Here is a 106,637-nt window from a genome sequence, read left to right as displayed (position 1 = left end):
CCTTGGAATGGCAATTACAGATTCCCCGCCTTAGACAAGGAGGGGTTAGGGGTGGTTGGATACGGTATAGCAATAGGACTGCTGAAACTATAAGGCTATACCCGTGAGAAAGCAGCAGCAGAAAATCCCCTCTGGGGGTAGGGGCCCTCTTAAATCCTGTAAATTCTGATTCAGACAACTAATACCTGTGCACGATTCGGACAGGTCGCGACCTGTCCCTACCGTTTTACTTTTCCTCCCGTTCTGCGACAGGGGCGCTCTTCAAAAGAAGAGAGCCAGTACATTCCCAACCTTCTCCCCCAAACCACGCTATAGAAACAAACAACGCAAAACTTAACCACCATGACCTACAATCAGTTGGGAAAATCAGACCTCCGGATAAGTGAAATCGCCTTTGGGTGTATGTCGCTGGGGAGCGACCAGGCGGCGAATGCGAGGCTCCTGCACCATGCGCTGGAGCAGGGGATTAACTTCTTCGACACAGCCGATCTGTACGACAAAGGCGCAAACGAGGAAACGGTCGGGAAGGCGTTTGCAGGCAGGCGGGAGCAGGTGATCCTCGCGACGAAAGTCGGCAACCAGTGGCGGGAGGATGGCAGCGGCTGGGACTGGAATCCTACCAAAAGGTACATCCTGCAGGCCGTGGAAGAGAGCCTCCGGCGGCTGCAAACCGACTACATCGACCTGTACCAATTGCACGGCGGCACCATCGACGATCCGATCGACGACACCATCGAGGCCTTTGAACTGCTGAAAGAACAGGGCAAGATCCGGCACTACGGCATCTCGTCTATCCGGCCCAATGTGATACGGGAGTATGTCAGTCGTTCAGGTATAGCGAGCGTGATGCTGCAGTACAGTCTGCTCGACCGCAGGCCGGAGGAGTCGGTGCTGGACCTGCTGCAGGAGCAGGGGATGGGCGTATTGGCCCGTGGAAGCCTGGCGCAGGGTCTGCTGGCCGGCAAGCCTGCCAAACCCTACCTCGGCTTTACCTTAGAGGAGGTGCAACAGGCGGTCAACGCCGTACGAAAAGTAGCGGGCTCAAACCGCATGGCAGCTGAGGTGGCGGTGCGCTATACCTTGCACCACCCGGCAGTGAGTGCGGCCGTGCTAGGCATACGCACCGAAGAGCAGCTGGAGGAGGCGCTACTGGCCAGTAAAAGTGCAGATTTAACACCTGAAGAAATCAAAGCACTGCAGCAGATAGTACAGGCGAACAGGTATGAGCAGCACCGCTGAGAGGGCCTATCGGACGATGGGGATAGAGACGGCCAGGTTGACGCGCAGGCCGTTCCAGCCAGGATGTATCGTTTTGTTGTTGCTGTTGATGACAAGTTGCTGTTTTGGCTCACCCGGTACATGGAAGGGATAGTTCGTATCCACAAAGTAACCCAAAGAGAGGGTCGTTGGAAAATGCATTAAAGGATACTGCAGTCCCACGAATGGCTTGAAGCCCAAACCATACGAGCTAAACTTATCGTCACTGCTTTCGGTTTGGCTGTTTATTTTGGTATAGGCCTCCAGCTTCATGTTCGTCATCAGCATATGCAATTCTGCCCCTGCCACATAGCGTAACTTACTTTCTTTGATGGCTTGGTGGTGATAGAACAAACCTCCGAAGGCATTGTAATTGAGCGGAGTGTCCAGCAAAAACTCACCGGAGTAGTCTGCATAAGCCACCCGACCACCGGTAGACCCGTGCTCGATGAAAAATCCGATGCGGGATTGATCCCCTATTTCAGACACCACATTGAGGCCAAACTGAAAATAAGAGCCATAGGTATCCGTAGCCTTTGCATTCAGGCCGGTGTTGGCGATCATAACGCGCTGCAACTCCTTCATCGATTGCATCCGGAAAGTGCCAAAACCTAACCGCGGCTCCAGGTATACCTTCGACTGCGCTATGGTTGTGTTGGCAGTCAGCAGCAGACATACTGCCAGCAGGAAAGTTTTCGGGTATGACATAGCCTTACAGTTTTAGATAGCGGTTGCCGGAATAGAGCGTGTTGTTGTAAAGGAACACAAGGGTGCCATCCGCTATATCAAGTTTGTTGACCAGTTGGCCCGTACTGCTGTTGTAAATAAAGAGCTGGTTATAACTGCTGCCATAGAGATGGCCAGTCACCGGATCCGTGTCAATCGGGTATAGCTCCCTTTCTGTCTGAAACGTTGACTGCAGCGTGCCATCTGTAGTGGAATAAAAGGAGATAGTGGATCCTTTGGTAGTATAGAACAGCGGACTGACAGTATGAAACTTCAGGCTATTGGCCTCCTGTTTTGTCAAAGACAACTGTTTCCAGGAGCCATTGGACTGCTCTACATACACTTGGTCCGATGCGTTGATGGTTCTCCCATCCGGGCTGATCATGGAATAGCTATAATGCAGGTCGGCCTCCACAGCGGTGATGACCTTTTTCTGATCCATATCAATCACATAGGCATAATCCTTCGTGTCTTCGTAATAGTCCGCGCTCCGGGCCCGCAGAATCAGCCGGTTAGTGTTGCTCACCCCATCCAGCATACTGAAGTGGTAGAACTCATACGGCAGTAAATCGTTCAGCTCATAGGTAGCCAGCGTCTGCAGTGTGAGAGGGTCCAGCCTGTGTATGGCATAGTTGATGATGCTGTAAAGGATCTTGCCATCCTGGGAGATCACGTCCTGCTTCTCGCTGCCTATCTGGTCGTACATGACATTCCGCTCCTGCAAGACATGGCGGGTGGCCGCGTCCACTACCTTGATATAGCCTCGGTCAGCAAAGTAAAGCTTTCCGGAAGTGGTCTTCCCGAACAGCCTGTCTACGTCCTGTGGCCCCCAGGGAGCGCCTATACCTTCCAGTATGGCAAAGTCCCTCACCGACCTTGAGCCGGGGCTGGGGTATGACCTGGAGTACGTGGCCAGGGTGGCATGCAGCTCTTCCCCAAATATATTGGCAGGTATGGTAACAACGGTGTCCTTTGGATTGGTAAGGGTGATAACCCTGTTGGAATTCAGGGTCAGTTCGTAGCTCCCAAAATTTGTGGTGAAGGGGGTGGAACTGAACGTGATGGTAAGCTCCTTTTCGGGGCTGATGGTACTCCCCAGCACATGCGGTTTGGGGTAAAAGTAAGGGATCGAATTGCTGGCCAGGTCATAATAGTACCCGTTTACCCGCGTCACCACCCGGTAGGAAATCTGCTCTCCAAGGTAGTCTTCGTCGAACCAGGTCGTCTGGTTCGGGTCGGTAATCGTGGCCGTCAGGATCCCGTAAACCAGGCCTGGGTAGATCCGGTGGATCTCGTATTTCTGGAAGCCGGTTCCCCTGTACTTTTTCCATTCCAGCTTCAGGCTGCCACCCTCTGCTTTTACACTGGTGAGCGTAACAGGCTTTGGCGGCGTGTTATCAATGTACACCACCCAGGTTCTGTATACCTGCACGCCCTCAACCCCCGACTTGTCTGCCAGGCTACCGGTACCCGAGTTGCCTAGCACATTCAATTGGAGCGTATAATAGCCGTCGGCATATTCGCTGGTCTGGAGCAGGCGCCCCCCTGTGGCAGACGAAGTAACGCCCAGCGAATTTTTCCCCAGCAAAAGCTCGACAGAATAGATGGTGCGCCCCGGAAGGGAAACGTTGAAATTAAGATTGACCGATCCCCGCAGCATCAGGGTGTCCTGCGACGGAAAATTGTCTAGTTCGATATCGCCTATCACTTCGACCTGAGGGCTTACCTCCTCAAAGTGGCTTCCGGATGGAGTGTAGTCGCAGGCAAGAAAAAGGCACGGGACGATCCCGAGCAGCAGGCGTAAAAGTTGCTTCATAGGCGAAGGGCGGATATTAACACAAGGTATAGGAGAGAGCAAATATACAGATTGCCTGGTATTTACACTATATCCGAAGCATAAATTGGAAGGTATACCTGGTTGTTATTGACGCTATTTCCAGGTATACCTTCCAGACCTGCATCGGCCTATTTGCAGTTCTTCTTCGTTATTTTTCCTTCTTTGGTCAGGTATACGGTCTGGCCATCCTTCTTCAGTTCAATGCAATTGTCAGAAGCGTAGAACATAACGGGTTTATCGAAAACAGCGCCTGTTATGTCTTTTCCAGACTTATCTACATAACCAAACTTATAAACATCTCCGGAAGGGGGATCCTGGCGGTAGTAGTAGAATTGCTTGCTGATGTCGTCTGTAATGTAATCGTACCAGGCCGTAAACTGTTTGCCATCGGCCTGAAACAGCGCCTCCTTCTTAGCAGTGTTTCTGACATTGAAGATCTTGTTGTCGCTGCCCGAACGTATCTTCTCGTACGCAAAAGGGATAACGGTATTTCCCTGCTCGTCCATCACACCCGCTTTGCCTTTCAGCACCAGGATGACCAGGCCGTTTCTGTAATAAGTGTACTCGTCGTCGTAGATAAGCGGCACGAGCACCTTGTGTGTTTTTTTGTCGATGAACCCGCATTTCCCGTTCAGGCAAACCCGGTACCGGTCTCCCTGGCTGTTCACACTGTCGTAAATGGGTTTGAGCAGGTAGGAGCCGCTTTCACCATCTATCAGGGCTTCTTTGCTGTTCACCGTGATCATGATCTCAGCACCATGGTAGCCCCGTAGTACGGCCCCTGCCGGCAGGATGCTGCTGCCAGTTTCCGTGATGATATCCGTTTTGCGTTTTCCCTCCACCTGGTACTCGACATAGAATACATCGGTGCGCTGAAAGAATACCTCCAGTTTGCTGTACCGGATCGGCAGAAGGAGCTTCTGCTCCGTATCCATGAGCCCGAATTTTCCGTCCAGTTCCACTCTGATGTGAGGCTCATATCCTTTGTATGCCACGGAGGTATACCTGGCGGGCACAACAACCTTCCCTTCGTAATCAGCGAGGCCAAATTTCCCTTTCTCTTCGATAAGCTTGTAGTATACTTCCAGCTGTATCTGCTGAGGCGGCATTACATCCAGTTCTTCAATTACCTGTGCGAAAGCAGTTGCGAGTGGTAGGGCAAGAAAAAGGATTAGTAGTAAAAGTTGCTTCATAAGCGGTGTGGTTTGAAGATGGGTGTATGGTATAAATATTAAAGATATGCTATATAATTAAGTCATACAATTTTAAGTATAGCATCGGGCATTCCGGAAAGCAAAAAAGCAGCAAACGTTTCCGTCTGCTGCTTTTCAAAATAGTGTGGGTATACCTGCCGGATGCGACAGGGCTTATACGTTAGTCGTAGCTTTTCTTTTTCTTTTCGAGTTTAGCAGCCTGCTTTTCCTTTGGAGTTTTAGCCGGCTTTTTCTTTACATCCTTTTTTGCGTCTTGTGACTTTGCCATAGGTATAGATTTAAGGTATAGAATAAAGGTACGTAATTTTTTTATTCGAAATGCACCTCCAGCTCATCTTCCGCCAGTCCGAAGGCAATGCCCCGCATCAGGATCTGGGCGTTGGGGTGGGCGGGATCCTGCAGGTCCTGCTCTATCTCGCTGATGCTCATGCCCAGCGTATCGCCCCCGAAAATGCGGATACGCAGCGAACGTGTGCTTTCCATTACCTCTTCATCCTCGTTTTCCTCGTCGGCATCCGCCTGCAGCTGCAGTTCCATTTCCTGCAAACGCCCGATCAGGGTGTCGCGGTCTATTTCCTGGTCCAGGAACTGGCCGAACAACTGGCGGGCCATGGGGGAGTAGTGGGGTTGGTGGGGCATGGGGGTAAAGGTATTATAATTTAGTAAATTTAATTTTTAAACACATGCTTACGATGCCAAGATAAGTTTGATAAACTTGGAAAATGCTTTTCACCAAAAGGCAACGTTAGTGGCTTGCCTCTGAGATGCAAAAGGGCATAGTTATTTGATAAGTCCTCTGCAATGGTATCTGATACCAGCACTTTCAACTTCTCATCTACTGAGATAAGCCCGCGGTCAAAGGCACGGTGAAGGTTAGGACAGAGGGCTAAACCATTGTTAATCTTGTCGTCTTTACTGAGGCTGAAAGGAACAATATGACAGGCATCAATCATAGAAAATCCGTGATTGGAAACTAAGCGCATACCTGAAATACAGCAGGTATGGTTGTAAACTTGCGGGACAAGTTTTTTGAACATCCCGCCTCGTATAAAAGCTTCTTCTTCGTCATTTTCGTTCAATGCCAAGGTATAGCTGGCAGGACTCTCGTTTAGCAGATAGCTTTGCAGGTTTTGAATGTACCCACCTTGTTTAGTATTGAGATACTCGGCTTTTGTATCGGGGAAATAGTGGTCTAGTATAGCAGTCTTCAAAATATTGCGAGACGCTGTGTCCAGAAGTAAGGTATAGAGGTCATCAGCAAAATAACCGAATTCTACTACTTCACTAAGAGTATGGATACTTCTAATGTGTACCTGAAGAATTCCACCCATTTTTGTTCTAACACTCCAAAATCCTTCGGTTGCCAGGTGATAAAATGGCAAAGAGAAATCAGACGTATGCGATGTTCTCACCAGTAGTGCAAACGTTTCCTTAAACCTCGCTACCAGTTCAGGTGAAATGTATACCCTGTTCTCTGATAGTTCGGCCTTTTCAAACAGCTCAATAAATGTAAGCAGCAGCACAGGCTTGTGTGGTGCCCTTCCATATTTAGTCACGCCTTGGCGCAGCTTGATAAACCTCTTCAGATAGGCACTAAGTGCCGGAGGAGTGGCAGTGGAGCTCGTCTGTTTCATCTCGACAATATAGCAATTTACTGATAGACTTAGATTTAATACAAGGTCTTAAGTTCTATGAGCTATATAAAACTCTGCTTTCCACCACCTTTATCTCACCCTTCGCCCAGAATATTAGCCCTTCCTAATTTTTGGCATATATCTTGATAAAGGTATTTTGAATATACCACAAATAAAACTATGAAAAGTTATAGCGTAAAACCCCGTTTAATCGTGCTGTTGGCCGGATTTGGAATCTCCTTGCTCACGCTTACTTCCTGCGAAGAAGATGTGATCATGCCTGCTGTACCAACTAAACCTTCTACAGGTACACCAACCACAACGCCGCCTACTACCACACCGCCCACTAACCCAACCCAGACACCGGTGACGACCAATAGCCTGCTCAAGCAGTTTGGCACACGCGTTTTCCGTTACGATGCGCAAAACCGGCTGGTGGAGCTGAGCTATACCGATCAGCTTACGCATGGCTATACCGTGATCTGGGAAGGTGATAAGCCCGTGCGTCTCAACTTTAAGGGAGGCGAGCACTACCTGCTCTATACCTACGAAGGTGATAGGGTGATAGAAGCTGTTACTTACTCGCGCGATCATCAGCCGATCTACCGCTATACCTATGCCTACAACGGCGACAGGCTAGTACGCGAAGCCAACATCAGCTATGCTACTATGGCGGAAGGCAGACTCCATGTGATTGACTACAAGTATGACGCGAAGGGTAACCTGACGGAACTGGTACAGGCATGGTCTACGAGCAGCAAGGCCGAGGACCTGAGTGCACCGATAACGATTACCTGGGGAGGCTACGACAACAGCCCGAACCCGCTGCCTTACATCCAGAGCACTATGTATTTGCCTGGCGTGAAGTTGTTTCAGAACAACCCGGGCTTCCGTGATACCGAAGTCTATACCTACAGCTACCACGAGTCCGGTATGCCAAAGCAGCGCTACTCTAAACTGCAGACTCACCCACAGGTGCCAGCCATAAGCGAAAGCTATACCTACGAGAAATAGCAAAAATGTAATAGTAAAAGAGCCGCCTTTCAGAAGTGAAAGAGCGGCTCATTTTGCTTTTATGATTTCTGTTCGAAATTATTTCTGATCGCAGTTGAACATCCAGTGTACGCCGAATTTGTCTTCGCAACTGCCGTAGTAGTCGCCCCAGAACATATCCTGCAGTTCCTGCTCTACTTTGCCGCCTTCCGAAAGCGCCTTGAACAAACGTTCCGTTTCTTCGCGGGAGTCGGGGTGCAGGGAGATGTACACATTGTTGCCCTTCGTCAGCCGGAAGCCCATCGATTCAGGCGCATCCGTTCCCATGAGCAGGTGCCCGCCCAGAATCGGCAGACCGATGTTCATGATCAAGTTTTTGTCTGCTTCAGGTATAGGGGGCATGTCCTCGGAAGGAGGGATGTCGCCAAAACGGGAAATGCTCCCGATAAACTCGGTCCCGAAAACGGATTTGTAGAAAAGGAAAGCTTCCTCGGTCTGGTTCGTGAAGTTGAGGTAGGTGCTTACTGCTGCCATCGTTTTATTTTGTGGGTTAAAGGTTTAGGATTCGGTTTCACATAGGGCCTTTATCTTCTGCAGCGCCTTGGGCCAGGTTTCTGAAAAGTGGGCTTCATACTCCTGGTTGGTGTCCACATCCACGGCCAGTACCGTTTCGCCCTGCTTTTCGGTAAAGGTATAGTTCTCCAGCGCACCCGCCCATTCGGCTACTTCCGGTCCGCTCGTGATTTCGGTATCGCCCTGCACCAGGCCCAGGTGCTCGATGCTGATAAACTGGTTCGGAATATTCTCCTTTATCCGGCTTACCATGCCACCGGCAACGCCCTTATCGTCCAGACCCAGGAACAGTATTTTAGCGCCTTTTTCCCAGGAGCCCTTGTAATGCGAGGTTGGGTGAAACACGGCGGTCCATGCCTTGTACTGCTTCGGGTCGAGCATAGTGCGGTATACCTTTTCGGCGGGCGCCTGAATGCTGATCTCGTAGTGAAGCGTGCGGGGCTTGGCAGCAGCTTCCACATATTTTTTGAAATTATCCAGAATGGCCTGCCAGCCCGCCTGTTGCATCTCCACCGAATGGCTTGGGTCCGCGTCAAATGTTTCCGTAACGCGGGTTTCATTGCCGGCTTGCTCAAATTTGATCTCTACTTTTCGGCCGTCCTCCAGGGCATAGGCGATGTGCTCGTGCTCCTGCACATCAGTGTAAGTGCCGTTGAAGTCAAAGCCCATGCTGCCGTCTTTGGCCTACATTCTGGAGAGGAATGTGCCACCCACCCGAAGGTCATTTTCTGCCCGTGGGGTATGCCAGTCATCGGAGGCATTGTTCCATCTGGTAATGTGCTGCGGCTCGGTCCAGCATCGCCAGACTTTAGCTACCGGAGCCTCTACGTTTGCGCTGATGGTGACGGTCGTGGTTTTTGAAGTGCTTTCCATAGTATTTAGCTTATTTTGAAAAGATTAACTTGTGATCAGGATTGACAAAGTACAGCATGAATGTACATAAAAAATCAAATGGAGTAAAGGTTTAAGCACTTGAATTCATATTGCTGCTGCGTCTGATCCTAATAGCCCCAGGCTGCTTGTCTGCCTTGCTCTAACTAGTACAAAGATAAACTGACAGGGCTGGAAAAAGGGGGTGAAAATTGACAAATGAAGGGCGATTTGCGACAAAGTAAAGCTGCTCTGGCTGATTGCCCGGTCAGGGGCCTGCAGAAGTTAAGAACCGCTTCTCCTATACCTGCCAGTGATCTGCAGGGGGAAGAAAACCTCTTAATGAAGTGCAGTATACTGTTGCAGGAGTGGTTACAGGTATGGAGCCTTTCAAAGCGCCGCCTACGTATACAAGAATGTGCGGGGCTATACGGAAGTGGCTTCTGCAGGCCCGGCAGAAGCTATACAACAATCAAGCGCGATGGAAGCAATAGAGGGTTACATCAGCACACGGCAGACACTCTTTGAACAGGAGGGAATACAGCCTGAGTCAAAAAAGGTTTTTGTAGATGGCTTGGGTAAGACGATCCATTACCTGGAACTGGGAGACGGAGAGCCGCTGCTGCTGCTACACGGCGGTGGCAGCCATGCCGGGGAGTGGATAAATATCCTGCGGCCTCTCTCAGCGCGTTTTCACCTGTTGGTGGTCGACAGGCCCGGCTGCGGCTTGTCTGATTATATGGATTACCGGGGCCTTGATTTCAGGTCGGAGGCTGTCGACTTTGTAGGTGCGTTCATGCATGCTGTGGGCCTGGAGAAAGCTGCACTGCTGGGCCAGTCCATGGGTGGCTACTTCAGTATCTGTTTCGCCATGCAGTATCCCGAACGGGTAAATAAGCTCCTACTCATGGGGGCGCCTGCCGGCATGAACCACCGTATTCCGCTCCTGCTGAGACTACTGGGTACCCGGGGGTTGAACACGCTCCTGATAAATACGGTCGGCAGACCTTCCATTCCGAATGTCATGAAGCTGCACAAGGAGCTTTTCGTGGCCGATGTGGCCCATCTCTCGGAATCCTACCTCCGGCATTCCTATTACAGCCAGTTGTTGCCAGGCGCCATGAAGTCATTCACCACGCTGCTGGAAAACGTGCTCACACTGCGTGGCTGGAAAGACATATACTACCTGGGCGATCAGCTGGGCGGGCTTGCTGTGCCGGTCAGGTTCATTTGGGGCGATCAGGACGCTTTTGAACTTCCTGCTACCGGAAGGCAGAAAGCAGCGGCTATCCAAAACTGCGAATTTGTGGTGGTGGAGGGGGCAGGGCACTGCCCCTGGTTGGATCAGCCTGCGAAGTGCGTTGACTCTGTTTTCACGATGTCTCCCGTATAAGAGCGGCAACGCAGCTCAGCCATGCAGTTTTAACTGGCCTTGTTTTGCAGCCGGATAATGACGCTTTGAAATAGGTTTAGGATTATTTCTTATCTTAAGCGACAGACACACCTTCTCCCTGAAACTATGACCACGCACAGTACCCTCCGTGCCGATACCAACCTCGAAGCCTTCTCCACCCTGGTTGGCACGCGCTATGAAATGTATAACAGTCTGTTTTCGTCGCTGCCCTTCCACCGGGTGGAGAAAACGGGCGTGCTGCTCTCGCTGCTGGTACTGCACTGTGAGGACGGCTACGAGCGCCAGCAGAGTCCTCAGGAGATCATCCAAAGCTTCTTTGCGCAGTACACAAACTACCGCACCGAGCAGGAGCAGCACGACCTGCTCTTCCGTTTTGTGCAGTATGCGGAGCGGCAGGTGGTGCTGTTCGATGCCCTGGAAGAGGCCGCCTTCCGTGATACCCACGACATGCACGGCGCAGGCACCATGAATCAACTGAGCATCGCGGTGCTGCACGAGCAGGCGCAGGAGCAGCTGGCCCGCAAGATGCAGGAGTTTGCGGTGCGCCTGGTCCTCACGGCCCACCCTACGCAGTTCTACCCGAGCAATGTGCTGGGTATCATCAACGACCTGTCGCAGGCACTCGCGACTGACAATACCTCGCAGGCGCACTCATACCTGCGGCAGCTGGGCAAAACGCCCTTTTTCAAGAAAGAGAAACCCACACCCTACGAAGAGGCTATAAGCCTGATCTGGTTTCTGGAGAATGTTTTTTACCGCGCTTCCGGTGACATTATTTCTTACCTGGACGCTCAGTTTCCGGGTGTGATCCGGCCGGGCTTTAAACTGATCCGGATGGGCTTCTGGCCGGGAGGGGACCGCGATGGCAATCCGTTTGTGAAAGCAGACACCACGCTGCAGGTGGCCGATGCGCTGCGGTTCGCGGCTATCAGGGCTTACTATGCAGACATACGCCGACTCAGGCGCCGCCTGACTTTCAGGGGCGTGGAAGATCTGCTCAAGGAGCTAGAAGCCAAGCTCTACAATCACCTGTTTGTGCCCGGCTATACCCTGGATCTGAAACAGGAGGATATCCTCACTTCACTGCGGGAGATAGGCAGGCTATTGCTGGAAGAGCACAACAGTTTGTTTTTAAAACAGGTGGAGGCGCTGATCACCAAAGTGGAGCTCTTCGGCCTGTTCTTCGCCACACTCGACATCCGCCAGGATTCCTCTGTGCACAGCCACCTGTTTGAGGAGCTTTCGCAACGCACCGACCTGCTGCCAAAAGACTATGCGCAGCTTCCGGATGGGGAGAAAATTGCTGCCCTGACAGGTATAGCAGACAGTCTGCAAGACCTCGATCTGTTTGCAGATGATGAGCTGCTGCAGGACACGCTGCAAACTGTAAACGCTATCCGGACCATACAGGAGCGCAACGGGGAGGAGGGATGCCACCGCTATATTATCAGCCACTGCACCAGCGCCCTCAATGTGCTGGAGGTCTATGCCTTGTTCCGCCTGCATGGCTGGCAAGCCGATGCCCTCACCGTAGACATCGTGCCGCTCTTCGAAACGATTACGGACCTGCGGCAGGCGGCGGCCGTTATGCGCCAGCTCTATGAAAATGAGGTATACCGGGAGCACCTGCAGCGGCGCAGCAACACGCAGACCATCATGCTCGGCTTTTCCGACGGCACCAAAGACGGCGGCTACCTGATGGCCAACTGGAGCATCTACAAAGCCAAGGAGGCTCTCACGCAGGTGAGCCGCGCGTATGGCGTGGAGGTGATCTTCTTCGACGGCCGGGGAGGGCCTCCGGCCCGGGGCGGTGGCAAAACGCAGCAGTTTTACGCCTCCATGGGCAACAACATCGCCAACAAAGAGATTCAGCTCACCATTCAGGGCCAGACGGTAAGTTCCAACTTTGGCTCCGTGGATGCGGCCCGCTTCAACCTGGAGCAACTCCTGCACGCCGGCATCAGCAACAGTCTGTTCAACCGCAAAAAGCCCACCCTCAGCCAGGAGGATGACCAGCTGCTGCAGGAGCTCGCAGAAGTGAGCTACGACGCTTATGTCGAGCTGAAGAACCATCCGGTTTTCCTGGAGTACCTCACCTATGTGAGTCCGCTGCGCTACTACGGTGAGGCCAACATCGGCAGTCGCCCCTCGAAGCGCAAATCCGGCAAGCTCAACCTGGATGATCTGCGCGCCGTGCCCTACGTGGGTGCCTGGAGTCAGCTGAAACAGAACCTGCCGGGTTACTACGGTGTGGGCAGGGCGCTGGAGGCATTACATGCGAAAGGGGACTGGCCCAAACTGCAGCAACTCTACAAACACTCGCTGTTCTTCAAAACCCTGCTCGACAACTCCGAGATGGCGATGAAGAAGTGCTTTTTTCCGGTGACGGCCTACCTGGCGGAGCATCCCACTTACGGCCCGCTCTGGCAGCAGATATACGAGGAGTTTGAGCGGACGAAAAAATACGTGCTCCTGCTGGCGGGGGCCGACACGCTGATGGCCGACAAACCCATGGATGAGCTCTCGATCCGGCTACGGCAACGCATCGAGTTACCGCTCATCACGATTCAGCAGTACGCCCTGGCTCGCATCCGGAATCTGGAAGAACAGGGGGCAACGCCGCAAGAAAAACAGGTATACGAGAAGTTGGTGATGCGCTGCTCATTTGGTATCATCAACGCCGAGCGGAATTCGGCCTGATTATACCTGGATGGACGCCCACTGCTGGCCGCCACGAAAAGAGTGGAGTACGGGTCTTTTCCCTTTTAGGGGAATACTGCCGCCGGGTGACTTCACATTAGCGATCAGACACGGCTGATCTTGCTCCCCATGCGCGCATTAAACTCTTCTTCCGAGCTAGTGCCCGTCAGGTCAAGGGCCTTCAGCGAGAGGCGGGCGCAGGCATCGGCGTCGGAGGCGGCACGGTGATGCAGAAAATCAATGCGGTGCATGTTGCAGAGCGTTTTGAGATCGTACTTGTGCATCCCTTTCCAGATGTTCTTCGAAAATTTCAGGCTGCAGGTATAGCGCGCCTCCGGCAGCGGGATGCCGTATGTCGTCAGCGTTTTGCGCAGCACACTCATGTCGAAACTGGCGTTGTGAGCGATGAGGAGCTGGTTTTCGAGGTAGGGTTTTAGCTGCGGCCAGAGCTCTGCAAAATCAGGCTGATCTTTTACGTCAGCGGGCCGGATACCGTGCACGGCAATGTTAAAGGAATTGAAGTTCGGGTAATACAAAGGCTTGATCAGCCAGGACAGCGTCTCGACGATGCGCCTGTCGCGCACCACGGTTATACCTATCTCACAGGGGCTGTCACGTTGTGGTGTGGCCGTTTCGAAATCAAGCGCAATAAAATCCATCAGGCGGCTAAGTTTAAAAGCAGGGTATTGAAAAGCAAAGGTGCAATTTAGTCAATTTGCCTGTATGATGGTTGAGGCCCTTCACTTCCTTTGTCATCTCGACGATAGGAGAGATCTGGATTATTTAAATGTCTGCACAATGCTTCAGATTTCTCCTATTGTCGAAATGACATAGTAATTCTATCAGTTGATGGAATCTGTAAAGCAACCGCTTACTGCTCACACGCTCTTCGGGACATCCATGTCCCGAAGAAAGCTGTTGGGGATGTCCACATCCCCGTGTGCCTGTTGTGTTTTCAGGTATAGGGGACATGGATGTCCCCATCAGAAATAGTTCCGGACTCGGAAGTCCGAAAGAGCTTCGTGATGGATTCCGAAACTATCCCCTTGAGGACAAGTGAGAACGTGAGTTCGCAACATGCGACTATGGGACAATAGGGATTTAAAACCTATAGCAAAGGGCAATTGCTAACCGGTAACACCCCTCCAACTCTCTTTAGGGGATAATAATTATATTCTCAAAGACTATCCCCTTGAGGGGATTATAGGGGTGTCATTTTCGAAGTCAAACTACCAGTGATCGACTAATCTGCAATTTTTACGCAGCTGTAAACACCCCTCTTGCTCCCCTCAAGGGGAGAATTTGGTTCCTATACCTGATCCACACCTATTAAATCAGTGACAGCCTTATACTTAACAACATACAAGAAACACTTTCCTTAGCCAAGCATAGGAGGGGACTAAATTTTAAAAATAACCCTTAACTTTAAACACGTCATTCTAACCTGATTGCCAAACAGACAGTCCACTATATGAGAAGTATAGCCCTTTCCGTTCTCCTGTTTATACCTTGCCTGACTTTCGCCCAGAAGAAGTCCGCAACGCCTGACTTGGTGAAGTATGTCAACCCCATGATCGGAACCGCCAAGATGGGCCATACCTATCCGGGAGCCACGGTGCCTTTCGGCATGGTACAGTTGAGTCCGGATACCGATACCATACCTTACGAGGTGAACGGCAAGTATAACAAGGACGTGTACAAGTACTGCGCCGGCTACCAGTATGACGACAAAACGATCGTTGGTTTCAGTCATACGCACTTCAGCGGCACCGGCCACTCCGACCTGGGCGATTTCCTGATCGCACCGACCACCGGCAAGCTGCAGTTGAATCCGGGCACGGCCGACAGACCGGAGAGCGGCTACCGTTCTACTTTCTCGCATAAAAACGAGGTGGCAGAACCAGCCTACTACAAGGTAAAGCTCGACGACAACAACATCATGGCCGAACTCACGGCCAGTAACCGCGTGGGCATGCACCAATATACCTTCCCGAAGTCAGACGAAGCGCACATCATCCTGGACCTGATGTCGGGCATCTACAACTACGACGGCAAAACCACCTGGACCTTCGTGCGCGTGGAGAACGACACGCTGATCACCGGCTACCGCCAGACCAACGGCTGGGCCCGCACCCGCACCGTATATTTTGCCATGGCCTTCAACAAGCCTTTCCACCAGTATGGCAATAAAGATTACTCCGAGGCGCAGGTATACAAAGGCTTCTGGCGCAAGTTCGACCAGACCAAAAACTTCCCTGAGTTCGCCGGCAAAAAGATCCGCGCCTATTTCGATTTCAAGACCGAGGAAGGAGAGAAGATCAAGATTAAGTTTGCCCTGTCGCCGGTGAGTACCGAAGGCGCTTTGTCCAACATGAAAGCCGAGATTCCGCACTGGGACTTTGAGCAGGTGAAGCGCGAGGGACAGGCCGCCTGGAACAAAGAGCTTAGCAAAGTAGTCGTGGACGCCGGCAAAGACGATCTCGAGAACTTCTACACCGCCATGTACCATGCTTTCCTGGGTCCAACTACTTATATGGACGTGGACGGCAGGTATAGAGGGCTGGACATGAACGTGCACCAGGCCGATGGCTTCACCAACTACACCAGCTTCTCACTTTGGGATACCTACCGGGCACTACACCCACTGTTCAACATCCTGCAGCCCGCCCGTAACAACGACATGATCAAGTCCATGCTGGCGCACTACGACCAGAGCGTACACAAAATGCTGCCCGTTTGGTCGCACTACGCCAACGAGAACTGGTGCATGATTGGCTACCACTCTGTGCCGGTGATTGCGGATGCGGTGATGAAAGGGAACGGAAACTTTGACGCGAACCGTGCTCTGGATGCTTGCGTGCAGACCGCCCGCACCCGCTACTACGATGGATTGGAGTACTACATGGACATGGGCTACGTGCCGGAAGACAAGAACGGCTCTTCGGTATCGAAAACGTTGGAGTATGCCTACGACGACTGGTGTATTGCGCAGATGGCGAAGAAGCTGAATCGGCAGGACATTTACGAAGAGTTCAGCAAGCGTGCCCAGAACTACAAAAATGTGTATGATGCCAAATCCGGCTTTATGCGCCCGAAACTGAGCGACGGCACCTGGAAGAAAGAGTTCGATCCACTCGACACGCACGGGCAGGGCTTCATCGAGGGCAACTCCTGGAACTACAGTCTGTACGTGCCCCATGATCCGGCCCAGATGATCGCGATGATGGGAGGGAAGATCCGCTTCGCCCAGCACCTGGACTCGCTCTTCACCATGGACCTGCCGGATAAGTACTTCGAGAATACCGAAGACATTACCAGAGAGGGCATCATCGGAAACTATGTGCACGGCAACGAGCCCTCGCACCACGTGCCTTTCCTCTACAACTGGACCGATCAGCCCTGGAAAACGCAGGAGCGCACCCGCATGGTACTTAAGGCCATGTACAAACCCACCGTGGACGGCTTGGGCGGCAACGACGACTTCGGCCAGATGAGTGCCTGGTATATTTTCAGCGCCCTGGGCTTTTACCCGGTAGCCCCCGGCTCCGACCAGTATGCCATTACCAGTCCGGCTGTCAAGTCAGCCACGATTAACCTGGAGAACGGCAAGACCTTCACCATCGACGTGAAAAGCCAGAGCGATAAGAATGTGTATGTGCAGAAGATGGAGTTGAATGGAAAACCAGTTAACCGCACCTACCTGACGCATGACGAGATCATGAAGGGTGGGAGGATTACATTTTACATGGGAAGTAAGCCGAATAAAAAGCTCTTTGCTGCAGCTCCCTGATCAGGTATAGCTAACTGTATTGCTTTGTAGCTACGGCTGTTGCAGGTATAGCAATCTGCATTGCTTTGTAGCTTGCCCTGGCCGGGCGGGCCCTACTTTTTTTCTTGATAAAAAAAGTAGGCAAAAAAATCAAGACGATTTTAAACTCGCTGACCGCTCAAACACAAAATCGTCAAAAGTGCACTTGGTTGAAGTGATTTGCTTTGTAGCCGACGTGCAAGTTAGTATTGCTTTACCTGCCAGTGATATGTGCTAAAACGCTTATACCTGCAAAGTGGCAGCAATAGACTCCCCTCCTTAGACAAGGAGGGGCAGGGGTGGTTGGACCCGGTCTAGTAAAAGAACTACTGTAACTACGCAGCTATACCTGATAATTAAGCAGCTGCTGAAGATTCCCCTTTGGGGGTAGGGGCCCTCTTTGAAGAGAGGGGCAGGGGTGTATCATAGCAACTGCCTGACCACCCTTCAACCAAGATCCTTTCAGGATGACAGGTGGGAAAGGCTAAGTCCCCCTTTGAAGGGGGTAGGGGGATGACAATCGTGCACGAGAATCCTGTGAATCCATAAATCCTGAAAATCCTTGGGGTAGGGGCCCTATATAAAGATTCAGACAAACTAATCCACCACCAGACACTCGCGGGTCTGGAAGACACCGCGAGGTTTTTGCGTCTCAATCCGTCAAATGAATCCTGATTCAGCCAAAAAAAGACCGCAGGGTAATCCCACGGTCTCTTTTTATTTGAAATTCAGAGTCTCTGCTATACCTGAGCCTCCTTCACTTTATACCCCACAAAGCCATAATACACAATGTAGGCGTAGCAGATCATCGGGATGATGAAGGAAAGCTGCAGGTCGCCGGTTAAGTCGGCGAACAAGCCTTGTAGCGGCGGTACGATGGCACCACCCACAATAGCCATGACCAGAAGGGAAGAGCCCTGGCTGGTATGTCGGCCGAGCCCTTTGATGGCCAGGTCAAAGATGGTCGGGAACATGATGGAGTTGAACAGACCAATGGCGATGATCGCCCACATGGCCAGCGAACCTTCGGCCACCACGCCAATCAGCAGCAAGCCAATCACGGCCATGGCAAACAAGCCCACGGTGCGGTTAGGGATAAAGCGGGCCAACATCAGCACCAGTACGTTTACTGCAATCAATCCCAGGATGATCATCGCCTGGTTGAGGTCATACAGCGCGTATACCGTCACGAAAGTAACCAAAGCGATCAGGGCCATAACTGCAAACTTACCCGCGCGCTTCAAAGTGCTCAGCGCCACAGCCCCGAAAAAGCGTCCGATCATGGCACCACCCCAATAGAAGGCCAGGTAGTGTTTCGCCTCCGATTCAGTCAGACCGGTGATCTGCGGAAGTTTGATGTAATTGATCAGGGCACTGCCAATGCTCACCTCACCACCCACATACATAAAAATACAGATGATACCCAGCACCAGGTGCGGATGCTTCATCGCGCCGGCGCCAGTCTCAATTTTACCGCTGCCTTCCAGCCTTGGAAGTCTTGCCACCTTAATTAACAAAGCCAGTAGCAATAGCAGCGCGGCAAGTCCCAGGTAAGGGAGCTTAACCGAGTCCGCCGTGTCTATCTGAGCAGATGCCACCTGGTCGAAGATGAGGTAACCGCCAATAATAGGGGCGATGGTGGTGCCGAAGGAGTTCAGCGCCTGCGACAGGTTCATGCGGCTGGACGAGGTTTCGGGCGGTCCGAGGATCGCCACGTAGGGGTTGGCCGTGATCTGCAGCACCGTAATGCCGGATGCCAGCACAAACAAAGCCATCAGGAAAAGGCCGTAGCTGTGAAACTCGGCTGCCGGGTAAAAGAGGGTACAGCCCAGGGCCGCCACGATCAGACCGATGATAATCCCGTTCTTATACCCGATCTTCTGAATAGGGTCTCCTTTGACGATGGAAGTGATAAAGTAGAGGAATGACACAATGAAATAGGCCCCAAAAAAAGCTGTCTGGATGAGCATGGCCTGCCAGAGCTGCAGCGTAAACACTTCCTGCAGTTTCGGGATCAGGATGTCGTTCATACAGGTGATGAAGCCCCACATAAAGAAGAGGAGCGTAACGACGATCAGCGGAGAGGTATAGTTTCTATAGTCCCGCGTTGATTCGGTAGACTGTGAAGCAGCTTCGTTGGTCTTAATAGGCGTGATGGATGGCATCAGGGTACAGTTTAGGGTTTAGGTACTACTTGCGTATAAGGTATGACAATATAATGTTTTTCCGGATTTATCGGACGGCTTCGGGTTTGTTTTTTACGCACTACCACTCGTAGAGCAGCTCGTTCCCTCTTTTTCCGACTACCACGATCGCATCCATTTTACGCAGGCAGTACGTGATCTGGCGGCAGCGGTGCATGGGCAGCCCGGTGGCTTTTGCCAGGCACTTGTTCGAAAAGGGCTGGGCCAGGGAAGGAGGGAGAAACTCCAGGAAATCGGTGTTCCTGCTAAACACCCTCGACGAAACCACAGACACCAGTCGCCTGTCCTTCAGACTTTCGCGTTTGCGGCGCTTACTGCCTTTGCCGTCTTTGCAGCGCACTTCCTCTTCCTGTATCAGCGGAAACTCAATGGAGAAGTTCGCATGGTTCATCAATTCCGGCAGTCGAACGAGCTCTTCGAACAGGTCGGTAAGCGCTCCCTTTGTAGTTGACTTTCGCCTCGACAAAATGGAACCTCCAGCCTTGTCTACCTGCACAATCCATTTTTCGAGTGTGATCGGGTGCAGCACGTGTACGCGATGCTCTTGTACGAGGGTTTGCAGTTTTGGTCGGATGGCGGTGAAATTGCGGGTCTGTATCTCGACCAACTGCTCGCCGCGCACCAGGTCAATCACAAATCCGCCGACAGGTACTTCAAAGCTATCGCCGGGCTGGGCGTACCACTGCTTCAGGGCAGCATGCAGCGACCGCTCGTTGCGCATCCCAATGCCGTTCCCCCTAATGCCTTCTTTGTCTGCCACTTGTGAATCAGCCATACCTGCTACTTGCTTTTTCTAATCTGCAAAATAGGCATTCTGCTATAAAATCAGCCTATCGGATACCTGTATATTCGGGAGTGGCAGAAAGTAGGTATAAAGTATGTAATTAATAAGTGTATAAACCGGTGGAAATACGTGTAATTTCTTAAGTTGATTTATCACAATTTACGTAGAAGTAAAACTTGTCTCATCAGGTTGGCAATTCGTGTTGCTAACTTTTAGCCTGGCCTTAAGTCTCTTAAAAACGCTATGTTTAAAACAAACTCTGAATCAATTACGCCGGTATCAACCGGCGATGACAATGCAAGTGCGGTTTCTGACAGAGAAACCGTAGCACATAAAAAAACTGCTGGAGGGACAGCACTAGCTAACGGTTTTCAAAGCATGCCGGATGTGGTCTGTTTCTCGCACCTGCGCTGGGATTTTGTGTACCAACGGCCACAGCACCTGCTCTCACGCTTTGCTAAACAGGTGCGTGTTTTCTTCGTGGAAGAGCCCCTGTTCACTGACTCCCAGGAGCCCTGCCTTCAAGTGGCGGAGCGCGAAGGGAATGTACAACTCGTCGTGCCGCACATGCCCCATGGCTTCTCCGTGGAAGCAGTGGAAACAGCCCAACGCCACCTACTGAGCCAGCTGTTTGCTGAACAGCGACTAACCCACTACCTTTTCTGGTACTACACACCGATGGCCCTGCGCTTTACGGCGCACTTTACGCCCGTACTCACCGTGTATGATTGCATGGATGAATTGTCGGCTTTCAGATTTGCGCCGGCCCAGCTTAAAGAACAGGAGCGCGCGCTCTTCCAGAAAGCAGACCTTGTTTTTACGGGAGGGCAAAGCCTGTACGAGGCCAAGAAAAAGCAGCATCCGCAGGTGCATGCCTTTCCAAGCAGCATCGACAAGGCGCACTTTGTACAGGCGCGCACCCGCTTGCCAGAGCCCGCCGACCAGGCCGGTATACCGGGCCCCCGCATCGGTTTCTTTGGGGTGATTGACGAACGCATGGACCTCGGACTACTGGAAGCCCTGGCAACGGCCAGACCGGAATGGCACCTGATTATGATCGGGCCGGTAGTGAAGATCGATCCGGCCACACTGCCCCGACACGCCAACATCCACTACCTGGGAGGGAAGTCCTACAAGGAACTGCCTGCCTACCTGAGTGGCTGGGATGTCGCGCTCCTTCCATTTGCCATCAATGAGTCCACCGAATTTATCAGCCCGACCAAAACACCCGAGTACCTGGCAGCCGGCAAGCCTGTCGTGTCAACCCCTATCCGCGATGTGGTCCGTCCTTATGGGGAGGCCGGTCTGGTGCACATCGCCGCCATCCCCGAGGCCTTTATCAAAGCTGTGGACCACGCCCTGACGCAGCAGGAGGATGAAGAGTGGCTGGCTGCGGTGGATGGTTTCATGACTGACCTTTCCTGGGACAATACATGGGGTAGCATGACCAATCTTATCGTGGGTGCTCTGGAATTGAAAAAACAGCAACAAGCCTGATCAGGAGTAATCGCTTACCTTATAATTCATTACCATATGTTCGACTACCTGATCGTGGGAGCGGGATTCGCTGGCAGCGTCCTCGCCGAGCGCCTGGCCTCGCAGCTGCATAAAAGAGTGCTCATCATTGACAAGCGTCCCCATATTGCCGGCAATGCCTTCGACCACTACAACGAAGACGGCATACTGGTGCACAAGTACGGGCCGCACATTTTCCACACCAACTCAAAGGAGGTGTTCGACTACCTGTCCCTGTTCACGGCCTGGCGCCCCTACGAGCACCGGGTGCTCGCCAGCGTGGACGGACAACTGGTGCCCATGCCCATCAACCTCGACACGATCAACAAACTGTACGGCCTCAGCCTGACCTCCTTTGAGGTGGATGATTTCTTTAAATCCGTGGCGGAGGAGGTAACGCCGGTGCGCACCTCCGAGGATGTGGTGGTGAGCAAGGTGGGACGCGAGCTTTACGAAAAGTTCTTCCGCAACTATACCCGTAAGCAATGGGGCATGGACCCCTCGGAGCTGGACAAGTCCGTGACTTCCCGCGTGCCGGTGCGAATCAACCGCGATGACCGTTACTTTACCGACACCTTCCAGGCCATGCCGCTGCACGGCTATACCAGCATGTTCGAAAAGCTGCTGGCGCACCCCAACATCAAGATCATGCTCAACACGGACTATCACGAAATACTCGACATGATTCCATTCAAAGAGATGATCTATACAGGGCCGGTGGATGAGTACTTTGATTTCAGGTTTGGAAAACTGCCTTACCGCTCGCTCGAGTTTAAGCACGAAACGCTGAATGTACCGGTGCACCTGCCTGCTGCGGTGGTCAACTACCCCAACGAGCATGCCTATACCCGCATCACGGAGTTCAAGTACCTGACGGGGCAGCAGCATCCCAAGACCAGTGTGGTGTATGAGTACCCGCAGGCCGAGGGAGACCCTTATTACCCGGTGCCGCGCCCTGAGAATGCGGCCATATACAACCAGTACAAAAAGCTGGCGGAAGCCACACCGGGCGTTCACTTTGTCGGCAGGCTGGCTACTTACAAGTACTACAACATGGACCAGGTGGTGGCGCAGGCACTCACGCTGTACAAAAAGCTATCGTGCCAGGAAGAGGTGCTGCCCTTATTGGATAGCGCTTTGGTCGGGCACAACGGGCATAGCGTAAAACTTGACGAGGCAGCGTTTCATGCCGGCATCAAAGGCAACGGCAAAACCGCCTGATAAAGATGAACATCCATTTTTGCCTGCTGCCAGTCAGGTAGCAGGCAATTCCTACCCCACAGGCTTATGGCTGATAACGCAACGAACACATCCCTACTTGAAAGTCCTTTTCAGTCCTTCTGGATGGCTGGGTTTGAGTGCACTGATAAACTCAATGCCTTTGGTAACAGGGTGGATTTCCTCACCCTGACAGGCCATCTCACGTTGCTGAAGCAGGACTATGAGAATTTGGCGCCCTTCCATATCAGGACAGTGCGTGAAGGTATGCGGTGGAGCCAGGTGGAGAAAGCGCCCTACCTGTACGACTGGACCACCGTCGGCACTATGCTCAAGCAGGGCAAGGCATTGGGCATACAGCAGGTATGGGACCTCTGCCATTTTGGGTACCCGGATGATCTGACACCATTGCATCCCATGTTTGCCAGGCGTTTTGCCGCCATATGCCGTGCCTTTGTGCAGTTTTACCGTTCCCATTTCCCGGATGGTCCGCTGGTGGTCACACCGATCAACGAGGTGAGTTTTATCTCCTGGCTGGGAGGAGATGTGCGGGGCACTTCTCCATACTGCACCAGGCAGGGCTGGGAGGTAAAGTATGCTTTGATGAGGGCGTACATAGAAGGTATAGCAGCCATGCGCGAGATCGATCCGAACGTGCAAATACTGACCACAGAGCCGCTGGTGAATATAGTAGCTCCTCTTGGAAGCACGCCCGAGGTGCAGGCCGAGGCACAACTGGCCCAGGAGCATCAGTTTCAGGCGGTGGACATACTCTGCGGTCGTATTTGCCCAGAACTGGGCGGCAGGCCTGAATTCCTGGATATCCTGGGGCTCAACTACTACTACAGCAACCAATGGGAGATTGGCACAAACGCACAACTGAGTTGGGTGAATGAACACGAGGACGAGCGGTGGCAGCCTTTGCGGGATCTGCTGCAGATGGCTTATAGCCGTTACCAGAAGCCCATTGCGCTGACAGAAACAAGTCACCCAGGTATAGACCGTCCGCACTGGATCCGTTTTGTCGCAGAAGAATGTGCGGCCGTTTTGCAGGCAGGCATACCATTGTGGGGAATCTGTCTCTACCCCATCATCGACCGACCCGACTGGGACCATCTTTCACCCTGGCACCGGGCCGGACTCTGGGACGCGGAAGAGGAGCCCGGCGAACTGCCGGAGCGTGTGCTGTATCAGCCCTACGCCAACGCCCTGCTGGATGCCCAGCAACTAATTGAGGATGCCTTCTCGATCGGCGGAGAAAAACCGAATTCGCAACGCAACAGCAACATGTGGAAAAACAACAGGCTCTTAAGAAAATTGCGGCAGGCAGTTAAGTGGATTTAGCAAGAGGCCGGTATTGCCCGAGGCACTTAAGACAGAAAACCCGCTGCTTCGGCAGCGGGTTTTCTGTCTTACAACACATGCGTTACTATACCTGTTAGCTTACCACTTCTTCGGGGATTTCGGGAGTAGGCTGCTGCAGTTTGCTGTGTCTGCGGCCATATAGGAAGTAGATCGCCACGCCGATTGCCATCCATATGATCAGGCGCATCCAGGTGTCCCATCCCAGGTTCACCATCATGTAGCCGCAGATCAGGATACCCAGGATGGGCACCAGCGGAACGAAAGGCGTCTTGAACGGGCGCTTGATATCCGGATTAGTGCGACGCAGGATGATGATGCCGGCGCACACAATTACAAAAGCCAGCAGTGTACCGATACTTACTAGTTCGCCCAGCAGACCGATAGGGAAGATGCCCGCCACAACGGCAGCTACCAGACCTGTAATGATAGTGGGTACGTAAGGCGTATTAAATCTGGGGTGCACTTTGCCGAAGAAGGCAGGCAGGAGACCGTCGCGGCTCATGGCGAAGAAGATGCGGGGCTGTCCCATCAGCATCACCAGCACCACTGAAGCAAGACCGGCCACAGCTCCCACGCCGGTGAAGAAGTACAACCATTTGAGGCCGGGTCCGGCCGCTTCCAGGGCTACCAGCACAGGGTCCGGCACGTTGAGCATTTCGTAAGGCACCAAACCAGTCATGACCAGTGCCATGAGTACATAAAGCAGGGTGCAAACTCCCAGGGAGGTGAGCATGCCGATGGGCATGTCCCGTTGCGGGTTCTTGGCTTCCTGCGCGGCTGTGCTCACGGCGTCAAACCCGATGTAGGAAAAGAACACGATGGCGGCACCCGCCACAATACCCTGCCAGCCGTAGCGACCGCTGCCGTCAGACAGAATCTCTCTGGCAGGTATAAACGGCTCCCAGTTTTCAGCGTTCACGTACTGGAAACCGAAGCCTATCACCAGCAGCACGATGGCCACTTTCACAATCACGATGATGTTGTTGAACTTAGCCGACTCCTGTATACCTACCACGAGCAGTGTAGTCATGACAAGAATCAGCACAACGGCAGGAAGGTTGATGAAGGCGCCCGTGGCCTCAAAGGTGCCCCCGTTGTAGGAGAGCGGGGCAGAGGCGATGGTTGCCGGGATGTGGATGCCCAGGGATTTGAGGAGGCTCACAAAGTTGCCGCTCCAGCCCACTGCCACGGTGGCCGCCCCGAAGAGGTACTCCAGAATAAGGTCCCAGCCGATGATCCAGGCAATGAATTCGCCCAGCGTGGCATAGCCGTAGGTATAGGCACTGCCGGCGATCGGGATCATAGAGGCAAACTCGGCGTAGCACAGGCCGGCGAAGAGACAGCCAAGGCCCGCTATCAGGAAAGATATGACGATGGCTGGCCCGGCGGCATTGGCAGCGGCGGTGCCTGTCAGTACAAAGATTCCGGCTCCTATGATGGCGCCGATACCAAGCATGGTGAGGTTGGAGGCGGTGAGCGTGCGCTTCAGGCCATGCTCCCCACTCTCAGATTCCTTTATAAGCTTATCGACGGATTTCGTCGCAAATAAATTCTTAGACATTTTGTGTTCAGGTATAGTGATTCTATTAGCGTTAAATGCTGCTCAAAAAGCAGGCATACACCCTTTGTTCCGGCCTACAGAACAGGACGGACCTCGGGTTTTCACCAGAGTAAACTCAGGTGCAGTAACAAATAGAAGCGATGCTAGGGGGCGTTGGGAAGAATCCTGAACTGCTCAGTAAGGGAGGTGACACCAAATACAGGAAAGACCGGTTTAGGGCAGTAGCGCATGCACCACTGTAGTCGCAGGCCGTAGTATTTGTAAAAGAGTTGTAAAGGTGCTTCAGCCGGCGAGATGCTGCTGAAGGCATTGGGCTCGGCCCATGCTACCGAGCCCTTGGATTCCGCAGCTGTTAGTTGCCCTGCTGTTGTGTCCGCGTAGCCATCTTCAGGTATAATGGCAAAATGGCCGGGTCTTAAGAAACCGGAAAAACACAGCAGCGCCACCCACAACAGCAGGCCTGCAAATAGCGCTATGTTTTTCCGGTTTCTCAAGGTATAGCCTGGTTAAGCTGCTGTAGCTTACTGTGGTTGGTGGAGCTTGCTGTTGCGGTAACCGTACGCAAAGTAGACCACCAGGCCCAGCGCCAGCCATGACAGAAAGCGCGTCCAGTTTGTCAGGCCCAGTTCCGTCATCAGGTATAGGTTGGTGAGCAGGCCCAACACGGGTATAAGCGATAGCTTCCGGATGCAGGTAAGGACGGTGAGCATGCCGGCGATACCGATAAAGCCCAGCAGCGGCAGTTTGTGCTGAAAGCTTTCCCAGCCGCCACTCAGGCTGAAGAAGGCGCTCACCTCAGCGGCACGGAAGCGGTACAACAGCACCACAGTCGTCAGTACCAGCAGCGGCAGCACATAGCGGCCATTGATGTAGGGTACCCGGAACCCCTTGTGCGCTGCAGTGGCGGCTTTCTGCTTTTCCTCCAGCAACAGGATGCCGCCGCACACCAGCACAAAGGCGAACAGCGTACCGATGCTGGTCAGGTCCGTCACCTCGGTCAGGTTCATGAAAAGGGCCGGTATGGCCACCACAAAACCGGTGACGATGGTGGCGAAGGCGGGCGTTTTGTGTTTCGGGTGAATGCGGGAGAAGGCGCTGGGCAAAAGACCGTCGCGGCTCATGGCCATCCAGATGCGCGGCTGCCCGTACTGGAACACCAGAAGCACGCTGGCCATGGCGACAACGGCACTCACGGCCACAATGCCGGCCATGGCATCCAGGTTCACCCTGGAAAACACATAGGCCAGCGGGTCACCTACAGCCAGTTCGCCGAAAGGCACCATACCTGTCAGCACCAGTGCCAGCACCACATACAGTACCGTGCAGATCACCAGCGTGAAGATCATGGCGCGTGGCAGGTCGCGCTGCGGGTTTTCACACTCCTCAGCGGTAGTGGAGATGGCATCGAAACCGATGTAGGCGAAGAAAACTGCTGAGACGCCTTTCATGATGCCCGCCAGCCCGTTCGGGGCGAAGGGAGTCCAGTTGTCGGTGTTCACATAGAAGGCGCCCACCGTGATGACGAGTAGTATAACGATCAGTTTGAGCAGCACCAGCAAATTGGCGGTCCGCTTGGACTCCTTGATGCCGATGTACACCAGGTACGTAATCAGCGCCGTGATACCCAACGCAGGTATGTCCGCCACCAGTTTGAAGCCCGCCAGGGAAGGTGCGTTTTGCCAGGCCAGAAAAGCTTCCTGCAGATGGGTGGGGAAGGAGGATAAGGCCCGCCCCTGTGCGAGCAGCGTCTGCGCCTCATGGAAGCCGCGCGATGCGCTTAGGAAATCCATGGTCAGGTACTCCGGCATGCCCAGGCCGACTCCACGGAGCACTGCCGTAAAATAGTCGGACCAGGAGATGGCCACGGCAATGTTGCCAATGGCATACTCCATGAGCAGGTCCCAGCCGATGATCCAGGCCACAAACTCCCCGAAAGAAGCATAGGCATAGGTATAGGCGCTACCGGACACAGGTATGGTAGAGGCGAACTGGGCGTAGCACAGGGCCGAAAAACCGCAGGCGATGGCCGTGAAGATAAAGAGCAGCGAAACCCCTGGACCACCAGCCGCGCTGGCATTGCCGATGGTGCTGAAAATACCCGCCCCAATGATGGCAGCGATGCCGAAGGCAACCAGATCCCTGAACTGGAGGTTGCGCACGAGGTTGGTGCCCTGTATGTTGCCGTCCTCCCTGTAGTCCTCTATAACGGCCGTGGCATTTTTGCGGCGGGTGAGGTTCTTCGCGAAATTTCTCATTTAACAGGTATAGTGTCGGTGTTGGAAGAGGCGGTTGAAGTCTGCTGTTTCGATTCAGGCACGGTGCTGCTTTTGTCGTTGCCGTAGACAACAGCAACCCAGCGGGGAAATACAATCACACCCACTACCAGGTATAAGTAGTAAGTCAGCAGTCGGTACAACAGCACGATGATAGTAGTGAATCCGCCCAGGAAGGCGCCGAAGAAGGCCGGGAAGGCAATTTCAGCAAAGCCTGCGCCGCCTGGCGTAACGGACACCAGCAGTACTACTTTATAGATGAGGTTGCGGGCAAACACCAGAAAATGGTCTGCCGCATCCAGGTGTGTGAACGCCGCTATCAGGCAGCCGATTATGGCATACCGGGCTGTCCAGACGAAGAGAGTGGAGATGCTCCCATGCAGCCAGTAGGCCGTATTCTTGGTGCGCAGGTGCCTGGAGGCAATCAGCAACTCATTGGCATGGCGCAGCAGCGTAGGCCGCCACTTGCGCAATAGCCGGAAACTCCCTATCCGCAGCAAAAGGCGCTTGACGGCTTTCGGGTTCATGAACAGGGCGTAGAACATGGTGAAGGCATACATGGCGATCAGCAGGTATGAGACACCAAAGGCAATGCCCAGGCTCTGCCGGAGCGTCTCGTTCATGTTGTCGAAGGAGGGGATCAACTGCCCATCCGCAAACAGCAACACCAGCGGCACTGCCAGCACGAAGTACAGGTTGTCGAGCATGGCTGTTACCATCACCTGAGCAATGGACTTCCCCAGCGGAATCTTCTCCTTGAACAGGATGTAGGCGGCTACGGTAGAGCCACCCACCACCGAGGGAAGGGCGCACGAGGCAAACTCCCAGAGCATGATCACCCGGAAGCTCTGCTTCCAGCTCAGTGCCTTGTCCGTGATGTAGCGGATGCGGTACATGTAGCCCAGGTCCCTGATGAGCAGCACCAGCAGGGTGACCCCGAGCCAGAGCGGACTGGCCTGCAGGAGCGTTTGAAGCTGCCCCGGCTCGTAGTTCTTATACAGCATGTAGCCCACTACCCCCAGGCCCAGCAACATAGGGAGGATAAGCCTGCGGGCAGAGAACTTCGCCTGTAGTTTTTCTTTTGTCAGTGTCATGATTGTGATGGTATCTACTCAGCACGCTACTCGTCTTAGTTTGTGCCCATGGCGGAATGAGTACCTCATAGTCTAAGGTATAGCCTGCTCTCTTTGCTTGCTGCAATGCCAGGCGCGGGCCCAGGATTGAAAAAAAAACAGCGAGGCCGATTAGTACTTCCGAAGCCAGAATAGCTTAAAACAGAAGCAGGTTTATTGGAAAACCAACTTTAAAAGCAGGCATTTAGTGATTATGATCCAGCCTATAACGCTGGGAAAGAGGCTGGTAATTAAGGGCCCTTGGTGAGGATGGTATAAAGGCCGCAATCGTCTTTGGAGACAGGGGAGGCGTGCGGTGAGGGTGCGGCGCCCTTGTCGATTGGATAAAGTCTGTGGAGCAGCGAGCTTACCAAAGGAGCCAACAGGGCTCTTTCGAGCTGGGGCACACCCAGCGCTTCGCCTGAAATGAAATGGCCACCTAAGAGAACGAGCGGGGCTTTTTCTGCAACGTCCAAACTCTGCTGAAGCACCGCATCGGGATGGGATGCCGCCTGCGCGGTGACGGGCTGCACAAATGCCAGCACACTGCATAGCAAAATCGCCAGCAGGACGTTCAGCTTTCGAAACAACTGGGCACCCGTAGTTTTCATCCCAACAAAGGAATAGTGTTGTACCGACTAATGCAACACCAACGGCACATATATTTTACCTGAAAGTCAAGCTTCAACCGGCATTTTCGTCTACTCGCCTTCTCCTGTACCCTTTTTTACCTATTCCTGAAACCATGAGCAGAGAAGCCAGACCAGTTATCAGAATACAGGGGTCAGGGCGTTCCAGCCCCTGTTATGAGCACAGGTTATATCCTGACCGTCTCAATGCAGCACCTTTTTCTCCGATGACGCCTGGGTCTCCTTCTGGTGGTTTCTGCGGAACCACCAGTACATGGGAATGCCAGTCAATATCAGCGCCATACCGATGGCTGCCTCCCGCGGACGGACAACGATCGTATTCACGAAAAGGGCGGCACAGAAAAGGACCATAATGGCGGGCACTACCGGGTAACCCCATACCTTATAGGGCCTGAGGGCGTTGGGCATCTTTTTTCGCAGGATGAACACACCCAATGTGGTGGAGCCATAGAAAATGAAGACGGCGAAAATGATCATGTCCGTCAGCTGGTCGAAGGTGCCGGAGAGCACCAGAAGACAAGCCCAGACACTCTGGAAGCGGAGCGAATTGGCCGGTGCCTGCGCCTGGTTGAGTTCCGCCGCCTTCCGGAAGAAAAGTCCTTCGCGCGCCATAGCGAAGTACGTGCGGCTGCTGGCCAGCACAGTGGCGTTGGTGCAGCCAAAGGTCGTGATCAGAATCAGGATGGAGATGAATACGGTGCCCCCATATCCCCAGAAACTCTTGACAACCTCCACAGCCGCAATCTTGTTTCCGGCCGCATGGATCTGCTCCAGCACAGGTATAGGCAAAATGGACAAATAGGTCATGTTCACGAGCAGGTAAATGCCTATTACTGTGAGCACCCCGATCGTAATGCCTCTTGGAATATTCTGTTTGGCGTTTTTGACCTCCCCGCCCAAGAATCCGATGGCCGCCCAGCCCTGATAGGCCCAGAACGCGGAGAGCATGGCTGTGAAGACAGCGCTGAACGTGACGGGAGAGCTGGAAACGGACGAAAGCGAGAAGCTTTCCCCAATGGTTGATTGATCGCTTGAAAGCCCAAAAAGTACGATGATACCGATTCCAGTGAAAACGAGCAGCAGGATGGCGGTGCTCAGCCAGGCCCCCGTCCGCACGCCCTTCATGTTCACCCAAGTCAGGAGGACGATCAGCACGATGGCAACAAGCTTGATGTTGAAGTCGGCAAAGGGGTAGAAAATCCCACTTATAGTAAAGTCGGATAGCCCCTCAAGCAAAGGAGGTAGTGGCACAATACTATGGAGAGACTGCGCAAACACATAGGCCAAAGAAGAGATCGCCGCCGTCTGGATGACTGTGAACAGTGACCACCCGTAGATGAAGGCGAAGAAACGGTTGTAAATCTTCTTGTAATAGGTATACTCCCCACCTGTATCGGCCAGCAGTCCGGCCACCTCCGCGTTACAGAGCGCGCCGAACAGCGAGATAACGCCTGCCAACAGCCAGCAGATCAGAACCCACTCAGCCGAGTGCAGCTCGGCGGCCATCGGGGCCACCTTCTTGTACACGCCGGACCCGATGATGTTTCCTATCACGACGACGATGACCAGGCGCAGGCCCAGTGAGCGGTCCAGTTCTCTTTGTTTCCCCATGTATTATATCTTGTGCTGGTCTCTTGACAATTAGGCAATTCTAACCCCAATGTAGGATGGAAAAATAATATTTCATACAATTTTATCCATAGCAAAAAAAGAAAGGAAATGAAGAGGGGTGAGAACTGACCTGAGCGGCATCAGTTTTGTGGCCTGGGTATGACGCCACTTTACCGGCTTCTTGGACTCCAGGTTTCACTTGGCTCAAAACACAGCAGGGCCAGCCGCTACATGCGACTAGCCCTGCTGTTATGGGGAAAGCCTTACTTATTGTTGGGTCAAACCGATCTCCTGGAAGGCACTCTCATTTCCGACCCGGTCCACGGCGGTCACAGCAATCTGGCTGAGCGCAGCGGGTGTGGTGGCAGCGCCGCCGGTGGTGAGCTCAAGGTCAAGAGAGCGGTCGTTGCGGTTCAGGATCTTATAGTCCCAGCGGCCGTTGTACTGGTAGTACACGATCCAGCGGAAAACGTCTTTCTCGTCCGGGTGCGTCCAGCTGACTTTCAGGCTATCGCCCTGGGTCGTGGTGGTCACGGACGGAGCGGCCGGGGCAGTGCTATCCAACCACGGGCTGGCCGGTACCAAAGCCTCTTTCTTGTACGGCCCGCTGAGCAGCGACCTGGCCATGTTGGGGTTCTTGGTGAGCGAAGAAATGCTCCAGTGCACTACGCCCTGGCTCTCTGGCAGCATCCCGCGCGAGATCATGATCTGGCTCATGGTTTCCCGCACGTTAAGGGCGGAGCTGTCGCGTCCCACGTTGATGCCGGGCCATAGGTGCCGCTTCTGGGTGTTCTCCCCGGCCCACCAGCCCAACAGCACCGGGAAGCTCTGAGGAATCCGGTTGATGGGCCAGTAGAGCTGTGGCGTGAAATAATCCACCCAGCCTTTGTTCAGCCACAGACGGGCATCGGCGTACAGCTTGTCGTACTGGTCCATGCCCTCAATGGAGGCCGGATAGCCGGGGCGCCACACGCCAAAGGGGCTTAAGCCGAATTTTACGTGCGGTTTCTCGGCTTTGATCTCGCTGTAGAGTCGCTCGATGAACTGGTTCACGCTCTGGCGTCGCCAGTCGCCGCGGGAAAGCGTGCCACCCGATTTCAGGTAAGCAGCCCAGCTCTCGTCGTCCGGAAAATCCTTCTCGTTGTTGTAAGAAGAGTATGGGTAGAAATAGTCGTCAAAGTGCACGCCATCCAGGTCATAGCGCTTCACCAGGTCCATCACCACGGCGGTGGAGTGGTCCTGGGTGCCTTGCTTGGCCGGGTCCATCCACCAGTAGCCCTGCTCCAGCTTAACCACCAGCTCGGGCTTGGTTTTCACGATGGATTGCTCGCTGATCTCGCCGCCGGCCACGTGGTGCGCCCGGTAGGGGTTCAGCCACACGTGCAGCTCCAGGCCACGGTCGTGGGCGGCCTCAATCCAGAACTCCAGCGGATCATAGTACGGATCGGGGGCTTTGCCTTGCTGGCCGGTCAGGTAATAAGACCAGGGCTCGAGCTTGCTGTTGTAGAGGGCATCAGTCTGTGGCCGCACCTGGAAAATAACAGCGTTGAATTTGTGTGCCTGCAGGAAGTCGAGCAGTTCAATGGCTTCGCGCTGCTGCTCCTGGGTGCTGAGGCCCGGCTTGCTGGGCCAATTGATGTTGGCCACGGTGGCCACCCAGGCCGCCCGGAACTCGGTGTCTGCTTTGGCAGACGGCTTGGAAGTTTCTACGGTTTTGGCTGTTTCCTGCTGCGTGGCTGCGGGCTGGGAAGAAGAACAGGCCTGTATGAGCCAGAAAGCGCACAGTCCGGCTACGTAGCGTAAGAGTTTCATCATCAGAAGTCGATTTAGGTTAGAAGTGTCTGGAGATAAAACTAGCAGAAACTTTTAACTCCCCCAAACCTGAGTCACCACTGCGAAGCGCATCTTTGCGGTAACCCAATTAGAATCCATAGCTGAATACCTGCCCAGTTAAGGGTGTGTGCTACTAAGAACAGCAACTAAACGAAGCACTACTTCAGGTATAACCAAGAAAATTTGCTGGTTCCGTCCAGACCCTTTCGAACTTTGGATATTGCTGCCTTATGAATGATGGACAGATGACATATAGCAGCGCTGGCAAAAAAAAGCCCGTAAATCAGCTGTTTACGGGGCTTTATTATAAGGTTATTGCAGGTCTATTTATAGGTATTACTTTCCGATGCAGAACTTCGTAAATATATTATCCAGCAAGTCATCATTCGTGATTTCCCCAGTGATCATACCCAGGCTGTACAGCGCCCGGCGGATGTCTGCTGCCACCAGATCGCCGCTCATACCTAAACCTATGCCATTGAGCACATCGTCCAGTGCTTCGTAAGTTTTGTTCAGGCTGTCGACGTGGCGCAGGTTGGTCACGATGGTCTGCTGCTGGGTATTGAGCTTACCCAGATTCACTTTGTCTACCAGCGCCTGTTTCAGGTCCTCCATGTGAGCACCCTCCGCAGCGGATATCTCCACCAAACCCTCTATACCTGCAAAAGCCGCCAGTTGCTCAGGCGTGGCCTGGTCAATCTTATTGGCGACAGGAAGGAATGGCAGTTTTTTCGGGTTAAGCTCTTTCAGCTCGGACTGCAGTTCCTCCGGGGTCGTGCTGGTGATGTCGAAGAGGTAGATGATGAGCGAAGACTGGCTCAGCTTCTGTAGGGTGCGCTCCACGCCAATGGCCTCTACCTTGTCCGTGGTTTCACGCAGACCCGCCGTGTCGATAAAGCGGAACGTGACACCTCCGATGTTGATCTCATCTTCGATGAAGTCGCGGGTCGTGCCCGGCACATCCGACACGATGGCTTTCTCTTCGTTGAGCAGTTTGTTGAGCAGGGTGGACTTGCCGGCATTGGGCTTGCCCACGATCACGGTCGGTACGCCGTTTTTGATCACGTTGCCCAACTCAAATGACTTGAGTAGCTCGCGAATGATCTGTTGTATATCCAGGATCAGGGAGCGCAACTGGTCGCGGTCGGCAAACTCCACATCTTCTTCGCCAAAGTCCAGCTCCAGTTCGATCATAGAGGCAAAATGCACCAGTTCGGCCCGCAACCGTTTGATTTCCTGTGAAAAACCACCCCGCATCTGCTTCATGGCTACTTCATGAGAAAGGGCAGAATCGGAAGCGATCAGGTCGGCCACTGCCTCGGCCTGTGCCAGATCGAACTGCCCGTACAGGAAAGCGCGCTTCGTAAACTCCCCGGCATTGGCCAAGCGGGCACCTTTTTTCAGGAGCAACTGCATGATCTGCTGCACGATAAAATCGGAACCGTGGCAGGAGATCTCCACCACATTCTCTTTGGTGTAGGAGTGAGGCGCTACAAACAGGGAAACCAGCACTTCGTCGATGATCTTATCCCCATCGCGAAGGGTGCCGAAATGGATGGTATGGCTTGTCTGCTTTGTCAGGTCTTTGCCTTTAAAAACAGAATTGGTGATGGTAATGGCCTCAGGGCCAGAAAGGCGAATAACCGCAATGGCGCCTGTACCGGGTGCCGTAGCAACCGCTGCAATGGTATCGGTATGTAAAAACTGATGAATCAAGGTATAGCAAGTGTTTTAAAACCCAAAAATACGGATTAATCAGGCATTCTGCACCAAACATTCACCATACCTACTTTTTGGTATACTCTTCCCAGGTTTTAGACTTATGGTGATTGTCCCCGAAGTAGGTCAGAATCTGGCGGAAGGTAGGGGCATCGAGGTAGCCGGGAACGGGGGTGAGCATGTTGAATTTTTCGTCCAGGTATACGGTGGTCGGATAGCTCATCTGCCCTTGTAGTAGGGCAACCGCCAGTTCGTGCGCCCGGTACTCCTCTTTATAGGTATAGGTATGGCCGTTAAGCGTGATCGGGTTTTTACCCTCGGCGTCCAGCTTCACGGCGTAGTAGTTTTTGTTGATGTAGGCCACTACAGCGGGGTCGGTAAAAGTAGATTTATCCATCTTCTTGCACCAACCGCACCAGTCGGTATACACATCGATCACGACTTTGCGCGGTTGCTTTTTGATTTTCTCAGCAGCCTCCTCTATGCTTATCCAATTGATCTTAGCGCCTTTCTGGCTTGCAGTTTCAACGTGTTCCACTTCACGCCAAGTATAGCCTGAGGCTAACAGCATGAGGGTGAGCAAGGGCAGTAGGAATGTTTTTTTTAGCATAGCAGTGGGTTATCTCTGGATCTGAAAGCTTAAAGGTATACTTTCAATTCACTTACTAAAATATGTATTATTCAGGCTAGTGGCCGACCACCTGCACACGTTTTTGTCTGCGCAGTTTGCCATGTGTAGGCGAGAAAAGGAAAGCCAGCAGAAACTCTATACCTGTCACGGTGGCGATGGCTCCGGCGATCGATCCATCCATCCACACCGCCAGGTAATAGCCGGCAAAAGAGGCGAGGATGCCCAGCCCTACTGCTATACCCAGCATGGTCTTGAAATCGTCGGTTAGCAGGTATGCGGTGGCAGGAGGAGCAACCAGAAAAGCCACTACGAGAATGGACCCGACAGACTCAAAGGAAGCCACTGTTGTGAGCGATACCGCACCCATTAGCAGGTAATACCAGAGCGTAGTGGAGATGCCGATGGCCGCCGCGAAAGCCGGATCGAAGGTGGTCAGGAAAAGCTCTTTATAGCCCAGCACAACGAAAGCCCCTATCAGCAGCGTGACCACCGACAGCATCCAGACCGTGCGGGGCCCCAAGCTTAGCCCACCCTCGGTAATGATCAGGTCGAGCGGCACATACGCAATCTCGCCATACAGCACACAGTCCTGGTCCAGGTCCACCTGACCGGCAAACACGGAAATGAGGATGATGCCGATGGCAAAAAGCCAGGTGAAAGTGACCCCAATGGCTGCATCCGCCTGCACCCGCGCAAAGCGGTGAAAGAACTCGATCAGAAAAGTGGTGAGCACCCCCAGCAGCCCGGCCCCGATCAGCATCGGAATGGTGTCACGCGAACCGGTTAACATAAAGGCGATCACGATACCCGGCAGCACCGCATGCGAAATGGCATCGCCTACCATGGCCATACGACGCAGTATCAGGAAACAACCTAGCAGACTGCAGCACGTCGCCACCAAACTTCCCGTCAATATGATCCAGAATGCGTTCATGCTTTTTGATTGAGTGATTGAGTGATTGAGTGAATGAGTGTTTGAGCGATTAAATTATGATTTTAAATTTTTCAGGATTGATTCTATGAACAATCGTTTCTAAAAATCTTGTAAATCCTTTAATCCTGTAAATCCTGATTCAGACAAATAAGTTATGCACGATTCGGACAGGTCGCGACCTGTTCCTACAAGTGGTCATGTTTTATACCTATTTAAAAGCTATCTGCAATTTCAACACGCTGTTACAGTATAACGTTGCTACATCTTGCTTACGAACGGCCTATTTCTACCCCACGCTCAATCAATCATTAACTCCATCACTAAACCCCTTACGGTATCCTGGCGCTGTGCGGGTCGAGGTCGGGGTAGTTGAGCTCTTCGATCAGGCGCTGCTCCAGTTCCGGGGTGATGATGTGCTCGATGGTTTCGGCGTCTTCGTGCACGTGGTCGGAAGCCAGGTTCAGGTACTGTGTCAGGTATAGCTCCCATAAACGGTGCAGGCGCACGACCCGACGGCCGCGATTCTCGCCTTCCGGGGTCAGCAGCCAGCGGCTGTCCTCTTTCCGGAGGTAGCCTTGTCGCTTTAGCTTTTGCAGTCCGCCCAGAGCTTCTTTTTTAGGGATGTTGCGCCGCTCCAGCAATTCTTCCAGGCTGCGGGCATTGCCATAGTCCTGCCGGAGTTCGCCTAGCTGATAGAGCAGTTTGAGCAGGTTTTCCTCCAGAATGCGGGTCTTGTTGCGTCGCTGTCGCAGGATGCGGGCCACCCAGCCGCGACCGGGCGCCAGGGCAAAGGACAAAATCGCGATCATCGATACGATCAACACGATCCAGGGACCCGTGGGCATGGAAGGGGCGGTGTAGGAAACATAGGCGCCCGCTATACCTGAGAAAGCGCCAATCAGGGCGGCGAGCACCAACATCACCTTCAGATTTTCGGTCCAGAAGCGAGCTGCCGCAGCCGGCGTGATGAGCATGGCAGCCATCAGCACAACGCCCACCGCCTGTATACCCACCACCACGGCAAAGACCGTGAGGGTGGTTAGCAGCAGCTCCAGGCTGCGTACCGGAAATCCGATGGTCCGGGCATAGGCCTGATCGAAACAAAGCAGGGTGAGTTCTTTGTAAAACAGCACCACGGCAACCAGAAGCAACACGGCTACCACGCCAAAAGCGATCAGATCTCCCCCGATCAGCGATGCCGCACTGCCGAACAAGAACTTGTCAAGCCCGCTCTGGGCAGCATTGCCGGTCTGCTGAATAGAGGTGAGCAATAAAATGCCGATGCCGAAAAACACGGAAAGAACCAACCCGATGGCCGTGTCCTCTTTGATGCGGGAGCGGGAAGTAATATAATCGATCACTACCAACGAAATCCAGCCCGTTACGAAAGCACCTATTAACAGAATAAACGGGTTTTTGGTACCTGATAGGATAAAGGCCAGACAGACACCCGGCAGCACAGCATGCGCCACCGCATCACCGACCAGTGCACGCTTTCGTAGCAGCGTGAAGCAACCCACCACCGCCGAACTGGCAGCCAGCAGCACCGAGCCCAGCGTCACGTACCGTATGTTGGCATCCGTAAACGAGAAAAACTCCAGGAAGTCCTGCATTTTTTAAATGGTTAAATTGTTAATTGTTTTTATAGAGCGATATGATTTTATTTAAGTAGATACTAAAAAGGTAAATGTATAGCTGCAACTAATAAACTTATACCTACCAATTAGTAGCCGCAGCAATTCCCCTCCCCGGAGGGGCAGGGGTGGGTTAATCGTGCACCAAACAATTTAACCATCAACAATTTATCAATTAACAATTCAATTCTTCTCCCTGGCCGGGAATTCCTGTTTGCGGAGGAGGTCGCCTACTTTGGAGAGCACGGTGAGCTTGCCACCGTATGTCTGTTCGAGTAACTCCTGGTTCAGGACCTGCTCAGTAGGGCCGGAGGCTACCAGGCGCATGTTGAGGAGCACAACCCAGTCAAAGTACTCGGAGGCGGACTGCAGGTCGTGGTGTACCACGATCACGGTCTTGCCTTGGTCGCGCATTAGGCGAAGCAGCTGAATAATGGCCGTTTCCGTGGCTATGTCGACGCCGGCAAAGGGCTCGTCCATGAAGTAGACATCGGCATTCTGGGCCAGTGCCCGCGCCAGAAACACGCGCTGCTGCTGTCCGCCGGAAAGTTGCGAGATCTGCCGGTTGGCAAAGCTTTGCATTCCTACCTTTTCGAGCGCCTCCATGGCGGCGTCTTTGTCGGCTTTGCGCGGCCGCTTGAACAAACCCAGCTGGCCATACCTGCCCATAAGTACCACATCGAACACCGAGGCAGGGAAATCCCAATCCACCGATTCGCGTTGGGGCACGTAACTAATGCGGCTGTATACCTGCTTCAGCGGTTGGTCGAAGATGCGCACGTATCCGCTGCTTACCGGCAGTAGGTTCATCATCGCCTTGATCAGGGTAGATTTGCCCGCCCCGTTTGGCCCGATCACCCCCACGAGCGCACCGGCCGGCAGGGTGAGGTCTATGCCCCACAGCACCGGTTTGCGGTCATAGCTCACCGTCAGGTCGTGTACTTCTACTACTGGATTATCTACTTGAAGAATCATATGCTAGCCTTCTTATTTTAAAGAAGTTACAATTGTGTTTGTATTGTGCCTCACCATACCGGTATAGGTGCCTTCCGGCGTTCCATCTTCGCCCATGGCATCAGAGAAAAGTGTGCCGCCAATCAATACCTTGTGGCCCCGTTCGCTGCAGCCTTGCACCACCGCCTCAATGGCTTTAGGGGATACCGAAGACTCTACAAAAACTGCTTTGATCTTGTTGGCCACAATGTACTTGACCAGCGAGGAAACGTCCTGCAGTCCGAATTCGGATAGGGTAGAGATGCCCTGCAGACCCCGCACTTCTATACCATAGGCGTTGCCGTAGTAGCCGAAGGCATCGTGCGCGGTGATCAGGATGCGCTGCCGCTCAGGTATGGAAGCGATGGCGGCTTTGGTTTCGTTGTGCAAGGCTGAGAGCTGACGCAAGTAGGCAGCTGTTTGTTCCTGGTACAGGGCCGTATGCTGCGGGTCTTTTTTCTGGAGTTCGCTGCTCAGGTGCACCACTACCTGCACCCACAGCGACACATCAAACCAAACGTGCGGGTCGTGGCTGTCAGCGAAAGCGGCAGAATTCAGCAGGTTCTCATCCGGTATACCTGCTGTGGCGGCGATGACGGTTTTGTAGCGGCTCAGCTTTTCCAGCACTTCCCCCATCTTTCCCTCCAGGTGCAGGCCATTGTAGATGATCACATCCGCCTCCGTCAGCTTGTTCAGGTCGCCCTGCGTGGCTTTGTACAGGTGCGGGTCTACGCCGCTGCCCATGATGGCGTCGACATCGGCCGCATTGCCCACAATGTTCACGACGGCATCTTTCAGCATACCGGTCGTGGTCACGATGCGCATCCGCTTTCCGGCCGGCATTTCGCCCCGAGAGTCTACCTGCGTGCAGGCTGTGCCTAGCAGCATAGCCAGCAACAAGCTCAGGAAATAGGCAGTGGCTTTCATACTAGGCGGACAGGAAAATATTACGGGCCACTTCACCGGATACCACCAGGTTTTTCTTGTTTTCCAGATTAATCTCCAGGGAGTTGTCGTATGGGATCTTATCTATAACTTTAATCTTAGCGCCGAGGAATATCCCCATCTTGTCAAGGTACTGCAGAAAGAGAGGCTGGGAGTCATTAACGCCGACCACCGTGCCGGAACTGTTCACTTCCAGTTCTGCCAGCAGGCGTTGCTGCTTGGTATTCATCTCGCCGTCTTCTGTCGGAATCGGGTCGCCGTGGGGGTCAAACTTCGGATAGCCCAGAAACTCGTCGAGGCGCCGGATAAGCAGATCGGAGTTGATATGCTCCAGTTCTTCGGCCATGTCATGCACCTCATCCCAGTTAAACTTCAGCTTCTCCACCAGGAAAACCTCCCACAACCTGTGTTTGCGGATGATCTGCAAGGCCACCCGCTCACCTCTTTCCGTCAATGTCACGCCCCGATACTTTATATAGTCAGCTATACCTTTAGCGCTCAGCTTGCGCAGCATATCCGTCACAGAGGCTGCCTTGGTATCCAGTGCCTCAGCTATCGCGTTAGTGTTCACCTCACGGGTGCCCCCATCCGAAAGCTTGTAAATGGCCTTGATATAGTTTTCTTCAGTAAAGCTGTGCACGCGGTTAAAAAATTGAGTGAGTGAGTGATTGAGTGAGTTAGTGAATTGTTAAATGGTTGATGGTTAAATTGTTTTTATCGAACGATGCGATTTTAAGAAAGCAGAAAGTATAAAAGGTAGATATATAGCCTGTAGGGACAGGTCGCGACCTGTCCAATCGTGCACCGAAAATCCCCTCTTGGCAGGGGCAGGGGTGGGTTAATCGTGCACCAAACAATTTAACCATCAACCATTTATCAATTCTAAAATCACCCCATAAAAATTTACCATCTGATCAGCGCGGAGGCCCAGGTGAAGCCGGAGCCGAAGGCAGCCATACAAACCAGGTCACCTTCCTTGATGCGCCCTTCCTGCACCGCTTCGCTCAGCGCGATCGGTACAGAGGCGGCCGTCGTGTTGCCATACTTGTGGATGTTGCTCATGACTTTCTCGGCAGGAAGGCCCATCTTCTGCTGGATGTAAGAGGTGATGCGCAGATTAGCTTGATGCGGTATAAGCATGTCTACATCAGATGCCTTATACCCATTTTTGTTAAGTGCTTCTTCAATCACTTCCGGGAAACGTGTCACGGCATGCTTGAACACCTGGTTGCCGTTCATATAAGGGTAAATGGTGCCCTCATCAATCATTTCGTGCGTCAGGCGTTCCTTTTTGGTGCTGCCCGGGTCGATCACAGCCAGTTCTTCGGCAAACTCGCCATCGGCATGCAGGTGTGTTGAAAGTATACCTTGGCCCTCTTTTTCAGAAGGAGTGAGCACCACAGCGCCAGCGCCGTCCCCAAAAATCACGGACACGTTACGACCACGGGTGGAGAAGTCCAAGCCATTAGAATGGATCTCCGAGCCCACTACCAGGATGTTGTTGTACATACCGGTTTTGATGAACTGATCCGCCACCGAAAGCGCATATACAAAGCCGGAGCACTGGTTGCGCACATCAAGCGCTGGTATCTCTTTTAGCCCCATTTCGCGCTGCATCAGCACACCGGAACCAGGAAATACATAGTCCGGGCTGAGGGTGGCAAACACGATCATATCTACATCCTCCGGCTTCAGACCAGCCATTTCCAGTGCTTTCATGGAGGCTTTAGCACCCATATTGGAAGTCGTGTCCACGCCTTCCTGGAAGTAGCGACGCTCCTGTATACCCGTTCGCTCACGGATCCATTCGTCAGAAGTCTCCATGATTTTCTCCAGGTCAAAATTGGTCACCACCTTTTCAGGCACGTAATGGCCTACGCCAGCTATCTTTGAGTTTCGCATAATTTTAGGTTTAGCTTTACAAATATACTGATTCTATTCAATTTTAGATTCGTCTAAAAATAAATTTTCATTATTCCTATACCTTAGGCAATAGAGGCGTGATCACCTGCAACAGTTTTTCTTCTTCGCTTTCCCAGTAAATGGTGGTGGGTATACCTTGTTTGTAGAAGTTCCTGGCACTCAGTTCCTGGGTAAGCTCTTCTACATTTATTCGGCTAAAATCAACAGCTCGTCCGGCATCATTTCCCTCTACTATACCTTGCCACAAAGGGTTTTGCTGGATCAGGAGAGGCAGCCCATGCGCCATGTACTCGTATAGTTTCGTAGGGATGCAGCGGAACGTGCTGGCATTGGGTCGGTAAGGCAACAAGCCGATGTGGCTCTTCGGTATCTGCTCCAGTATCTCCTGGTGAGGCACTAGCTTATCGCCACCGATCATCTCCACAAAAGGGAGTGCCTGGCAAGCCTGTTGAAGTTTCGCTAAGGTGTGGCTGTTGGCGCAGTAGCCGATGATAGTCAGCTTCACTTCAGGCCGGACAATCTGTAACTGCCTTGCCAGCTCAATCGCTTCCCACACGCCGTACTCTTCGGCAATGGTGCCGCTGTAAAGCAAACGTAACTGCCCTGTCTTTGGTAGACTAACCGGCGTTGCGAGTGGTGGTAGTTTCAGACTGGCTTTGTACTTGTTCTCGATAAAGGTATAGCGGTTGTCCAAAAAGGGAAGCTCATCGGCATAACTGTGCTCGGCCAGCAGAAAATGGTCGATGCTGGTAGCGCACATTCTTTCGATGGTGCGAATGCTCAGCGCCAGCAGGTGCTTAAGCGGCCAGCTGTAGTTGTGCTGTGACCGCAGGTTCAGGCTGTAGTTTTCCTGTATGTCGTATACAATTCTGACGCCCTTATACCTGGCTTTATATAGGAGCGTAGGTAGTAGCAGTTCGTGTGTGCTCACGATCACCAACTGAGGCCTGATGTGTTGCAGCAGGCGGTAGTAATCGCGCTGGGCGGTTAAACGGCCCATGCTGAGCCTCTTAAACTGGAAAATAGGGTGGAAGTGTATGTTAGCCGGCGCCCCTGCAGGTATAGGCGTTTCGTAGCCGGCCAGATGGATGCTCGCACCCTTAATTTTGCTAAGCGACAGACCCAGCTTTTCGTAGAGCCGGGTGTCGTTTATGGGCTTGAGCAGCGAGGCCAGCAGGATTCTCTTTTCAGACATCGCCTAAATTTAATACTTTTACGCTTTGATTCTCTAAAAACGAAAAATAGCATGGCATTACAGCAGATAATAGAGCAGGCCTGGGAAAACCGTGACTTGCTGAAAGAACATCATACGATTGAAGCGGTGCGTGCCGTGATCGAGGAGCTGGACAAAGGCCGTCTGCGTGTGGCGGAGCCTGTTGGTGATGACTGGAAGGTAAACGAGTGGGTAAAGAAGGCGGTGCTGATGTACTTCCCGATTCAGGCCATGAAAACCATCGAGGTGGGGCCGTTTGAGTTCCATGATAAGATCGCTCTCAAGTCGAACTACGCGCAGCTGGGAGTGCGGGTCGTGCCGCATGCCGTGGCCCGTTATGGTGCCTACCTGGCGAAGGGTGTGATCATGATGCCTTCTTATGTGAACATCGGCGCCTATGTGGACGAAGGAACCATGGTGGATACCTGGGCGACTGTAGGCAGCTGTGCGCAGGTGGGCAAGCACGTGCACCTGAGCGGCGGTGTTGGTCTGGGTGGCGTGCTGGAGCCAGTGCAGGCAGCCCCCACGATTATCGAAGACGGTGCCTTTATCGGATCACGCAGCATTCTGGTGGAAGGTTGCCGCATTGGCAAAGAGGCCGTAATCGGTGCTGGCGTGACGATCACGGGCAGTTCCAGGATTATCGACGTGACAGGAAGCGAGCCGAAGGAGTACAGGGGCTATGTGCCGCCGCGTGCCGTGGTTATACCTGGTTCCTATACCAAGAAATTCCCGGCAGGCGAGTTCCAGGTGCCATGTGCCCTGATCATTGGGCAGCGCAAGGAAAGCACCGACCTCAAAACTTCACTCAACGACGCACTGCGCGAAAACGCCGTAGCTGTTTAAACTCTTTTATACTTTCCTTTATTTAACTGAAAATCCCCCTGCTGGTATGGCAGGGGGATTTATGTTTTAAGGTATAGCTGAAAGGTATAGCCTAGCCTCTTGAATGCAAAGCGATGCGGTTGCCCTCGGTGTCCAGTATCAAAGCCATAAAGCCAATATCCTCCGCAATCAGGGTCTTGTCCTGTAGTAGTTTCCCGCCCGCCTTTTCTACCCGGGCCAATTCGTTGGCCAGGTCGCCGGAAGGGGAGGAGAAGTAGACCACGGCTCCGTCGGCAGAAGGCTTGTACTTCTCTTCGTGCTTTACTAGCGAGCCTGAAGCGCCTGTACCTTCCTCGGACCAGGGGAACCAGGCCATTTCCTCGTCGCCAATGGTTTGGTAATGCAGGGTATAGCCAAACACGTTTTCATAAAAACGAATGGCTCGCGGCATATCGGTTACTGGTATCTCGAACCAGCCTACTACATTAAAGGTCTGTGCCATTCTTACTGCGCAAAGTGTTTTTTCTTGAATCGGTCTGCCACGATGAGTTCTTTCGAACCTTGCGTCCAGGAGTAGAAGCCTTGTCCTGACTTAACACCCTTATGGCCGGCCTGCACCATGTTCACCAGCAGCGGGCATGGGGCGTATTTCGGATTGCCAAAGCCGTCGTGCAGCACGTTCAGGATGGAAAGGCACACGTCAAGGCCAATGAAGTCGGCGAGTTGCAGCGGACCCATCGGGTGCGCCATTCCCAGCTTCATGATCGTGTCGATCTCTTCCACACCGGCCACGCCTTCATATAAAGAGTAGATGGCCTCGTTGATCATCGGCATCAGAATACGATTGGCCACAAAGCCCGGGTAGTCGTTGCACTCTGTTGGCACCTTGCCCAGCTGCAGCGACATGTCCATCACCTGGCTGGTCACTTCGTCAGAAGTAGAGTAGCCCCGGATGATCTCAACCAGTTTCATCACGGGTACCGGGTTCATGAAGTGCATGCCGATCACTTTGTCAGGGCGATTGGTTACCGAAGCGATTTTGGTGATGGAGATAGAGGAGGTGTTGCTAGCCAGTATCGCTTCCGGCTTGGCAAAAGCATCCAGTTCTCTGAATATCTTCAGCTTCAGGTCTACGTTCTCCGTGGCCGCCTCCACGATCAGGTCCGCTTCCTGCACGCCCTGTTTCATGTCGGTATAGGTGGCGATGCGGTCCAGGGTCTGGCCTTTCTGCTCTTCCGTCAGGTTGCCTTTGGCAATGATGCGATCGAGGTTTTTGGTAATTGTGGCGAGTGCCTTGTTGAGCGCCACTTCTGAAATGTCAACCAATGAAACAGGGAAACCATTTTGGGCAAACACGTGGGCTATACCGTTGCCCATAGTGCCCGAACCAATGACTGCTATTTTCTTCATAGATGTATGTGCGTGTAGTTAAAAATACATTACAAAGCTAACAGAATTCAGACAAACAACGGTTTTAAAAACATTTATCTTGGAAGACTTCTATTTAATGTGGTGGCTAAACCCTGTACTACACCTGTCGGGTACCGGGTATAGTTAATATTCTATACAAAATTATGGCGGTCAATTCTCTTTTTGAAAGAAGTTGCATTTAAGCTGTGTATCAAAAGGATAAGGGCTTATTTTTTATCCTGCATTATAGCTATATTTTAAATTCCTGGTTCAAAGTATACAAAATAATGCGATTATATACATCCTTTAAAGTATAGGGCTCGTAAAAAGCTTAAAACAAAAAAATGCAAAGCGGGTCAGTTGATCCGTTTTGAAAGCCAGACAGACGGTTTTGCTTTCAACGCGTTGAAAAGGAGAAATTAAAACAAAAAAACTATGGGAAATTTACTGTATATCATAGCCGTCGTGCTAGTGATCTTTTGGCTGATCGGGTTCCTTGGGTTTCCCGATGCCGTAGGTGGAATTATCCACGTACTTTTAGTGCTGGCTGTTATCGCAGTTTTGCTGCGATTAATACGAAGTGCTTAACCTATATAGCGTAACTACGTTAGATAGGATAACAGACTATATTTTGGAAATTAAAATATTAAAACTATGGGAAATTTATTGTATATCATAGCCGTTGTGCTAGTAATCTTTTGGCTGATCGGATTCCTGGGATTCCCTGATGCCGTTGGTGGATTGATTCACATCTTATTGGTGATCGCCGTGATCGTGGTACTGCTACGACTCATACGGGGCTAATACGAATACCTCAAAAACAGAAAAGGCTGCAAAGAGATTTGCAGCCTTTTTTACGTTTATACCTTTGCGCTCCGTCTACTTCCTGAATGGAAAGCTAAAGCCTGCCCGGATAACCGGGTTAGAGTAGGGCGAGGCATAAGAGTCATTGAAGTTGTAGAGCAGCAGTATATCGGCTGCCCCACGTTCGCCAATCCGCTGCCTGTACCCGAGCCCGGCAATGGGTATACCTATAAAGCGCCTGCTAAACTCATATACGCCGGTGTTATAGTTCATTAAAGGGAGCTCCACGCTCAGTTGCTCAAACTCACCATGGATCAGGAAGTTTTCAAAAATCTGCTGTTGTGCGAACACACGGCCACCATAATTGTGCATGCGCTCTCCTCTGAAGCTTTGGTAGTGGTATACCCCGCCTATACCTAGCCAAAACGTTTCGGTAGCCCGGTAACCAACCACTGGCAACAAGGATATGTTAGTAAAGGTGCCGAACTGCAGGCCGAAGCTGCCGCCCCAGAACATGCGGTCGATCAGTGCCTTTGGTGGCTCTTCGCCGGGACGCACAACCTGCGAGCGGATCACTTCCGGCTGCGGCTGTGGTGGCGTGACACGGGGCTGCTGTTGTGGTTCCACTGTAGGTCTTGTGGGCAGTTCGCGTTTGCGGCGCACCGTGTCGGGCTCGGTTTGGGCCATGGCCGCTGTGCTGCCAAGCAGGCAGCACAGGGTCAGTACCAGGATGTTGTAGCTGAAGCGTAGCGGCATAGCTTGATCGGTTACAGGTTGTCGCTGGTTTATATGCTATACCTTGGCTGTGGCATACATTTTTTTCCGCAGCTCTTTGATGTTCTCGTCAGAGAGGTATTCCTCATAGCCCATGCGTTTGTCGATGATACCACGTGGCGTCAGCTCGATGATACGGTTAGCGATCGTGTCCACAAACTGCAAGTCATGCGAAGAGAAGAGGATGGTGCCATCGAAGTCGCGCAGTGAGTTGTTGAGCGCCGTGATCGACTCGAGGTCCAGGTGGTTGGTCGGTTCGTCAAACACCAGCACGTTGCCGGACTGCAGCATCATACGGGAGAACATACAGCGCACTTTCTCTCCACCCGACAGCACGTTCGCCTTCTTGAGCGACTCCTCACCGGAGAACAGCATGCGGCCCAGGAATCCGCGGATAAAGCTTTCGTCTTTTTCCACCGAATATTGGCGCAGCCAGTCCACCAGGTTCAGGTTCGTATCAAAGAACTCCTGGTTGTCTTTCGGGAAGAAAGAGGCCGTGATGGTGGTTCCCCACTTGAACTCACCTGAGTCAGGCTGCTCTTCGTTGAACAGGATCTTAAAGAAAGTGGAAGCGGCAATGTCGTTACGACCGATCACCGCGATCTTATCTCCTTTGTCGATCATAAAGGAGATGTTCGTGAAAAGCGGCTGCCCATCGATCGATTTGGTCAGGTTCTCGACGTGCAGGATCTGGTTACCAGCTTCGCGCTCTGGCTTGAAGGCGATGTAGGGGTACTTGCGTGAGGAAGGCTGAATGTCTTCTACCGTCAGCTTCTCGAGCAACTTGGCACGTGAGGTCGCCTGCTTCGACTTGGAAGCGTTGGCGCTGAAGCGGCGGATGAATTCTTCGAGTTCCTTACGTTTGTCTTCTGTCTTCTTGTTGGCATCAGAGCGCTGCTTCAAAGCCAGCTGGCTTGACTGGTACCAGAAACCGTAGTTACCGGCAAACATCTTGATCTTGCCAAAGTCGATGTCGGCCACGTGCGTACACACGGCGTCAAGGAAGTGGCGGTCGTGCGACACCACGATCACGGTGTTCTGGAAGTTGTCCAGGAAGTTCTCCAGCCACATGATCGACTCAGCGTCCAGGTGGTTGGTCGGTTCGTCGAGCAGCAGGATGTCCGGATTGCCGAAGAGCGCCTGCGCCAGGAGCACACGCACTTTTTCACTGCCGCTCAGATCTTTCATCAGGGCGTAGTGCAGGTCTTCGGTGATGCCAAGGCCGCTCAGGAGTTCAGCCGCTTCATACTCAGCGTTCCAGCCCTCCAGGTCAGCGAATTCGCCTTCCAGTTCAGCAGCCCGCACGCCGTCAGCCTCCGAGAAATCTTCTTTGGCATAGATGGCATCCTTTTCCTGCATGATGTCAAACAGGCGCTTGTGGCCCATGATAACGGTCTGCAATACCGGAGACTCGTCGTATTCGAAGTGGTTCTGCTTCAATACGGCCAGGCGGGCATTGGCCGGGATCTCCACGGTGCCGGTGTTCGGGTCAATCTCACCCGAGAGTATTTTTAGAAAGGTGGATTTGCCCGCACCGTTGGCCCCGATGAGGCCGTAGCAGTTGCCGGGCAAAAATTTGATGGTAACGTCTTCAAACAGGGTACGCTTGCCATAAGACAGGCTTACATTGTTGGTGCTGATCATAGATAGCTTAAAATGAGTATATGAAACGATTGCGGTGCAAAATTACGAAATAAAAACCGTCTTTTTTTCAAATTGCTGTAAACCAATAGGCTAAGGGTTCACAGGGGGCGGCTTAATTGCTTTGAAATGAAGCCTTTCGGGGAGTGACCCGAAAAATTAATGACTCAAATCACAACACCAACCCATGTTCTCTAGTATATTGATTTAATTATATACGGCAGATCGCACCTGCTTTGGGGAGCTTTGTGTAGGACAAGCTCTTTTTTATAACCAATCGTGCGACTAATCTGTTCACTTTTAAAAACTAAGGACTCTAAACAAAACAGTATACATATGGCACTTTCAAGAATCACATATCAAAAGGTATCACTGAAATATGGTATTTTCGTAGGTATAGCGCATGTGCTCTTTTTCCTGATCATGCGCCTGCTGAACCTTCAAAACAGAGTGGAGCTTTCTTTCCTGAGTGCGATCTTCCTGATTATAGGTATAACAGTTGCTATTTCGCAATTCAAAAAAGCGAAAGGAGGGGACATCAACTATTTCCAGGGGCTGGCGATCGGGGCTACCACGGGCGTGGTTTCCTCTACCATACTGGCCCTGTTCATGGTCATCTACCTGACAACCTTAGACACAGCATACCTGGCTAGTCTGCAGTCCAGTGCGCTGTTCCCTGTGAGTTTGTCGGTGTTGTCCTTCTTTGTGCTCACCATTATTTACGGTACCATCCCAGGCTTCCTGATCGCTTTTGTGGCCATGCAGTGGTTTAAGCGGGAAGAACATGCTATTCAAGAGCGCATCTGATCGTAGCGTTCTGTTTTAGCAGCCTCATATAAAGACACTTCAAGCACCTACTATGGAAAAAATTGGCCTAAAATACGGCCTGTTTACAGCACTTGCGTTGGTCAGCTACTTTCTGCTCATGAAGGTAGTAGGCCTCTCGCATATTATTGAGTTGCGCTTTCTCAATGGCCTGATCATGGCTGTCGGTGTTACCCTGTCCATACGGGCTCTTAAGATCATGCGGCAGGGCAATATCGGTTATTTTGAGGGCCTGGGAGTGGGCGTCATTACTTCCGTCCTGGCAACAGTGGTATTTGCCGCGTTTATGGTCATTTATATTAAAGCGTTCGATGACGGGCTGCTAAAAGTTCTTGCCGGCGAACAGTTCTTCGGCGATCGGATGGCGATCACACCGGGTGTGGTAATTTTTATCGTCCTGATGCTGGAAGGCGTGATATCGGGCTTTATGGTGTCGTTCATTGCCATGCAGTGGTTCAAACGACGCGACCACAAAGTGCCCGGCAGTCCCTGAACCGGCTTCATTCACACCAGAGATACAATAAGAAAGGCGACCAGGTATATCCCGGGTCGCCTTTCTCTTTTAGGATTATATTGTCAGATCAGCTCACCAGATTATCTGGCCGCTGTATGATTTGTACAACTACTTCATGTAAATCACCTTCCTCATCTTTAAGCTTATATATCACCATGGGGTTGTCAGCATCATGTATAGGCGTGATATTGACGACTTTACCTGCGTCAAGCCTGTCTTCAAGTTGCTGTGCTAAGTCCTGAAATGCTTTGGCAAAGTTAACCTCGAGCGAACTGGGATTATAATATTTAGTTTTCATGTTTATTTCACTTTGTATGGGGGAGACGCTGCTGCGTAACCTGGAGCCACTATTAAAAATACTATTTCGACCGTTTGTTTTGTGTACTGTTCTCCAAGGGTTTAGTTACGATATAGCTAAATTTGAATACAAGTTATTTTTATAATTTAAATATATTTTGAAATATTTCAATTTTGTGCTAAAATGCGGTCGGATGTACTATTGGAAAAATATAAAATATGTGCGTCTTTAAGCAGAACCTAAATAATGTAATTCCGTTCATAACACTATATAACTTTAGCATAGCCAGGTAATGGCCTCATACCCGAATACCATGAAAAGAATTATACCTTTTTTAATCATACTAGGATTAACAGTAAGTACGACACAGGCGCAGCGATTGGCAGAGACTGACGATGAGCTGGATAAGAAAGTGCTGGCCATCAGTCTAAGTGGTCCGCAGATGGCTATCCTGGAAATGAAGCGCGATTTGAATCTAAGCGAAGAGCAACTAAAGCAGGTTGAACTGCTACACCAGGAACGCTACCAGCTGATGACAGAAGCCGAACTGAGACAGGAAGATCCGATAGAACTACAGCGTACCTACAGAGAAATACAGATACAGCTTGACAAGGTGATGGCTGGCATCCTGAATGATAAGCAGCTGAAGCAATTCCTGGAGTTGGAAGGGCGCCAGCACGTTAATATGCTGACCGGGAAGGAAGAAGAATAATCACTGGTAAGCATAAATCAAAAAGCCCGCCTAAAAGCGGGCTTTTTGATTTATTTTGAACTAGGTATAGGACGCAGGTAGGTGATCTCGCTCACTTTGCTCAGGGCGTTAAAGCGGACCTCAGCCCGGTTAGCTTCGGAAAGTTTATTCCGCTCATTGCACTGCGAGCCGGGTTCAAAGTAGTAGATGAAAACACGCTGTCCCCGACGCATCAGTTGCTCTGCATCAGGTTTGCCCAGAATGTCTTTTACATCTGCTTCAGGGCGCCCGTACAGGTCGCGGCGTATTGCCTCAAAGTCATTGACCATCGTGTTTCGTTGTCCCTGGCAGCCTTTTTTATCTTGCTGCCATTTCTCACTGTCGAAGCCTGAAATGCGGGCGGGGTCTGCGCAGCCCATTAGCATCATCAGTAGCAGGGTATAGAAGGAGTACGTTTTCATGTGCTATTCTCTTACCTCAAAATTGCAGCTTCCGGCCTTGGCATACAAGTAAATGCTCTAATTTATAAAGCACTGGATGATTCTGGAAATAAAAATAAATAGTCCCGGTATACTAAGCTTCAGGTATACAAACGTTTAGCATATACAGCCGGTCACCAGGCGGGGGAAAGCCCTGCAAATTGGACCTAAACATCTTTTGAGGGAACAATTGTTGTGTTTTTTCCTGTTAGTACATTAATTGCGTAAAACCTGATAAAGAAGAATAGCCCTATGATAAGAGCCACTGTTACCTCTTTTGCCTTGAGTTTCATGCTGATAGCCACTCCCGGCGGAGCCCGACACGACGAATCTGATCCGATGGGACGCACAGCGGAAACTGTTTTGACTTCCACTTCACTTGCCAACCTTTCCTTTACTGAGAAGAAAATCGCTTTCGAGGAGCATGTGCTGGACGTGTACAACAGAGCGGGGTTACAAAAGGCAGGACTTTCTTACAGTGTGTTTGAGCGTGCCTACACCGGTTACCACAATTTCAAACAGGATGAACTGACCGCTACTGACAAGCAGATCCTGACGGTGGTTGATTTCACCAAGCCGAGCAACCAGAAGCGCATGTGGATCATAGACCTGGATGCGAGCAAAGTGATTTATAACAACCTGGTGGCGCATGGCCGTAACACGGGCAATGTAAAAGCTGAGAAATTCTCAAACGAGCCCAATTCCAACATGAGCAGCATGGGTTTCTACCTGACCGATAAAACCTACCATGGCAAGCACGGGCTTTCGCTGCGTTTGTCAGGTATGGACGAGCAGTATAACTCAAAAGCCATGGAGCGTGCCATCGTACTGCATGGTGCTGACTACGTGAGTGAAGATTTTGTGAAGCAGTATGGCCGGCTGGGCCGCAGCCTGGGTTGCCCGGCGGTGCCAAGAGCTATTTCCGGAGACGTGATCGAGCTGATCAAGAACAACACGGTACTCTACATCCACAGTGCAGACAAGGCCTATACCTCCGATTATTTAAACGTTGAGAGAGCCATCGAAGGATTTGCATCGCTACAGGATATGCTGCCTGCGAACGCCTAGGTGGACCAAAAGATTACATGAAAAAGCCACGCCGAGATCCGGTGTGGCTTTTTTTGGTTTTAATGGTCTTTGCGCCTAGGTCTGGTCCTTCGTCGTCTTCACCAGGTTAATACCGGCGAAGAAAAAGATCAGGCCTACAATAAAGGGAACGGCGGCCGTGTACTTGCCAACAGCAGCGCCGTCGCCTCCCATAACAAAGGCATATGCGCCCCAGATGATGCCGACTATACCTAATATGGTCAGAATGGCACCGAATGTTCTTTTCATATTCATAATATTCTGTTTTAATTGAAGCTGATTTTGCAGCGATTTTAGTGTATTACGAAATTCATATAAAATAGGGTAGCTATTTATGAATTCTTGCATGCTGTCTAGCCTGCAGTCTCTATTATTTTCATGGCGCTTGCGTATACTTTTTAATACAATGAAAGTATACGCTGATGAAACACGGCCGGCCAACACCAGGCTTCCCGTAAAAGCGGGCCGGTGAGCAGGGCATTTACAAAACATATAATTAGAACCATGTAAGTATAGAGTAACATGAGAGCAGTCATGAAATTTATCATTGCCATCCTGATTGCGGCGGTATCGCTGGTCACGTACTGGTGCAACAGGCAGGAAAATGATTTTACCGGCCAGATGCAGCACGTGGATATGACCGTAGAGCAGGAGATCGCCCTTGGGTTACAGACCGCACCCCAAATGGCCTCTCAATATGGTGGGCTTCACCCGGACGAGCAGGCGAGAGCCCAGGTGAGCGCAATCGGGCAGCGGCTTGTCCAGAATACCCGCGTGAATGAAACACCCTATAAGTTTGACTTTCATCTGCTGGCCGATGAGAAGACCGTCAATGCCTTCGCCCTGCCAGGCGGGCAGATCTTCATCACGGCGGGTCTGCTTCGTCGGCTGAGTTCTGAGGCGCAGTTGGCAGGCGTGCTGGGCCACGAGATAGGGCACGTAGTCGGCCGGCACTCTGCCCAGCAATTAGCCAAGGCAAAGCTCACACAGGGCCTGACCGGTGCCGCTGCCATTGCCACTTACGATCCCGATAATCCTGCCTCCCGAAGCGGTGCCGTGGCTGCCGCTATGATCGGCAAACTGATGAACATGCGTTACGGCCGGGAAGATGAACTGGAGTCGGACAGGCTGGCGGTGCGCCTGACAGGGGAGGCAGGCTACGACCCGAGGGCCATGATCGAGGTGATGCGCATACTCGAGGAGGCCAGTGGCGGTGCCAGTGGTCCTGAATTCGCACAAACGCATCCTAACCCAGGCAACCGCATCGCGGAGATAGAGCGCGCCATCCAACAGGAGTATCCCAACGGTTTGCCTGCTGGCCTTGTAGAATAAGACCGGGCTCTCAACTATAAACTGACATCACACCATGCCTACGCAAAAAGACATAAAATTCCATCACCTCCTGTTTGTCATCAACCCCATAGCAGGTGATATCGACAAAGAGGAACTGGAAGATGAGATAAAGACAGAATGTGCTGATCATCAGATCAAGTGCACGATCTATCGCACGACAGGCGAAAGTGACTTAGAGCAGATCAAGCAGCTCATGGAGGAAAATACCTATGACGCTGTTTTTGCAGTTGGGGGCGATGGCACGGTCAGTCTGGTCGGCGCCCTGCTGATCGGCACGCAGACCCCCCTGGGCATTATACCGCTTGGCTCCGGCAACGGACTCTCAAAAGACCTGGGTATACCTCAGGATACGGAAGAGGCCCTGCAACTGATCCACGAACACGTTGTGCGCAACATCGACACCATCGACCTGAATGGGAAGCCTTCAATTCATCTCAGCGATCTTGGATTTAACGCCCTGGTCGTAAAGCGCTTTTGCGAAGGGGATAAGCGCGGACCGGGCGCCTATGCCTGGATAGCCCTGCAGGAGTACATGAATTACGAGCCCAAGTTTTATCGCATAGAGACTGACACGGAGAATTTTGAGGGGCAGGCCTTTATGGTGACCATTGCCAATGCCAACGCCTTTGGGAGCAATGCCGCCATCAACCCCAGCGGAATCCTGAACGACGGGCGCTTCGAAATCTGCCTGATTGAGCCTTTTCCAAAAGCTGCCGCGCCTGTGTTGCTGGTGAGGATGTATACCGATAATATTGATGGCTCCATCTATACCCGACGCATCAGCTGCCGCAAGGCCACCGTTTACAACGTAGACCATGAAGTGGTGCACATCGACGGCGAGCCGGCTGAACTGGATGAGGTGATCAAAGTGACGATGCACCCCAAAAGCCTCAAAGTGATTCTGCCTATACCTGAAGAGGCATAATTAGAAGCTATACCTGCTGTGCCTGTACTTTGGGCTGCAAAACGGTGCCAAGCTCTTTCCTGAACACGACAACCCCTGGCTTTGGGACGTCTTCTGTTTCCGGGACGGCGAGCGCCTCTATCCAAACCTCTCCTGTGTCGTAGTAGTTGAGCACAAAGAAACCGCGCTGCTCCAACGTAAAGGTGGCTTTGCCGCCTTTTTTTACAAAGGAGGTTTTACTGCCCGAGCCGCTTACGATGTAATGGTTGTCCCGCACCTCAAAGTGCTGCAGGTTATGGTCGTGCCCCGCCACATATACAATGTTGCTGTACTGATGGAAGATACGGAGCAGGCGCTTGCGCATCTTGCGGTATTTACGGTGCGACATGTCTTCATAGGCCCCGAATAGCTGACGGTAAAAAGGATATAAAGAGCCGAAGATAGGCAATGGAATATAAAAGCGTTTGTGGGCGGCCGTCAGCGGAAAGATATGCTGCTTGATCGTGAATTTGCCGCCGTGAAGCGCATTGCTGTAAAGCGGGTGGTGCGCTGCCACCACGATGCGCTGGTGTCGGTTACGCCGCAGGATCTGGTTCAGACGCACAAAGAATTCCTCAATGTCATCATAAGGGCAGCCCTGCCCGATACCCATCGGCTTTTCGCCGCGTTGCACCCACCACTGTGTGTTGATGATCACCAGGAGCAACCCCTCTGCTAATTGTATAGCCTCCGGGCCAGGGCAACCGTGCCGGGGCAGGTAACTGTTCTCGTCCTGCAGCGTGTCCACCACGTATTTTTCCTGTCGCAGCACATACTCCAGTCCTTTAGCACGGCCTTTGTTCCAGTCGTGGTTGCCGCTGAGAAAAATCTTGCGCCCTGCGTAAGCGCCCATTTGCCCTAGCAGGAAATCCAGACGCTCTTTGGCGGCAGGGTAGTGGCGGTGCGTCTCGGCAGGCATGCCCACCGGGTAGAGGTTATCTCCCAGGAACAGGACGCTCCCATCGGGGCCTGTATTCTGCTGCCACTCCTCCAGGAGCCGCATGACAGGGTCCGTGCCGTCGGTTGCGACATAGCCCACGTCACCCATAAACGCGATGCTGTGCACCAGCCGCGCCTCCGGTTTAGGCAGGCACTTGCGCCAGCCTACATCCGAAAGTTTGTAGAACGGCTTGTTGCGGTATTTGAGCTCCTGCCAGTAGCTGAACAGCCCAAAAACCAGAAACAGCACGGTAGGTATGATAAGGAAGTATAGCAGCATCAGAAGTTGGGTGGCGTGAGGTTTTTGAAATGACCGTTGAGCTTGACGCGCTCCTTCAGTTTCTCGGTTTCGGCTACGATAGGCAATACTTGCAGGAGATGCTGCAAAATCATCTCTTGCCGCAGGGCTTCGCTGTTACACTGCAATAAAGTATACTCCTGTTCGGTATTGAGGCCCAAATGATGGCCTACGTCATAGGATGTGAAGTTATTGGGCAGGTCCAGAAAGATGTTGCTTATACCTAAGGCCATGTAGAGTTCACGTAGTTTTTCACGTATTTGTTCCTTCGTCACAATATCTTCATCGGCCAGGTTCTCTACTTCCTCCACCTGCCCCCCAGCATACAGCCGGCCGGGTGCCTGTTTATCAAACTTCAGTATTTTAAAGATGCCCAAACCCTGCGTACGGATGTCCATCTCGCCGCTTTCGTATTTTTTCTCAACCTGCAGCAGCTTGATCTCTGTGCCGTAGAGGCCCACACTATTATTGATATAGGTAGGTATGCCAAATGTACTGCCGCTTTCGAGGCAGTCGTAGACCAGCTGCTTGTAGCGGGGCTCGAAGATGTGCAGGTTCAGCTTCTCGCCCGGAAATACCACGATATTCAGAGGGAACAAGGGGAGGTACTTTTGCATGGCCATTTCTTTAGCTCTATAACAGACAAGTTCGTGTTTTGTATATGGAATACGGGTATGTTCGGACGCGTGTTAAGTATGACAATTCAGCCACGCCGCTTTTGTTGCAATATGAGCCAAAACGCTTAGCTTTGCGCACTTATTTTTTGAACGCTGAAAATGAAGAAGAAACGGCTGGGCTTTCGTGAGATCAGGCTTATCATCACAAAGCTTTTGCTGAGCCTCGTGCTCCTGAGTGTGCTGTGGGTGTTGGTATACCGTTGGGTGGCGCCACCGGCCACGCTGCATATGGTGAAGCGGCGCGCCGAAGCCGGCACAGCCGACAAAGCTGACCCCGTGATCAGGTATAAGTTCGTTTCTTTGGAGGAGATGTCAGAGCAGCTGCCGCTGGCCGTGGTGGCGTCCGAAGACCAGCTTTTTCTGGAGCACAACGGTTTCGATTTCGATGCCATTGCCGATGCCTTCAAGCGCAATCAGAAAGGGAAGAACATCCGGGGAGGCAGCACCATCAGTCAGCAAGTGGCCAAGAACGTATTCTTGTGGCATGGCCGCAGTTACCTGCGCAAAGGCGTAGAGGCTTACTTTACTTTCCTGATCGAATTGCTGTGGGGAAAGCAGCGCATCCTGGAGGTATACCTGAACATTGCCGAGATGGGAGACGGGATGTTTGGCGTAGAGGCTGCTTCCCAGAAATACTTTAGAAAACCGGCTGCGAAGGTTGGGCGGCAGGAGGCGGCTCGCCTGGCAGCTGTGCTGCCCAACCCCATTCGCTATTCGGCCGAAAGACCGTCGGCCTACGTATTAGGCAGGCAGCGTCGTATAGCCCGCGCCATGGGCCGACTGGGTGGAACTACTTATATCAAAACCATACTTCCCCAAAAAGATGAAAAGAAATAAGTTTATTGCCGCACTGGCCCTAGGTATAGGCTTGTCTTTCACGGCTTGTCAGCAGAACGAAGAGAAACAGGTGGAGCTTACCACCAATGCACCTGCCATGCACGATACAGCGGCGGCAGAAGCGCAGGTGCGCGACATGCTGGCCGCGCAGTCGGCCTGCTGGAGCCAGGGCAACCTCGAGTGCTTTATGCAGGACTACTGGAAATCCGACTCGCTGCTGTTTGTAGGTAAAAGCGGCCTGACCTACGGCTGGCAGAAGACGTTGGACAACTACCGCAAGAGCTACCCTGATCCGGCAGCCATGGGTAAGTTGACCTTCGACCTGAAAGAGATGCGCCACCTGGCTGCAGACCACATGCTGGTGGTGGGCAAATGGCACCTGCAGCGCGAAGCCCAACTGGGCGACCTCCAGGGACACTTCTCCATCATCCTCAAGCGCTTTCCGGAAGGGTGGAAGATCGTAGCAGATCATTCAAGCTAATCAAGTTTAAGAGTTTGGGATTTTAAGAGTTTGAAAGTTTAGGAATATAAGAAAGGTGACAGCATTATTTTGTCCGCAATTCCACTTCTCATTAACTCTCAATTTCTAATTCTTTTCTTCTAAACTCCCAAACTCCTAAACTTACTCGTCTCCCTCGGCATCCACTTTGGTTTCTCTGGCAATTTCCGGAATTTCTTCCGTGAAGATATAACCGCAATTGGCAGCGTGTTCAGCGGCTTCCAGGGTTTCTTTAACAAGCACCATTTCCACCTCTTTGCTATCCTTAAACTCGTCGAAGATCTTGACGACTTTGGTCGTGTGCTTTTCGATGTTCACATCCCGGATGTAGATGGCCAGCACGCGGCCCGGATGTTTTCGCACTACTTCGGCGTAAATCTCGGCATCCTGCTGTCCGCTGTCGCCGATCAGAATGAACTTGAGCTCAGGGTACGTAATCAGGATGTTCTCGATCTCCTTGTACTTGTGGCTCATGTGGTCTGAGGCACCGAGCTTGCTCTCGTCTATTCCGAAATCCCGGAGCAGGAGCGGACCCTGCGGAATTTCGTTCAGTTCCAGAAAATGATAGAGCAGGTCATAGGTGTTCCAGGGGCTGCTCGAAACGTAGAAGAACGGATTGTTGCGTTTGCCGTTACGGCCCAGTTGAAGAGACTTATAGAAAGAAGCGATGCCATGGAAAGGTATACGGGAGTGCGCGTTGTTGAGCAGTACGTTTCGCCCGGTCTGCAGCAGGTTCGTGGCGCCCGTACGCACGATGGTATCGTCAATGTCGCTGATAATGCCATACTCGGCATCGGGAGGCGGTACGAGCACATGTGCCTGTGCCTTTACCGGGCTTTCCACTTCGACGGGGGCTTCGGAAAGCGTGACATCAATCGTGTGCCAGACATCCTCAAGTACTAGTGGCTTTTCCGGGGCGAGGTTCAGCACAAAATAGCCTTCTGTATCAGTCGTGATCTCGTGCTTCTGATCTCCCAGGCACAGCTCTATGCGCGCGCCCGGTATCTCCCGGCTATTGAAGCGCTTGTACATATTCAGGATGTTCTCCCAAAGCGTATCATTGGCTTCCGACAAAGTGATGCCCTTATCGACCAGCACACGGCCTTTTACATAGAGGCGGGTAGGCGTGCCGTAGCTGCGGTACGCTATAATATGCAGCGGCCCGAACATGTTGAGCCTGCGGCGCAGGTTAAAAGTCAGGGTGTCAAACTTCTCTTCTGCTTTCAAGACAGCTTTTGCGGCCGTATTCTTTATCTTTTTCATAGTGGGCAGGTATAGAGGTCAAACAGAAAGGCCTGCCGTGCAGCAGACCTTCGCATGTTATAGGTTCAGGCTTTTTTTCAATTCGATGAAGTCGGTATTAGCGGCTCCGTCTGTTGCGCAGCCGCGCTGTTTGGCCTGCTGCTGTATGTTTTCAACGCGGTTGTCCGGGTTCGGGTGTGTGCTCAGAAACTCAGGCGGATTGCTGCCCTGCGCCTGTGAATTAAGCTTTACGAAAAAACCGGCTGCTCCGTCGCAGGCATAGTAGTCGGTGCCATCCAGGTATACCACCGAGGCATTGTCGGCCTCTGTTTCGGCTCCCCGGCTGAAGCGCAGGCCTGCCAGTGTACCGGCCAGTTGACCGGCGATCTGTTGCAGCGTGCCCGCATTGTTCCCCAGCGCTACGGATAGCAGCAGCGCTATACCATAGTCGCGTTGCAGCTGCTGCACACTGTGGCGCTTGTCGGCGTGGGCTATTTCGTGCGCCAGCACCCCGGCAAAGTGGTCTTCGTCGTCCAGGAACTTCATCAGGCCGGTATACACGTAAATGTGCCCTCCCGGAGCAGCGAAAGCGTTCAGTGTCTCGCGGTCGTCGATGATCTTCACTGTCCAAACGAATTCATTTCTATACTTGATCTCGCCGGAGTTGAGCACCCGGTTCACGATGCGGTCGAGGTGGGTGTAGGCTTTTTTCACGTTGGCGTTGGTAGAGGTGCGCTCCAGCAGTTTGCCTTGTGCACGGAAGGTGGAGTCTACCTGCTGTGACACCTGCTCTCCCAGCCGGATGTCGTCCTGAATGGAGAAGATCACGCCTTCATTGTCTTTGCAACTGCTCACGAAAAACACGCTGACAAAGACAAGCAGCCAGGGTGCAGTAATTTTGAGATATTTCTTCATTTGGTTAAGAGTGGTAAAATAAGTTGAAGCGCTGCATAGGTATAAGCCGAAAAACATCCCCCTGCAACATGCTTAGAACTTGCGCGATTAGATTTTAGTATGCCCTTACGGATTAAAAATAGCCTTGGTTGGAAGGAGTGGGGACAGGTATAGCGCAGAAATTCGTGCAAATAAAAAAGCCCCTGATATTCAGGGGCTTTTTCTAAGTGTAGTATGGCCTATTTTACGGACGAGGTTCCTACGGGGTTGCCGTTGGTGTCCAGCTCCACCACTTCGTAGCTCAACTTCTGCAGTTCAGGCAACACGGTTTTCTTGTCACCCACTACCACGATGTGCATCTTGTCGGCCGGCAGGTGCTTGGCTGCCAGGGCATCGATTTCCTGCTTGGACATGTTGTTGAGGATCTGCGTCTGCTTGCTCACGTAGTCCTTCTTCAGGTCGTAGCGCAGGATGCGGCCCAGGAAGTTCGCCTTTTGTGCTGGCGTCTCGTACTGGCGGGCATCTGACTGACCGATCGAGTTTTTCATGAACTGCAGTTCATCTTCTGTGATGCCTTTGGTTCTGAAATCGTTGATCTCTTTCATAAATTCCACCACCGAAGCGGCTGTGGCATCAGCACGCACACCGGCAGAAGCCGTGTACGGACCTGCAAAGCGGCTGCCACCAAAGCCGGAGCGGGCGCCGTAGGTATAGCCTTTGTCTTCGCGCAGGTTCAAGTTGATGCGGCTGTTAAAGGCGCCACCCAGCACGAAGTTCATCAGCGAAGTTTTATAGTACTCACCGGTCGCGTCGTAGGGCAGGGCTACGTAGCCGATTCTGATCTCTGACTGCGCAGCATCCGGCTTGTCCACAAAGTAAATCTTCGTGGCTGCGATAGCAGGCGCTTTCACATCGGCAGGCACCGTTACGTTTTTCTTCTTCCAGTTTTTCAGGAAGCCGAGTTTGCCGATGATCTCCTTTTCGTTGATATCGCCTACCACTACCAATTCAGCGCCTGTAGGAGTGAAGTTGGCTGCGTAGAACTGCTTCACATCATCCAGGGTAATGCTGGTAACTGACTCCGTGGTACCCGAGGTCGGGATGGCCATGATGTGGTTGTCACCATACAGCAGTTTGTTGTACACGCTGCTGGCAATGGCCGTCGGCTGTGTCGACTGGTTGGCTATACCTTCCAGTTGCTGCTTTTTCAGGCGCTCAAAGTCATCCTGCGCGAACTTCGGACGGAACAGACGCTCTTCGAGCAGCACCAGTGTTTTGTCCAGGTTCTTCTTCAGCGACTGCACCGTTACATAGGTGTCTTCTGTACCTGAACCAATGCGGATTGAGCTACCCAGTTTGTCAAGCTCACTGGTGAAGGCTTCCGAGGTATAGTTTTCGGTGTCCTCATTCATCAGAGAGGCTGTAAGCGAAGCGATGCCTGCCTTGCCAGCATTATTGGCCAGCAGTCGGTGTCCGCCAGGTATAGTCAGCTGCAGCGTTACGGTTGGGATCTCATCCGACTTGGTGCCGATCACCTTCATGCCGTTCTTGAACTTGGCGGTATAGAAGTTAGGCACGCTAACCGCTTTGGCCTGACCCGCAACCGGGCGCTTGCTGCGGTCAAAAGAGTCAACTGCCTTGGTATAGCTCAAACCGCTGTAGTCCTGAGGCTGTGCTACTGACGCCTTGGTGTCAACAGTATAGTTGTCGGCTTTGGCCACCATTTCCGGCTTGCCTTTCGGCACCACGCTCAGGATCACGGCAGGCTTGCCTTTGATGTACTGGTTGTACACCCGCATCACATCCGCTTTGGTCAGCGCGTTGATGCGGCGGATTTCCTCTTGCAGGTAGTTCGGGTTGTTGCGGAAGGTTTCGTAGGCAGCCAGCTGCGACACTTTGCCGCTCACGCTTGCCATTCTGTTCACCAGGCTCGACTCGGCAGAGGCTTTGTAGCGCTGCAGGTCTTCGTCGGTTACACCGCGTGTTTCAAACTCCGCGATAGACTTGCGCAGGAGCTCTTCCATCTGAGCCAACGTGCTGTTTGGATACGCCATAATGCTGATGCCAAACTCACCGGCGAGCTCTGAAGTAGAGTTCATGGCGGAAGCCTGCATGGCTTTCTGCTCTTTCACAAAGTTTTTGTAGAAGATAGAGTTACGTCCCTGACCCAGGATCTCAGCCAGTACGTCCAGTGCGTGCTCGTCTTTGTGACCAGCTTCCGGCACCGGGTATGTTACGCGCAGCATCGGGAAGCGGATGTTGTCCTCGTAAGAGATATAACGGTCTGCGTTAAGCGAAGCGACCATGGGCTTCATGTCCTGCACGGCCGGGCCGGTAGGTATAGAGCCGAAGTATTTCTCCACCAGTTTCACCACATCAGACGGATTCACATCACCACCCACGGTTACTGTCGCGTTGTTTGGGCCGTACCAGCGCAGGAAAAAGTTTTTCAGGTCGTCCACGTTCACGCGATTCAGGTCCTCGATGTAACCGATCGTGGTCCAGGAGTAGGGGTGGCCGTGCGGGTACAGGTGCTGCGATGTTTTCTCGTACACCAGACCATAAGGACGGTTGTCGTAGTTCTGGCCACGCTCGTTCTTCACGGTTTCGCGCTGAACCTCAAATTTCTTCTGGGTTACGGCGTCCAGCAGGAAGCCCATGCGGTCGGCTTCCAGCCACAGGGCTGTCTCCAGCTGGTTGCTTGGCACAGTCTCGAAATAGTTGGTGCGGTCGCGGTTGGTGGTGCCGTTCAGGGTACCGCCTGCATCCGACACGATCTTGAAGTGCTCTTCGTCGGCCACGTTGTCGGAGCCCTGGAACATCATGTGCTCAAAAAAGTGCGCGAAGCCGGACTTGCCTACTTCTTCGCGGGCTGAGCCCACGTGGTAGGTCACGTCCACATGCACCACCGGATCCGAGTGATCTTCGTGCACGATCAGGGTGAGGCCGTTGGCCAGTTTGTATTTTTCGTAAGGTATAACCAGCTCATCGCTTTTCTTGGTTACCTTTTCCACGAGTTTTGTCTGCGCCTCGGCTGCACTGACCACACTGGCCGTGAGCACGATACTCAAACCGATTTTCTGTAGCATATAATTTGTTTTAGGTGAACGATTGGTCTTGTGTTAGGACCAATATAACACATAAAGGTTTAATGCTATAAGAAAATATAGACGAACGCCTATTTTGTCTCGGCAAACACTTGTTTAGCGAACATAACGGACACGGCCAGGGTCAGAAGCGCCACTACCAGCATGGCGGTTGTGAGTAGAAAAGCCATACCTGCCGTCTGGGTGGAGTTAGGCTCCGGCGCTTCCTGCACCATCTGAAGCAAGCGAATGAAATAGGTGCCGGAGCGCCAGCCAAGCAAGAGCGTCAGCAGGCCTGCCTCGGCTGTGCCAAGCAGGAAGCCCCAGCGGTGTTTTCTGTTCAGGAAGTGCCCTGCCACCAGCGCCAGCAAGCCGCCGGCTATACCTGTAAAGAGGGCAGTCCGGGCCTGCTCGCCGGCCACGTCGACGGCCACGGCGCCACAGCCCAGCAGGAACACGCCAAAGAAGGCGTAGAGGTAAGAAATCTGTTTATGGATGGTCATGGATATGTCTTTTTTCTGAGACAAATATAAGGGGAAATGTTGAGGAGGTATAGGCAAAAGCTGTTACGCTGCCCAGACCGCTCATAACTTTTGCATGGGTTTTATGTATTATAGGCAGCAGGCGCCTAATGCCTCAGCCGATGACGAATAAAGAACTACACAACTTACATAAAGATCCTGCCCTCTCAGCCGAGTGGGCGGGCTTGCGCTATACCTCAGACGAAAAGCCCGGCATCACCCGAAAAAAGGCCGGCACGGGTTTCTACTACCTAGACCACAAAGGGGAGAAAGTAACGGATGAAAAAACGCTTGAACGCATCAATAAACTGGTGATACCGCCTGCCTGGACTGAGGTCTGGATCGCGAAAACGGCCCGCGGCCACCTGCAGGCCACCGGCCGCGATGACAAAGGAAGAAAGCAGTACATCTACCACTCAGAATGGCAGCATGCCCGCAACCTGACCAAGTTCGGCCGCATGATCACGTTCGGCAAGTCGCTGCCTGCCCTGCGCGAGCAGATCCAAAAAGACATTCAGTCTCGCCACCTCGACAAGCGCAAGGTGACGGCGCTGGTGGTGTCGATCATGGACAATGCGCTGATCCGGATCGGGAACCGCGCCTATGCCAAGTCAAACAAGTCGTACGGACTCACTACTTTGCGAGACCGACACGTGACTTTCAACGGTAGTACAGTGACATTCTCTTTTGTGGGCAAAAAAGGGGTGGAGCAGAAGATCGACCTGAAGGACAGGCGTTTGGCGCAGTTGGTGAAGAAGTGCAAGGATATACCGGGCTACGACCTGTTTCAGTACTATGATGAAGATGGGGAGCGGCAAACGCTGGAGTCAGGCGACGTGAACGAATACCTGCGTGAAGCGACCGACTACGATTTTACGGCGAAGGATTTCAGGACCTGGGGCGGCACCGTGCGCATGGTGGAGTGCCTGGAGCGTGTCATCGATGAGGACCCGGAACTCGATAAAGAGAAAGGTATAAAGGAAGCTGTGAAAGAAGTGGCCAAAGGCCTCGGCAACACCCCAACGGTCTGCAGCAAATATTACATCCACCCTGAGGTGGTAAACCTCTTTCGGGAAGACAAACTGATGAGTTACCTTAAAAAGCACGACCCAACCAAATCGAAAATAGAACACCTAACAGGCATGGAAGTTTTCGTGCTGAAAATGCTGGAGAAAAGCCTTAGAAGTTAGAAAGTTATAAAGTTCGGAAGTTAAAAAGTTTAGGAGGTTACTATATTAGAAGTATTACTTTCTACCTTTTTAACTTCTAACCTTTCTAACTTAAATCAGTTTCCTTCCCGATCATAGGCGTGGACTTTCACGTCTCTTGTGGTCAGGTCTTTGGCTTCGGTGCCGAATTCGATTTCGTTGCCGCGCTCTGTGTCATAGATGTGGGTCATTTTGCGCCAACCTTTTACCGAGGACCTGTCCGTTATTTCATCTTCGCCCAGTCCGCCGTATACCTCCACCAGTATACCTTCTGAAACATCTCCTTCAATCGTAAATTCATCGTCTCCGCTGAGGCCGTGCAGCGTGAGCCTTTCCGTTTCATTTCGGGAGAATGTCCGCTGGTAGAGTATCCTTTCAGGTATACCGGTTTGGGCAGGCCGTAAGAGCGTCACTTTGGTGCGGTCATCATCCAGCCGCCGTACCTGAAAAACATCCGGCTGGTCAGTGCCGGCAACGGTGACTTCTTTGGCCAGGATTTCATATATTTCTTCAGCTACTTCAGTCAGTTGGTTGCGGCGGTTTTTCAGGTTTTGTACGGCGCTTTCTCCTTTTAAAGTATAGATGGTTGGAGGCAGGTTTTTCACAGCCTTTTCGATCACTTCATCGGTTAGTTTTTTCTGCACATCCTCTGCAATCGCCACCCATTCTTCGCGCGTCAGTGCATGGAGCAGGCGCTCGTCTATGAACCGGGCATTGATCATCAGAGCTTTCACATCTGTAATCTTCGGTCCGAAAGAGTAGAACTTGCGGGCCATTAACTTGCTGGTGGCGAGAAAAGGTATGGCGCCATCGTCCATTTTCAAAAATACCTGGTCACGGTCTTTGGGGATGGGCTTATAGCTAGTGTCTGTGCCCTCTTCGTAGACAGCCCAGTCCCACTGGCCTTTGTGGCGGTCCCAGTCCCCGACGAGCACATCCAGGAGCCTGGCACGGGCGAAGGCCCTTTGGTCGAAATGATGGGTGTTTGTTTCGTAGCGGTTGCGCAGGGCATCTTCGGAGTCCGCAAATCCTGCGACGTTTCCGAACATACGCAGTGTGTCGGCCATACCATCAAACTTCTCCTCGAGCATGTATACCTTGCCCTGCACCGCTTCGGCATATTGACCGAAGGAGGTGTCGCTTTTCGGAACATAATAAAGGGCAGGGGAGCTATGGAAAACGCCGGCCGCTTCGGCCAGGTCAGGTATGATCAAGGCGCCATAGGGGTTGGCTGAAGAGATCTGGTCGCGCAGGATGTTGGAGACGAACGTAGGTCGCCAGAACTTGGCCAGCACCTGCACCGGGTCTTTGTCGATGGAGCGGAAAGCGAAAATGCGGCCGAGGCTATCCTGGAGTTGAAAACTGCTGGTTTGGTAGCCGCCTCCTTTCTTCACGACTTTCATACCGCCGTGCACGCGGGAAAGATCAAACACGGGAAGTTGAACCGGAGTGGTCCAGCTGTCGCGGTGGTGGTTGCCCCAGAAAAGGCGGTAAAACCAGCTGCGGTCGTAGTGACGTCCGGCTACTGCCCACACGCTGTCAGTGCCAGCCGGGGGCAGGTCATACTCCCCCGGCTGCACCAATGCGTCTTGTTGGTAAAAATGATTATCGGCGCAACTGCTTAACAAGAGTGTGATAAGCAGCAGAAGCGTCGGTTTAAGGTATAGGTGCTGCATAAGGTATAGATACCATCCTTAAACGCAGCCTCGTCGCAAGGTTTTCGCCTATTTGCGTTTTTGTCTGTAATAGCTGATCAGGCCGGCTGTGGAGCTGTCGTGCTCGGCAGCCTTATCGTGGAGCAGTTCCTCTTCAATAGCGCCGGCCAGCTGCTTGCCCAGTTCCACGCCCCACTGGTCGAAGCTGTACACGTTCCAGATCACGCCCTGCACGAAGGTCTTGTGCTCGTACATGGCAATCAGGCTGCCCAGGGCATAGGGCGTCAGCATATCGAACATGATTGAGGTGGACGGTTTGTTGCCTTCGAATACCTTGTGCGGAACGAGTTGCTCGAGTTCTTCACCGGCCATACCTTTCTTTTCTAATTCAGCGCGCACCTCGTCTTCGGTTTTCCCCTTCATTAGCGCCTCGGTCTGGGCAAAGAAGTTGGAAAGCAGCATCGGGTGGTGCTCGCCTATCGGGTTGTGGCTGTTGACCGGGGCCAGGAAATCAGAAGGGATGAGCACCGTCCCCTGGTGGATGAGTTGGAAAAAGGAATGCTGTCCGTTGGTGCCCGCCGCGCCCCAGATCACCGGCTGCGTCTGAAAGTTGACATACTCGCCGTTGCGCATGGCGGTCTTGCCGTTGCTTTCCATCTGCAATTGCTGCAGATACTCCGGCAACAGGCGCAGGTACTGGTCGTAAGGCAGCACGGCATGCGACTGCGCTTCAAAGAAGTTGGTATACCAGATGCTCAACAACGCCATCAGCACCGGTATGTTCTGGCGCGTCGGGGTGTTTTTCAGGTGCTTGTCCATGGACTCGGCACCGCGCAGCAACTCCTCAAATTTGTCGTACCCGATAGCGCAGGCCACCGACAAACCAATAGCTGACCAGAGTGAGAATCTGCCGCCTACCCAATCCCAGAAGCGGAAGGTGTTTTCAGGCGCGATACCGAATTTAGAGACTGCCTCGGTGTTGGTGGAGAGGGCCACGAAATGCTTGCTGACATGCGCCTCGTCTTTGGCTGATTCCAGAAACCAGCTGCGGGCCGTGTGGGCGTTGGCGATGGTTTCTTTGGTGGTGAAGGTCTTGGAGGCAATAATAAACAGGGTCGTTTCCGGATCGACCTTGCGCAGCACTTCAGCCGCGTCGGTGCCGTCTACGTTCGAGATAAAGTGCACCTCAATATCCGGCTTCTGGTATTTTTTGAGCGCCTCGGTTACCATTTGCGGACCCAGGTGCGAGCCGCCAATCCCTATGTTCACCACATGCCGCACTTTTTTACCGGTATAGCCCTTCCACTCGCCGCTGTGCAACCGGTCGCAGAAGTCCTTCATCTGCCGCTGGGCGTCACGCACTTCCTCCAGCACGTTTTCTCCATCCACGATCAGCTCCTGGTCGGTGAAGTTGCGCAGGGCGGTATGCAGCACGGCTCGGCCTTCGGTCGCGTTGATCTTCTCGCCGCGCAGCATGCTCTCGATGGCGGCCGGCACTTTGGTTTCCTCGGCTAGTTCAGTTAACAGATCCAGCGTTTCTTCCGTGATGCGGTTTTTTGAGAAATCATACAGGGTGCCGTCTACCTCAAACGAGAATTTTTTGAAGCGATCCGGATCGGCCTTGAACAAATCGCGCAGGTGCTGGTGCCTGAGCGCAGCGAAGTGTGTTTCCAGTTTTTTCCAGGTATTCGTTTGGGTCGGATTGTCGGATTGTAGCATGTTTTATTTTGTCAAGGTGTTACGGCAGGAACTACTCTTAAAGCGCCTGCAAGGTTTTTCAGAATGGGCAGGAAATATAGCCTTTCAGGTATAAAGATACGGGAATTTGGGCAGTGAGCACATGAAAGGTATCATTTAGCGGGCTGCTGCGTAGGTCTAAGACCGGTGGATTTCATTCGATGAAGGGAATTCATGCGTATGAAGCTTACAGGAATGTTAAACAAAAGCCCAGACTATGAAAGAGGAAGAAAAGAACCCGACAAACGATAAAGCATCGCCCAAAGCTAGGATATTGAAGGAGGACGATGGGAAAAGGACACCACCGACCCACCCGAAGGGGGTAACAGGTGAGCAGCATCAAACTACCCACCCGGAGCAGGCGCCTGACGTGCCGCCGCATGAGCGCACAGAAGGTATACCTTAATAGTTTATTTCTTTGCAGTGCTCGCTCGAAAAGTATACCTGGTGTGAGCCCCACAGCTGTGCGCAGGCTTTTAGCTTGTCTGGTATCCTTTTTTTTTAAAACTAACCGAAAATATGAATACCCTTCAGCAAAATCTCCAGGAGAAAAACATCAAGGCCCTGATATTTGATCTTGATGGTGTCGTGACGCAGACTGCCCGGGTGCATGCCCAGGCCTGGAAGCGCATGTTTGATGCCTACCTGCAGAAGCGCGGCGAGAAAGAGGACAGGCATTACGAGCCGCTCGACATAGAAACCGATTACCGGGAGTACATTGATGGCATTCCGCGATACGACGGCGTTCGTAACTTTCTGGAGTCACGCGGTATCACTTTGCCGGAGGGCACACCCGAAGATGAAGAGGGGCTTGAAACGGTAGGAGGGCTCGGGAACCTGAAAAACATGTACTTTCAGGAATTGGTTAGGCAGGGTGGGGTAGATGTGTATGATGATACCATCGCCTGGATCAAACAACAAAAACAGAACGGTATGCGCACGGCCATTATATCCGCAAGTAAGAACTGTGTGGATGTGCTGCATGCCGCAGGTATAGAGCAGCTGTTCGAAGAGCACGTGGACGGGCTGCAGGCATCGCATCTGGGACTGAAGGGAAAGCCCGCGCCGGATGTTTTTCTGGAAGCCGCCCGCCGCTTAGGTATAGCACCCCGGCAGGCCGCCGTGTTTGAGGATGCCCGCAAAGGCGTACAGGCCGCCAAGGCCGGAGGTTTTGGCCTGGTGGTAGGTATAGACCGCACCCACGATCAAGCCGCTCTGAAAGCAGGCGGCGCTGACCAGGTCATTGCGGAATTCCCTAAGGTATAAAATCTCAAATTCGACTCCTCTAATTCAATCCTATGATACAGAAAAGTGAGGCCCAGGAACTACCATCGGCCCTCGACCAACTCTCCGAACTCAAAGCCAAGTTTCAGGGCAAAACCCCCGCCATTTTCCTGGATTATGACGGCTGCCTGACGCCCATTGTGCAGCGACCTGAAATGGCCATCCTGTCGGACGAGATGCGGACTGCCCTGCACGAGCTGACTGCCGTTACCAAAGTAGCTGTGGTAAGCGGGCGCGACCGCCGGAACGTGGAAGAACTGGTCAAGCTCGACAACCTCTACTTCGCCGGCTCCCACGGATTCGATATTACCGGTCCGGGAGGTATGGCCGCTGAGCCTGGTGGTGCCAAAGCCGCTCTTTCTGCCCTGGACAAAGCGGATGGCATCTTGCAGGAGAAGCTCAAAGGTGTGGCGGGCAGTCTGGTGGAGCGGAAGCGCTATGCGATTGCCGTGCATTACCGAAACGTGGCCGACGATCAGGTAGAAGCCGTTAGAAAAGCGGTGGACGTAGTGCTGGACACGATGCCGGAACTGAAGATCGGCCACGGCAAAAAGATATACGAGCTCAAGCCAAACATTGACTGGCACAAAGGCAAAGCGGTGATGTGGCTGATGGAGGAGCTGGGCTTGAACAACGGGAAATACCTCCCGCTTTACATCGGCGACGACATAACGGACGAAGACGCTTTTGCAGAGCTCCAGGGGCAGGGGATAGGTATACTGGTGGGTGAGCACGACGACAGAACGGCCGCCACCTACCGACTGGAAAGTGTGGATGAGGTGCGTATTTTCCTGGAAGACCTGACAGACACCATCAAACAGCAAAGTAATGGCTGATTGGAGCATCATCTACAACCAATGGGTGCCCAAAGAGCAAACCCTGCGCGAAGCGCTCTGCACTTTAGGCAATGGTTACATTGCCACCCGTGGCGCATTTGAAGAAACACTTGCCGAAGACGACCTACACTACCCCGGCACCTACCTGGCCGGCGGCTATAACCGGCTCACCTCCGAAGTAGCCGGTAAGCAAATCGAAAACGAAGACCTGGTGAACTGGCCCAACTGGCTACCCGTTTCCTTCCGGCAGCCAGGCGAAGCGTGGTTTCACATTAGCAATGTCGAGGTGCTCGACTTTAAGCAGGAGCTTGATATGCAGCATGGTGTGCTGCGCCGCTTCGTGCATTTCCGCGACAGCAAGGGACGCGAGTCGAAACTCAACACCCGCCGCATCGTCAGCATGGCAAACCCGCACCTGGCCGCGCTGGAATGGCAGTTGACGCCTTTTAACTGGTCAGGGGAAGTAGAGCTGCGTGCCGCCCTCGACGGCCGCGTGATCAACAGTGGCGTGGCCCGTTACCGCGCACTGGCCAGTCAGCACCTCGAAACATTGGAACAGGGCCAGTACGACGAGGAGACCCTATACCTGGTGGTGCAGACTGTGCAATCAAAGACCCGCATGGCGCAGGTTGCCCGCACGAAGGTATACCTGAGTGGACAGGCCAGTGGCGTGTTGCCTCAGACCAAAATTGAACAGGGTTATACCGAACATGTATACAAGCTGCAGGCAACAGAAGGCCAGCCTCTACGGCTCGAGAAAAGCGTGCTGCTCTATACCTCCCGCGACTGGGCTACCTCCGAACCTTTGCAGGATGCCTGCGCCAACAGCATCCGGCAGGGAACTTTTGAAGAGTCTTTGGAGGAGCACAAGCGGGCCTGGCAACGCATCTGGAACCGCTGTGACCTCGACACGGCCTGCAACACAAAAGTGCAGTCTGCGCTGCGCCTGCACATCTTCCACCTGCTGCAATCCGTTTCGGGCCATACCGTCGACCTGGACGTGGGTGTGCCCGCCCGCGGCTGGCACGGAGAGGCCTACAGGGGACACATCTTCTGGGACGAGCTCTTCATCTTTCCTTTCCTCAACCTGCACCTGCCGGCCATCACGCGGGAGTTGCTCATGTACCGCTACCGTCGCCTGAACGAGGCCCGGAGTGCTGCAAAAGCGGCAGGGTATAAAGGGGCCATGTTTCCGTGGCAAAGCGGCAGCAATGGCCGAGAGGAAAGCCAGGTCATCCACCTCAATCCGCAGTCGGGGCGCTGGCTGCCTGACAACACGTTTCTGCAGCGGCACATCAGTTCGGCTGTTGCCTACAACGTGTGGCACTATTATCAGGCCACCGGCGACATCGATTTTCTGAGCTACCACGGTGCTGAGATGTTGCTGGATATCGCACAGTTCTGGTCCACGATCGCTACCATCAACCAGGAAACCGGCCGCTACGAGATACTGCACGTGGTAGGGCCGGACGAGTACCACACCGAGTATCCCGATTCTGAGGAAGTAGGCCTGAATAACAACGCCTATACCAACGTGATGGCCGTTTGGGTGATCCAGAAAGCGCTGCAGCTCAAAGAGGTGATCGGTGACTCCCGCTACCAAGAACTGCTCACCAAGCGGCATATCTCGCCTGACCACCTGACACGCTGGGAGGATATTGGTAAGCGCATGTACGTGCCTTTTCTGGAAGATACCAGGATCATCGCGCAATTTGACGGCTACGACCAGCTGCATGAGTTCGACTGGGCGAAGTACAGGGTAAAGCACGGCGAAGCCATGCGCCTTGACCGCATCCTGGAAAGCGAAGGCGACAGCGTGAACAAGTACAAAGCCAGCAAACAGGCCGATGTACTGATGCTATTTTACCTGTTTTCTTCGGAAGAATTGATTTCCATCTTCCAGCAGCTTGACTACGACTTCAGGCCCGAGCGTATACCTGAAAACATTGCCTACTACGAACAGCGCACCTCGCATGGCTCCACCCTGAGTAAGATCGTACACGCCTGGGTGCTGGCCCGTTCGGACCGTAAACGCTCCTGGACTAACTTTGAGACAGCCCTGATGAGTGACCTGGAAGATATACAGGGAGGCACCACGGCCGAAGGCATACACCTGGGTGCCATGGCCGGCACGGTAGACCTGGTGCAGCGCGCCTATACCGGCCTCGAGATTCGTGATAATGTGCTGTGGCTGAACCCAGTACTTCCGGACGAAATGCCCTGCCTCAACCTGCAGCTCCGCTATCGCGGACACTGGCTAGAACTGAAAATTACCCGAGATAAACTGATCATCAAATTTGACAGAGGCTGGTCCAAGGAAGTGAAAATCGGGGTTCGTGGTGAAGCTTATACCTTTAAGACCGGCGATCAGAAGGAGTTCGACATCCGTCGCTGAGGTATAAGGTATGCATTTCAGGAATTTCTATACCTATACCTGATGCGCTTTTCCTTTAACTATGGGTCAAAGGATAGTTTTTAAGAAAGTATGGGGAGGCTTTTTTAATTGTATTAGAGCCTTCAATTCGGATATTTTATAATAGTAGATTCTCTTGTGTGACGTCATTTGTCAAGCTATTTATACCTGAAGCTTATGCATAAAGTCCTGACCATCACGATCAACCCGGCCTTAGATAAGAGCACTCATGTGCAGCGTGTGCTGCCCGAGAAGAAACTCCGCTGCGAAGAACCCACCTATGAACCGGGGGGAGGAGGCATCAACGTTTCCCGGGCCATACGCAAGTTGGGTGGCAGCTCCTGCGCCTGGCTCCTCTCAGGAGGACCGGCTGGTGAAAAGCTATGCGATTTGCTGAAAGAGGAAGGCGTGGAATACTGGAATGGCCAGACCAAAACTTGGACCCGCGAAAACCTGATGGTGATGGAAGACAATACTGGCGACCAGTTCCGCTTCGGCATGCCGGGTCCGCAGATAGAGGAATCAGAATGGCAGCAGGTGCTGGATAAACTCGAAAAGCTGGACCAAGTCCCTGAATACGTGGTAGCCAGTGGCAGTCTGGCTCCGGGCGTGCCCGACGACTTTTACCTCCGGATGGCGGTGATCGCCCACAAGCGCAACTTCAGGCTGATCGTGGATTCTTCAGGAGAAGCCCTTTTGAAAGCGGCAGGAGAGGGTCTATACCTGATCAAACCCAATTTGGGTGAGCTGGCCAAATTAGCTGGGAAAGAACATATTTCGGCTTTCGAACAGGAAGAATTTGCCATGCAGGTAATTGACGAGGGCAAGTGCAAAGTGCTGGTCGTGTCGCTCGGCCCCCGCGGAGCCATGCTCGCCTCCAAAGAGACAGGTATACACTATGTGGTGCCACCCACCGTGAAGCAACAGAGCGCCGTCGGCGCCGGAGACAGCATGGTAGCAGGTATGGTGATGAGTCTGTTGCAGGGTTGTTCGCTGGAGGAAGTAGTGCGCTACGGCGTTGCTGCCGGTACTGCCGCCACCATGACGCCAGGGTCAGAGCTTTGCCGCAAAGAGGATACCGAGGAGATTTACCAGTGGTTGTTGAAGCATAAGTAGAGGTATGGAGGGAGCGTCCACGCTTGTGTCTACTCTCGATTGGGCTCTGACTCAGGTATAGCTGGCTGCATGGTTATACCTATACCTTGCTGGCTTAGCTTGGCTTTCAGGTAGCAACTAGTATTGTTTCATAGCTTCGCCTGTGCGGCGGGCACTCACTTTTTGTCTTGACACAAAAAGTAAGCAAAAAAGTCAAGACGCTCCAAACTCGCTGACCGCTCTTGACAGGGGGCCCCTTCACCCCCAACAGTGGAGCGCCGAAAAGCGCACCTGGCTGAGGTGATCTATTTCATTGCTTCCGGGGCAAGCTAGTCTTGCTAAACCTGTCGGTAGTGTTTGACAGCAACTACAGCGCCTATACCTGTAGTGTGGTAACGGCAAAAATCCCCTCTTGAGAGGGGCAGGGGTGTGTTCATCGTTCACAAGCTTTAGCTACGAAGCTATACCTGTGATATAACAGTAAAAGCTCCCCTCCTTGGATAAGGAGGGGCAGGGGTGGTTGGACCCGGTATCTGCCAAAATCCTGTAAATTCTCTAATCCTGTAAATCCTGATTCAGACAAACATGGCAGGAGGATGACAATGAAATTCTTAGCTCCCTCCCCTGTTTTGGGGGTAGGGGCCCTCGATAAAAGGGGAGGGCTGGGGTGGGGTAAAAACCCCCAGACACTCACGGTAGAAAACACTGCGAGGTGTTAACGTTCCTTTACTGCAGCATGTCCACAATGTTCTCACAATCTAGGTATAGGAACCCACCTCCACCCAAATTGGGATAGGGCAATCAATGTACGTACCTTTGCAGAAAGCATTGACCTATTCATATGAACGCATCATTCTCTCAAATAAGCCAAATCATACAAAATCGCAGAACCACCAAACCCGGCAAAATGAACGGGCAGCGTATACCTGACGAGCAAATAAAACAACTGCTCGAACTGGCAGACTGGGCGCCTACGCACGGCCACACGGAACCCTGGCGCTTTAAGGTATACTCCGGCGACAAGGTACAGGACTTCTGTCTGGCACATGCTGAGCTGTACAAAAAGCACACAGAAGAAGAAAATTTCCTGCAGCAGCGGTATGACAAACTGCTGCACATGGGCGACCAGGCTTCGCATGTGATCGTGGCGTACATGCAGCGCGGTGACTTGCCCAAAATTCCCGCTCTAGAGGAGATTGCTGCCACTTCCTGCGCCATCCAAAACCTGTTACTGGGTGCTACAGCCTTAGGTATAGCGAGCTACTGGGGTTCTGGCGGCATGGCATATCAACCACCTATGAAAGAGATGCTGCACCTACGCGATGAGGATATTGTGCTTGGCATTCTATACCTGGGCTATGCCGACGAACCTGCAGCAGAGGGCAAACGCACGGTGCCACTGGATGAGAAAGTGGAGTGGATGTAAAATAGAAAAGCCGCCGGCTCTGGGGCGCAGCGGCTTTTCTTCCTTTGGCTTAAGATTTTATAAGGACTTCATTTAGAATGAACGCTAGAACAGGGCTAATTCCCCGTTCGTCTGTTTTCTTTATCAAAGTCCTTTGTCCTTTGTCAAAAATGTCTTTTGTCTAAAACTTAAAACGGCGGTTCGTCGTCGAAGCCTGAGGCCGGGAATCCTCCCCCACCCTTACCGCCGTCGTTCATGCGGCTACCCAATCGGATGGCGCCTGGCGTTTCGGTGTCGAAGCTGCTGTTCGGCAATGCATTGAATCCGCCGTCACCGCCGAAATCAGAGTCCAGGTTCGTGAACTTGGTGTACTTGCCGATAAACTTCAGCTGCACGTTCTCCAGTGAACCGTTACGGTGCTTGGCGATGATCACCTCACCTACCCCGGCAGTCGGGTTGCCCATTTCGTCTTCAGTGATGCCGTAGTATTCCGGACGGTAGAGGAAGAGCACCATGTCGGCGTCCTGCTCGATGGAACCGGATTCACGAAGGTCGGACAGTTGCGGTCGCTTGTCGCCCCCACGGGTTTCCACGGCGCGGCTCAGCTGCGACAGGGCAATTACTGGCACGTTCAGCTCCTTGGCCAGCATTTTCATGGCCCGTGAGATGGAAGCAATTTCCTGCTCCCGGTTACCGCCACCCTTGCCATCCGCGTTGCCGCTCATAAGCTGCAGGTAGTCAATGATCACCATCTGGATGTCGTACTGCGCCTTCAGTCGGCGGCATTTGGTGCGAAGCTCACGGATAGAAAGACCCGGCGTATCGTCAATGAAGATCGGGGCTTCGGTCAGTTTCGCTATTTTGTGGTTGAGCTGCGCCCATTCGTAATCCTCGAGACTGCCTTTCTTGATCTTCTCAGAATCGAGCTCGGCTTCCGAAGAAATCAGACGATTCACCAGCTGTAGCGAGGACATCTCCAGCGAGAAAATCGCCACCCCCTTCTTAAAATCAACGGCCGCGTTGCGCAGGCAGGAAAGCACGAAGGCCGTCTTACCCATCGCCGGACGAGCCGCCAGAATGATCAAATCCGATTTCTGCCAGCCGGAAGTCACACGGTCCAGGGCGGTCATGCCGCTTGGTACGCCGGTCAGGCCGTCAGTCTGCTTGCGCTTCTCCTCCAGTTCCTTGATCGCAGCATGCATCAAAGAGCGCATGTCGTCAAAGTTCTTGCGGATGTTGGATTCCGATACTTCGTAGAGCTTGGCTTCAGTTCTGTCAAGCAATTCGAATACGTCAGTGGTATCTTCAAAGGCGCTCGAAAGCACTTCAGAGGAAATCGAGATCAGGTCGCGCTTAATCGAGTTTTCCGTGATGATACGGGCGTGGTACTCGATGTTGGCCGCCGAGTTAACGCGGGTTGTCAGCTGCGTAACGTAGTAAGCGCCACCGGCCAGTTCCAGCTCACCGTTTTCGCGCAGCTCGTGGGTCACGGTCAGGATGTCGATCGGCTCTGACTTGTCGAACAGGGCCAGGATCGCTTTAAAAATGCGTTGATGCGCCTCTTTGTAAAAAGAGTTGGGGCGCAGAATGTCGATCACCGTGGTCAGCGCATCCTTCTCCAACATCAGAGCGCCTAACACAGCCTCCTCCAAATCTAGTGCCTGCGGCGGTTTTTTACCCAACTCTGCCACGGCAGGCGCTTTTTTGCTCCAGGTGCCGCGGTTGCCAGTTGGCCGCACATTCATTTTCATCTCCTCCATACCACAAATTTAAAAAGTAAGGCGCCCAAGTAATCCACAAATTACGGAAGATATCCACATATTAGCGTATAGCTATTTACATTTAAGTCAGGAATGATAATTTTGTCGGTTCGCTAAACGGATAGCATGGATTATGGAGAGAACGGATTTTAAACACATTCACCTGATCGCCACAGGTGGCAGCATCATGCACAACCTGGCCCTGGCGCTGCACGATCAAGGTATAAGAGTGACTGGTTCGGACGACGAGATCTACGAGCCGGCCAAAAGCCGACTGGCCGCTGCAGGGATACTGCCGGCTGAGGAAGGCTGGTTTCCTGAGAAACTGAACGATAAACCCGATGCGGTGATTTTGGGGATGCACGCCCGCGCCGATAACCCGGAACTGCTGCGCGCGCAGGAGCTGGGTATACCTGTTTACTCTTTCCCGGATTTCATTCATGAGCTGAGTAGGCACAAACAGCGCATCGTGATCGGTGGCAGCCACGGCAAGACGTCCATCACCTCTATCATCATGCACGTGCTCCAGCATTGCGGCCGCCTGTTCGACTACGCCGTGGGCGCGCAGCTCGAGGGCTTCGACCGCATGGTGCGCCTCACGGATGATGCTCCGATCATTATCATCGAAGGCGACGAGTACCTCTCCGACCCCATCAAGCGTGTACCGAAATTTCATCTGTACCACCACCACATCGCCGTGATCAGCGGCATCAGCTGGGACCATATCAACGTGTTCCCGACGCCGGAGGTATACCGTGAGCAGTTCCGCATTTTCGCGGAGATGACGCCGAAGGCAGGTACGCTCATCTACAACCAGGACGACGAGCAGGTACAGCTGGTGGCCGTGCCGCGCAACCCTGCCGACATCAACTACATTGGCTATACCGTCCATCCGCACAGTATCATCAACGGCAAAACCATTCTGCATACCAAAAAGGAGGGTGACGTGGAAATCCCGCTCTTCGGCGAGCACAACCTGCGCAACATCAGTGCAGCGAAGGAAGTCTGCAAGAAGATTGGTATCAAGGCACCTGACTTTTACGAGGCGCTCAAAACCTTTAAGGGAGCTGCCAAACGACTGGAGAAACTCGGCGAAGGCAGTAACACCGTCATTTTCCGTGACTTCGCCCACGCACCTTCTAAAGTAAAAGCAACGACCGAAGCTGTAAAAACGCAGTATCCGCAGCGCAAGCTGGTGGCCTGTGTGGAACTGCATACCTTCAGCAGTCTCAATAAGAATTTCCTGCCGCAATATGCCGGTGCCCTCGACAAAGCCGATGTGCCGATTGTGTTCTTCAGCCCTAAAACGGTGGAGCACAAGCGCATGGAGATGCTCTCAGAAGAAGACCTGCGCAGCGCCTTCGGCAATCCAAAGCTGCAGGTATACACCGACTCAGCCGCATTGCTCGAGCACCTGAAAGGCATGAACTGGCAGAACGCCAACCTGCTGCTCATGAGCTCAGGCACTTATCAAAACCTTGACCTGGAGACGCTCAAAAAAGCGGTTCTGTAAACCACCCCATCATGAAACTGAACCTGAAGCGCCCCATCGTATTCTTCGACCTCGAAACGACCGGCACCGACATTTGCAAAGACCGCATCGTGGAGATCAGCGTGTTGAAAGTAAAACCAGACGGCGAGGAGATCCTCAAAACACGTCGCATCAACCCGACCGTGCCGATCCCGCTCGAGTCGAGTTTGATCCACAAGATTTACGACGAGGACGTGAAGGACTGTCCTACTTTTCAGCAGGTGGCCCGCAACCTGTACCAGTTTATGGAGGGTTGCGACCTGGGTGGTTACAACCTGGTGCGCTTCGATATACCGTTGCTGGCCGAGGAGTTTCTGCGCGTAGGTATAGACTTCGACATCGACAACCGCCACGTGGTGGACGCCTGCCGCATCTTCCACATGATGGAGAAGCGCACGCTCTCTGCCGCTTACAAGTACTACTGCGACAAAACGCTGGAGAATGCCCACAGCGCCGAGGCCGACACTGTAGCGACTTACCACATCCTGAAAGCGCAGTTGGAGCGTTATGAAAACACGGTGGTGGAAGTGGCAGAAGGTATAGAGGATACCCCGATCCAGAACGACATGGCCCAGCTCCACAAGTTTACCTTCGAGAAGTCAGCCGACCTGGCGGGCCGCATTGTGTACAACAACGCCGGACAGGAAGTATTTAACTTCGGCAAGCACCGCAACGTGCCAGTGGAGGAAGTGCTGAGCAAAGAACCAAGCTACTACGATTGGATGATGAAAGGCGACTTCCCGCTGTATACCAAAAAGATCCTGACCCGCATCCGGTTGAGGAATATGCAGAGTAGCGTGTCTTAGATCTTTATATAGGGCCCCTACCCCAAGGATTTACAGGATTAAAAGATTCTCAGGATTTCAGATGATCTAAATCCAACATAATCAAAAGAAGAGCGGGCTGCCAGTTATCTGGCAGCCCGCTCTTCTTTTGATTATACCCTGTACTAGTTCTGTCCCGAGTTTTTCAGCCTCACGCCTTGCAGCAGGTTGTTGCCCTCCTGCACCTTGTGGCGGCAGTCGTAGCCGGCAGCGCGGATCGAGCACTGGCAGCCGGTGATCCGGTTATCTTCAAAAGAGAAGTAACAGAAATCGCAGCCGGCAGTGGCTTCGCAAATGTGCTTCACCGACTTGCTGCTCAGGAATAGGCTGTTGTCTGAAGATACATCCAGCTCCAGCGCCATCGAGCGGAAGGAGCCGTTGTACATGCCTAATCCTACCAGATAATATGTAGCAGGCAGCTTCTTGTTGTCCTGCACCTTATGGATCGTCACTTTGTTCACAACAGTGCCGTTGCCGAACTCCTTTATAAAGGGCTGCACCAGCGCCTGCTGCGGCACTACAAAGTTAATCTCATCCAACACCACCTGTGCCAATAGCTGCCCGTCGTACTTGGGTCCGGCCTCCTCGTCGAGCGGCTCCTCTTCACTTTCCTCCGGGAAAGCTTCGCGGCGCGTACAGCCAGCCGCTACCAGTAGGATCAGAGTCAGGGCCAGCGACCAGCGCAGGCAGGTCAGCAGCAAGTGCCGGCCATTGGCTAAGGGTGATGGAGTCATGTAGGTCTATCAGGTTTTGATTATTTCTTGTAGTATTTCATCGCTTCCGGCATATAGCTCTGCAGGTTGGCGCGGCGCGTACCGGCGCTTGGGTGCGTGCTCAAAAATTCCGGTGGTGCCTGACCGCCAGACTTAGCCTCCATACGCTCCCAGAAAGGGATCGCCTCCTGCGGATTGTAACCAGCCATGGCCATAAAGATCAGCCCCAACCGGTCAGCTTCGCTCTCCTGGTCACGACCGTACTTCAGCACGCCCAGTCCGGAGCCTGCGCCATAGGCCGTCATCAGTAGCTGCTGCGCTACGCCTGGCTGCGCACCGGCCAAGGCAGAAAGGGTCTGCCCACCGAACTGCTGCGCCAGTTGTAAGCTCATGCGCTCATTGCTGTGCTTGGCGATGGCGTGGGCGATTTCGTGGCCCATTACCACGGCAAGGCCCGTCTCGTTCTGGGCGATCGGCAGTATACCTGTGTAAGTTACTGTCTTACCGCCGGCCATGGCCCAGGCGTTCACCTGGTCATCCTCGATCAGGTTGTGCTCCCACTGGAAGCCCTGCAACTGATCTGACATGTTGTTAGCAGCCATATACTGCTCCACGGCACGCTGTATGCGCTGTCCGGTGCGCTTCACCATGGCCGTGGCCTGTGCGTCGCGCGACAGCTTGTTCTCTTTCAGGAACTGGTCGTAGGCGTCGTAGCTCATTTGCATCATCTGCGCGTCTGACACGAGACTCAGCTGTCTGCGGCCTGTGATCGGCACCGTCGTACAGGCTACCATCATCACTACCGCTATTGAAAAGGCAATTAACTTCTTGTACATAGTTTTAAAATTTAAATGACTCTTTCTAAAAGGCTTTTCAAATTTTGAACCAATTTTTAAGAGTCAGGATAGAGTGGATCGTTTAATATGATAAAATTACTATACTTTAATCGATAAAACAAAGTGCAAACTGACACAAAACCACAGCATGCCACCTTGTCCGGCATTATGGAGGTATACGAACGCTGTATTATAAAATGTTGTGCGCCCCGTGTGCACAATAAAGCGGAACTTCTCTTGTTAAAGTATAAAAATGGCTGTGGCTGTTCATAGGTATAGTGTGCCTTAAAAAATTGTTCTGAAACAGATTCTTTTTGCAGAATCATGCTGCACCAAAACAGGATATAGCCTATTTTTGAGAATCGATAAAGAAAACGCCCTTAACATTTTATGAAAATAGTAGCCATCGGCCGCAATTACGCCGATCACATAGCCGAACTGAAAAACGAAGTGCCGGACGAACCGGTGATATTTTTTAAGCCTGACACGGCCATCCTTCGCAACAACGAGCCTTTTTACTATCCGGAGTACAGCCAGGACATCCACCACGAAGTGGAGCTGATTCTGCGCATCGGCCGCGAGGGCAAGAACATCGACAAGAAGTTTGCCCACAAGTATTACGATGCCATTGGTCTGGGTATAGACTTCACGGCCCGCGACCTGCAGGCCAAGGCAAAGGCCAAAGGACTGCCCTGGACGCTGGCCAAAGGCTTCAACGGCTCTGCCCCGGTGTCGGAGTTTCTGCCGCTCGACCAGTTTGAGGACCTGCACGACATCAACTTCAAACTGGATGTAAACGGCGCGACCCGCCAGCAAGGCAACTCGAAGATGATGCTGAACACCTTTGATGACATCATCGCGTATATCTCCCGCTTCATCACCCTGAAGAAAGGCGATATTATCTTTACAGGTACGCCTGAGGGAGTGGGCCCGGTGCAGATCGGCGACAGATTGGAAGGCTATGTTGAAGATAAAAAACTACTCGACTTTGAAATTAAATAAGCGCCTAGCGCTCCTTTTCGCTTACGTTTTCACTACCCTCGGACTGGCCGCCCAACCGGCGCCTGAACAGGGCTACTTTATGTTTCCCATCAAGCCGGGAGTGCGCAACTACCTGTCTGGCTCCATGGGTGAAATCCGCGCCACCCACTTCCACGGCGGACTCGACATCAAAACAGACCAGCGGGAAGGCTTGTCGGTATACGCTGCCGCGGACGGGTATATCTCGCGTGTGAAGATGTCGACCTACGGGTATGGCAACATCATTTACGTGACGCACCCGAACGGCCTTACCACCACCTACTCGCATTTGCTGGCCTTCTACGACCCTTTGGCGGACTACGTGCTGAAGAAACAATACGAGAAGGAAACCTTTGAGCTGGAGTTATTCCCGGAGAAGAACCTTTTTCCGGTGAAGAAAGGGCAGATCATCGCTTTGTCGGGAAACACAGGAGGCTCCGGCGGTCCGCACCTGCACTTTGAGATTCGTGACGCGGAGGACCGGCTGTACAACCCGCTGCGCTGGGGCTTCAAGGAGGTCATCGACACCACCCCGCCCGATTTGCTGGGCCTGGGTATACAGCCGCTGAACATTCACGCCCGCATCAATGGTGAGTTCGCGCGCCGGGAGTTCACACCCAAGAAAACTAACGGTGTCCATACCTTGCCGGACACGGTGTTCGCCCATGGCCTGATCGGCTTCGAGTTGCAGACCATCGACCGCTACGACGACACCCAGAACCGCAATGGCACGCAGGACGTGACCGTGTTTGTGAACGATAAACAGGTATACAACCACCACATCGACCGCGTGCCTTTTGAGCTTTCGAAGCAGGTGTCGCAGCACGTGAACTACAACGTGTACCGCCGCACGGGCCGCACTTTTCAGAAAGCGTATGTGGACTACGGCAACGATCTGCCGCTTTATACCGCACCTCATAACCGGGGCAGGCTGAACGTGCAGGCGGACTCAATCTACCATATTCGTCTGGTAGCGAAAGACACCTACAACAATGCCTCTACCCTGACATTTGTGTTGAAGGGGCAGAAACCAACCTTCATGCAGACGGCGAACGGCAAAGTGACCAAGCCGCAACTGAGCTACGAAATCATCGGCAACATTCTGAAAGTAAGCGCCTCCGATACATCATCCACACCACGCAACGTGGAGATGGTGGTGAACAACCAACGCTTGATGCTGGTGCCGAGCTATACAAAAGGAGCTGCCTCGGTGAGCCTCTACGACCTGCGCGGCGGTCTGCCGGAGTCGCTGGAGTACTGCGGCACCTCAACCCTACTCGATTTGCAGGCCACTATCCCTTCCGGGCAGGAGCACAGCTTCAGCAACCGCGACATGACCATCCGGTTCGAAAAAGAAAGTCTGTACGACACGCTATACCTGCAGGCGAAAAAAGAAGGCGACGTGTATACCATCGGTGACTTTTACACGCCGCTGCACAAAGCCATTAAAGTAACCATTACGCCGAGCACACCGGTAACCGACAAGAGCAAAGCGGCCGTGTACTACCTGGGGCTGGGCAAAGGCCGCGGCATGCTGGGCGGTGTCTGGGATGGCAACAGCATCACCTTTTCTGCCCGGGCGATGGGCAAGTTTCAGGTACTCGAGGACGTGAAAGCTCCAACGATCAAACTCCTCAGCAAAAGTCCGACCCAGATCAAATTCAGGATCGGCGACAACCTGTCGGGCGTCAACTCTTTCCGCTGCGAAGTGAACGGCAAGTGGTTGCTGATGAAATACGAGCACAAAACTGCCACCATATACTCCGAAAAATTAGATAAAAGCCTACCTTTGTCAGGAAGAGTAGTTTTGAAGGTGAAAGACAACGCCGGAAACGAAGCGGAGTTTGTGACGACAATATAAAAACGTAGCACGTATTTCGTATCACGTATCACGATGCCTTCGGAGAGTATTTGACGAAGGACTTTTCGTAAAACGATTTTCTATTTAATGGTCGGCTTTTGTCAATTTCCCAAAGTCGTGCTACGTGATGCGAAAAAAGAGTCGTGCTACCTGATACGTGATACTTGATACGCAAAAAGAACATGGAACTGAAAATCGGAGATAAGGCGCCTGAGTTTGAGGCAAAGGACCAGAATGGCAATACGGTAAAACTGAGTGATTACCGCGGCAAAAAAGTGATTCTGTATTTCTACCCGAAAGACGATACTTCCGGCTGCACCGCCCAGAGCTGCAACCTGCGCGACAATTACAGCGACCTGCAGCGCGAAGGCTACGAAGTGATCGGCGTGAGCATCGACGGCGAAAAATCTCATCAGAAGTTTATCAGCAAGTATGAATTGCCCTTTACGCTACTGGCCGATACCGAAAAGAAGCTGGTGGAGCAATACGGCGTTTGGCAGGAGAAATCGATGTATGGCCGCAAGTACATGGGCACTATGCGCTACACCTTCGTCATCGACGAGGAAGGCACCATCGAGGACATCATCACGAAAGTGAAAACGGCTGACCACGCCGCCCAGATCCTGAAAAAGTAACGCAAAGCGCAGTTGTCTGAAAAGGTGGCTGCGCTTTTTTCGTTGTATATTTGGTCTCTTGAAGAGAGACAAGACCCTTGGATACAGCTTGGCAGGTTTAGCCTACCCCAAATGTTGTAAGAAAATACACCTGGTTGTTAATTAACATAAACAATTTAACAATCAACAATTTAACAATTCAAAAAACAACAACTTAACAATTTATATAACGTGAACCCACACAACAAAAGCATCGACGAGCTGAAGCAAATTGCGGCACAGGTTCGCCGTGACATCGTGCGCATGGTGCATGCGGTAAACTCCGGCCACCCGGGCGGCTCGCTTGGCTGCACGGACTATTTCGTGTCGCTGTACTTCAGCGTGATGAACTACAAGCCACAACCATTTAACATGGACGGCGAAGGCGAAGACCTTTTCTTCCTGTCCAACGGACACATTTCTCCGGTTTGGTACAGTGTGTTGGCTCGCGCCGGCTTCTTTGAAGTGGCAGAACTAGCTACTTTCCGCAAGATCAACTCTAGGCTGCAAGGCCACCCGGCTACCGAAGAAGGTCTGCCAGGTATACGCGTAGCATCCGGCTCACTGGGTCAGGGACTGTCTGTGGCAGTTGGTGCCGCGCAGACCAAGAAACTGAACAAAGACAACAATCTGGTGTACGTGCTAATGGGCGACGGCGAGCTGGGCGAAGGTCAGGTATGGGAAGCGGCCATGTATGCTGCCCATAACAAAGTGGACAACCTGATCGCCACTGTGGACCGCAACTACCAGCAGATTGACGGCGGTACCGAAGAGGTACTGGCGCTGGGTGACCTGCGTGCCAAGTTCGAGGCATTCGGCTGGCATGTGCTGGAGGCTGATGGTAACAATTTCGAGACCCTGCTGCCTGCTTTGGAAGAAGCGAAAAAGGCCACTGGCAACGGTAAGCCGGTGATGATCCTGATGAACACCGAGATGGGCTTTGGCGTGGACTTCATGATGGGCTCACACAAGTGGCATGGCGTAGCGCCGAACGATGAGCAGCTGGAGATTGCCCTTCAGCAATTGGCAGTACAGCAGGCTTCAGATTACTAAGCATTAAAACACAGAAATGAAAGAATATCCATATTCAGAGAAAAAAGACACCCGTTCTGGCTTTGGCGCAGGCTTGCTGGAGCTTGGCCGCACCAACCCGAACGTAGTAGCCCTTTGCGCTGACCTGATCGGTTCGCTTAAAATGGACGCCTTCAAAAAAGAATTTCCGGAGCGTTTTTACCAGGTAGGTATAGCTGAGGCCAACATGATGGGTCTGGCAGCAGGTATGACGATCGGTGGCAAGATCCCTTTCACAGGTACCTTCGCGAACTTCTCGACGGGCCGCGTGTACGACCAGATCCGTCAGTCGATCGCTTACTCTGGTAAGAACGTGAAAATATGCGCTTCGCACGCCGGTCTGACACTGGGTGAGGACGGTGCCACGCACCAGATTCTGGAAGATGTGGGCATGATGAAAATGCTGCCGCACATGACCGTGATCAACCCATGCGACTTCAACCAGACCAAAGCTGCGACTATCGCGATTGCCGAGTACGAAGGTCCGGTTTACCTGCGTTTCGGGCGTCCGGCTGTGCCTAACTTCACCCCTGCCGACCAGAAGTTCGAGATCGGTAAAGCGGTGATGCTGAACGAAGGTACAGACGTAACGATCCTGGCAACCGGTCACCTGGTATGGAAAGCCATCGAGGCGGGTCACAAACTGGCTGAGAAAGGCATCAACGCCGAGATCATCAACATCCACACCATCAAGCCGCTTGACGACGCCGCTATTCTGGCATCGGTTGGCAAAACCAAGTGCGTGGTAACCGCCGAAGAGCACCAGTTGAACGGTGGTCTGGGCGATTCTGTAGCGCAGCTTTTAGGCCGCAATCTGCCAACCCCGCTGGAAATGGTGGGCGTGAATGATTCGTTTGGTGAGTCTGGTACGCCGGACCAGTTGATGGAGAAATACGGCTTGAGCACTGACAACATTGTGGCTGCTGCTGAGCGCGCCATTAGCCGCAAATAAAACATAAGGCTATACCTTATATTTTTTACAAAAACAGAAGGGGCTGCACTGGCAAAGTGCAGTCCCTTTTATTTTTATGGGCTATATTGCATATTCAGACAGGTATAACCGCCCTGCCCCTGCTACCTGACGCGTGGAAGACAAAGAGATTTTAGAGAAATTCGCCAACCCCGATAGCCGCAACGTGGCCTTCAATCAGCTTGTCCGGAAGTACCAGCAAAAGATCTACTGGCACATCCGGAAGATGGTGATCGACCACGACGATGCGGATGATCTCACGCAGGAGGTCTTCATCAAGGTATGGAAGAACCTGGAGAATTTCCGGCAGGACGCGCAGCTTTATACCTGGCTTTACCGTATCGCCACCAACGAGTGCCTGACCTTTCTGTCGAGTAAGCGCAAAAAATTCTTTCTGCCCATCAACGACGTGGCTGCTGAACTTACCGAGAAGATCGATTCCTCCCCACATATCGACGGAGATGAGATACAGCTCAAACTGCAAAAAGCCTTGCTGAGGCTACCGGACAAGCAACGACTGGTCTTTAACATGAAGTATTACGACGAGCTCAAATACGAGGAAATATCTGAGATTCTGGGCACATCGGTGGGGGCACTGAAGGCCTCCTACCACCACGCCGTAAAAAAAATTGAAGAATTTATTAAGCGGGATTAAACTTTAGCGCGCTAAGGCCATCTAACCCATAAGTACATTGAACCATGAAAGACGATTTTAAACTAAGCGACCTGCCCAAGCGCAACATCCACGAGGTACCGGACAAGTACTTCGACAGACTGCCTGCGCAGATCATGGAGCGCACTGCCGGAGCCGGGTATAGACCTGCCCCCTGGTATGCCGCCGCCTGGAAGCCGCTGCGTTTGGCACTGGCTCCTCTGATGCTGGTATTGGTGCTGGGTGTGCTTTACTTTGCAAACCTGGACAACAAGGCGGACCAGCAAAAAGTGAACCTGGCTGGCATTCAGGACGAAGATATACTGAATTACCTGAGCACTTATGCGGTGCTCGAGAGTTCTGATTTTGCCGAGTTGCGCACCGTTTCAGAAAGGGAGATGACCTCTGAATTTCTGAACGTGAGTTCCAAAGCCGCCGAAGAAGAGCTGGAGTACTACCAACTGGATACGATTGAATATTAAAGCACTGATGAAACGATTACTGATTTTATTTCTCTTCTGCGCCTTCACCCTGGGCGGCACTGTGGCCATGGCCCAAAGCGGCCGTCCGCAGGACAGAAGAGAAAACGTGGAAGCTGCCAAAGTGGCCTTCCTGACGGACAAAATGGGACTTACTGCAGAGCAGTCGCAGAAGTTCTGGCCGCTCTACAACGAGTACGAGACCAAGCGTCGCGAACTGGTTCGCTCCTACCGCAGCGGCTACCGTGAAGACGTGGACCAACTGAGCGACCAGGAGGCGAAAGCCCGCCTGGACGGCATGTTCAACACCCGTGAAAGAGAGTTGGAACTGGAGAAAGAATATGTGTCCCGCTATCAGCGTGTGATCTCTTCGAACCAGATCATCAAACTTTACCGCAGCGAGCGGGAGTTTACCAAGCTCCTCCTGAAGAAGCTGGAGGCCAACAACAAAGTACAGTAGTTTTTTTGAATAGATAATTATAGTGAGAACAGCAAAAGGACCTGGCATTTTGCCTTGTTTTTTTCAAAAGAAAGCCCCTGCTATACCTTAGCAGGGGCTTTTGACTTTCAGAGGATTTTGGTTTAGTAAGCCTCCATCAAAAAGTTTATATCGTCGCCCGGCTTAAACTCCATGGCGGGCTGTCCCTGCAAAAAGATGCGCGCCGGGTGCGGCCCCAGCAGGTTGATCCTCTCCCCCTCAATGCGCAGCATGCTCCCTTCCCGCAAACCTACTACCGGCTGGCGGTTGTGTATGTGAAACTCCTGGATGCGGGTCTCGCGCGTTTCGCCCATGTGTGTAGAGTCAGGCAGCGGATCGAGGTAGTGCGGGTTGATGTTGAAAGGCACCAGCTGCAGCGCGTCAAAGGATTTTGGGAACACGATGGGCATGTCGTTGGTGGTGCCGATGGTTTTGCCTGCCACGTTGGTGCCGGCGCTTGTGCCCATATACGGCATCCCCTGCTCTACCCGCTTCTGCAGCGGCTCGATCAGTTTATTGGCATATAGCTGGCGCAGCAGCAGAAACGTATTGCCCCCGCCAATGAACACGGCCTCCGCCTGCTCCACAGCCGCAATTGCATTCTCCGCCTCGTGCACACCGCTTAATTTGATGCCCATCGCTTCAAAGGCTTCGCGTGCCTTGGCCGTATAGTCGGTGTGGGAGATGCCGCCCGGACGTGCGTAAGGTATAAACAGGATGCTCTGGTGGTCGCCGAGCAGTTCTTTGATCTCGTTCTGGCAGTGCTCCAGGTACCCGGTGCCATGGGTGGTAGAGGTGCTCACTAAAAGGATATGCTTCTTTGGTAGGGATTTTCTCATTTGTCTTGCTGTTGAATGGTACGACTCGCGTATACCTGCAAAAGTATCAAATTCCGGTGAACACTCGCCCATATCCTCCTGCAAACAACCGCTATACCTGCGCCGGGCTAAGCTATACCCGCACCAACTATACCTGCCCCGGATTAAAAGGTGTGGGGCGCACCCTGGGTGACAGTGAGGCTATACGGTTAGGTTTTGACTCTGAGCTTGATCGTTTCCAGGTAGGGGTCCAGAGAGGCCTTGTTGGTGAGGGCGCGAACCAAGCCGATGGTTTTCAGATCGTACAGGAACCAGACCTCCACATAGTAGTTATGAAACCAGTACAAATCGATTTTGCACCATCCCCGGATAATGTGATGCAGATAGCGCCCTTGTTCTAGCACCATAGCGGCTTGCTCCCGGGTCGAAAGCGTATTAAACTCAGTAATAGTCAACATAAAAATCTACTCCATACCTTATGCAAAGAAAAAAGGCTGCCGGGGCAGCCTTTTGGTTAACGAAAATATCGGTGGTTTTGATATTAATTCAAATGAAGGGTATACAATTCAAATCTGGTGGAGGCAAAACTCCAGTGCGAAGAAGAAGGATGGATCTCAACACCGTCCTCATCCACGATCGTCACGGCAAAGCCGTCACCCTGGTTGAGGGGCTCAGTAAAGTGCTTCACAGGATACACTCTCCCTTCCTCTATCCACTCTTCCGGTTCGAAGGCGGGCATCGACGCATCCACGCACTTCGCGTAGACAGCCATATAGCTTGGGGGAACAAATAAATTTACCATGTGTATGTAACGTTTTCAGAAAGATAAATAATTCCTGCCAATCAGGAAACATTGTCCACATTAATTTTAGTGGCTGCATGCACAAGTATCAACACAAAAAGTATGCCTTTGTTTTGGGGTATAAGCTCCATTGCCCAGGGTCGGCCATTTCTGGTATGATGACAGCAAAACCGGCCCCTTCGCAGTTAATAAATGACAATCAGCCAAGTGGGCGCTAAATGTGCCGGCTTTCTGCAGCCAATTGCCACCGCAGCCGTAGTATATATTCCGCCCGTTATCATTTAAAAATCAAACATAGAGAATGCCTATGGAAACATCTTATCGTACCTCGACCCACGATAGCAAGGAAGCTTTTGCAGTTGCGCCGGGAGTATGGGGACTCAAGACCGTGTTCGTCAACCTCTTTTTTGTGGCCGCGCCCGATGGCTCATGGGTGCTTGTGGACACCGGCGTGTACGGTGCCGCCCCTAAAATCAGAAAAGTGGTGGATGAACTCTTCGGCGGTAAGCGCCCCAAGGCCATCCTGCTCACGCACGGTCATTTTGACCACATCGGCGCTGTGAAGGAGTTGGCCCGGGAATGGGACGTGCCCGTGTACGCCCATCCGCTGGAAATGCCCTACCTGAACGGCAGGTCGTCTTATCCGCCACCCGACCCGAGCGTGGGCGGCGGCGGCATGGCCTACATGTCGTTCCTATACCCTAAAAAGCCGATCGACATTCACCAGTACCTGGAGTTCCTGCCAGCCGATGGCTCAGTCCCCGGTCTGCCAGGCTGGCACTGGATCCACACGCCGGGACATACGGCGGGGCACGTTTCCTTCTTCCGCGAAAGTGACCGGGTGCTGCTGGCAGGCGACGCCTTCATCACACGCGACGGGGAGTCGATGCTGGCCGTGATGACGCAGAAACGGGAAGTGCACGGCCCACCCAAATACTATACCTCCGACTGGGGAGCCGCACATCATTCAGTGGAAAGACTCATGGAGCTCAACCCCAGTGTAGCAGCAACCGGCCATGGCCTGCCAATGGAGGGGGCACAACTCATGCGTCAGCTGGAAGAACTGGTAAAGGATTTCTGGTCGGTGGCGGTGCCAACCCAAGGCCGCTACGTGCATGAGCCCGCCATTACCGACGAACAGGGCGTCCTTTCTGTGCCTCCGGCAACCGACAACACCATCCCAAAAGTGATGGCTGCAACCGGTCTGGTGGCGCTGGCCGGGGTGGCGCTGGTGGCCTACACCCGACGGAACAGAGACAACAACCGGAAACAGCATGAACGTGCCATGCGGGAGCGCCCCTTCTCACACAACAGGCCAATGCAGGGTATGCCGCCCACGGTGCCTGCCACGCTGGACGAAGACGACCCGATTGCGCACACCAACAATTACCCCTAAACAGGAAAGGCCGGGAGCAAACGCTTCCGGCCTTTCCTGTTTCAAATTTATATGGGTTCTTATACCTTATTTTCCTCTTCCGGAGCCGCTTTTCTTGCCGCCCCCGTCCTGCTTATTCACCGTAGCCCAGGCGCGCTTCTCGGCTTCTTCGTGCTTTACGCCCTTCTTCTCGTAGCTTTCCTCGATGTGCTCTGCCTGACGCTTTTGTTTGTCTGTGTAAGATGATTTATCTCCTTGTGGCATTTGATCCTCCTTTTTTAAAGTTCAACATCTCAGGCCGGGCTCTTTCACCGGCCCCTCCTTTTGTACGCAAATCGGGCAATTTTGAACAAGCCGAAAGCGGAAATGACCCTGTCAAAGCTCCAAAATGACTAAATTGCAACATGATTTCAATGAGACAGCTGTTTTTGCAGCACCAGGCACAGACAAGTGACTTTCCGCTGATGATCGAAGTGGAGAAGGCAGAAGGGATTTACATGTACGGCAGCGACGGCCACCGTTACATCGACCTGATTTCAGGTATAGGCGTGAGCAATGTGGGCCACCGCCACCCCAAAGTATTACGGGCCATCCACGACCAGCTCGACCGCTACATGCACCTGATGGTGTACGGGGAGTTCGTGCAGGGGCCGCAGGCGCAGCTGGCGCAGGCACTGTGCAGCACGCTGCCCGACCGGCTCAACAATGTATACCTGCTCAACTCCGGCGCTGAGGCGGTGGAGGGCGCCATGAAACTGGCCAAGCGCTATACCGGTCGCACCGAATTTGTGTGCTGCCGCAACGCCTACCACGGCTCCACGCAGGGTGCGCTTTCCGTTAACGGCAGCGAGAGTTTCAAGAATGCTTTCCGCCCGCTCCTCCCCGATGTGCGCGTCATCAACCACGGCGCTATACCTGACCTGGAGCAGATCACGGAGCGGACAGCCGCCATCATCCTCGAAACAGTGCAGGGCGAGGCAGGCATACGGGTGCCGGAGGTGAGCTACATGCAGGCCCTGCGGGCACGCTGCACGCAGGTAGGCGCTTTACTTATACTGGATGAAATACAGACCGGCTTCGGCAGAACCGGCACCTTCTGGGCCTTCGAGCAGTTCGGCATCGAGCCCGACATCCTGCTTTGTGCCAAAGGCATGGGCGGCGGCATGCCGATCGGGGCCTTCATCGCCCCGCAGGAGATCATGGCTGTGTTCAAAAACGACCCGATACTGGGCCACCTGACCACTTTTGGTGGGCATCCGGTTTCCTGCGCCGCTTCCCTGGCCACGCTCCAGACCATACAGGAAGAGAACCTGCTGGCGGGTGTGGAAGGGAAAGCGCAGTTATTCAAGGACCTGCTGGTGCATCCGCGCATCAAGGGCATCCGCAACAAAGGGCTGATGATGGCGGCAGAGTTTGAATCGTTTGAGGTGCTCAAGGCGGTGATCGACCAGGCCATCCTGAACGGCGTGCTGACCGACTGGTTCCTGTTCTGCGACAACTCCATGCGCATCGCGCCGCCGCTCACCATCACCGAAGAGCAGATACGCGAAGCCTGCCAGATCATCCTGGCCTCTATTGACGAGGCAGTGGCTTAGTTTCGGGAAAATATTTTTGAGCAGGACACAATCAGCAACGGCTTTGTCACGTAAAAGCCGTTGCTATACCTTACATCAGGTGTATCTCCCAATCTGCTCCTATGGAAATAGCCATTGTACTGTCCTTGCTGTTGATAGCGGTTGTGCTGTTTGCAACCGAAAAAGTGTCCATCGAACTGGTCACCCTGACCATGCTGATCATACTGGCCGGTTTGCGCATCATCAGTCCCGAGGAGGCTTTTGCCGGCTTCAGCAGCGACTTCATCATCATCATCGCCTCTATCTTCATACTCAGTGCCGCCCTTCAGGAAACGGGCATACTCGATTTTGCCGTAGTGCGGCTCGCGCGTCTGGCAGATAAGAGCAACAACCTCATGCTGCTCACCATCATGCTGATAACGGGTGTGGTCTCGGCTTTTATGAACAACACCACCGTAACGGCCATGTTCATTACGCCACTGGTGGGCCTCTCCAAGCGCATCAACATGAGTGCGTCTAAACTGCTCATGCCGCTGGCTTATGCCGCTATTCTGGGGGGTACCTGCACACTGATCGGCACTTCTACCAACGTGGCCGTGAGTGGCTACGTCGCCAAGGCGGGCCTGGAGCCGATCGGGCTGTTCGAGATCTCTGGTATAGGCTTTGTTATTTTCCTGGTGGGCACGATCTACATGATGACTGTGGGGCAGCGCATGTTACCGGACCACGCCGATCAGGAGCTGGCCGAAGAGTACAAGCTGCAGAAATATGTGACCGAAGTAGTGGTGTTGCCTGACTCGCCGCTCATTGGGCAGTTGGTTTTCACCTCCGAGCTGACCACGCTGAACCTGCGCATGCTCAACGTTATCCGCGCCAAGGAAAACTTCCTGCCTGACTTCCGCACCCGCATCCGCGCCAACGACATTCTGCTGGTGGAGGGGGACGTGGACACACTCATGAAAGTGAAGGAGACCAAGGGAATCCAGATTATGGCGGACGCACTTATCTCCGAAGACCTGGAAACAGAGAACATCCGGCTGGCGGAAATTATGATTCCGCGGCAGTCTAACCTGATCAACCGCACGATTAAGGAGTCAGAGTTTCTGCGGCGCTTTGGTCTGGTGGTGCTGGCCGTGTCGCGGCACGGCGAGACGCTGCGAAGCAAACTGGGCAGTATAGAGCTGCACCTGGGTGACGTGCTGCTGGTACAGGGCGCCCCCGAACGCTTTGAGCAGGTCCGAAACTCGAACCACATTGCCGTGCTCGACGAGTTTGAGCCAGTGTTCTTCAAAAAGAAAAAGGGACTGATCGTGATTGCCTGTTTTGCGCTGGCCATACTGGCAGGTACGCTGGAGCTGCTGCCCCTCTCCATCGCCTTTTTGTCGGCGGCCGTCGCGAGCATCCTGCTGCGGGCCATCAGCACCGAGAAAGCCTACAACGCCATCGACTGGCGCCTGCTGATACTCATAGGCGGTATGACGGCTTTTGGAGCGGCCATGGAAAACTCCGGTGCTGCCGAGTTTCTGGCGCAGGGTATTGTGCAGGTGATGGAGCCCATTGGCGGCACTATAGGTATACTGGCGGGTTTTGTGATCCTGACCGTGCTTCTGACCCAGCCCATGTCGAACGCGGCGGCGGCGCTGGTGATCCTGCCGGTGGCTTTGCGTGCTGCCATGGAACTTGGTGCAGACCCGCGCGCCTTTGCCATCGCCATTATGCTGGGGGCCTCTGTGTCGCTGGTGACGCCTTTTGAGCCGGCCTGCATCCTGGTCTACAGTCCGGGCAAGTACCGCTTCCTGGACTTTATACGGATCGGCACGCCGCTCACCGTCCTGCTTATAACCGTGATTATGGTGTTGGTGCCCGTGTTCTGGCCACTGTAGGGGATTATGGCAGTCGGCTGAGCGTGACGATCACGACGGCGAAGAAAGCGGCAGAGAGCCCTACCGCCAAAATCAGTTTGCCCGCCTGCACGGCAACCGTTTTCTCGGCGCGGGGCAGCCAAAGGTAATTCAGGCTCAGGTTGAGCAGGTATACCATGACCGTCAGCAGAAAGCTTATGAACCAGAAGGCAACAAAGCGCAGCATGAAGTCTTCGGAGAGAAAGGTGGCCTCGTAGGAGATGAGGTGCAGTTCGTGGGCGAAAAAGAAATAAGCCAGCAGCAGCAGCGCCAGGGCATAAGATACCAAGATGGCGCCGTTCCACACGCGCAGGTTTTTCATGCAATGGGAATTAGTAATTCAGGAACGACTGTGCATCCTCCCGTATCTGTTCGCGGGTGAGCCCGTCTTTTACGCCGATGGAGATTCTGCGCACCAGCACCCCGACAATAGACTTTCTGAAACCGAGCCGAACGGCCATGTTCACACAGAACTCCATCTCGTTCTCGTCTACAATGCCATCGGCCAGCATCATTTCCACCAGGTCGTAGATCTGGTCAAAGCGCTCCGTATCATTGGACGGCATCTGCGGTTTTACGGATTCCACATTCGAGAGCAGGTTGCGCACCTGGCTTGATTTCATGCCGTGGCGCTTGCCAATGGAAATAATGAATTCCATTTCGGTGGGGTCCACGTGGCCATCCGCCCTGGCGAGGGCACCAAGGTTGGTGATATGGCTCTTTAATTTTTTCTCTGCCTCGCTTTCAAAAAAACTAAACATATGGCTCCCTTTTGACTATGTACAATTTCATAACAAATTAATAATTACTGCGCTGTGTATTGCTATACCCAGGCAGCTAATTTTGCAGCAACTATAGTAGAAACGAATTTTCCCGGCTTTAAGTCTGCAGATGGTGGTGCATTTACATACGGTTTTTGCTATCTTATTAGTTATGATTTTGTATTCTTTTTTTATTTCCACTTAAATTAACAAATGGCTACCTTGCGGATTCAATAAAACCGCAACGAATACCGCGGCTATCTATCGAATGGGGCCGGCTGCCGGCTTCCACAGGGAACATATTTAACAGCAACTCTTTATGAAGAGGATTGGAGTATTTACATCAGGAGGCGACGCACCGGGCATGAATGCCTGCATCCGGGCGATCGTACGAACGGCCGTTTACAACGGATTGGAGGTTTACGGTATCAGAAGAGGCTACAACGGCATGATCAAGGGCGACATTTTCAAAATGGAGTCCCTGACGGTGAGCAACATCATACAGAAAGGCGGCACGATCCTGAAATCGGCGCGCAGCAAGGAATTTGCAACCAAGGAAGGACGCCAGGCGGCCTACGAGCAACTGAAGGCGCACGGCATTGAGGGACTGGTGGCCATTGGCGGTGACGGTACCTTTACCGGAGCCAACATCTTTTACGAGGAGTACGGCATCCCCACCATCGGCGCACCGGGCACGATTGACAACGACTTGTACGGCACTGACTATACCATCGGCTACGACACCGCCGTGAACACCGCCCTCGACGCCATCGACAAGATCCGCGATACGGCTGACAGCCACGAACGCGTGTTCTTTGTGGAGGTAATGGGCCGCGACTCAGGCTACATTGCCATACCCTGCGCCATCGGCGGGGGCGCTGAGATTGTGATGATCCCGGAAACAGACACGTCCATCGACTACGTGATCGACCAGTTGAAAGCAGGCTGGAGCCGTTCCAAAACATCTTTTATCGTGATCGTGGCCGAAGGCGACGAAGAGGGAAGCGCCACCGAGATCGCGGCCAAGGTGTCCAGCATCATCCCGGACATGGATGCCCGCGTGACAATCCTGGGCCACGTGCAGCGTGGCGGAGCCCCTTCCGCAGCCGACCGTATGCTGGCCAGCCAGCTGGGCATCGCCTGCGTGGAAGGCCTGATAGCGGGACGCACGAACGAAATGGCCGGTATCATCAACAGAGAACTGGTGTATACCCCCTTCATCGAAACCATTACCAAGCAGAAACTGATCAACCCGAACTTCACCAAGATGGTGGATATCTTGTCGGTATAGTTCCGCTATACCTGCCAAACAGCGAAGCCGGATACTTTAAGTGCCGGCTTCGCTGTTTCTATACCTATACCTTTTCACCTATACCTGTTTGGTTTGCTGCGTCTGGTCTCTGATGAAAGCCAGCAGCTCCTCCCACTGCTCCGGATGAAACCAGGTATAGTCGGCATGCTTGTGGAACCAGGTGAGCTGCCGCTTGGCATAGCGCCTGCTGTTGCGCTTCAGCAGGCGCACCGCTTCCTCCCAATCATACTGCCCCTCCAGGTAATCGAAAATCTCTTTGTAGCCAACCGTTTGCAGTGCGTTGTGATCGCGGTAAGGGTATAGGGCCTTGGCCTCTTCCAACAGCCCCTGCTCCAGCATCAGGTCCATGCGGCGGTCAATGCGCCCGTAAAGCTCCTGCCGGTCACGGGTCAGGCCGATCTTGATGATGTGGAAAGGGTGCTCCCGGGCACCCGCCTTCCGGAAATCAGAGTAAGGCTGTCCGCTCGAAAGGCACACTTCCAGCGCACGAATCACACGCTGCGGGTTGGCCTTATCCACCCGCTCGTAGTAGGCAGGGTCGAGTTGCTGCAGCTGCGACAACAAAGGCAGTAGTCCTTCCTGCTGGTAGCGGGCGGTCAGTCCCTCCCGCACGGCCGGGTCAGTCTCCGGCATTTCGTCCATGCCATCGGTGACGGCCCGCACGTACAGCCCCGAGCCGCCCGTCAGGATTACGGTCTGGTGCTGCTGAAACAACTGCCCGAGTAAAGCTAGCACATCCTGCTCGTAGGCTCCTGCATTGTACGTCTCCGTGATCGGGTGCGAGTCTACAAAATGGTGGACTATACCTTGCTGCTCCTCCGGGGTCGGCTTAGCCGTGCCGATCGACATCTCCCGGTAAAACTGGCGGGAGTCGGCCGAAATGATCTCAGTACCGAAATGTTGCGCCAGGCGCACGCACAGGTCTGTTTTGCCCACAGCGGTAGGGCCAACTACGACTATCAGAAAACGGGGGGCTTGGGCTGCAGACATGGACGGAACAGAGATTTTACTTCGTGAATATGCCACAAATTAACTCCCTTTCTTTTTATTCAGGAAGCAAAAGTGCCTTTGCTTTTGTTTTTTTACTAATTTATGGGTTTAAACGAGAACTGATCTACACCAGATGCCACTGATACCTACCAGACAAACGACTGACAACCTGACGACAATGGCCGAGAACCTGCTACAGGTGCTCAGTCAGCTGTATCCTGCCGGCCACGCCCTGCTGGTAGCCTCTGCCACAGGGGAACTGCTGGCTGCCAACCCCAACGCTGATACGATTCTCCCCATGGAACAGGGCACAGCCATTCGTCCGCTCATCGGCCTGGCCGATGAAGATGATTTCGCTGCCTTTAAGGTATCGCTGGCCCACCAGGAGAAAGTGTCAGGCAAACTAAAGGACCGCCAGGGCAATGTGTGTACCTTCCATTGTCAGCAACTGCAGTTTCAGGGGCAGCCATTTCTGTACATCGATATCCCGGAGAGCGTCGCGGCAGAAGCTGACGACTCCAGCTACCACAACCTGTTTGACGACAGTGCGGAGCCACTCTTCATTCTCGATCGCGACGGGATCTTCCTCGACATCAACCAGAGCGCCTCGAACCTGGTAGGGTTGAAAAAAGAAGAGATCAGGGGCAAGTCCCTTTTCAAGCAGTTTGAGCTCAACCTGTTTGAGCGTGTCGCCCTGCGCAACCAACTCCAGACAACACTGAAGGGCGAGCCGCAACGCTTCGAATGGTGGCTTCGTGAGACTGATCAGCAACTGATGCCGGTGGAGATTTCCCTGAAAAAAGGGAGCTTCAACGGCCAGATGGTCGTATTCGGTTCTGCTAAAAACCTGTACGAAGCGGTTGGCGCAGAGCGTAACGTGCGTTTCCGCAATCACCAGCTTGAATTTGTCAACCAGCTGATCACCAACCTGTCGGGCACTGAGAGCCGCGAGGATGTGCTGCGTTATACCCTGAAAGAACTGCTGGACAAGACCGATGTTATTGGTGGTGCCGTTTATACCTACGATGCCGCAGTGGGCAAAGCGCTGCTCTCTTTCAGTACGGGCGAAATACTGTCGGGTAGCCTGCCGCCTTCCATCCCGATGCCGCAATACCAGGCTGAGCAGCTCATTCAACCTGATCGCCACAAGGCCTTGCACGATATCATACAGCAGATGGAAGAGCTGCTGGGTCAGCACCTGACGGTGCTCCCTGTCAGCTCGGAGGCGGGTCTGTCGGCCCTGATGCTGGTATGGCCGGGGCACGATGCCAAGATCACCCAGTCGTTCATGTCGCTCCTTGACTTTATCGGGGGCGCCATTGGTAACTACATTGCCAAGCACGACCTGCAACAGAAGCTCACCTATACAGAGGATAAGTATAAAATCATGTTTGAGTCTACTTACGACGCAATCCTGCTTTTCCGGGATGGCATTGTGGTAGACTGCAACGAGAAGGCGCTGGAGTATTTCCGCTGCACCCGAGAGGAACTGGTAGGCAAGTCCCCAACGGACTATTCGCCGGAATATCAGCCGGACGGCATGCGCTCGACGGAAAAAACCGCCATGCTGATCGAGCAGCTGATGGCCACCGGAAAGCCGATCACGGTGGACTGGAAAAACATCCGCAAAGACGGCACCACCATGGACACCGAACTCAACCTGAACCGGGTTGTGATCGACGGTGCTTACCACATTCTGGTGTTTAAGCGGGACATTACCGAGCGCAAGCAGGTGCAGAGCTCGAAGCGCCGCGAAGAGATCGCCCGTGAGTCCATGGCCCACTTCCGCAGCTTCCTCGAAAAGGTAAACCTGATCTACTACAGCCTCGACAAAGACGGCAACATTGCCTACGCCAACGACTACTTCCTGACCTATGTGGAATATAGCCGCGAGGAGCTGATCGGGCAGAACTTCTATGAACTGCTGGTACCAGAGGCCGACCGGGAAGCCCGCTTCGCCGACTTCAAACGATCAATGGAGACCAGGCAGCTGAACTCCTACTACGAGCGCGACCTGATCACGAAGTCCGGGCAGGTGAAGACCGTGCGCTGGAACTGCATGTTTGAATACGGACCCGAGGGCGATCTGCTTGGTCTCACCAGCGTGGGCAAGGACATGACCGACAAGCGCATCGCCATGGAAGCCCTGAAGGACAACAAGATCCGTCTGCAGGACCTTTTCGACAACGCCCATGACCTGATCCAGAACATCTCGGTGGACAACAAGTTCATCTTCGTGAACAAGGCCTGGAAAGACCGCCTGGGCTATACCGACTACGACATCGAGTCGCTCACGCTCAACGACATTGTGCACCCTTACTACAAGGCCAAGCTGATCTACCAGCTGCGCAACCTCTACAAGGGCGAGAACGTGAACAAGATGGAAACCGTGTTCCTGACCAAGGCCGGCAAGCCTGTGCACCTGATCGGCTCCATTACCTGCAGCTGGCAGGACGGCCGCCCGGTGGCCACGCGCGCCATCCTGCACGACATCACCGACCGCATCAAGGCGGAGCGCCTGCAGAAGGTGTACTACAGCATCGCCAACCTGGCCATCAGCAGCAAGGACCTGAACTCGCTCTACTCGGCCATCCACCGCGAGCTGAGCAAGATCATCGAGACACGCAACATTTACATTGCCCTTTGCGACGATAGTCACCGCCACCTGCACTTCGCCTACCTGGTGGACCAGTTTGTGGACAAATCCTCCAAAACGCAGATGCGCCGGCCGTTTTCGCGTGGTTTGTCAGAATACATCATCGAGACAGGCAAGCCGCTCTACATGCAGAAGGCAGAGCTGCTGGAACTGGCCAAAGAGCAGGATATTACCTTACACGGCGCTATACCTGAAGTAATCCTCTGCTCCCCGCTGGCTATCGGCGACCGCATCATCGGGGTGATCACGCTGCAGGACTACCAGGACCCGAACGCCTACGTGCACACCGACATAGAGATTCTGCACTTTATCTCGAACCTGGTGGCACTCGCCATTGAGCGCAAGCGCAACGAAGAGCAGATCAACAACCAGAACGCCCGCCTCAACGCCATCTTTGAATCCGGGACACACCACATGTGGTCCCTCAACCGGGAGTTGGAGCTTACTTCCTTTAACAAGAACTTTGCTACCGCCTTCTTCAATCGGAGCGGCCATGAACTGGAACTCTACAGCAAGCTGAATGACGACGAGGTGCTCAACTTCCACGAAAGCTCGTTTGAGTTCTGGAAAGACAAGTATGTGCAGGCCTTTCAGGGGCAGCCACAGCACTTTGAGATACACCTGCACAATCCGGAAAGCTGGCGTGAGGTATACCTCAACCCGATTTACCTGGAGGACGGAAGCTTTGAGGAAATTTCAGGTATAGCCCTCGACATCACGGATAAGAAACGCTCGCAGCTGGCACTGGCCCAGAGTGAGGTAAAGTTCCGCAGTATATTCGAGTCCTTCCAGGACGTGTACTACCGCACCACCATGGGCGGTGCGTTCGAACTGGTCAGCCCTTCTATTTACAACCTGCTGGGTTACAATGAAAAAGAGGTGCTGCGCATTTCATCAGAGCAACTGTACGCCAATGCAGCTGACCGGGCGCTGGTAACAGCGCGAGTATTGGAACAGGAAAGCATCCGTGACTTTGAGATAGAGATGATCTGCAAGGACGGCTCCACCAAAACGGTACTGCTCGACGCCCGCCTGACCTACGACCAGGAGGGGAATCCGGCAGGTATGGAGGGTGTGCTGCGCGACGTGTCAGAACTGAAGCGCACGCAGGTGGCCCTGCTCAAAGCCAAAGAAGAAGCCGAAAACCTGCTCAAGGTGAAAACCCAGTTCCTGGCCAACATGAGCCACGAACTGCGCACGCCTATGAACGGCATCATCGGCATGATTGACCTGCTGAGCCAGATCGTGAGCGACGAGGAGCAGAAAGAGTACATCGACACGCTGCGCAAATCCTCGGACGCGCTGCTCGCCATTCTGAACGATATCCTCGATCTGTCGAAAATGCAGGCTGGCAAGCTGGTGCTGCACGAAAGCGGCGTGGACGTGCACGACACGCTCAACAAGATACACTCCCTGTTCGCGAACCGCGCCCAGCAGAAGGACCTGAACTTTACCTATACTGTTACCCAAAGAACGCCGCGCTACGTGCTCACCGACGAGACACGCTTCCTGCAGGTGCTGTCGAACCTCACCTCCAACGCCATCAAGTTTACGAACGAGGGCGAGGTGAGCATACACGTAGACGCAGAACCACTGAAAAACAGCCAGGAGTACAGGTTGCAGGTGCGCGTAAAAGACTCAGGTATAGGTATATCTGAGGATGACCAGCGACTGCTTTTCACGGACTTTACGCAGCTTGACAACTCTTCCACCAAAACTTTTGGCGGTACGGGTCTCGGTCTGGCCATCTCGAAACAGCTCACGCACCTGCTTGGGGGCGATATCGGGGTAGAGTCCAAGCCAAACGATGGCAGTACCTTCTGGTTCACGATAAAAGTGAAAAAAGCCAACAACGAGGAAGTGGAGGCGCAGTTGCAGCGTATGCAGCTGCAGAATGCCGAAGCCGAAGTGCTGGAATTCTCGCCTTATGTGCTGCTGGTAGACGACAACCAGATCAACCAGAAAGTGGCCTTTAAGCTGCTAGAGCGCCTGGGCTGCCGCACCGACGTGGCCTCCAACGGCTACGAGGCCATCGACAGGACCCTTAACAACGGCTATGACATGGTTTTCATGGACATACAGATGCCGGAGATGGACGGCGTGACGGCCACTACCATCCTCAAAGAAAAACTTGGCAAGGACTGTCCGCCGGTGGTGGCCATGACGGCCTACTCCATGCGCGAGGACGCCGATAAGTTCATGAGCCAGGGCATGGACGATTACATTTCCAAGCCGGTCAAGAGCTCCGATCTTTACAAAGTGATCATGCGCTGGCATGAGCAGAACTACAGGCGCGACGATGCCGGCGGGTTAACTGCTGCAACAAATGAGGAGTCCGGAGCCGATGCCATACCTGTCATTGACCTGGCCATAACAGAGCAGCTGATCGAGATCGGCGGGACGGAATTTGCGCGCCAGCTGTATGTGGAATTTGAGCAGGAAGCCGGCGAATTGCTCGAAGAGGCCAAAAAAGAGTTGGAGGTACAACAATACAAAAGTATTTTAAGTACATTGCATCAGCTAAAGGGAACCGGCTTTACACTTGGCATCAACCAGGTGGCCGAGCTAGCCAAAATCCTGGAGCATGATATCAAACATGACCAGTACGAAAACGTAGGAGATAACTTCGCAAAGCTGCTGGCCCAATACGAAAACTACCGCAAAACTTATAAAGAGATCATTATATAGTTTATTAATCCCATGGCAGACAACAAGACCATCCTGATCGCAGAGGACAGCTCCGTGATCCTGAACCTGACAAAGAAAATCCTGGAGCTTCAAAACTACAAGATCCTGACCGCCAAGAACGGCAGTGAGGTGATCAAGCAGGTAGAGAACAATAAGATCGACGCCATCCTGATGGACCTCAACATTCCGATCAAGAACGGCATGGAGTGCTCCAAGGAAATCCGCGCGCACAAAGACGAGCAGATATCCAACATTCCGATCATTGCCGTAACAGGCAACGCCAACAACTATACCATGGAAGACTTCAAGGAAGTGGGCATCAATGAGTACCTGCCAAAGCCGCTTGATTTCGACATGCTGGTACAGACCGTAAAGAAGCACACCGGAGAATTGTAAATGGAGCTGAAGTACACGCGGCCATTTTTAAACAAGCTGGAGGATATTTTTGCGGAGTCGGATTTTGTGCTGCGCTACGAGAAGGGGAATTTTAAGGCGGGCTACTGTGTGCTCAAAGACATGAAGGTAGCTGTCGTGAACAAGTACTTCAGTCTGGAAGGGAAGATCAACTGCCTGTACGACATTCTGAGAACCATTACCGTGGATGAAAGCCTGCTGAGCGAAAAGAACCGACAGCTTTACCAGGACATTCGCAACCAGGAAAGAACCAATTGAAAGTAACGCTTTTAGGCACGGGCACTTCGCAGGGCGTACCGGTTATCGGTTGCTCCTGCGAAGTGTGCCGTTCTGTTGATTACAGGGACAAGCGCCTGCGCGTCTCGGCGCACCTGCAGGTAAACGGCAAGAGCATCATCATCGACTCCGGCCCTGATTTCCGCCAGCAGGTGCTGCGCGAGCGCATCCGCACGCTCGATGCCCTGGTGTTCACACACGAGCACAAAGACCACACCGCCGGCCTCGACGACATCCGCGCCTACAACTTCTCGCAACACAGGGACATGCCGCTTTATGGCGAAGAGCGTGTGCTGGAACAACTCAAGCGGGAGTTCGCCTACATCTTTTCAGGTATACAGTATCCCGGCATTCCGCGCGTGGAGCTCCGCCCCATCACGGAGGAGCCTTTCGAGGTGGAGGGCGTCCGTTTTATACCAATCCGGGTGAAGCACTACAAGCTGCCGGTGTTTGGATACCGTGTGGGTGATTTCACTTACATTACCGACGCCAATTACATTTCAGAAGCGGAAAAGGAAAAGGTGCGCGGTTCTAAAGTGATCGTGCTGAACGCCCTGCGCCTGGAGCCGCACATCTCGCACTTTTCGCTGCAGGAGGCTGTTGAACTGCTCGAAGACCTGCAACCCGAACGCGCCTACCTGACCCACATCAGTCACCTGCTGGGCCTGCACCGCGAGGTTGAGCCCACCCTCCCCGATTTTATCCGACTAGGCTACGACGGCCTGCAGATTGAGGTATAGCTTTTTTCGTATCACGACACACGTATCAAGTAGCACGATGCCTTCAGAGATGACTGGACAAAGGACTACATGACAAAGGATTCCTCATGAATGAACTACTCTTTACTTATCTGTCCTTTTGTCTTTTGTCACACAGTCTTTTGTCAATTTCCCGATAGTCGTGCTACTTGATACTCGCTACTTGATACGTTAAAAAATGCACCAGAACTACCACTTTTTACGACACCTGACAGAGCAGCTCCGCACCCAGTTGGTGGGTATGGAGTTGATAGCCTGCTTTAGTCAGAACAAGGATGAACTGGTGATGGGGTTTGCTGATGGTGATCGGGAGTTGTACATACGGGCGATGCTCACGTCTCATTTTTCGTCACTCTCATTTCCTACTGAGTTTAAGCGGGCCAGAGCCAATACAATTAACCTGTTTACCGAACTGCAGGGCCGTGTGGTGAAAGATGTGGTGCAGCACCTGAACGAGCGAAGTTTCTACCTGAAGTTGAGCCAGGGCTATACTTTGCTGTTCAAGCTATTCGGTAACCGTGCTAACATTGTGCTGTTTCAGAAGGGGGAGCCGCTCAAGCCGTTTCACAAGAAATTCGGCGCCGACCTGGAGCTTGATCCGTTCAGCATGGACCGCTCCATCCGCCAGAACTTCGAGGCTTTTGCCGCAGCCGATGGCAATCTCCGCCAGGTATACCCGACATTCGGCGACCTGCCTGTGCTATACCTGGAGCAGCAAGGGTATAGCGCTGGCACGCTCGAAGACAAATGGGAAATGGTGCAGGCTGTGCTTGAGCAATTCGAGGCTCCAGCGGCTTACTACCTGATCAGGCTGAACGGAAAACTACGACTTTCGCTGCTCCAACTGGGTGAAGTGGTGCAGGTATACGACAACCCCATGGAGGCACTGAATGGCTTTACGCGCAGCTACCTGAGCGAAACAGGCTTCGAACGACTCTTTGAGCAGACCCAGCAGCAACTAATCAAGAAGCAGCGTGCCACCCAGGCTATACTAGAACAAACGGAGGCCCGTCTGCACGAGCTGCGTCACGGACGCTCCTACTCCCAGATCGCCGACATTATCATGGCCAACCTGACCAATATTCCGCCCCGCGCCACTGAAGTAGAGCTCTACGATTTCTACACTGACCGCCAGCGCAAGTTCAAGCTCAAGGCCACCGAAACACCCCAGAAGCAAGCCGAGCGCCTGTACCGCAAAGCCAAGAAACAGCACGTGGAGATCAATCAACTCGAAGAGCGGCAGGAGCGAAAACTCGAAGAAGCCATTGTGCTGGAAGACGCGCTGCAGGCGTTGGAGGAGGCCAAGGACTACAAAGCGCTCAAGCTATACCTGAAAGAATACGCTCACTTGCTCACCACCAAGCAGCAAGCTCAGCAGGAAGCCCCTTTCCGCCTTTTCGAAACGGAGGGATTTAAGATATTGGTCGGCAAAAGCGCCCAAAACAACGACCTGCTCACGCAGCGCCATACCTACAAAGAAGACATCTGGCTGCACGCCAAGGACGTATCGGGATCGCATGTGGTGATCAAACACCAGGCCGGCAAAACCATTCCTGCCACCGTGCTGGAGAAAGCCGCCCAACTAGCCGCCTACTACAGCAAGCGCAAAAGCGACTCGCTATGCCCTGTGCTTTACACTCCTAAAAAATGGGTCCGCAAGCCCAAAGGCGCTCCTGCAGGTGCTGTGGTGGTAGAACGGGAACAGGTGATGCTGGTGAAGCCAGAGAATCCGTTTGAGCGGAAGGTGTAGGATTGGGGTTTTAGGGAGATTATCAGGATCTAAATACAGGGCCCCCTACCCTATGGATTTTCAGGATTTAAGAGGGCCCCTACATCCAGGCGGGGAATCTGTTATCGCCGTCACACAGGTATAGACGTCATAGCTTCAGTTTTCGTGGACAATTGACATCCCCCTGCCCCCTTCAAAGGGGGACTTTCTGCGATTGCTAATTCCAATGTATAAGCACTGTTGCAAACTACCACTGGCAGGTATGGCAAGACTAACTTGCACCGGAGCGATGGAACAGATAACCATAGCCAGGTGCGCGAAC

The 106,637-nt window shown here is 52.9% G+C and carries 95 protein-coding genes and 1 pseudogene; 45 read left to right on the top strand and 51 right to left on the bottom strand.

Annotated elements, in window-relative coordinates; translation table 11 throughout:
• Positions 1–342: 342 nt before the first annotated feature.
• Positions 343–1,239 (top strand): aldo/keto reductase, encoded by an 897-nt coding sequence (locus IEV97_RS01430; RefSeq protein ID WP_188499722.1) that lies wholly within the window; start codon positions 343–345, stop codon positions 1,237–1,239.
• Positions 1,240–1,245: 6 nt separating this feature from the next.
• Here IEV97_RS01430 and IEV97_RS01425 read toward each other — a convergent pair whose 3' ends face one another.
• The 5 genes from IEV97_RS01425 to IEV97_RS01405 all read right to left on the bottom strand — a co-directional run bounded on the left by IEV97_RS01425 (position 1,246) and on the right by IEV97_RS01405 (position 6,668).
• A complete protein-coding gene (locus IEV97_RS01425; protein ID WP_188499721.1) occupies positions 1,246–1,965 on the bottom strand; it encodes a hypothetical protein in 720 nt (239 codons plus the stop codon).
• Between the two features lie 4 nt (positions 1,966–1,969).
• On the bottom strand, positions 1,970–3,799 hold the full coding sequence (locus IEV97_RS01420; RefSeq protein WP_188499720.1) for a hypothetical protein: 1,830 nt from the start codon (positions 3,797–3,799) through the stop codon (positions 1,970–1,972).
• A 149-nt stretch (positions 3,800–3,948) separates the two neighbouring features.
• Positions 3,949–5,013, bottom strand: a complete 1,065-nt coding sequence (locus IEV97_RS01415) for a WG repeat-containing protein (protein WP_188499719.1) — start codon at positions 5,011–5,013, stop codon at positions 3,949–3,951.
• Between the two features lie 330 nt (positions 5,014–5,343).
• Positions 5,344–5,673: a hypothetical protein gene (locus IEV97_RS01410; RefSeq protein ID WP_229733737.1), complete on the bottom strand. Its 330-nt coding sequence runs from the start codon at positions 5,671–5,673 to the stop codon at positions 5,344–5,346.
• 29 nt (positions 5,674–5,702) lie between these two features.
• Positions 5,703–6,668, bottom strand: coding sequence for an HNH endonuclease (locus tag IEV97_RS01405; RefSeq protein WP_188499718.1), 966 nt, complete (start codon positions 6,666–6,668; stop codon positions 5,703–5,705).
• A gap of 180 nt (positions 6,669–6,848) precedes the next feature.
• Between IEV97_RS01405 and IEV97_RS01400 the strand changes: the two genes are divergently transcribed.
• Complete coding sequence (locus tag IEV97_RS01400; protein ID WP_188499717.1) at positions 6,849–7,682, top strand: hypothetical protein; 834 nt, start codon at positions 6,849–6,851, stop codon at positions 7,680–7,682.
• 78 nt (positions 7,683–7,760) lie between these two features.
• On the opposite strand, the gene IEV97_RS01395 is transcribed toward IEV97_RS01400, so the two are convergent.
• Positions 7,761–8,195 (bottom strand): VOC family protein, encoded by a 435-nt coding sequence (locus IEV97_RS01395; protein WP_188499716.1) that lies wholly within the window; start codon positions 8,193–8,195, stop codon positions 7,761–7,763.
• A 24-nt stretch (positions 8,196–8,219) separates the two neighbouring features.
• Positions 8,220–9,107 (bottom strand): annotated as a pseudogene (locus IEV97_RS20290) (SRPBCC family protein).
• Positions 9,108–9,585: 478 nt separating this feature from the next.
• Here IEV97_RS20290 and IEV97_RS01385 point away from each other — a divergent pair.
• Together IEV97_RS01385 and IEV97_RS01380 are read left to right on the top strand one after the other, a co-directional pair.
• A complete protein-coding gene (locus IEV97_RS01385; RefSeq protein WP_188499715.1) occupies positions 9,586–10,497 on the top strand; it encodes an alpha/beta fold hydrolase in 912 nt (303 codons plus the stop codon).
• 126 nt (positions 10,498–10,623) lie between these two features.
• Positions 10,624–13,218, top strand: a complete 2,595-nt coding sequence (locus tag IEV97_RS01380) for a phosphoenolpyruvate carboxylase (RefSeq protein WP_188499714.1) — start codon at positions 10,624–10,626, stop codon at positions 13,216–13,218.
• Positions 13,219–13,322: 104 nt separating this feature from the next.
• Here the strand turns inward: IEV97_RS01380 and IEV97_RS01375 are convergent, their stop codons facing one another.
• On the bottom strand, positions 13,323–13,877 hold the full coding sequence (locus IEV97_RS01375; RefSeq protein WP_188499713.1) for a 3'-5' exonuclease: 555 nt from the start codon (positions 13,875–13,877) through the stop codon (positions 13,323–13,325).
• An 812-nt stretch (positions 13,878–14,689) separates the two neighbouring features.
• Here IEV97_RS01375 and IEV97_RS01370 point away from each other — a divergent pair.
• Positions 14,690–17,008 (top strand): GH92 family glycosyl hydrolase, encoded by a 2,319-nt coding sequence (locus IEV97_RS01370; RefSeq protein ID WP_188499712.1) that lies wholly within the window; start codon positions 14,690–14,692, stop codon positions 17,006–17,008.
• 758 nt (positions 17,009–17,766) lie between these two features.
• On the opposite strand, the gene IEV97_RS01365 is transcribed toward IEV97_RS01370, so the two are convergent.
• Both IEV97_RS01365 and IEV97_RS01360 read right to left on the bottom strand, forming a co-directional pair.
• Positions 17,767–19,191, bottom strand: a complete 1,425-nt coding sequence (locus tag IEV97_RS01365; RefSeq protein ID WP_188499711.1) for a sugar MFS transporter — start codon at positions 19,189–19,191, stop codon at positions 17,767–17,769.
• 100 nt (positions 19,192–19,291) lie between these two features.
• Positions 19,292–20,005, bottom strand: coding sequence for a DUF8091 domain-containing protein (locus IEV97_RS01360; RefSeq protein ID WP_188499710.1), 714 nt, complete (start codon positions 20,003–20,005; stop codon positions 19,292–19,294).
• Between the two features lie 252 nt (positions 20,006–20,257).
• On the opposite strand from IEV97_RS01360, the gene IEV97_RS01355 reads away from it, so the two are divergent.
• From IEV97_RS01355 to IEV97_RS01345, 3 genes are all read left to right on the top strand, one after another.
• Positions 20,258–21,511: a glycosyltransferase family 1 protein gene (locus IEV97_RS01355; protein ID WP_188499709.1), complete on the top strand. Its 1,254-nt coding sequence runs from the start codon at positions 20,258–20,260 to the stop codon at positions 21,509–21,511.
• 36 nt (positions 21,512–21,547) lie between these two features.
• Positions 21,548–22,750: a UDP-galactopyranose mutase gene (gene glf, locus IEV97_RS01350; protein ID WP_229733736.1), complete on the top strand. Its 1,203-nt coding sequence runs from the start codon at positions 21,548–21,550 to the stop codon at positions 22,748–22,750.
• 66 nt (positions 22,751–22,816) lie between these two features.
• Positions 22,817–24,091, top strand: a complete 1,275-nt coding sequence (locus tag IEV97_RS01345) for a glycoside hydrolase family 1 protein (RefSeq protein WP_229733735.1) — start codon at positions 22,817–22,819, stop codon at positions 24,089–24,091.
• A 94-nt stretch (positions 24,092–24,185) separates the two neighbouring features.
• Here IEV97_RS01345 and IEV97_RS01340 read toward each other — a convergent pair whose 3' ends face one another.
• The 16 genes from IEV97_RS01340 to IEV97_RS01265 all read right to left on the bottom strand — a co-directional run bounded on the left by IEV97_RS01340 (position 24,186) and on the right by IEV97_RS01265 (position 43,126).
• The gene (locus IEV97_RS01340; RefSeq protein ID WP_188499708.1) at positions 24,186–25,673 is read right to left on the bottom strand and encodes an amino acid permease; all 1,488 of its coding nucleotides are present in this window, start codon (positions 25,671–25,673) and stop codon (positions 24,186–24,188) included.
• 143 nt (positions 25,674–25,816) lie between these two features.
• Positions 25,817–26,167, bottom strand: coding sequence for a hypothetical protein (locus IEV97_RS01335; protein WP_188499707.1), 351 nt, complete (start codon positions 26,165–26,167; stop codon positions 25,817–25,819).
• Positions 26,168–26,194: 27 nt separating this feature from the next.
• Positions 26,195–27,928 (bottom strand): amino acid permease, encoded by a 1,734-nt coding sequence (locus tag IEV97_RS01330; RefSeq protein WP_188499706.1) that lies wholly within the window; start codon positions 27,926–27,928, stop codon positions 26,195–26,197.
• On the bottom strand, positions 27,925–29,040 hold the full coding sequence (locus tag IEV97_RS01325; protein ID WP_188499705.1) for a lysylphosphatidylglycerol synthase transmembrane domain-containing protein: 1,116 nt from the start codon (positions 29,038–29,040) through the stop codon (positions 27,925–27,927). Before IEV97_RS01325 ends, IEV97_RS01330 begins: the two co-directional genes overlap by 4 nt.
• Positions 29,041–29,309: 269 nt before the next feature.
• Complete coding sequence (locus tag IEV97_RS01320; RefSeq protein WP_188499704.1) at positions 29,310–29,669, bottom strand: hypothetical protein; 360 nt, start codon at positions 29,667–29,669, stop codon at positions 29,310–29,312.
• Between the two features lie 222 nt (positions 29,670–29,891).
• Positions 29,892–31,319: an APC family permease gene (locus IEV97_RS01315; RefSeq protein WP_188499703.1), complete on the bottom strand. Its 1,428-nt coding sequence runs from the start codon at positions 31,317–31,319 to the stop codon at positions 29,892–29,894.
• A gap of 267 nt (positions 31,320–31,586) precedes the next feature.
• Positions 31,587–33,134, bottom strand: a complete 1,548-nt coding sequence (locus tag IEV97_RS01310) for a glycoside hydrolase family 10-like protein (protein ID WP_188499702.1) — start codon at positions 33,132–33,134, stop codon at positions 31,587–31,589.
• Between the two features lie 354 nt (positions 33,135–33,488).
• On the bottom strand, positions 33,489–34,868 hold the full coding sequence (mnmE, locus tag IEV97_RS01305) for a tRNA uridine-5-carboxymethylaminomethyl(34) synthesis GTPase MnmE (RefSeq protein ID WP_188499701.1): 1,380 nt from the start codon (positions 34,866–34,868) through the stop codon (positions 33,489–33,491).
• Between the two features lie 70 nt (positions 34,869–34,938).
• Entirely contained in the window at positions 34,939–35,481 is a 543-nt protein-coding gene (locus tag IEV97_RS01300) for a thioredoxin family protein (protein WP_188499700.1), read from the bottom strand.
• A 76-nt stretch (positions 35,482–35,557) separates the two neighbouring features.
• On the bottom strand, positions 35,558–36,436 hold the full coding sequence (locus IEV97_RS01295) for a metal ABC transporter permease (protein ID WP_188499699.1): 879 nt from the start codon (positions 36,434–36,436) through the stop codon (positions 35,558–35,560).
• Positions 36,437–36,765: 329 nt separating this feature from the next.
• Positions 36,766–38,049, bottom strand: coding sequence for a metal ABC transporter permease (locus IEV97_RS01290; RefSeq protein ID WP_188499698.1), 1,284 nt, complete (start codon positions 38,047–38,049; stop codon positions 36,766–36,768).
• Positions 38,050–38,253: 204 nt separating this feature from the next.
• On the bottom strand, positions 38,254–39,045 hold the full coding sequence (locus IEV97_RS01285) for a metal ABC transporter ATP-binding protein (RefSeq protein WP_188499697.1): 792 nt from the start codon (positions 39,043–39,045) through the stop codon (positions 38,254–38,256).
• A gap of 12 nt (positions 39,046–39,057) precedes the next feature.
• Positions 39,058–39,990 (bottom strand): metal ABC transporter solute-binding protein, Zn/Mn family, encoded by a 933-nt coding sequence (locus IEV97_RS01280; protein ID WP_188499696.1) that lies wholly within the window; start codon positions 39,988–39,990, stop codon positions 39,058–39,060.
• Between the two features lies 1 nt (position 39,991).
• Entirely contained in the window at positions 39,992–40,648 is a 657-nt protein-coding gene (locus IEV97_RS01275; protein WP_188499695.1) for a metal-dependent transcriptional regulator, read from the bottom strand.
• A gap of 263 nt (positions 40,649–40,911) precedes the next feature.
• Positions 40,912–41,910, bottom strand: coding sequence for a 3-oxoacyl-ACP synthase III family protein (locus IEV97_RS01270; protein ID WP_188499694.1), 999 nt, complete (start codon positions 41,908–41,910; stop codon positions 40,912–40,914).
• 76 nt (positions 41,911–41,986) lie between these two features.
• On the bottom strand, positions 41,987–43,126 hold the full coding sequence (locus tag IEV97_RS01265; protein WP_188499693.1) for a glycosyltransferase: 1,140 nt from the start codon (positions 43,124–43,126) through the stop codon (positions 41,987–41,989).
• Between the two features lie 51 nt (positions 43,127–43,177).
• Here IEV97_RS01265 and IEV97_RS01260 point away from each other — a divergent pair, with 51 nt between their 5' ends.
• Positions 43,178–43,990 carry a 2,3,4,5-tetrahydropyridine-2,6-dicarboxylate N-succinyltransferase gene (locus tag IEV97_RS01260; RefSeq protein ID WP_188499692.1) on the top strand — a complete coding sequence of 271 codons (813 nt, stop codon included), beginning with the start codon at positions 43,178–43,180 and terminating at the stop codon, positions 43,988–43,990.
• A gap of 91 nt (positions 43,991–44,081) precedes the next feature.
• Here IEV97_RS01260 and IEV97_RS01255 read toward each other — a convergent pair whose 3' ends face one another.
• Positions 44,082–44,471, bottom strand: coding sequence for a VOC family protein (locus tag IEV97_RS01255; RefSeq protein WP_188499691.1), 390 nt, complete (start codon positions 44,469–44,471; stop codon positions 44,082–44,084).
• A 2-nt stretch (positions 44,472–44,473) separates the two neighbouring features.
• Complete coding sequence (locus IEV97_RS01250; protein ID WP_188499690.1) at positions 44,474–45,379, bottom strand: 3-hydroxybutyryl-CoA dehydrogenase; 906 nt, start codon at positions 45,377–45,379, stop codon at positions 44,474–44,476.
• Positions 45,380–45,814: 435 nt separating this feature from the next.
• On the opposite strand from IEV97_RS01250, the gene IEV97_RS01245 reads away from it, so the two are divergent.
• Together IEV97_RS01245 and IEV97_RS01240 are read left to right on the top strand one after the other, a co-directional pair.
• Positions 45,815–45,967, top strand: a complete 153-nt coding sequence (locus tag IEV97_RS01245) for a lmo0937 family membrane protein (protein WP_108212983.1) — start codon at positions 45,815–45,817, stop codon at positions 45,965–45,967.
• 66 nt (positions 45,968–46,033) lie between these two features.
• Entirely contained in the window at positions 46,034–46,183 is a 150-nt protein-coding gene (locus IEV97_RS01240) for a lmo0937 family membrane protein (protein WP_007660460.1), read from the top strand.
• Between the two features lie 75 nt (positions 46,184–46,258).
• Here the strand turns inward: IEV97_RS01240 and IEV97_RS01235 are convergent, their stop codons facing one another.
• Together IEV97_RS01235 and IEV97_RS01230 are read right to left on the bottom strand one after the other, a co-directional pair.
• Complete coding sequence (locus IEV97_RS01235; protein WP_188499689.1) at positions 46,259–46,939, bottom strand: hypothetical protein; 681 nt, start codon at positions 46,937–46,939, stop codon at positions 46,259–46,261.
• 36 nt (positions 46,940–46,975) lie between these two features.
• Positions 46,976–48,601, bottom strand: a complete 1,626-nt coding sequence (locus IEV97_RS01230) for an ABC-F family ATP-binding cassette domain-containing protein (protein ID WP_188499688.1) — start codon at positions 48,599–48,601, stop codon at positions 46,976–46,978.
• 333 nt (positions 48,602–48,934) lie between these two features.
• On the opposite strand from IEV97_RS01230, the gene IEV97_RS01225 reads away from it, so the two are divergent.
• Together IEV97_RS01225 and IEV97_RS01220 are read left to right on the top strand one after the other, a co-directional pair.
• Positions 48,935–49,405, top strand: a complete 471-nt coding sequence (locus IEV97_RS01225) for a DUF4199 domain-containing protein (protein ID WP_188499687.1) — start codon at positions 48,935–48,937, stop codon at positions 49,403–49,405.
• Between the two features lie 52 nt (positions 49,406–49,457).
• Positions 49,458–49,916 carry a DUF4199 domain-containing protein gene (locus tag IEV97_RS01220; protein ID WP_188499686.1) on the top strand — a complete coding sequence of 153 codons (459 nt, stop codon included), beginning with the start codon at positions 49,458–49,460 and terminating at the stop codon, positions 49,914–49,916.
• Between the two features lie 88 nt (positions 49,917–50,004).
• On the opposite strand, the gene IEV97_RS01215 is transcribed toward IEV97_RS01220, so the two are convergent.
• Positions 50,005–50,235 carry an SH3 domain-containing protein gene (locus tag IEV97_RS01215; protein ID WP_188499685.1) on the bottom strand — a complete coding sequence of 77 codons (231 nt, stop codon included), beginning with the start codon at positions 50,233–50,235 and terminating at the stop codon, positions 50,005–50,007.
• A gap of 313 nt (positions 50,236–50,548) precedes the next feature.
• Between IEV97_RS01215 and IEV97_RS01210 the strand changes: the two genes are divergently transcribed.
• The gene (locus IEV97_RS01210; RefSeq protein WP_188499684.1) at positions 50,549–50,947 is read left to right on the top strand and encodes a hypothetical protein; all 399 of its coding nucleotides are present in this window, start codon (positions 50,549–50,551) and stop codon (positions 50,945–50,947) included.
• Between the two features lie 50 nt (positions 50,948–50,997).
• Here the strand turns inward: IEV97_RS01210 and IEV97_RS01205 are convergent, their stop codons facing one another.
• Positions 50,998–51,387 (bottom strand): hypothetical protein, encoded by a 390-nt coding sequence (locus IEV97_RS01205; protein WP_188499683.1) that lies wholly within the window; start codon positions 51,385–51,387, stop codon positions 50,998–51,000.
• 270 nt (positions 51,388–51,657) lie between these two features.
• Between IEV97_RS01205 and IEV97_RS01200 the strand changes: the two genes are divergently transcribed.
• The gene (locus IEV97_RS01200; protein WP_188499682.1) at positions 51,658–52,473 is read left to right on the top strand and encodes a murein L,D-transpeptidase catalytic domain family protein; all 816 of its coding nucleotides are present in this window, start codon (positions 51,658–51,660) and stop codon (positions 52,471–52,473) included.
• A gap of 75 nt (positions 52,474–52,548) precedes the next feature.
• On the opposite strand, the gene IEV97_RS01195 is transcribed toward IEV97_RS01200, so the two are convergent.
• On the bottom strand, positions 52,549–52,740 hold the full coding sequence (locus IEV97_RS01195; protein WP_229733734.1) for a hypothetical protein: 192 nt from the start codon (positions 52,738–52,740) through the stop codon (positions 52,549–52,551).
• Positions 52,741–53,025: 285 nt separating this feature from the next.
• Here IEV97_RS01195 and IEV97_RS01190 point away from each other — a divergent pair, with 285 nt between their 5' ends.
• Both IEV97_RS01190 and IEV97_RS01185 read left to right on the top strand, forming a co-directional pair.
• Positions 53,026–53,823: a M48 family metalloprotease gene (locus tag IEV97_RS01190; RefSeq protein ID WP_229733733.1), complete on the top strand. Its 798-nt coding sequence runs from the start codon at positions 53,026–53,028 to the stop codon at positions 53,821–53,823.
• Between the two features lie 34 nt (positions 53,824–53,857).
• Positions 53,858–54,769 carry a diacylglycerol/lipid kinase family protein gene (locus tag IEV97_RS01185; RefSeq protein WP_188499680.1) on the top strand — a complete coding sequence of 304 codons (912 nt, stop codon included), beginning with the start codon at positions 53,858–53,860 and terminating at the stop codon, positions 54,767–54,769.
• A gap of 7 nt (positions 54,770–54,776) precedes the next feature.
• On the opposite strand, the gene IEV97_RS01180 is transcribed toward IEV97_RS01185, so the two are convergent.
• Both IEV97_RS01180 and IEV97_RS01175 read right to left on the bottom strand, forming a co-directional pair.
• Entirely contained in the window at positions 54,777–56,006 is a 1,230-nt protein-coding gene (locus IEV97_RS01180) for a metallophosphoesterase (protein ID WP_188499679.1), read from the bottom strand.
• Positions 56,006–56,641 carry an LON peptidase substrate-binding domain-containing protein gene (locus IEV97_RS01175; protein ID WP_188499678.1) on the bottom strand — a complete coding sequence of 212 codons (636 nt, stop codon included), beginning with the start codon at positions 56,639–56,641 and terminating at the stop codon, positions 56,006–56,008. The genes IEV97_RS01180 and IEV97_RS01175 overlap by 1 nt, the downstream gene beginning before the upstream one ends.
• 159 nt (positions 56,642–56,800) lie before the next feature.
• Between IEV97_RS01175 and mtgA the strand changes: the two genes are divergently transcribed.
• Entirely contained in the window at positions 56,801–57,538 is a 738-nt protein-coding gene (gene mtgA / locus IEV97_RS01170; RefSeq protein WP_188499677.1) for a monofunctional biosynthetic peptidoglycan transglycosylase, read from the top strand.
• Positions 57,525–58,019, top strand: a complete 495-nt coding sequence (locus IEV97_RS01165) for a YybH family protein (RefSeq protein ID WP_188499676.1) — start codon at positions 57,525–57,527, stop codon at positions 58,017–58,019. The genes mtgA and IEV97_RS01165 overlap by 14 nt, the downstream gene beginning before the upstream one ends.
• Before the next feature lie 141 nt (positions 58,020–58,160).
• Here IEV97_RS01165 and IEV97_RS01160 read toward each other — a convergent pair whose 3' ends face one another.
• The 4 genes from IEV97_RS01160 to IEV97_RS01145 all read right to left on the bottom strand — a co-directional run bounded on the left by IEV97_RS01160 (position 58,161) and on the right by IEV97_RS01145 (position 63,762).
• Entirely contained in the window at positions 58,161–59,300 is a 1,140-nt protein-coding gene (locus tag IEV97_RS01160; protein WP_188499675.1) for an App1 family protein phosphatidate phosphatase, read from the bottom strand.
• A gap of 57 nt (positions 59,301–59,357) precedes the next feature.
• Positions 59,358–60,194, bottom strand: coding sequence for a M48 family metalloprotease (locus IEV97_RS01155; RefSeq protein WP_188499674.1), 837 nt, complete (start codon positions 60,192–60,194; stop codon positions 59,358–59,360).
• A gap of 218 nt (positions 60,195–60,412) precedes the next feature.
• Positions 60,413–63,262 carry a M16 family metallopeptidase gene (locus IEV97_RS01150; RefSeq protein WP_188499673.1) on the bottom strand — a complete coding sequence of 950 codons (2,850 nt, stop codon included), beginning with the start codon at positions 63,260–63,262 and terminating at the stop codon, positions 60,413–60,415.
• 89 nt (positions 63,263–63,351) lie between these two features.
• Positions 63,352–63,762: a hypothetical protein gene (locus IEV97_RS01145; RefSeq protein ID WP_188499672.1), complete on the bottom strand. Its 411-nt coding sequence runs from the start codon at positions 63,760–63,762 to the stop codon at positions 63,352–63,354.
• Between the two features lie 140 nt (positions 63,763–63,902).
• Between IEV97_RS01145 and IEV97_RS01140 the strand changes: the two genes are divergently transcribed.
• Positions 63,903–64,970, top strand: a complete 1,068-nt coding sequence (locus tag IEV97_RS01140) for a DNA topoisomerase IB (protein ID WP_188499671.1) — start codon at positions 63,903–63,905, stop codon at positions 64,968–64,970.
• Positions 64,971–65,065: 95 nt separating this feature from the next.
• Here the strand turns inward: IEV97_RS01140 and IEV97_RS01135 are convergent, their stop codons facing one another.
• Together IEV97_RS01135 and pgi are read right to left on the bottom strand one after the other, a co-directional pair.
• On the bottom strand, positions 65,066–66,664 hold the full coding sequence (locus tag IEV97_RS01135; RefSeq protein ID WP_188499670.1) for a hypothetical protein: 1,599 nt from the start codon (positions 66,662–66,664) through the stop codon (positions 65,066–65,068).
• Between the two features lie 48 nt (positions 66,665–66,712).
• Positions 66,713–68,362, bottom strand: coding sequence for a glucose-6-phosphate isomerase (gene pgi, locus IEV97_RS01130; protein ID WP_188499669.1), 1,650 nt, complete (start codon positions 68,360–68,362; stop codon positions 66,713–66,715).
• A 235-nt stretch (positions 68,363–68,597) separates the two neighbouring features.
• On the opposite strand from pgi, the gene IEV97_RS01125 reads away from it, so the two are divergent.
• The 6 genes from IEV97_RS01125 to IEV97_RS01100 all read left to right on the top strand — a co-directional run bounded on the left by IEV97_RS01125 (position 68,598) and on the right by IEV97_RS01100 (position 75,434).
• Entirely contained in the window at positions 68,598–68,786 is a 189-nt protein-coding gene (locus IEV97_RS01125) for a hypothetical protein (protein WP_188499668.1), read from the top strand.
• 113 nt (positions 68,787–68,899) lie between these two features.
• Positions 68,900–69,646 (top strand): beta-phosphoglucomutase family hydrolase, encoded by a 747-nt coding sequence (locus IEV97_RS01120; RefSeq protein ID WP_188499667.1) that lies wholly within the window; start codon positions 68,900–68,902, stop codon positions 69,644–69,646.
• Between the two features lie 32 nt (positions 69,647–69,678).
• Positions 69,679–70,500: a trehalose-phosphatase gene (gene otsB / locus IEV97_RS01115; RefSeq protein ID WP_188499666.1), complete on the top strand. Its 822-nt coding sequence runs from the start codon at positions 69,679–69,681 to the stop codon at positions 70,498–70,500.
• On the top strand, positions 70,493–72,895 hold the full coding sequence (locus IEV97_RS01110) for a glycoside hydrolase family 65 protein (RefSeq protein WP_188499665.1): 2,403 nt from the start codon (positions 70,493–70,495) through the stop codon (positions 72,893–72,895). The genes otsB and IEV97_RS01110 overlap by 8 nt, the downstream gene beginning before the upstream one ends.
• Positions 72,896–73,090: 195 nt before the next feature.
• A complete protein-coding gene (locus IEV97_RS01105; protein ID WP_188499664.1) occupies positions 73,091–74,029 on the top strand; it encodes a 1-phosphofructokinase family hexose kinase in 939 nt (312 codons plus the stop codon).
• Positions 74,030–74,849: 820 nt separating this feature from the next.
• Entirely contained in the window at positions 74,850–75,434 is a 585-nt protein-coding gene (locus tag IEV97_RS01100; protein WP_188499663.1) for a nitroreductase family protein, read from the top strand.
• A 167-nt stretch (positions 75,435–75,601) separates the two neighbouring features.
• Here the strand turns inward: IEV97_RS01100 and dnaB are convergent, their stop codons facing one another.
• Positions 75,602–77,173, bottom strand: a complete 1,572-nt coding sequence (gene dnaB, locus IEV97_RS01095) for a replicative DNA helicase (protein WP_188499662.1) — start codon at positions 77,171–77,173, stop codon at positions 75,602–75,604.
• A gap of 133 nt (positions 77,174–77,306) precedes the next feature.
• Between dnaB and IEV97_RS01090 the strand changes: the two genes are divergently transcribed.
• Positions 77,307–78,686: a UDP-N-acetylmuramate--L-alanine ligase gene (locus IEV97_RS01090; protein WP_188499661.1), complete on the top strand. Its 1,380-nt coding sequence runs from the start codon at positions 77,307–77,309 to the stop codon at positions 78,684–78,686.
• An 11-nt stretch (positions 78,687–78,697) separates the two neighbouring features.
• Positions 78,698–79,510 (top strand): 3'-5' exonuclease, encoded by an 813-nt coding sequence (locus IEV97_RS01085; protein ID WP_188499660.1) that lies wholly within the window; start codon positions 78,698–78,700, stop codon positions 79,508–79,510.
• 143 nt (positions 79,511–79,653) lie between these two features.
• Here the strand turns inward: IEV97_RS01085 and IEV97_RS01080 are convergent, their stop codons facing one another.
• Together IEV97_RS01080 and IEV97_RS01075 are read right to left on the bottom strand one after the other, a co-directional pair.
• A complete protein-coding gene (locus tag IEV97_RS01080; RefSeq protein ID WP_188499659.1) occupies positions 79,654–80,262 on the bottom strand; it encodes a hypothetical protein in 609 nt (202 codons plus the stop codon).
• A 20-nt stretch (positions 80,263–80,282) separates the two neighbouring features.
• On the bottom strand, positions 80,283–81,077 hold the full coding sequence (locus IEV97_RS01075; RefSeq protein ID WP_188499658.1) for a M48 family metallopeptidase: 795 nt from the start codon (positions 81,075–81,077) through the stop codon (positions 80,283–80,285).
• Positions 81,078–81,467: 390 nt separating this feature from the next.
• Between IEV97_RS01075 and IEV97_RS01070 the strand changes: the two genes are divergently transcribed.
• From IEV97_RS01070 to IEV97_RS01035, 8 genes are all read left to right on the top strand, one after another.
• On the top strand, positions 81,468–82,079 hold the full coding sequence (locus tag IEV97_RS01070; protein WP_188499657.1) for a fumarylacetoacetate hydrolase family protein: 612 nt from the start codon (positions 81,468–81,470) through the stop codon (positions 82,077–82,079).
• The gene (locus tag IEV97_RS01065; protein ID WP_188499656.1) at positions 82,066–83,958 is read left to right on the top strand and encodes a M23 family metallopeptidase; all 1,893 of its coding nucleotides are present in this window, start codon (positions 82,066–82,068) and stop codon (positions 83,956–83,958) included. Before IEV97_RS01070 ends, IEV97_RS01065 begins: the two co-directional genes overlap by 14 nt.
• A gap of 182 nt (positions 83,959–84,140) precedes the next feature.
• The gene (gene bcp, locus IEV97_RS01060; RefSeq protein WP_188499655.1) at positions 84,141–84,593 is read left to right on the top strand and encodes a thioredoxin-dependent thiol peroxidase; all 453 of its coding nucleotides are present in this window, start codon (positions 84,141–84,143) and stop codon (positions 84,591–84,593) included.
• A 210-nt stretch (positions 84,594–84,803) separates the two neighbouring features.
• Positions 84,804–85,664, top strand: a complete 861-nt coding sequence (locus IEV97_RS01055) for a transketolase (protein ID WP_188499654.1) — start codon at positions 84,804–84,806, stop codon at positions 85,662–85,664.
• 16 nt (positions 85,665–85,680) lie between these two features.
• Positions 85,681–86,634 carry a transketolase family protein gene (locus IEV97_RS01050; RefSeq protein WP_188499653.1) on the top strand — a complete coding sequence of 318 codons (954 nt, stop codon included), beginning with the start codon at positions 85,681–85,683 and terminating at the stop codon, positions 86,632–86,634.
• Positions 86,635–86,767: 133 nt separating this feature from the next.
• Positions 86,768–87,307, top strand: coding sequence for an RNA polymerase sigma factor (locus IEV97_RS01045; protein WP_188499652.1), 540 nt, complete (start codon positions 86,768–86,770; stop codon positions 87,305–87,307).
• A 44-nt stretch (positions 87,308–87,351) separates the two neighbouring features.
• Positions 87,352–87,786: a hypothetical protein gene (locus tag IEV97_RS01040; protein ID WP_188499651.1), complete on the top strand. Its 435-nt coding sequence runs from the start codon at positions 87,352–87,354 to the stop codon at positions 87,784–87,786.
• 7 nt (positions 87,787–87,793) lie between these two features.
• Positions 87,794–88,243, top strand: a complete 450-nt coding sequence (locus tag IEV97_RS01035) for a hypothetical protein (RefSeq protein ID WP_229733732.1) — start codon at positions 87,794–87,796, stop codon at positions 88,241–88,243.
• Positions 88,244–88,365: 122 nt separating this feature from the next.
• Here the strand turns inward: IEV97_RS01035 and pepE are convergent, their stop codons facing one another.
• The 3 genes from pepE to IEV97_RS01020 form a co-directional block, all read right to left on the bottom strand.
• Positions 88,366–89,100, bottom strand: a complete 735-nt coding sequence (gene pepE, locus IEV97_RS01030) for a dipeptidase PepE (protein WP_188499650.1) — start codon at positions 89,098–89,100, stop codon at positions 88,366–88,368.
• A gap of 188 nt (positions 89,101–89,288) precedes the next feature.
• Positions 89,289–89,486, bottom strand: a complete 198-nt coding sequence (locus tag IEV97_RS01025) for a hypothetical protein (protein WP_229733731.1) — start codon at positions 89,484–89,486, stop codon at positions 89,289–89,291.
• A gap of 134 nt (positions 89,487–89,620) precedes the next feature.
• Entirely contained in the window at positions 89,621–89,881 is a 261-nt protein-coding gene (locus IEV97_RS01020; protein WP_076670467.1) for a hypothetical protein, read from the bottom strand.
• A 307-nt stretch (positions 89,882–90,188) separates the two neighbouring features.
• On the opposite strand from IEV97_RS01020, the gene IEV97_RS01015 reads away from it, so the two are divergent.
• A complete protein-coding gene (locus tag IEV97_RS01015) occupies positions 90,189–91,277 on the top strand; it encodes an MBL fold metallo-hydrolase (protein WP_188499648.1) in 1,089 nt (362 codons plus the stop codon).
• Positions 91,278–91,343: 66 nt separating this feature from the next.
• Here the strand turns inward: IEV97_RS01015 and IEV97_RS01010 are convergent, their stop codons facing one another.
• Positions 91,344–91,520: a hypothetical protein gene (locus tag IEV97_RS01010; RefSeq protein ID WP_188499647.1), complete on the bottom strand. Its 177-nt coding sequence runs from the start codon at positions 91,518–91,520 to the stop codon at positions 91,344–91,346.
• A 143-nt stretch (positions 91,521–91,663) separates the two neighbouring features.
• Here IEV97_RS01010 and IEV97_RS01005 point away from each other — a divergent pair, with 143 nt between their 5' ends.
• Positions 91,664–92,851, top strand: coding sequence for an aspartate aminotransferase family protein (locus IEV97_RS01005; protein ID WP_188500361.1), 1,188 nt, complete (start codon positions 91,664–91,666; stop codon positions 92,849–92,851).
• A gap of 101 nt (positions 92,852–92,952) precedes the next feature.
• Entirely contained in the window at positions 92,953–94,713 is a 1,761-nt protein-coding gene (locus IEV97_RS01000; protein ID WP_188499646.1) for an SLC13 family permease, read from the top strand.
• A 4-nt stretch (positions 94,714–94,717) separates the two neighbouring features.
• Here the strand turns inward: IEV97_RS01000 and IEV97_RS00995 are convergent, their stop codons facing one another.
• Positions 94,718–95,053 (bottom strand): hypothetical protein, encoded by a 336-nt coding sequence (locus tag IEV97_RS00995; RefSeq protein WP_188499645.1) that lies wholly within the window; start codon positions 95,051–95,053, stop codon positions 94,718–94,720.
• Between the two features lie 10 nt (positions 95,054–95,063).
• Positions 95,064–95,492 carry a tellurite resistance TerB family protein gene (locus tag IEV97_RS00990; protein ID WP_188499644.1) on the bottom strand — a complete coding sequence of 143 codons (429 nt, stop codon included), beginning with the start codon at positions 95,490–95,492 and terminating at the stop codon, positions 95,064–95,066.
• A gap of 319 nt (positions 95,493–95,811) precedes the next feature.
• Here IEV97_RS00990 and pfkA point away from each other — a divergent pair, with 319 nt between their 5' ends.
• Complete coding sequence (gene pfkA, locus IEV97_RS00985; protein ID WP_188499643.1) at positions 95,812–96,783, top strand: 6-phosphofructokinase; 972 nt, start codon at positions 95,812–95,814, stop codon at positions 96,781–96,783.
• A gap of 78 nt (positions 96,784–96,861) precedes the next feature.
• Here the strand turns inward: pfkA and miaA are convergent, their stop codons facing one another.
• The gene (gene miaA, locus IEV97_RS00980; protein WP_188499642.1) at positions 96,862–97,794 is read right to left on the bottom strand and encodes a tRNA (adenosine(37)-N6)-dimethylallyltransferase MiaA; all 933 of its coding nucleotides are present in this window, start codon (positions 97,792–97,794) and stop codon (positions 96,862–96,864) included.
• 133 nt (positions 97,795–97,927) lie between these two features.
• Between miaA and IEV97_RS00975 the strand changes: the two genes are divergently transcribed.
• From IEV97_RS00975 to IEV97_RS00955, 5 genes are all read left to right on the top strand, one after another.
• The gene (locus tag IEV97_RS00975; RefSeq protein ID WP_188499641.1) at positions 97,928–103,138 is read left to right on the top strand and encodes a PAS domain S-box protein; all 5,211 of its coding nucleotides are present in this window, start codon (positions 97,928–97,930) and stop codon (positions 103,136–103,138) included.
• A gap of 12 nt (positions 103,139–103,150) precedes the next feature.
• Positions 103,151–103,534 carry a response regulator gene (locus IEV97_RS00970; protein WP_007653774.1) on the top strand — a complete coding sequence of 128 codons (384 nt, stop codon included), beginning with the start codon at positions 103,151–103,153 and terminating at the stop codon, positions 103,532–103,534.
• On the top strand, positions 103,535–103,810 hold the full coding sequence (locus IEV97_RS00965; RefSeq protein WP_188499640.1) for a hypothetical protein: 276 nt from the start codon (positions 103,535–103,537) through the stop codon (positions 103,808–103,810). It begins immediately after the preceding gene.
• Positions 103,807–104,568, top strand: coding sequence for an MBL fold metallo-hydrolase (locus IEV97_RS00960; protein WP_188499639.1), 762 nt, complete (start codon positions 103,807–103,809; stop codon positions 104,566–104,568). The genes IEV97_RS00965 and IEV97_RS00960 overlap by 4 nt, the downstream gene beginning before the upstream one ends.
• A 196-nt stretch (positions 104,569–104,764) precedes the next feature.
• Positions 104,765–106,336 carry an NFACT RNA binding domain-containing protein gene (locus IEV97_RS00955; protein ID WP_188499638.1) on the top strand — a complete coding sequence of 524 codons (1,572 nt, stop codon included), beginning with the start codon at positions 104,765–104,767 and terminating at the stop codon, positions 106,334–106,336.
• The last annotated feature ends 301 nt before the right edge of the window (positions 106,337–106,637 follow it).

The organism is Pontibacter amylolyticus (genome assembly GCF_014638845.1).
Lineage (GTDB): Bacteria > Bacteroidota > Bacteroidia > Cytophagales > Hymenobacteraceae > Pontibacter > Pontibacter amylolyticus.
The sequence above is the reverse complement of the archived record's forward strand: the minus strand, read 5'-3'. Positions and strand labels throughout refer to the sequence as shown.

What these genes read in the sequence shown, in the direction of transcription:
- bcp (WP_188499655.1), top strand. Translation starts at nt 84,141, where the DNA reads ATGGAACTGAAAATCGGAGATAAGGCGCCTGAGTTTGAGGCAAAGGAC.
- IEV97_RS01160 (WP_188499675.1), bottom strand. Translation starts at nt 59,300, where the DNA reads ATGAAAAAGATAAAGAATACGGCCGCAAAAGCTGTCTTGAAAGCAGAA.
- pfkA (WP_188499643.1), top strand. Translation starts at nt 95,812, where the DNA reads ATGAAGAGGATTGGAGTATTTACATCAGGAGGCGACGCACCGGGCATG.
- IEV97_RS00995 (WP_188499645.1), bottom strand. Translation starts at nt 95,053, where the DNA reads ATGAAAAACCTGCGCGTGTGGAACGGCGCCATCTTGGTATCTTATGCC.
- IEV97_RS01360 (WP_188499710.1), bottom strand. Translation starts at nt 20,005, where the DNA reads ATGGCTGATTCACAAGTGGCAGACAAAGAAGGCATTAGGGGGAACGGC.
- IEV97_RS01290 (WP_188499698.1), bottom strand. Translation starts at nt 38,049, where the DNA reads ATGCAGGACTTCCTGGAGTTTTTCTCGTTTACGGATGCCAACATACGG.
- otsB (WP_188499666.1), top strand. Translation starts at nt 69,679, where the DNA reads ATGATACAGAAAAGTGAGGCCCAGGAACTACCATCGGCCCTCGACCAA.
- IEV97_RS01330 (WP_188499706.1), bottom strand. Translation starts at nt 27,928, where the DNA reads ATGAGAAATTTCGCGAAGAACCTCACCCGCCGCAAAAATGCCACGGCC.
- pgi (WP_188499669.1), bottom strand. Translation starts at nt 68,362, where the DNA reads ATGCTACAATCCGACAATCCGACCCAAACGAATACCTGGAAAAAACTG.
- IEV97_RS00965 (WP_188499640.1), top strand. Translation starts at nt 103,535, where the DNA reads ATGGAGCTGAAGTACACGCGGCCATTTTTAAACAAGCTGGAGGATATT.
- IEV97_RS01365 (WP_188499711.1), bottom strand. Translation starts at nt 19,191, where the DNA reads ATGCCATCCATCACGCCTATTAAGACCAACGAAGCTGCTTCACAGTCT.
- IEV97_RS01020 (WP_076670467.1), bottom strand. Translation starts at nt 89,881, where the DNA reads ATGGTAAATTTATTTGTTCCCCCAAGCTATATGGCTGTCTACGCGAAG.
- IEV97_RS01380 (WP_188499714.1), top strand. Translation starts at nt 10,624, where the DNA reads ATGACCACGCACAGTACCCTCCGTGCCGATACCAACCTCGAAGCCTTC.
- IEV97_RS01105 (WP_188499664.1), top strand. Translation starts at nt 73,091, where the DNA reads ATGCATAAAGTCCTGACCATCACGATCAACCCGGCCTTAGATAAGAGC.
- IEV97_RS01310 (WP_188499702.1), bottom strand. Translation starts at nt 33,134, where the DNA reads ATGATGAAACTCTTACGCTACGTAGCCGGACTGTGCGCTTTCTGGCTC.
- IEV97_RS00955 (WP_188499638.1), top strand. Translation starts at nt 104,765, where the DNA reads ATGCACCAGAACTACCACTTTTTACGACACCTGACAGAGCAGCTCCGC.
- glf (WP_229733736.1), top strand. Translation starts at nt 21,548, where the DNA reads ATGTTCGACTACCTGATCGTGGGAGCGGGATTCGCTGGCAGCGTCCTC.
- IEV97_RS01165 (WP_188499676.1), top strand. Translation starts at nt 57,525, where the DNA reads ATGAAAAGAAATAAGTTTATTGCCGCACTGGCCCTAGGTATAGGCTTG.
- pepE (WP_188499650.1), bottom strand. Translation starts at nt 89,100, where the DNA reads ATGAGAAAATCCCTACCAAAGAAGCATATCCTTTTAGTGAGCACCTCT.
- IEV97_RS01080 (WP_188499659.1), bottom strand. Translation starts at nt 80,262, where the DNA reads ATGACTCCATCACCCTTAGCCAATGGCCGGCACTTGCTGCTGACCTGC.
- IEV97_RS01200 (WP_188499682.1), top strand. Translation starts at nt 51,658, where the DNA reads ATGATAAGAGCCACTGTTACCTCTTTTGCCTTGAGTTTCATGCTGATA.
- IEV97_RS01140 (WP_188499671.1), top strand. Translation starts at nt 63,903, where the DNA reads ATGACGAATAAAGAACTACACAACTTACATAAAGATCCTGCCCTCTCA.
- IEV97_RS01085 (WP_188499660.1), top strand. Translation starts at nt 78,698, where the DNA reads ATGAAACTGAACCTGAAGCGCCCCATCGTATTCTTCGACCTCGAAACG.
- IEV97_RS01180 (WP_188499679.1), bottom strand. Translation starts at nt 56,006, where the DNA reads ATGCTGCTATACTTCCTTATCATACCTACCGTGCTGTTTCTGGTTTTT.
- IEV97_RS01325 (WP_188499705.1), bottom strand. Translation starts at nt 29,040, where the DNA reads ATGACACTGACAAAAGAAAAACTACAGGCGAAGTTCTCTGCCCGCAGG.
- IEV97_RS00975 (WP_188499641.1), top strand. Translation starts at nt 97,928, where the DNA reads ATGCCACTGATACCTACCAGACAAACGACTGACAACCTGACGACAATG.
- IEV97_RS01385 (WP_188499715.1), top strand. Translation starts at nt 9,586, where the DNA reads ATGGAAGCAATAGAGGGTTACATCAGCACACGGCAGACACTCTTTGAA.
- IEV97_RS01255 (WP_188499691.1), bottom strand. Translation starts at nt 44,471, where the DNA reads ATGGCACAGACCTTTAATGTAGTAGGCTGGTTCGAGATACCAGTAACC.
- IEV97_RS01040 (WP_188499651.1), top strand. Translation starts at nt 87,352, where the DNA reads ATGAAAGACGATTTTAAACTAAGCGACCTGCCCAAGCGCAACATCCAC.
- IEV97_RS01000 (WP_188499646.1), top strand. Translation starts at nt 92,953, where the DNA reads ATGGAAATAGCCATTGTACTGTCCTTGCTGTTGATAGCGGTTGTGCTG.
- IEV97_RS01100 (WP_188499663.1), top strand. Translation starts at nt 74,850, where the DNA reads ATGAACGCATCATTCTCTCAAATAAGCCAAATCATACAAAATCGCAGA.
- IEV97_RS01150 (WP_188499673.1), bottom strand. Translation starts at nt 63,262, where the DNA reads ATGCTACAGAAAATCGGTTTGAGTATCGTGCTCACGGCCAGTGTGGTC.
- IEV97_RS00990 (WP_188499644.1), bottom strand. Translation starts at nt 95,492, where the DNA reads ATGTTTAGTTTTTTTGAAAGCGAGGCAGAGAAAAAATTAAAGAGCCAT.
- IEV97_RS01295 (WP_188499699.1), bottom strand. Translation starts at nt 36,436, where the DNA reads ATGAACGCATTCTGGATCATATTGACGGGAAGTTTGGTGGCGACGTGC.
- IEV97_RS01155 (WP_188499674.1), bottom strand. Translation starts at nt 60,194, where the DNA reads ATGAAGAAATATCTCAAAATTACTGCACCCTGGCTGCTTGTCTTTGTC.
- IEV97_RS01215 (WP_188499685.1), bottom strand. Translation starts at nt 50,235, where the DNA reads ATGAAAACTAAATATTATAATCCCAGTTCGCTCGAGGTTAACTTTGCC.
- IEV97_RS01195 (WP_229733734.1), bottom strand. Translation starts at nt 52,740, where the DNA reads ATGAAAAGAACATTCGGTGCCATTCTGACCATATTAGGTATAGTCGGC.
- IEV97_RS01370 (WP_188499712.1), top strand. Translation starts at nt 14,690, where the DNA reads ATGAGAAGTATAGCCCTTTCCGTTCTCCTGTTTATACCTTGCCTGACT.
- IEV97_RS01075 (WP_188499658.1), bottom strand. Translation starts at nt 81,077, where the DNA reads ATGTACAAGAAGTTAATTGCCTTTTCAATAGCGGTAGTGATGATGGTA.
- IEV97_RS01025 (WP_229733731.1), bottom strand. Translation starts at nt 89,486, where the DNA reads ATGGTGCTAGAACAAGGGCGCTATCTGCATCACATTATCCGGGGATGG.
- IEV97_RS01405 (WP_188499718.1), bottom strand. Translation starts at nt 6,668, where the DNA reads ATGAAACAGACGAGCTCCACTGCCACTCCTCCGGCACTTAGTGCCTAT.
- IEV97_RS01090 (WP_188499661.1), top strand. Translation starts at nt 77,307, where the DNA reads ATGGAGAGAACGGATTTTAAACACATTCACCTGATCGCCACAGGTGGC.
- IEV97_RS01300 (WP_188499700.1), bottom strand. Translation starts at nt 35,481, where the DNA reads ATGCTAAAAAAAACATTCCTACTGCCCTTGCTCACCCTCATGCTGTTA.
- IEV97_RS01410 (WP_229733737.1), bottom strand. Translation starts at nt 5,673, where the DNA reads ATGCCCCACCAACCCCACTACTCCCCCATGGCCCGCCAGTTGTTCGGC.
- IEV97_RS01225 (WP_188499687.1), top strand. Translation starts at nt 48,935, where the DNA reads ATGGCACTTTCAAGAATCACATATCAAAAGGTATCACTGAAATATGGT.
- IEV97_RS01430 (WP_188499722.1), top strand. Translation starts at nt 343, where the DNA reads ATGACCTACAATCAGTTGGGAAAATCAGACCTCCGGATAAGTGAAATC.
- IEV97_RS01205 (WP_188499683.1), bottom strand. Translation starts at nt 51,387, where the DNA reads ATGAAAACGTACTCCTTCTATACCCTGCTACTGATGATGCTAATGGGC.
- IEV97_RS01320 (WP_188499704.1), bottom strand. Translation starts at nt 29,669, where the DNA reads ATGAAAACTACGGGTGCCCAGTTGTTTCGAAAGCTGAACGTCCTGCTG.
- IEV97_RS01345 (WP_229733735.1), top strand. Translation starts at nt 22,817, where the DNA reads ATGGCTGATAACGCAACGAACACATCCCTACTTGAAAGTCCTTTTCAG.
- mtgA (WP_188499677.1), top strand. Translation starts at nt 56,801, where the DNA reads ATGAAGAAGAAACGGCTGGGCTTTCGTGAGATCAGGCTTATCATCACA.
- IEV97_RS00970 (WP_007653774.1), top strand. Translation starts at nt 103,151, where the DNA reads ATGGCAGACAACAAGACCATCCTGATCGCAGAGGACAGCTCCGTGATC.
- IEV97_RS01285 (WP_188499697.1), bottom strand. Translation starts at nt 39,045, where the DNA reads ATGATTCTTCAAGTAGATAATCCAGTAGTAGAAGTACACGACCTGACG.
- miaA (WP_188499642.1), bottom strand. Translation starts at nt 97,794, where the DNA reads ATGTCTGCAGCCCAAGCCCCCCGTTTTCTGATAGTCGTAGTTGGCCCT.
- IEV97_RS01135 (WP_188499670.1), bottom strand. Translation starts at nt 66,664, where the DNA reads ATGCAGCACCTATACCTTAAACCGACGCTTCTGCTGCTTATCACACTC.
- IEV97_RS01175 (WP_188499678.1), bottom strand. Translation starts at nt 56,641, where the DNA reads ATGCAAAAGTACCTCCCCTTGTTCCCTCTGAATATCGTGGTATTTCCG.
- IEV97_RS01270 (WP_188499694.1), bottom strand. Translation starts at nt 41,910, where the DNA reads ATGCGAAACTCAAAGATAGCTGGCGTAGGCCATTACGTGCCTGAAAAG.
- IEV97_RS01185 (WP_188499680.1), top strand. Translation starts at nt 53,858, where the DNA reads ATGCCTACGCAAAAAGACATAAAATTCCATCACCTCCTGTTTGTCATC.
- dnaB (WP_188499662.1), bottom strand. Translation starts at nt 77,173, where the DNA reads ATGGAGGAGATGAAAATGAATGTGCGGCCAACTGGCAACCGCGGCACC.
- IEV97_RS01250 (WP_188499690.1), bottom strand. Translation starts at nt 45,379, where the DNA reads ATGAAGAAAATAGCAGTCATTGGTTCGGGCACTATGGGCAACGGTATA.
- IEV97_RS01280 (WP_188499696.1), bottom strand. Translation starts at nt 39,990, where the DNA reads ATGAAAGCCACTGCCTATTTCCTGAGCTTGTTGCTGGCTATGCTGCTA.
- IEV97_RS01145 (WP_188499672.1), bottom strand. Translation starts at nt 63,762, where the DNA reads ATGACCATCCATAAACAGATTTCTTACCTCTACGCCTTCTTTGGCGTG.
- IEV97_RS01230 (WP_188499688.1), bottom strand. Translation starts at nt 48,601, where the DNA reads ATGATCAGCACCAACAATGTAAGCCTGTCTTATGGCAAGCGTACCCTG.
- IEV97_RS01190 (WP_229733733.1), top strand. Translation starts at nt 53,026, where the DNA reads ATGAAATTTATCATTGCCATCCTGATTGCGGCGGTATCGCTGGTCACG.
- IEV97_RS01010 (WP_188499647.1), bottom strand. Translation starts at nt 91,520, where the DNA reads ATGCCACAAGGAGATAAATCATCTTACACAGACAAACAAAAGCGTCAG.
- IEV97_RS01210 (WP_188499684.1), top strand. Translation starts at nt 50,549, where the DNA reads ATGAAAAGAATTATACCTTTTTTAATCATACTAGGATTAACAGTAAGT.
- IEV97_RS01375 (WP_188499713.1), bottom strand. Translation starts at nt 13,877, where the DNA reads ATGGATTTTATTGCGCTTGATTTCGAAACGGCCACACCACAACGTGAC.
- IEV97_RS01050 (WP_188499653.1), top strand. Translation starts at nt 85,681, where the DNA reads ATGAAAGAATATCCATATTCAGAGAAAAAAGACACCCGTTCTGGCTTT.
- IEV97_RS01265 (WP_188499693.1), bottom strand. Translation starts at nt 43,126, where the DNA reads ATGTCTGAAAAGAGAATCCTGCTGGCCTCGCTGCTCAAGCCCATAAAC.
- IEV97_RS01420 (WP_188499720.1), bottom strand. Translation starts at nt 3,799, where the DNA reads ATGAAGCAACTTTTACGCCTGCTGCTCGGGATCGTCCCGTGCCTTTTT.
- IEV97_RS01415 (WP_188499719.1), bottom strand. Translation starts at nt 5,013, where the DNA reads ATGAAGCAACTTTTACTACTAATCCTTTTTCTTGCCCTACCACTCGCA.
- IEV97_RS01245 (WP_108212983.1), top strand. Translation starts at nt 45,815, where the DNA reads ATGGGAAATTTACTGTATATCATAGCCGTCGTGCTAGTGATCTTTTGG.
- IEV97_RS01235 (WP_188499689.1), bottom strand. Translation starts at nt 46,939, where the DNA reads ATGCCGCTACGCTTCAGCTACAACATCCTGGTACTGACCCTGTGCTGC.
- IEV97_RS01425 (WP_188499721.1), bottom strand. Translation starts at nt 1,965, where the DNA reads ATGTCATACCCGAAAACTTTCCTGCTGGCAGTATGTCTGCTGCTGACT.
- IEV97_RS01355 (WP_188499709.1), top strand. Translation starts at nt 20,258, where the DNA reads ATGTTTAAAACAAACTCTGAATCAATTACGCCGGTATCAACCGGCGAT.
- IEV97_RS01120 (WP_188499667.1), top strand. Translation starts at nt 68,900, where the DNA reads ATGAATACCCTTCAGCAAAATCTCCAGGAGAAAAACATCAAGGCCCTG.
- IEV97_RS01260 (WP_188499692.1), top strand. Translation starts at nt 43,178, where the DNA reads ATGGCATTACAGCAGATAATAGAGCAGGCCTGGGAAAACCGTGACTTG.
- IEV97_RS01315 (WP_188499703.1), bottom strand. Translation starts at nt 31,319, where the DNA reads ATGGGGAAACAAAGAGAACTGGACCGCTCACTGGGCCTGCGCCTGGTC.
- IEV97_RS01340 (WP_188499708.1), bottom strand. Translation starts at nt 25,673, where the DNA reads ATGTCTAAGAATTTATTTGCGACGAAATCCGTCGATAAGCTTATAAAG.
- IEV97_RS01015 (WP_188499648.1), top strand. Translation starts at nt 90,189, where the DNA reads ATGGAAACATCTTATCGTACCTCGACCCACGATAGCAAGGAAGCTTTT.
- IEV97_RS01400 (WP_188499717.1), top strand. Translation starts at nt 6,849, where the DNA reads ATGAAAAGTTATAGCGTAAAACCCCGTTTAATCGTGCTGTTGGCCGGA.
- IEV97_RS01070 (WP_188499657.1), top strand. Translation starts at nt 81,468, where the DNA reads ATGAAAATAGTAGCCATCGGCCGCAATTACGCCGATCACATAGCCGAA.
- IEV97_RS01220 (WP_188499686.1), top strand. Translation starts at nt 49,458, where the DNA reads ATGGAAAAAATTGGCCTAAAATACGGCCTGTTTACAGCACTTGCGTTG.
- IEV97_RS01110 (WP_188499665.1), top strand. Translation starts at nt 70,493, where the DNA reads ATGGCTGATTGGAGCATCATCTACAACCAATGGGTGCCCAAAGAGCAA.
- IEV97_RS01125 (WP_188499668.1), top strand. Translation starts at nt 68,598, where the DNA reads ATGAAAGAGGAAGAAAAGAACCCGACAAACGATAAAGCATCGCCCAAA.
- IEV97_RS01035 (WP_229733732.1), top strand. Translation starts at nt 87,794, where the DNA reads ATGAAACGATTACTGATTTTATTTCTCTTCTGCGCCTTCACCCTGGGC.
- IEV97_RS01240 (WP_007660460.1), top strand. Translation starts at nt 46,034, where the DNA reads ATGGGAAATTTATTGTATATCATAGCCGTTGTGCTAGTAATCTTTTGG.
- IEV97_RS01395 (WP_188499716.1), bottom strand. Translation starts at nt 8,195, where the DNA reads ATGGCAGCAGTAAGCACCTACCTCAACTTCACGAACCAGACCGAGGAA.